We start from the raw sequence: 110,751 nt of genomic DNA on the forward strand, positions 1-110,751 counted from the left end.
GGTGCTCAGGTCACGCTGTGACGCAGCACGCTCGTCACCAGTTCCCCGTGCGGTGGAAGTTGTTGAGGCGGTCGAGGCACGGGTCGAGATCCATGCCTTGGGCCGTTACCCATGAGTCGTCGTAATAGGTGTTCGCGTAACGCTCGCCGCCGTCGCAGAGCAGTGTGACCACACTTCCCCGAGTCCGCGACTGCCTCATCTCCGCGATGATCTGGAACGCGCCCCAGAGGTTCGTGCCGGTGGAGCCGCCCACCCGGCGCCCGAGCACGTCCTCCGCGTACCGGATGGTCGCGACGGACGCCGCGTCCGGCACCTTGATCATCCGGTCGATCACCTCGCCGATGAACGACGGCTCCACCCGCGGCCGCCCGATCCCCTCGATGCCGGAGCCGCGCGTGGCCACGAGCCCGCGGTCGTGGTCGCGCCACGCGTCGAAGAAGACCGAGTGCTCGGGGTCGACGACGGCCAGGCGCGTGTTCCGCTTCTGGTAGTGGATGTACCGCCCGATCGTGGCCGACGTGCCACCCGTGCCGGCGCCCACGACCACCCATTCGGGTTCGGGCGAGGGCTCCAGCCGCATCTGCTCGAAGATGGACTCGGCGATGTTGTTGTTGCCGCGCCAGTCCGTCGCCCGCTCGGCGTGCGTGAACTGGTCCATGAAGTGCCCGCCGAGCTCGCTCGCCAGCCGTCGCGACTCGTCGTAGAGCGCCGACGGCTCGTCGATGAAGTGGCACCGCCCGCCCTGGCGCTCGATCAGCGCGACCTTCTCGGCCGAGGTCGAGCGCGGCATGACGGCGATGAACGGCAGCCCCAGCAGCCGGGCGAAGTACGCCTCGGACACCGCCGTGGACCCGGAGGAGGCCTCGATCACGGGCGTGCCGCCGGTGACCCAGCCGTTGCAGATCGCGTAGAGGAACAACGAGCGCGCCAGCCGGTGCTTCAACGAACCCGTGGGGTGGGTCGACTCGTCCTTCAGGTAGAGGTCGATGCCCCAGTCGAGAGGGAGCGGGTAGCGCAGCAGGTGGGTGTCGGCGCTGCGGTTCGCGTCCGCCTCGATGATCCCGACGGCCTCGCGCACCCAGTGCCTGGTCCTGCTGCAACACCGGTCAACGGATGTACTCACGCGGGCACGATAACCGCGGGTGGGCGTCACGCCTGGGTGACGGGACCTTCGTCACCACGCAGCTCGGACCGCAGCTTGTCGCGCTGCGCCCTGCGCTCGGCCTGGCGCTCGTTCAGCCCGACGGCGACCCGCTCCCGCAGTCCCTTGAAGACGAACAGCGAGGCCGGCAGCGCCACGACGATCCCGACGGCGAGCGCGGGCAGCAAAGGAACCTTGAACAACAGGAGTGCGCCCGTCACCACCGCGACGAGGCCGAGGCGGGCGAGGACGTAGAGCGTCACATCACGAGCGAGCACCCGTTCAGGTTACGTCGCCTTCTTCGTCCACGGTGTTCGGGCGCCCCTCGAAGCGCGTGGACAACACCACTGTCGTGCGCGTCCGCGCGACACCCGGAATGCGCCGCAACCGCCCCAGCGACCGCTCCAGGTCGTCCACGGTGGCCACCCTGACCTTCACGATGAACGACTCGTCCCCCGCCACCCGGTAGCAGGACTCGACCTCGTGCAGCTCACCCAGCGCGACCGCGACCTCGTTGTCGTCCGCGATGTCGGTGGGGTGGATGCCGATCAACGCGGTGACGCCCAGCCCGACAGCGTTGGGGTCGACGACGGCGTGGTAGCCGACGATCACACCACTGGACTCGAGCTTGCCGACCCGCTCGTGCACGGCGGACGCGGACAGCCCGACCTGCCTGCCGAGGTCGGCATACGTGGCACGCCCGTTTGCGCGCAGTGCGGCGATGATCTGTCGATCAAGAGCATCCACCCGCGTAACCCTAAGCCCCACACGTACACCCACGTCACACCCGCCAGCCAACACGCACAACCAGCACGAACCGAACACGGGCCAGACATGGCCACACGTGGCCTGACCTGGGCCAGGCAATGTGTTCGCGAGTTCGCGTCGGTCGTCCGGTCGCCCCTTCGCCGCGGATTCGGCGAAGCCCACTCCGCGGCGAAGCGGTGGCCGGACGACCGACATGAGGCGAACGAGCCGCGCGAGCGGAGCGAGCGCCAATAAACACAGCAGCCAAGACACGCAGTGACCGCGCCCGTACCCTGTCCGGTTCGTGCCGGTCGTCCCTTACTACCTCTTTACCAAAAAACAAGCGTTCGAGTACCCGATGGGTCAGATGCCACGATCGGACCGGAACGTCTGATCTGAGGAGGACGCGTGACTGCAGCCACCGAGCGCCTGTTGACGCCGGGAGAAGTCGCCAATCTGTTCCGGGTCGACCCGAAGACCGTGACCCGCTGGGCCACCGCCGGTCGGATCGGTTCGATTCGCACGCCTGGAGGACACCGCAGGTTCCGTGAGACCGAGGTGAAGGCGCTGCTCTCGGAGCTCACGACCGAGGCGACTGAACCCGTCCGCCACTGAAACCGTAGTAACTCCTGTGCCGCGGGTAATCTCGTGGCAAAGGGAGGTGGCGACACGATGATCTACCTGCTGGCGGTGATCGGTGCGCTCACCGTGGCTGTGCTCGTGTGGCGAGCGTTCGCCCCGCAGCACTCGGAGTACACCCCAGGCCGCAAGGTGATCGCACCCGACGACGACCCGGAGTTCCTGCGCAAGCTCGACGAGCAGCGCAAGCGCGACGAGTGATACGGGAAAGGGGCCCTGCGAACAGGACCCCTTTCCGTAAACGTGCTGGTCAGGAGTGCGGGAAGTCGTCCGCCACGACCGCGGCCAGTTCGAGCAGTGCCAGGCGCGTCTCCGGCGCGAGCTGGTCCAGCGCGATCTCGGCGCCTTCTTCGAGGTGCGCGTCGAACGGCAGGCGGACCACGGCACGGCAGCGCTGCTGGAAGTGGGCGGCGAGCTTGTCGAGGTCGACCTTGCCCGACTTCGGGCGCACCGAGTTGATCACGCACACGGACTTGGCGACCAGGTCGCGGTAGCCGTGCGCCTCCAGCCAGTCGAGCGTGGCCGCGGACGTCTGCGCGCCGTCGACCGAGCCGGACGACACGAGCACCAGCGAGTCGGCCTCGTCGAGCACGCCCTTCATGGCGGAGTGCATGAGTCCGGTGCCGCAGTCGGTGAGCACGATGTTGTAGAAGTGCTCGAGCAACGCCACCGTGCGGCGGTAGTCCTCTTCGCTGAACGCCTCGGACACGGCCGGATCCTGCTCGGACGCCAGGACCTCGAGGCGGGCAGGCGACTGCGAGGTGTACGCGCGGACGTCGCTGTACTTCGTGATCCGCGAGGCGTCGCGCAGCAGGTGCCGCACGGTCGCCGTGGTCTCGCGCGGGATCTTCAGCGCCAGCGTGCCGCGGTCGGGGTTCGCGTCGACGGCGATGACGCGGTCGCCGCGCAGCGACGAGAACGTCGAGCCCAGCGTCGTGGTCGTCGTGGTCTTGCCGACGCCGCCCTTGAGCGACAGCATCGCGATCTTGTAGCACCCGCGCAGCGGCTGGTTGATCCGCGCGATCAGCTCACGCCTGCGGATGTCGGCCGGGCTCTCGCCCAGGTTCACGACGCCGCCGGTGACCGAGTGCAGGGTCTTGCGCCAGCCCGACGTCGGCGGCCGCTTCTCCTTCTTGATCAGCTGCTGCGACGAGACCTGCTCCGCCTGCGAGCGGTACTGCTGCTGCGGGAAGTTGTTCGGGAACTGCCCGCCGGCGAACTGGCCGTACTGGGCCGTGTTGTGCGGCCCGGACTGGCCGCCGCCCGCCTGGTAGGCGCCCGAGCCGTCGACCGGGTAGGAACCCGACTGCGACCCCGGCACCGGGTACGGGCCGGAGGCGTTCCCGGGAACCTGGTACGGGCCGGAGGCGTTGCCGGGAACCTGGTACGGGCCTGAGGCGTTGCCCGGCACGGCGTACGGGCCGGAGGCGCCGCCCGGCACCTGGTACGGACCCGACTGCGTGCCGCTCACGGGGTACGGACCGGACTGGCCGCCGCTCACGTGCTGCGGGCCTGATTGCTGCGGATCGAGGTAGGCCGCCGCCTGCGGGTCGACGTACTGCGGGCCGGAGCCCTGTTCCTCACCCGGTGGTTGCTGCCAGTTCACCGCTGTGGCCCTCCCTGAGCACGACGGACCAGGACTACCCCGACCCCCACGTTGCGACGGTACGCAACTACCAGCGGTTCCATCGACACGGGGGCCAAGTCGTTAGAGACCCGCGTAGGAATGCAACCCGCTGGTGACCAAGTTGATGAAGAACAGGTTGAAGACGTTGAGCGCGAAGCCGACGACGTTGATCCACGCCGCCCCGCGACCCCGCCACCCTGCCGTCGCCCGCGCGTGCAGGTACGCCGCGTAGACCACCCAGGAGACGAACGCGACCGTCTCCTTCGGGTCCCAGCCCCAGAACCGGCCCCACGCCGCCTCCGCCCAGATCGCGCCGCAGATGATGCCCGCCGTGAACAGCGGGAACGCCAGCACGGTGGTCCGGTACGACATGCGGTCGAGCACGTCGGCGGACGGCAGCTTCGGGAAGCGGTCGGCCTTCGAGTCCTTGAGCAGGTAGAGGATCGACGTCACGCCGGGGATCAGCAGCACGCCGGACGAGATCGAGATGACCGACACGTGGATCACGAGCCAGTACGACCGCAGCGCCGGCTGGACGGGCGCGGACTCGGCGTAGAGGACCGTGCCGCCGAGGAACAGCAGGACCAGGATCGGCGTCAGCACGAACGCGCCGAGGCGGCGGATCGGGAACTTCGCCATCAGCACGATCCACGTCACCACGGCCGCGAGGCACAGCAGCGACATGTACTCGTACATGTTGCCCCAGGGCGCACGCCCGGCGGACAGACCGCGCATCACCAGCGACCCGAGGTGCAGCAGCGCGCCGAGGACGGTCAGCGCGGCGCCCATCCGGCCGAGGCGCTCGGCCCGGGACAGCTCCTGCTTCGGCTCGTCCACCAGCACGTTCGGCGCACCGGCCCCGACCAGCGCCTTCTTGCTCGGTGCGCGGGTGAAGGCCTGCTCGACCGCGTAGAGCATGATCGCGAACAGGTAGACGCCCAGCGCGCTGCGGTACAGCCAGTCGCTGTAGGTCGCGAGTGTCTCGTTGACCGGCATCAGGACTTCTCCCCACTAGCGCCACTGCTCAGGACCGCGCGGGCGAGCCGCGTGAACTCCTCGCCGTATCCCGCCTGGTCAGTGCGGGCAAGACCGCCGACCTCGACCAACGTACGCCCGTCGTCGAGACGGGTCGCACGCACCCACACCCTGCGGCGCTTCACGGTCAGCGAGACCCCGAGGCCGAGGATGATCAGGATGGCGAACACCAGCACGTACCCCTGCGTCGGGTCGTGCGAGACCTGCAACGACACCCAGTCGCTCACGGAGTCGAAGCGCACCTTGGTGCCGTCGTCGAGCGCGATCTCCTCGCCCAGCGCGAGGTTCTTGCGCGCGACCTTCTGCAACCGGCCCTGGTCGACCATCTTCACGTCGATCGAGAAGATCGACTGGCCGCGGCCGTCGTCCACGCCCAGGTCGCCGCGGTAGACGTCGACGGCGACCATCGGGTCGTTCAGCGCCGGGAACTTCGAGTTCAGGATGTTGCCGTGCAGCAACGGCGTCGGCGCCAGCAGCCCGGTCACCGCGATCTGGTTCTTGCGCCGCGTCTCGGAGTCGGTGATGCCCGGCGGGTCGAACTTCGTCGCGCCCTCGGAGGCGAGCGTGAGCTGGTCGCTCGGCAGCCACTGGATGCCCTGCGTGCGCTTCTCGCCGTTGGGGAAGGTCACCGTGAACGTCGGCGTGTAGCCGTGGCCGAGCAGGTAGAGGCGGTCGCCGCCGGTGCGCAGCGGGTGGTTGACCTGCAGGTTGAAGGGCTTCCAGGTGTTCGAGGCGAGGTCCTCGCCCGACTGGTAGCGGATGTCGGCCCGGTAGCCGACGGGCTGGCCGTTGTCGAGGTACTCGGCGGAGAACTTGCCGATCTCGACGCAGAACGGCGTGAGGTCGGTGCCGTCGACGCGCAGGCCGGGGCGGAACGAGTCGTAGTTGAAGATGCCGCCGTTGCAGAACTGGCCGCCGTTCGCCTGCACGATGACCTGGCCCTCGTAGCCGAACATCTTGCCCAGCGCGAACGACACGAGCAGGCCCAGCAGCGCGAAGTGGAAGACCAGGTTGCCGGTCTCGCGCAGGAACCCGCGTTCGGCGCTGACCGTGCCGTCGCCGGAGTCCTGGCGCCAGCCGCGCAACGTCTTCCGCGCGCGCTCGACGGCCTCGTCCGGCGTGATGTCGAGCTCGGCCTGGGCGTGGTGCGGCATGCGCGAGAGGTTGCGCGGCGTCAGCACCGGCTTCGCGCGCATCTGCTTGAAGTACTCCCACGTGCGGGGCAGCAGACACCCGACGAGGGACACGAACAGCAGCAGGTAGATCGCGGCGAACCACGGCGTGGCGTACACCTCGAAGAACCCGAGCTTGAGCAGGACGTCGCCCCACCAGCCGTGGTCGGCGACGTACTGGTCGACCTTCGCCGCGTTCAACGACAGCTGCGGCAGCAACGCGCCGGGCATGGCCGCGAGCGCGAGCAGGAACAGCAGGGTCAGCGCGGTCCTCATCGACGTGAGGCCGCGCCACGTGTTGCGCAGGAAGGCGATCACTAGAGCGGCAACTCCACGACGTCGACGAACGAGTAGCGCAGCCACCCGACGAACTCGGCCCACAGCCCGGTGACGAGCGCGATCCCGACGAGGATCAGCAGCACACCGCCGAAGACCTGCACCTGCCGCGCGTGCGTGCGCAGCCACTTCGTGACACCCAGCGCCCACCGCGCCCCGAGCGCGAGCACCACGAACGGCAGCCCGAGCCCCAGGCAGTAGGCGAGCACCAGCACGGCCCCGCGCACCGTCGACGACCCGATCTCGGTGCTGCGCGCCACGGCCAGCACGCCCGCGAGCGTCGGCCCGAGGCACGGCGTCCACCCGAGCGCGAACACCGCGCCGAGCAGCGGCGCCCCGAAGAGCCCCGCCTTCGGCCTGGTGTGGAAGCGCACGTCCTTCTGCAGCGCGGGGACGAGCCCGATGAACACCAGGCCCATCAGGATCGTGACGACACCGCCGATGCGCTGGAACAGGTCGGCGTTGAGCAGCAACGCGTCCGTGGCGCCGAGGATCGTCATCGACGCCAGCACGAACACGACGGTGAACCCCGCCACGAACAGCAGCGACGCCCCGGCCACCCGCAGCCGGCCGGCCTTGGCGGGCTCGTCGGCCTCGACCCGCGGTGCCTCGGCTCCGACGAGTCCGGCCAGGTAGGCGAGGTAGCCGGGCACGAGCGGCACGACGCACGGCGAGGCGAACGAGATGAACCCCGCGAGCAGTGCGACCCCGGTGGCCAGCAGCAACGGCCCGGAGATCGCCAGATCGGTGGGGTTCACACACCTCAGGGTAGGTAGTTGCCCAGATCACGCGACCACCGGCATCCCTTTCCCGCTCGGTACAAGACCTGGGCCATAAGTGCCAACGAATTGCCGCTTGTGGGTGACAACGGTGTTGCTTAGCGTCAACACATGCATCGTTCGCGGGTGATCTTCCCGGCGCTGACGCTCATCGCACTGTCCCTCTTCGCCCAGACACCCGCCGGCAGCGCGGATCCGGCGATGGAATGGCGTGAGGTCTTCAACTCCGACGGCACGATCACCCAGACCCTCACGCCGAAGGCGCCCGAGGAGGAGCAGGGCTCCTTCCGGCTGGCCGCCGCGGCCGAGGTGAGCAGGGTCTTCGGCGACCGCGACCCGTCCGACGCGTTCGACCTCGTGTTCGTCGGCGACGGCTACACGAGCGCCGACATGGCGACCTACAGCGCCAACGTGCGGAGCAAGTGGGAGGAGCTCTCGGCCGTCGAGCCGTTCGCGTCCTACAAGCAGTACTTCAACGTGTGGCAGGTCAACGTCGTCTCCAACGAGTCGGGCGTCGACCACGACCCGACCAAGGGCCTGCTCAAGGACACCGCGCTGGACATGGGCTTCTGGTGCCAGGGCCGCGACGCCCAGACCGAGCGCCTGCTGTGCGTGAACGAGACGAGGGCCAAGGAGTACGCGGCCGCGGCCCCGCAGGCCGACCAGGTGATCGCGCTCGGCAACACCTCGAAGTACGGCGGCGCGGGCGGCTCGGTGGCCACCGCGGCCGGCTCCAACGCCCAGGCGGGCCAGATCGCGATCCACGAGCTCGGCCACTCGATCGGGGGCCTGGCCGACGAGTACGACTACCCGTACGACACCTACACCGGCAGCGAGCCGCGCGAGTTCAACGTCACCAAGGACCCGACGGGCGCGAAGTGGGGCTCGTACCTCGGGCAGCCGTCGCCGGACGGCGGGGTGATCGCTCCCGTGGAGGGCGCCCGCTACTACAAGTTCGGGCTGTACCGGCCGACCGCGAACTCGATCATGCGCACGCTGGGCAAGGAGTTCAACTCGATCGGGCGGGACGCGATGATCAGGGCGTTCAAGGCGAAGATCCCGTCGATCGACTTCGAGCCCGCGCCCGGCACGCCGATCGCCCGGCCGCGCGCCGCCGGGTAGGAATTCCCCGGCGGAGCGAAAAGGTCCTCATCCCGGACAACTCCTGGACAGTTCGCGACCACTGTCCATTGTGCTCGTCCCCTGCCCGGCCTCCCGGGGTTACGGTGTCGTGCCCAGCGCGAACCGTGAGGACGTCCGGCATGGCGATCAAACACGATGTCATCGACGTGCGCGTGAGTGAGCAGAGCCTGTGGGTCGGCACCGGCGAATACCCGTTGAAGGGCATCTCGCGCGTCGGTTCCGGGGTCTGGGAGCCGGGCCGCGGACTCCTCGTGCGGCGGTTCCTCGGGTCCGTCGCCGGCTGGTGGCTCGCCGGTCTGCTGGTCGCGTCGGCGCTCGCCCTGCTCCGCCCCGGTCAGGACGGGCCGCCCGCGCTGGTCGTGCTCGGCCTGGTCACGGTGACCGCGACCAAGGCCGTGCGGCTGGCTTCCTGGCTGAGGTGCACGTTCCACAAGCTCGACGTCGAGACCGCCGGCCTGGCGAAGACGGTGCTGGTGAGCAAGGACGCGGCCGTCGTGCACGACCTCGTCGCGCTGATCACCACCGCCGTCGGCGACCCGGACGCCGAGTTCCACCTCAAGGTCGACAACTTCAGCCTGGGAGACTCCTCGCCCAGCGCGGAGCCGACGGCCGTGTGACGACCTCCGGGCTCACTCCTTCGCGAGCTCGTCCAGCACGGTCTGCAGGTCTGACGCCAGCACCGGCACGAGGAACGCCGCCGCCACCTTGTGGTCCTTGTCCACGATGAACGTCGACGGCACCGTGTTCGCCGGAACACCCTTGAATACGTTGATGAAGCTCCGCGACGAAGCGTCGTAAATGGACGGGTACGTCAGCGAACGGTCCTTCATGAAGTCCCGCGGGTGGTCCTTCGACGTCTCCTTCACGTCGACGCCGAGCACCTGCGTGCCGGCGTCGAAGACCTTCTGCATCTCCGGCGCCTCGGTGCGGCACGGACCGCACCAGGCGCCCCAGATGTTGATGACGACCGGCTTGCCCGCGAAGTCGGAGAGCCTGACGGTCTTGCCGTCCTCCAGCAGGGACTCGCCTTCGAGGCCCGTCAGCTGCTTGCGCTCGCCGGGGGCGTAGCGGATCTTCACCTGGCCGCCGGGCGCGACCAGGTAGAAGTCGCCCGCGCCGATCTGGGCCGCGTCCTTGCCGGTGGAGCACCCCGCGACGAGCAACAGCAGGACGAGCAACCGCTTCATGCGCCGGTCACCCTGGGGTTCGTCACGCCGACGGGCTCGGTGTAGGAGATCCGGACCAGCTGCTCGCCCTCGAAGATCAGCGAGGTGAGCGAGGCCAGCGAGCACTCGCGGCGGCGCGGGTCGTGCCACATCCGCTTGCCCTCGAGGAAGCGGCGGACCGTCCAGATCGGCAGCTGGTGCGAGACGCAGACGGCCTCGTGGCCCTCGGCCTCGGCGCGCGCCTTCTGCACGGCGCCCAGCATGCGGTGGGCGATCTCGATGTACGGCTCGCCCCACGACGGCTTGAACGGGTTCGTCAGCTTCGCCCAGTGCTGCGGGGAGCGCAGGGCGCCGTCGCCGACCGCGACCTTCAGGCCCTCGAACTGGTTGTCGGCCTCGATCAGCCGCTCGTCGGTCGCCAGCTCCAGGCGGTGCGAGTCGGCGATCGGCGCGGCCGTCTGCTGCGCCCGCTCCAGGGGCGACGCGACGACGTGCACGATGTCGTGGTCGGCCAGGTGCTCGGCCACGGTCAGGGCCTGCTTCTGGCCCCGCTCGGACAGCTTGAAGCCGGGGATGCGGCCGTACAGGATGCCGGTCGGGTTGTGCACCTCGCCGTGGCGGAGCAGGTGGACGACGGTGCGGGTCACTGGCGGGCCTCCTTGGCGGCACGGGCCGCGTGCGGCAGCGCGTCGGCGATCACGGCGAACTCCTCTTCACCCATGGCGGCGTTCACGAACCACGCTTCGAACGCCGACGGCGGGGCGTAGACACCCCGTTCCAGCAGTGCGTGGAAGAACGGCGGGAAGCGCCACGTCTCGCACGCCTGCGCACCCGCGTAGTCCTTCACCTCGGTAGAACCGAAGAACACGCTCACCAGGTTCCCGGCGAACTGCACGCGGTGCTCGACACCGGCCTCGGTCAGCGTGGCGGTGAACAGGGCGCCGAGGCGCGTCGCGTTGCGGTCGAGGGCCTGGTAGACCTCCTCGTCCGCGGCCCGCAGCGTGGCGAGACCGGCGGCCACCGCCACGGGGTTGCCGGACAGCGTTCCGGCCTGGTAGACGGGCCCGGACGGCGCGAGCCTGGCCATCACGTCCGCGCGGCCGCCGAACGCCGCCGCGGGCAGGCCACCGGACATGACCTTGCCGAACGTGTACAGGTCGCCCTTCACGCGCTCCAGGCCGAACCAGCCGGCGCGCGAGACGCGGAAGCCGGTCATGACCTCGTCCATGATCAGCAGCGCGCCGTCGGCGTCGCAGAGGTCGCGCAGGCCCTGGTTGAAGCCGGGCAGCGGCGCGACGGCACCCATGTTGCCCGCCGCGGCCTCGGTGATGACGCAGGCGATCTCGCCGGGGTTCTCCGCGAACGCCGCGCGCACCGCGTCGATGTCGTTGTAGGGCAGGACGATCGTGTCCTCGGCCTGCGCGCCCGTGACACCGGGCGTGCTCGGCAGGCCGAGCGTGGCGACGCCGGAGCCCGCCTGGGCGAGCAGCGCGTCGACGTGACCGTGGTAGCAGCCGGCGAACTTGACCACCTTGCGCCGCTCGGTGAAGCCGCGCGCGAGGCGGATCGCGCTCATCGTGGCCTCGGTGCCCGAGTTGACCAGGCGGACCTGGCGGACGGGCTCGACGCGGTCGACGATCTCGGCCGCGAGGTCGATCTCGCCCTCGGTCGGCGTCCCGAACGACAGACCGTGCGCGGCCGCCTTCCGCACCGCCTCCACGACGGACGGGTGGGCGTGCCCGAGGATCATCGGCCCCCACGAGGACACCAGGTCGACGTACCGGGTGCCGTCCGCGTCCCACAGGTGCGGGCCCTCGCCGCGCACCATGAAGCGCGGGGTGCCGCCGACGGAGTGGAACGCCCGCACCGGGGAGTTCACCCCGCCGGGGGTCAGCGTCGACGCGCGCTCGAACAGGGCCTGGGATCGACTCGCAGTCACGTACCCCAGTCTCACATGTCGGAGTCGGCGGCTTTCTGCGGCCGGGTGCGCAGGGCCAGCAGGGCCTGCCGCACGGCGTCGAGGACGAGGACCACGGCCAGCGTCACCGCGGCGGCGGCCGTGCCCAGCCAGTTGCCGTGCAGGCGCGTGGAGATCAACGGCTCGCGGCCGTCGACCGGGTACTCGAGCCGCACGACACCGCGGTTCCAGCACCACACCGCGGCGATCACCAGCAGGACGACCGCGACGACCTCACCGGCGACGACGAGCCACCGCCGGGGCTGGTGCAGGCTCGGGCCGGCGGGCTCCTCGTCTGGCTCTTCCACGGAGGTCTCCGGCTCGGTCACAGCCTCTGTCACGTCGCTCACCCTCTCACGACCCGCCGCAACGCCGCGAGCAAGGCTTCCGGATCACGCGCCCAGCCCAGCACCACCGTGCCGTCGAGCAGCCGCAACGGCACCGCCGTCGTCCCCTTGGGCACCGACCAGCCGCCGCCGAGCACGCGGGCACCCGTGGGCGCGCCGACGTCGCGACAGCCGTCGATCATCGCGACGGGCACCTTCTCCCGCCCGAACTGGGCTTCCTCGGCCGTGAGCACGACGCTGCCGGTCTTCACCCGGCCGTACACCCACAGCACCGCGCCGAGCGTCAGCCCGAGCCCCACGATCGTCCACAGCGCGACGGACGCGGGCCCGGTGACGAGCTCGACCAGGTACCCGGCCACGGCGAACGCCGGTCCCCACAGCAACGGCCACCAGCTGGAGCCGGACTCCCGGTACAGCACTAGCGGACGAACCTGTTCGACGGCGGCAGGAACTGCAGCACGACGGCCGCGACCGTGAGCCCGAGCACGACGACGCTGATCGCCGTGGCCGGCTGCCACACCCGCGCCGAGAGCGCGAAGAACAGGATCACGACCGTCGAGATGAACCCGAGCACGGCGAGGATCGTCAGCAGGATCCGCGCCCAGCTCTGCCCGTTGCGCAGCACGACGGCGAACGCGATGTACGGCGCGGCGGCCACGAGCATGCCGAAGCCGGACATCAGCGCCAGCGCCCGCACGCCGAACTCGCCCGCCGTCCGGTCCCGCTCGGTGGCGAGGCTGTCCTGGGCGTAGAAGAAGTCGGCGTTGGTCAGCAGCATCACCGGCAGCACCGCCACCGACAGCACCGCGCCCGCGATCCAGATCCACATCGCGGCGGTGATCGTCGGCGGCCGTTCCGGCGGGAGCTCCTGCGGCAGCACCGGCGAGAGCGGCGCCATCGAGAAGCTCGCCTGGCCGACCTGGTTGACCTGGTACTGGCCACCGGGATAGTGGCCACCGGGCTGGTGCTGGGGCGCGACGGGGTAGGACCCCGCCGGGTTCTGCCACTGGACGTCGCCAGCCCAGGGGTCCTGCGGTGGTTGGGTCACGGCTCACGCACCTCCGCCACCCACTGTGCCGTAGCGCGCTGCCACGTGAAGACGATCGCGACGCAGATGAGCAGAAGCGTGACCAGGCTCGCCGCGCTGACGCCGACGATCAACAGCCACATCATGTGCACGACGGCCACGATCGACAACGCGGGCCGCGCCCACCCCTTGCGCCTCAGGAACGTGCGCGTGAGCCAGCCGTAGAGCGCCGCGAAGATCACGCCGACCACGGTGAGCGCGACGAGGAAGGTCGTCACGTCCCCGGCCGGCCGTCCGCTGAGCTGCTCGATCTCGGCGCGCTGGAACCACAGCCCTGCCGTGGTGAACAGGATGAAGACGGCGATGGCGAGCCACAGCCCGACCGCCACCCGCACCGGCCGCGGAGCGTCGTTCACAGCGACTCGCGCTCGGTCAGGTACTCGGACGACTGCCGGAAGTAGAAGAGCACCAGCCCGGAGATGGCGATCAGGGCCGTGACGACGCCGAGCGTGTTGGTGAGCATCTGGAAGAACAGGCCGACCAGCAACGTGATCATCAACCCGGTGCGGCTCTTCTTGAGACCGCCCCTGACCTTGCCCGCGAACCACACCGCGAGCGCCGCCAGCACGACCGTCACCACCATCGACACGATCAGCAGCACGGTGACCGACGAGGCGATCATGTCCGGGGTGATCTTCTGGTCCTTGTTGCCCTGCACGGCCGCGTCGACCAGCGCCTGCTTGTTGAGCAGCACGTACAACGCGGCCAGCACGCCGAGCGCCGAGCCGGCGGCCACCAGCCAGTAGCCGATCGTGATGGTGCCGGGAGTGCCCGATTCCTTCGGAGACGTCACGAACGAAAACCTAGGTCCGCGGGGAAGCGCTGTCCACCGTGACGCGCGTCCTGAAGTGCGCGGACGCCCGCCACATCAGCACGATCGCCGACGCCTCCAGCACCGTCGTCACCACCGTGACGCCCAGGTCGACCGGCCTCATCTCCACCCCGGCCGACGCCGCCGCCCCGCTGGCCCAGGCGACCAACCGGAACAGTCCGAACGCGACGGACGCGGCGCCCAGCACCGTCAACGCGATCCGCGCCCAGTTGCGGCCGCGCGCCATCGCGTTCGCGAGCCTGCTGTACGCCAGCAGGATCGCCACCGCGATCAGCAGTCCGAAGAGGATTCCGCCGTTCACGCCCGCGTCGATCTGGTCCTGCCCCAGCGCCGGGTTCTGCCGGCGCGCCTCGGACACGAGCAGCTCGCGGTCGAAGAGCTGCGCCACGAACCGCAGCATGCCGATGCCGGCACTGGCGATCCACAGCCGGCGCGCGACATCGGCGGAACGAGGAGCTACCGGTCCAGCCACCGGGCGGCTTCCACTGCCCAGTAGGTCAGCACGATGTCCGCGCCGGCACGGCGGATGGACGTGAGCGACTCCAGGATCGAGCGCTCGCGGTCGATCCAGCCGTTGCGGGCGGCGGCCTCGATCATCGCGTACTCGCCGGAGATCTGGTACGCCGCAACGGGAACGTCCGAGATCTCGGCGACCGAGCGCAGCACGTCCAGGTACAGCAGGGCCGGCTTGACCATGACCATGTCCGCGCCCTCCGCGAGGTCCAGCTGCACCTCGCGCAGCGCCTCGCGGGCGTTGGCCGGGTCCTGCTGGTAGGTCTTGCGGTCGCCCGAGAGCTGCGACTCGACGGCGTCGCGGAACGGGCCGTAGAACGCCGACGCGTACTTCGCCGCGTAGGCGAGGATGCCGGTGTCCTGGAAGCCCGCGGCGTCCAGAGCGGTGCGGATGAAGGCGATCTGGCCGTCCATCATGCCGCTGGGGCCGACGACGTGGGCGCCGGCACGGGCCTGGGCCACGGCCATCTCGCCGTAGACCTCGAGGGTGGCGTCGTTGTCGACGGTGCCGTCGGCAGCGAGCACGCCGCAGTGGCCGTGGTCGGTGAACTCGTCGAGGCAGCAGTCGGACATCAGCACGGTGCTGTCGCCGAGCTCGGCGCGCAGGTCGCCCAGTGCGGCGTTGAGGATGCCGTCCGGATCGGTGCCGCCGGAGCCGACGGCGTCGCGCTCGGCCGGGACGCCGAACAACATGATGCCGCCGACACCTGCCTGCACGGCCTCGACCGCGGCCTTGCGCAACGAGTCGCGGGTGTGCTGGAAGACGCCCGGCATGCTGCTGATCTCAGCGGCCTCGGTGGCGCCTTCCTTGACGAACATCGGCAGCACGAGCTGCCGGGGCCGAACCTCGGTCTCGGACACGAGGCGACGCATGGCAGGCGTAGTACGCAACCGCCGCGGCCGGTGCAGTGGGTACATCTTTAACTCCTGTGGAGCCTTCCAGAGGGCCGGCCTCCTGGTCGGCTCTCACCGGGTACGCGATTTCGCGTCGGTCATCCGGTCACCCATTCTCCTCGATTTCGGCGGAGCCCAAATCGAGGAGAATGAGTCGGCCGGATGACCGACTCAAGGCGAAATCGCCGCCGCGCCGGAGGCGCGGCCAATAAACACAGCAGCCAAGAAGAGGCTTACGACCTGCGCAGACGCTTCGTCTTGCGCGGAGGCGGCAGCGCTCCCTCGGCGCGCAACCTGGCGGCGTGCGCGGCCAGCGCGTCGACCAGCGCGGGCACGTTCGCCTCCTCCGGCTGCACGTCGACCCGGAGGCCGAACTCCCGCGCCGTCTCGGCGGTCTGCGGGCCGATGCACGCGACGAGCGTGCGGGCGTGCGGCTTGCCCGCGATGCCGACCAGGTTCCGCACGGTCGACGACGAGGTGAAGCACACCGCGTCGAAGCCACCGGACTTGATCATCTCGCGGGTGTCGGCGGGCGGCGGTGCCGCACGCACGGTGCGGTAGGCCGTCACGTCGTCGATCTCCCAGCCACGGTCGCGCAGACCGGCGGCCAGCGTCTCGGTGGCGATGTCGGCCCGCGGCAGCAGCACGCGGTCGACCGGGTCCAGGATGTCGTCGTACGGCGGGAAGTCGTTCAGCAGGCCCTCGGACGACTGCTCACCGGACGGCACGAGCTCGGGGATGATGCCGAACGAGCGCACCTTCGCGGCCGTGGCCTCGCCGACGCAGGCGATCTTCACGCCGGAGAACGCGCGGGCGTCCAGGCCGAACTCGCGGAACTTCTCCCACACGGCGCGCACGGCGTTGGTCGAGGTGAAGACGACCCACTGGTAGCGGCCGTCGACCAGGCCCTTGACCGAGCGCTCCATCTGCGCGGGGCTGCGGGGCGGCTCGACCGAGATCGTCGGCACCTCGACGGCGATCGCGCCGTGCGAGTGCAGGCGCTCGGACATCGCGCCGGCCTGCTCCTTGGTCCGCGGGACCAGCACGCGCCAGCCGTACAGCGCCCGCGACTCCCACCAGGAGAGCTTCGAGCGAGCAGCGGCGGCGGCACCGACCGTGACGACGAGCGGGCCGTTCAGCTCACCGGCGTCGGCGGCCACGGCGGCCAGCGTCGTGTCGATGGTGCGCTGCTGGAAGCCCGTGCCCTCGGCGGTCACGGCGACCGGCGTCTGCGGCGCCAGGCCGTTCTCGACCAGGTTGGACGCGGCCTCGGCCAGGTGCGACCCGGTCGCGTGCAGCACGAGCGTGCCGGGTGAGGCGGCGAGGCCGGCCCAGTCCGAGACGGCGCGCACGTCGACCTCGGTGTGGACGCCCCCGAGCGCGACACCCGCGTAGGCGGGGACCGCGGTGCCCGACGGCACGCCGGGGACGACGTCGAACGGGATCGTCGACTTCGCGACGGCCTGCGCTTCCTTCACGACCGAGTCGAGCGTCAGCGGGTCACCCGCGACGAGGCGGACGACGGTCGCGCCGTTGCGCGCCTCGTTCACCAGGTCCTTGGCCACGTCGGCGGACTCGCCGACAGCGGGGCGGACCTCGACTCCCTCGGCCACGGTCGCGAGGACGTCCGACGGGACGTCCGGGTCGGTGACCACGAGTTCAGCCCTGGTGAGCAAGTCGTGGGCCCGGACCGTGAGCAGCCCGGTGTCGCCTGGGCCGGAGCCCACGAAGGCGATGCGTCCGGGGGTCTTGCGTGCGCGGGTCATCAGGGCACTCCCCATCGATTACGCCTCTGGACCGCTGAGAACCGCGGCCCCGAGGTCGAGCAACTCGGCGGCCAGCGCACGGCCGAGTCCCTCAGCTTCGGTCAAGTCACCGGTGGCGGACGCGCGGAGGAGATCGTTCTCCGGCGTCGCTGCGACCCCGCGCAGGGAAAGTCGGTACACGACCTTGCCCTCGTCGTCGAGGTCTTCCACCACATCGGCCAGCGCGCCGACCGGCGCGCTGCAGCCCGCTTCGAGCGCGGCCAGCATGGCGCGCTCCGCGGTCACAGCGGCCCGGCTGGCCGAATCGTCCAGAGTGGACTGGATCAGGTGCTCGGCATCGACGTCGTCGATCCGGCACTCGACTGCCAACGCGCCCTGTGCGGGCGCGGGAAGCATCTGGATGGGCTCCAGCGTCTCGGTGATCTCGTCAGCGCGACCGAGGCGCGCGATGCCGGCACGGGCCAGCACTACGGCGTCGAGCTCGCCACTGCGGACCTTGCCGATGCGGGTGTCCACGTTGCCGCGCAACGGCACGACGTTCAGCCCGAGGCCGAGGGCCTCCAGCTGGGCGGCGCGGCGCGGGGACCCGGTGCCCACGGTGGACCCCGGCAGCAGCTCGCCGAGCGTGAGGCCGTCGCGCGCCACGAGGGCGTCGCGCGGGTCCTCGCGCCGGGGTACGGCCGCGAGCACCAGACGCGGGTCCGGCGCGGTCGGGAGGTCCTTGTAGGAGTGGACGGCGATGTCGATCTCGCCGTTCGCCAGCGCGTCGCGCAGCGCCGACGTGAAGACGCCGATGCCGATCTGGGCGATCGGCGCGTCGGACAGGTCGCCCGGCGTCTTGATGACGACGATCTCGACCTGGGCGCCGGCGGCCCTGAGCGCCTCGGCGACGGTTCCCGTCTGCGCGAGCGCCAGTGCGCTGCCTCTCGTACCCATCCGAAGGGTGCGGGTCACCGCGTTTCACCATCCACTGGAGACTTGGTCTGGCTGACGACCCCAGGCGTCTGGGGGTCGAGCCCGAACAGTTCGCGGAGAGCCTCCGCGTAGCCGGTCCCACCAGGCGAGGAAGCGAGCTCCTTCACCCGGACGGTCGGCGTGTGCAGGAGCTTGTCTACAACGCGACGCACCGTCTTGGCCAATTCACCGCGTGTCGCGGCGTCCAGTTCGGGAAGTCGCGAATCAAGGCGGAGCAGCTCGGCGTCGACCACCTCGGCCGCCCGCTTGCGCAGGGCCGTCACGGTCGGCGTGACCTCGGCGGAGCGCTGACCGGCCAGGTAGGCCTTGACCTCGTCGGCGACCAGCTGGGCCGCGAGCCGGGCGTCCTGACCTGCGGGAGCGTCCGAGAGGCGGCGCTGCAACGTCTCCAGGTCGACCACACGAACGTTCGGCAGTTCGGCCGCGGCCGGGTCGACGTCCTTGGGCAGGCCGAGGTCGCAGACGACCAGCGGGCGCGAGCGCTTGCCGATCATCTCCGCGGCGACCGTGGTGCCGATCGAGCCGGTGCACGCGAAGACGACGTCCGCGAGGTCGATCTCGACGCTCAGCGCGGTGAGGTCGACGGCCGTCGCGGGGACGCCCTCTGCCTTCAGCGAGGTGGCCAGACGCACGCCGTTGGCCTGCGTCCTGTTCGCGATGACGACCTCGCCGATGCCGGCGCGCCGCAGGTGGGCGGCGGCCAGGCCGCCCATGGCGCCCGCGCCGACGAGCAGCGCGCGCCTGCCGACGAGGGTGCCGAGCTCGGCCTCCGCGTCGCCGAGCGCCTCGGACACGACCGACGCGCCCGCGTGGTCGATGCCGGTCTCGGCGTGCACGCGCTTGCCGACGCGCAGCGCGTTCTGGGTGAGCTCGTGGACGGTCTTGCCGACGGTGCCCGCGGCGTCCGCGGCCGCGTACGCGCCGCGCAGCTGGCCGATGATCTGGGACTCGCCGACGACCATCGAGTCGAGGCCGGCCGCGACGGAGAACAGGTGCTCGACGGCAGCGGCGGCGTAGTGCACGTAGAAGTGCTCGTACAGGGACTGCGGGTCGACCTGCGCGTGCTGCGCCAGCACCTCGACGACCTCGGACATACCGCCGTGGAACGACTCGACGACGGCGTAGACCTCGACCCTGTTGCAGGTCGACAGGACCATCGCCTCGGAGACGCTGGGGGCGGTCAGGAGCTGGCCGAGGACCTTGGGCAGGTCGGGCTCGGCCACGGTGACGCGTTCCAGGACCGGGACGGGGGCGGTGCGGTGCGAAAGCCCGACTACGAGCACGCTCATGCAGTCACACCTCTTGGCACCGCGTCTCCCGGAGCCGTCTGGCTCACGCTCACGGGCGAATCACCATCCCGTCCACACCGAGTCCGTTGTTCGCGTCCGAGACACTGGCAGCCTCGTCCGCACGTCGAGCGACGTGGAACGACAGGATCTGCATCTCGACCGCCAAGTCAACCTTGCGCACCTCGACGTTGTCTGGAACCTGGAGGACAACCGGTGCGAAGTTCAGAATGCACTGGACGCCCGCAGATACCAAACGGTCGCAAACCGACTGGGCGGCGGGCGGCGGCGTCGCGATGACACCGATCGACACCTCGCGCTCCAGGCAGACGGCGGTGATCTCGTCGATGTGGTTGACGGGAATGCCCCCAACAGGGATTCCGATGAGATCGGCGTCCACGTCGAAGAGGGCGGTCACCGGGAAACCGCGGCCGGGGAACCCGCCGTAGTTCGCGAGAGCGTGACCAAGGTTACCGATGCCGACGACGGCGACGGAGTGGTTGCGGGTGAGCCCGAGGATGCGCTCGATGTGGCTCACGAGGACCTCGACGTCGTAGCCGACGCCCCTCGTGCCGTACGAGCCGATGTAGCTCAGGTCCTTGCGGAGCTTCGCCGCGTTGACGCCGGCGGCCTGGCTGAGCTCCTCGCTGGAGACCGCCGTCACGCCCTGGTCGGCCATGCCGGACAGCACCCGGAGGTACACGGCGAGCCTGGCCACCGCGGCCTCCGGGATCGCTCTCGCGCGCTCCCTGTCGGCAGGCTCCAGAGGGGTCGTGGCCGTCTCACCTTCGCCCCGCCGTGATGCCACGCTCTCCGACCTCCGGATGTGCTCCACCGCAGAGACCCCGCGGCGTTGGTGATACCCACACCGTACCGCTTGTGAACGCACGCACAAAGTCGATGATCAGCTTCCCGGGGCCCGGTCACTGGGCGTGACCAGCGCTTCCTCGGTTGATGATCACTAAAAGGTGAGCGCCTACTCGACGGTGAAGGTGACCGAGTGCCAGCCAGTGGCGCCGTCCGGAACGGGATCGAGACGCGCCTGGTCCTGGGTGAACCCGGACTTGTCGGTGGCCCGGCACTCGACCGTGTGGCTGCCCGGCCTGAGGTCGAGGTCGAGCTTCCACATGCGCCAGGTGCTGTCGCTGACGTCGGCCCCGAGCTCGGTCTCCTGCCACGGTCCGCCGTCGATCCGGATCTCGACCTTCGCGACGCCCTTCGGCTGCGCCCACGCGGTGCCGGCGACGGTCGTCCTGCCCTTGATCTTGCCCAGGCTCTTCGGGCGGTCGATGCGCGAGGACGTCTTGATCGGCGCCTTGGTCGCCCAGCCCCGCGGGATCCAGTAGCCCTGCTCCTGGTCGAACGTCGTGACGTTGAGGTCCGTGACCCACTTCGTCGCCGACACGTACCCGTAGAGGCCGGGGACCACCAGCCTGGCCGGGAAACCGTGCTCGGCCGGGAGCGGCTGGCCGTTCATGCCGATGGCGATCAGGCCCTTTTCGAGCACGTAGTCGAGAGGGCTGCCCGCGGTGAAGCCGTCGTCGCTGGTGCTGAAGAGCTGGTCGGCGCCCGCTTTCACGCCGGCTTCCCTGAGCACGTCGCCGATTTTGATGCCGATGAAGTTCGCCGTGCTGATGTACGGGCCGCCGATCTCGTTCGAGACGCAGGTCAGGGTGACCGTTTCCTCGACGAGGTCCCTTTTGCGGATCTCGTCGAAGGTGAGGACGGTGGGGCGGTCGACCATTCCGTGGATTCGCAGGGTCCATTCCTCTGCGCGGATCCTCGGCACGCTCAGCGCGGTGTCGATGCGGTAGAAGTCGTCGGCGCTCGTGATGAAGGTCGGGGTGCCGTCCTTGGCGAAGTCCGCGTTGAGGGGGATCTCCGGGGCCTTGGTCTTGGGGGTGATCTCGCCGATTGCCTGCCTTGAACCCTCTACGTCCGTGCGGTTGCCGAACAGCTGGCCCGCGGTGCCCGCAGCTACGGCCAGGCCTGCGGTGATGAGGAAGGTGCGGCGGCTGTCGCTCTCCTCGGCCTCCCGGTGGAGGTAGCGGAAGACGTAGACGCCCGCTGCTGCGCTGGCTATGGGCGCGAGGATGGCCAGTTGGCCCACATCCGACCTGGTGATGACCGCGCCCAGGCCTATGCCGCCCAGGACGATGGCCACGACCGTGCCTGGAGTGGGGCTGGTTCGGCTGGCCAGGCCCGCTGCTACGCCTATGCCTGCGAGGACGATTGCCATGCCTGTGAGCAGGGCGAGTTTGTCGGCTGTGCCGAAGGTGTTGACCGCGAAGTCCTTGAGCCAGGACGGGGTCAGGTCGATCGCTGCGTTGCCCACTGCCAGGTAGGGGGAGGCTTGGGGGTCTACCAAGGCTGCTACCAGGTGACCTGCTGCCAGGGCGGCCAGGAGGGCCAGCAGGCCGGTTGCTGCGGCCTTGGTGGGCTTCATGTCCTCTATTCGACACCCGGATCGGGGTGGTTCGCAGGTGTTGTCAGGTGTTGTAAGGGGGCGGTAATCAGATTCCGCGTGTTTTGGGGGTGGTTGCGTTGGTGTGTGCGGGTTCCTGTTTCGGGCGCGGGGCTCTGCCCCGGACCCCGCCAACTGATCAAAGACCCCCAGCGCCCTCGGCGGGTTGATGGCACGCCGGTTGCGTTCGGCGGCTTGCTGCTGCGTGGGTGGTGCGGTTCGGGTGGGGTGGTCCCGTCACGAACCGAGGCAAGAGCGAGCCACACCAGGTCAGGGGTGTCAAACCGCCGAAAAGCGTGGCGGTTTGACACCCCTGACCTGGTGCAGCGAGTGCTGGCCACGGCTCGTGACGGAACCACCCCACCGGAACCTTCTGTTTCAAGCCAAAGCCAAAGCAGCTCGGCTTCGCCGTCGCCTTGCTCGCCTTCGGCGTCGCGTGCTCGCCTTCGGCCTCGCGGCTACTTCACTCGGCGTCGGTACGCCATCGTGGCTGCGATGGCCCCTGCCACCGCGCCTGCGCCCAGCACTGACGGGACGCCGATCTTGGCTGCCTTGCGGCCCGTTCTGAAGTCTCGGATCTCCCAGCCCTTGCGGCGGGAGATCTCTCTCAGTTGCGAGTCGGGATTCACGGCCACCGCGGTGCCCACCACCGAGAGCATCGGGACGTCGTTGGAGGAGTCGGAGTAGGCGGTGCAGCGGCGCAGGTCCAGGCCCTCCTTGGCGGCCAGGGAGCGGACTGCCTGGGCCTTGGCCTTGCCGTGCAGGAGGTCGCCCACCAGACGGCCCGTGTAGACGCCGTCTTCCGACTCGGAGACGGTGCCGAGGGCGCCGGTGAGGCCCAGGCGGCGGGCGATGATCTGGGCCAGTTCCACGGGGGTGGCGGTGACGAGCCAGACTCGTTGGCCTGCGTCGAGGTGCATCTGGGCGAGGGCCTGGGTGCCCTTCCAGATTCGGTCGGCCATCAGTTCGTCGTAGATCTCCTCGCCCAGGGAGACGAGTTCGGCGACGCTGCGGCCTGCCACGAAGGAGAGGGCCTGTTCGCGGGAGGCCTTCACGGACTCCGGGTCTTCTCGGCCGCCCACGCGGAACTTCAGCTGTTGCCAGACGAAGCCCGCCAGGTCTGAGGAGCTGAAGTACTTGCGGGCTGCCAGGCCTCGGGCGAAGTGGAAGATCGAGGCGCCCATCATCATCGTGTTGTCCACGTCGAAGAAGGCGGCCGCGGTCAGGTCGGTGGGCACCGCCAGTGACGTTTCGAGCTCTGGCGCCATCGCGGCAGCCTGGATCGCCGCCTCTGCCGATGCCTCGCCGGCCAGTTCGGCCAGCCGGTCGCTCTCCACGTCACGCTTGCCTGCCATGTCCCAAGCCTAGCGATCAGGTCCCGGCAGGACTGGCCGACTCAGCCGAAGCTGATGCCCGGGAGCAGCGGGAGCGAGATGCTCGGCAGGGGGAGCGGGAGCGGGATGGTGATCTCCGGCTTGTTCGAGGTCGGTGCGGTGGTGCTGCCCGGCTTCGAGGTCGGTGGGGTGCTGGTGCCCGGCAGGAGCGACTGCGTGGGCTGGGCCGACGGGGTGGCCGAGCCGGACTGGGCCGGTTGGCCCGACTGGGTCGGCTGGACGGAAAGGGACGGCCTGCTGCTCGCCGAGGGGCTCGGGGGCTGCTGGGCCGTGGTGCACTCGTCCTTGGCGGGCAGCGGGCCCAGCGGGTCGGAGCTGCCGCTGGTCACGGCGCCGCAGCCGATGCGGGCCGTCAGGTCGTGGGCCCGTTGGGCGATGCTCGCGAGCAGCCACATCGTGGTGTCGGCGTGCCGGCCGGCGTCCTCCTGCAGGCGGGGGCGCAGGGTGCCGAGCTTCTCGTACTGGTCTAGCGCCCAGTCGCGCAGGGCCGGGAGCGCCTTCTCGTCGGACGAGGTCGCGTACGTGGTGAGCTGGCGCGAGCCCTCGACCGCGTCGGTGTCCAGGTCGGCGAGGGCGGTGAGCTGGGCAGCCGAGTCCGCGGCGCGGTCGGCCAGGGTCTCCATCTCGGTGACGCGGGAGGCGGCGAACTCCAGGTGCTTGAGCGCGCGGGACTCCTCGTCGAAGGTCAGGCCCAGCGAGGCGCCCTCGGTGGTGCGTTTGATGCCGTAGAGCGGGTCTCCCGGGAGCGCGTCACGGCTGAGCAGCACGCTCATGCCGCCGAGCGACATCAGCAAGCAGAGGACCGCGGCCGCTGCGACTGCCACCCGTGCGCGCGCTCCCACCCGTCTTACCGACGCGAGAGCCAGTGGCTTCTCGGGCGGGGGCGCGGTGAGGATGCGCTGCCTCATGCGTTCACGCGTGTCGGCGTCCGGGCCGACGTCCATCCGCCGGAGGAGCTCGACGATCGCCATGTCCTCGGCGAAGTCGTCGCCGCCCACCGGTTGAGGGCCGCCCTCAACGGCACGAGCGAAGCGCTCGTGCTCTGTCTGCCGCCACCGCGGTGTTCTTCCCTTGCCGTCCATCTCAGCCCGAGTAACGAAGTTGATCTGCTTTGGGTTACGCCCCTGCGATCGCGATCACCGCAACCAGGACGGGAGGATCTGTGCGAGCCGCCGCACGGCCCGGTGTTGCAACGCCTTCACGGCACCCTCGTTGCGGTCCATGAGCTGCGCGACCTCGGACACCGACTTGCCCTCGATGAACCTCAGCCTGATGCACTCCTGCTGGTCGTCACCCAACTGGGAAACGCACCGGAGCAGCTCCGCGTTGGTCGCCTCGGTCATGACCTCCTGCTCGGGACCGTTCGTCTCCTCGCGGTTGTCCTGCAGCTCCGAGGTCGTGACCTCGAGCCGGTAGCGGCTCGACTTCACGTGGTCGAAGACGATGTTGCGCGCGATCGTGACGAACCACGCGCCCACGTCGCGGCCCTGGTAGCTCACCGACCCGATGCTGCGCAGCGCGCGCAGGAACGTCTCGCTGGTCACGTCCTCGGCGAACGCGCGGTCGCCGCCCACCCGGAAGAGGACATAGCGGAACACCATGTCGACGTACTGGTCGTACAGCACTCCGAACGCCCCGGTGTCACCCTCCTGGGCGGCCTTGACGAGCTGCCACGGCTCGTCGGCGTCGTCGTGCTGACCTCCCGTCATGGTCCGGGTGGTCCTGATCGTGTTCGGTCGTGCCCGCGCGGTCATCGGCTCGCGGCACCTCCACAGAGTCGCCGTGGCGGCAGCATACGTGTTGTTACTCCGTAGTAGGTAGCGGGTGGGGTCGCGATGAGGAGACGCGCCAACCGCGACTTCATGACGCTCGTCACGCGTGGAAGACTGCTCGGAGCGTCCAGTTGTTCATGAGGAGGCCATGTTGACTTCCGCTCGCAATGTCTCAGATCTGGTCCGTGCGTCCGCACAGCGGGGACCGGGCCACGTCGCTCTGGTCGACGTGGCGAGCGGAAAAAGCATCACGTGGGAAACCATCGACGGCGCGATCGACACTTTCGCCCGCCATTTGGCTGATTCAGGACTCGAATCGGGCGACCGGGTGGCGGTACGGCTGCCCACGAGCCCCGAGTTCGTGGTCTCCGTGTTCGGCGTCCTGCGCGCCGGCGGCGTCGTGGTGCCCACCGGCCCCGGCAACCCGCCGCGCGAGCTCCAGCGCATCCTGGCCGACTCGGGGGCCAAGTTCCTGATCGGCGACGGCGAGGGCTCGGACGCGCACGTCCTGGACGTGCCGGACGTCACGGCCGTCGGCGAGCGGTTCGAGGCCGTGGGTGGCGGCGAGGACCTGGCGGTGCTCGGCTACACCTCCGGCACGTCCGGAGTGCCGCGCGGCGCGATGCTCTCCCACCGCGCGCTGCTCGCGAACGTCTCCCAGTGCGCCTCGCTGCGCCCCGCCCCCGTCACGGCGGGCGACCGGGTGCTGCTCGCGCTGCCGCTGTTCCACGTCTACGGCCTCGGCCCCGGCCTGCTGCAGGTGGCGGGCGCGGGCGCGACGGCCGTGCTGCTGGAGCGCTTCGACGCCGGGCACGCCCTCGACGTGATCGAGGAGCACCGCGTCACGACGATGGTCGGCGTGCCGCCCATGTACCGGGCGATCCTGGCCCACCCGGTCGACCTGCTGCGCGAGAAGCTCGCCACCGTCCGCCTGTTCACCTCCGGCGCGGCTCCTCTGCCCGCGGGCGTGATCGCCGAGATGCGGGGCGCGATCGGCATCCCGATCTACGAGGGCTACGGCCTGACCGAGACCGGCCCCGTGCTGACGTCGACGCTGGTCGGCGGCGTGCCGAAGCCCGGTTCGGTGGGCCAGGCGCTGCCGGGCGTCGAGATCCGCCTGGTCGACACCGACGGCTCGGTGCTCGACATCGACGAGGACGAGCCGGGCACCGGCCTGGTCTCCGCGAAGGGCGACAACCTGTTCAGCGGCTACTGGCCCGACGGCGAACGCGGCCCGGACTCGTCCGGCTGGTTCCGCACGGGCGACGTCGGCTTCATCGACGCCGACGGCGACCTGCACCTGGTCGACCGCGCGAACGACCTGATCATCGTGAACGGCTTCAACGTCTACCCGCACGAGGTGGAGCGGGTCGTGGACGAGCTGCCCGAGGTGCTGGAGGCCGCGGCCGTCGGCGTGCCGGACGAGAAGACCGGCGAGTCGGTGAAGGTCGTGGTCGTGCTGCGCGACGGCGCCGAGGTGTCCGAGGAGGACGTCGTGGCGCACTGCGCGGCCAGGCTGGCGAAGTTCAAGGTGCCGACGTCGGTGGAGTTCGCGACGGCCCTGCCGCACTCGCCGACCGGCAAGCTGGCCCGCGCGATCCTGCGCAAGCCGTTGGGAGCCTGACCCGTGGCGCACCACGTGACCGTGCTGAGCCGCGTCGACTGCCACGCGTGCGAGGAGGCCAAGGCCGAGGTCGAACGGATCTGCGGCGAGCTGGGCGCGACCTGGTCCGTCGAGGACGTGGACGCTGACCCGGAGCTGCGCGCCGAGTACGGCGACCAGGTGCCGGTGTTCCTCGTCGACGGCGTCGAGCACGGGTACTGGAAGGTCGAGGAGGACCGGCTGCGGGCGGCCCTCGGGGGTTAGGTCAGGCCGAGCTCACGCCAGCCGCGTTCGCCGGCCGGCGTGAGCACCACGGCCCGTGTCGTGCCGATCCGCTTCACCCAGCCGCGCTCGAGGAACACCGCGCACAGGTGCGCTCCGGCGGCTCCGGCGAGGTGCGGCACGCGTTCCGTCCAGTCCAGGCACGCGCGGCTGATCTGGCGTTTCGACGGCTCGAACCCGAGCTCCTTCAGCCACACCATGCCGGGTTCGGTGACGGCCAGCTCTTCCGTCACCACGCCCAGCTCCAGCAGGCCCGACTTCAGCGCGATCCCGAGCTTGCCCGCGAGGTGGTCGTAGCAGGTCCGGCCGCGTGCCATCGCCTCCGAGGCGGACGCGGCTCGCAACGTGCGCGGGGCCGGCGGAGGACCGGCGAAGGCCGTCATCGCCTCCAGCAGCTCCGCCACGTGCGGGCCGGCCAGGGCGACGTAGCGGTGGCGGCCTTGCCGGTGCTCGACCAGCAGGCCGCCCTCGACCAGGCGGGTCAGGTGCTCGCTGGCGGTCGACGGGGCCACTCCGGCGTGATCGGCCAGCTCGTGCGCCGTCCAGGCCCTGCCGTCGAGCAGGGCCCCGCAGAACGCCGCACGCGTCCGGTCGGCCAGCAGAGCGGCGAGTGCCTCCATGTCCGCCATTGTGCGGGCGCGACACTTCGGTCGGCGCCGAAGTGTCGCAGCCCTAGCCTCGGGGCATGACCGAGGAGCTGCTGAGCCTTCCCGTCCCGTCCGTGCCGACTGGTGACAGGGGCGTGGCGTGGCTGCGCGCGCACGTCGTCCGGTTCAGCAACGGCGCCGACCACGCACGGAGGCGCGCGCTCACCACCAAGCTCATCGAGAACGTCGAGGTCACCTCGCTCGACGAGCTGGCCACCGCGCTCGGCCTGCCGGGCTCGCTCGACGACATCGCGCAGATCGCTCCCTGCTACCAGCCGCACGAGACGGTCACGGACGCGGCCGACGCGGCGGTCGAACGGCTCGCGGGCGCGCACGACGAGGAGACGGCCGCACGGATCGGGTTGCTCGTGCAGGCCTGGGCGGCCACACACGCGTTCGCGGAGCGCCTCCGCACCGGAGACCCCTCCCCGGCCGTCCCGGTCACGCGCAGGGCCGCTGAGCACGGCGTGATCGAGGTCCGGCTGGACGCGCACCCGTTCGGCCACGGCCCCCACGCCTGCCCCGGCCGGGCCCTCGCCACCAGGATCGCGAAGGCCATGGCATTCCGGGCGATGCACGCCCAGGACGAGCCGCTGGTCCTGCCCAATGCCTGGGACTTCGCCTCCGCCGCCGCCCTGCACGCCGCGGGCTTCCGTGCCATCGGCACCACCAGCCTCGGCGTGGCGGCGGCGCACGGGATCGAGGACGGCGCCGGGCTCGCGGGCGACCAGGCCGTGCGGCTCGCCCGGCTGCTCGACGACCTGCCCTGCCCGGTGACCGCCGACCTGGAGTCCGGCTTCGGTCAGGACCCGGCCGAGCTCGTCGCGGGCCTCGGCGTGGCGGGCGTGAACCTGGAGGACGGCCGTCCCCACGGCCTGGCGTCGCCGGAGGAGCAGGCGGCGCTGCTCCGCCGCACGAAGGACAGCGCGCCGGGCGTGTTCCTCAACGCCCGCATCGACACCCACTGGCTCGGCGTCGCCCTCGGCGAGACCGAGGAGCGCGCCCGCCGGTACGTCGACGCGGGAGCCGACGGGATCTTCGTGCCCGGCCTGACCGAACCGCGCGACATCGAACGGCTGGCGCGCCTGGCGCCGTTGAACGTGCTGGCCCAGCACCGCACGCCGAAGGAGCTCGGCGATCTCGGTGTGAAGCGGATCAGCACCGGGTCACTGCTGTTCAGGGCCGCTCTGCGGCACACCGTCGCGACCGCGGTGGCAGTGCGCGACGGCAACGCCGTGCCCGAGGCGTTCGGCTACGAGCACGTCCAGGACCTGGTCAGCCGAGGAACACGTTCCGACGCTGGGTGAGCAGCCGGTACAGGGTCTGCTGGATCGTCTCGCGCACCTGGTCGGTGAGGTTGAAGACGAGCATCGGGTCGTCCGCCGCGTTCTCGCCGAACTGGTCGGTGCGGATCGGCTCGCCGAACTCGATGTACCACTTCGACGGCAGCGGGATCGCGCCCAGCGGCCCGAGCAGCGGGAAGAACGGCGTCACCGGGAAGTACGGGAAGCCGAGCAGCCTCGCCAGCGCCTTGACGTCGCCGATCATCGGGTAGATCTCCTCGGCACCGACGATCGAGACCGGGATGATCGGCACGCCGGTCTTGAGCGCCGCCGACACGAAGCCGCCGCGGCCGAAGCGCTGCAGCTTGTAGCGGTCCTTGAACGGCTTGCCGATGCCCTTGAAGCCCTCGGGCCACACGCCGACGAGCTCGCCGGATGACAGCAGGCGCTCGGCGTCGGCGTTGCACGCGAGCGTCTGGCCGCCCTTGCGGGCGAGCGCGCCGAGCACCGGCGTGCGGAACACCAGGTCCGCGCCGAGCCCGCGCAGCGGCCGGTGCGCCGGGTGCTCGGACGCGATGCCGTACGCGGTCATGAGGGCGTCGAGCGGCACCGTGCCGGAGTGGTTCGCCACGATCAGCGCGCCGCCGGCCATCGGGACGTTGTTCAGCCCGATCGTCTCGACCCGGAACCACTTCTCGTACAGCGGCTTCAGCGGCGGCATCAGCACGTTCTCGGTGAGGTCGCGGTCGAAGCCGAACTCGTCGATCTCGTAGTCGCCGGCGAGCCGCCTGCGCGCGAACGAGAGCAGGTCGGTCAGCCTGCGTTCCCAGTCCGGTGTCGCGGACTGCTGCTGCTCCGGTTCGGGCACCACCTCGACGTGGCGCGATCTGCGCGCGGCGTCGCGTTCCGGGTCGTGCAGCGGGATAACGCGTGCTCCTGCCACTGCGTTCATCTCCTCAAGGCGAAGATCAGCGGAAACGCGCGGCTGCGTCGAGGATTCCCCGCTCGGCAGCGACCACGGTCTCCGGGTCGATGAGCGGCTTCAGGCCCCGGCCGCTCACGTAGTCGTCGAAGGCCTGCTGGGTGGTCCACCGCGGCGTGAACCCGAAGTCCTTCTTCAGCAGGGTGGTGTCGACCACGCGCCCCCAGTTGAGGAACCTCATCTGGTCGGGCGAGAAGTCGACGAGCCGGGCGCTCCGGAAGAAGCCACCGACCGTGGGCACGGCGGCGCTGGGCACCGGCAGGTTCAGCCTGCCCGCCCGCCTGATCGCCTGCGACAGCAGCAGCACGCCGTCGCCGCCCACGTTGTACACACCGGGCAGGTCGTGCAGCGTCGCGCGCTCCAGGACGGCGAGCGCGTCCTCGGAGTGCAGCAGCTGCACACGAGCGTCGTAGCCCAGCACCGTGGGCACGACCGGCAGAGCGAAGTAGCGGGTCAGCACCGTGTCGATGCGCGGCCCGATGAAGTTGGTGAAGCGCAACGTCGTGACGTCGACGTCCGGCCTGCGGCGGCCGAACCCGCGCACGTACCCCTCGACCTCGACGGCGTCCTTGGCGTAGCCGGACGACGGCAGGTCCTTGGGACCCATGTCCTCGGTGAACACCGCCGGGTCGCGGCTGCTGGACCCGTAGACGGCGCTCGTGGACTTCACGACGAGCTTGCGCACCTTCGGCGACTTCTGGCACGCGGCCAGCAGCTGCATGGTGCCGATGACGTTCATCTCCTTCATCGCCGTGCGACCGGTGGGCCCGGCCGGGTTGGCGGTGACGGACGCGTGGACGACCGTGTCGACGTTCGCGGTGGAGATGACCTTGCTGATCAGCGGGTTGCGGATGTCGGCCCGCACGAACTCGGCCCTGCCCATCCTGCGCAGGAGGTCGCGCGGCGGCGGCTCCGTGTCCACGCCGAGCACGCGCTCGATGTCCGGGTTCGCGGCGAAACGCGCGGCGAGGTGGCCGCCGAGGAAGCGGCTGACTCCGGTGACGAGGACGACCTTGGGCGTCATGCGACTCCAAGCACGAGGGCGGTGCGACTGGTCGATGCTACTAGCCGATTCGGAAACCGGGCGGGGCCGGAACGCCGTCTTGACGCAGGTCACGCAGGCTTTACGGGCTAATCACCCGAACGGCGGCCCCGTTCCCGTGGTGTCGCGCAAGCGTCCCAAAGGGTGAAATTCCCCGGGAGAGCGACTCGCGAAACGCAACCGCCGCCGGTCTCCTCGTACGAGGAGACCGGCGGCGGCAGAGCGCTAGCGGGCTTACTTGCCGCGCTTCCTGCGCTGGACCCTGGTCTTGCGCAGCAGCTTGCGGTGCTTCTTCTTCGACATGCGCTTGCGGCGCTTCTTGATGACCGAGCCCATGCGGGTTCCTTAGCTCTAGACGTTGCTTTGACTGGCGCGCCCCAGCCTTGGCCGTGTCAAGCACGGCGCGCCGGTAAGCACGATCGGCCTACCAGTCTACCCGGCGGGGTTCGCCAGCCTTCAGCAGCCTCTGGTGGCGCGCCTCGGAACGTCGGCGAGGTAATCCACGCTCAGCAGGGCACCTCGCGGCACCGCCCCCACGCCCCCGTACAACCAGTACGAGGACGTGGGGGCGGCACCACGATGTACCCGTCTGACCGCGAATTCCCTCGGCAACGTTCCGAGCCACACCACTAGCCGGCGTCGAAGTACGCGTTCTCGAGGTAGGCGTGCACGGCCTTCTCGGGCACCCGGAACGACTTGCCGACCCGCACCGCGGGCAGTTCTCCGGAGTGCACCAGCCGGTACACGGTCATCTTCGAGACCCGCATCATCGAGGCCACCTCGGCCACGGTCAGGAACTGCACCTGAGCGAGGCCTGTTCGTTCGTTCTCCTTCGCAGGCATGAATCACCGCATCCTTCGACACGTGTCGTGCCGTCGGTCTTCCCCACCAACGGTTCGACACGCACGTGCTGCCCTGAGAGTAGCGGGACTGGTGTGACTCCTGCGACGTCCAAGAGAGGTGAGCTTCGCTCAGTCCTCGTGTTGCCTGCCCAGCTCGACCGAGCGATCACGTGCCGACTCGATGGCGGCGAGCAGTGCGGCGCGGACGCCGTGCTTCTCCAGCTCGCGGATCGCCATGATCGTCGTGCCGGCCGGCGAGGTGACCGCCTCGCGCAGGATGACCGGGTGGTTCGTGCCCTCGTTGAGCATCGTGGCTGCTCCGACGGCCGACTGGATGATCAGCTGGGACGCCAGGTCGCGCGGGATGCCGAGCAGGATGCCCGCGTCGATCATCGCCTCGACGAGGAAGAAGAAGTAGGCGGGACCCGAGCCGGACAACGCCGTGACGGCGTCCTGCTGCGACTCGGGCACGACCGCGACCTTGCCGACGGTCGAGAGGAGCTCCTCGACGACCTTCAGGTGCTCGGGCGTGGCGTTGGAGCCGCCGGACACCGCGCTCATGGCCTCACCGACGACCATCGGCGTGTTGGGCATGACCCGCACGACCGGCGTGCCCTCGGGCAGCCTGCGTTCGAACAGGGCCGTCGGCAGGCCGGCGCAGAGCGAGACGACGAGCGTGCCGGGCTTGATCACCGGGTTGAGCTCGGTGAGCAGCGGCTCGATGTCCTGCGGCTTGACCGCGACGACCAGCACGTCGGCCTTCTCGGCCGCGCCGGCGACCGTCACGGCCTCGAACCCGTACTGCTCGGTCAGCGACCGGGCCCTGGACTCGTGCTTCTCCGTGAACATCAGGTCGCCGGCCGCGCGGCCGCCCTGCAGCAGCCCGGACAGCAGCGCCTCACCGATCTTGCCCGCGCCGAGCACCGCGATCTTCGTCATCGGTCAAGTCTCACACAGGGCTCAAACCGCGGGCGTCAACGCCAACTGCCTCGCCTGGCACACCAGCCGGCCCGCCGAGTCGATCACCGTGGCGTCCTCGTCGAACCACTGCCCGTGCACCGCCTGGCAGGTCACGTGGATGCGCAGCCACCCCGGCGCCGGCCGGGCCCGCAGCAACGCCGTCAGCTGCACCGTCGGCGACCACCCGAACCGGCCGAGGTTGAACGTCACCGGCATCGACAGGTCGCCAGCGAGCAGCGCGAAGTAGGGGTCCGGCTGCTCGTCGAGCGGCCGCGCCCACAGCTTCAGCGTCAACGGCCCGTCCGTGCGCCGGTCGAGGAACGTCGCGCTGTCCCGGTCCACCCGCAGGTCGCACAGGGCACCGACCTTGTAGGCGCTCCCGCTCGGGAACGTCGCCATCTCCACCGCACCGGGCGGCGGCGCGGCGGGCATCGCCGGCAGGTTCGCGTAGTCGGCCCGGTGCTCGGGGATGCGCCCCGTCGTCACCGACGCCTCGACGCACACCTGACCGCGCTGCTCCAGGGTCACCGCGATGACGGTCGCCGTCCGCCCCGACTTGCGCACGTCGGTCCTGACCAGGACCGGCCCGACCTCGGGCGCCCGCAGGAACTGGGCCGACACCACGAGCGGGTCGCCGTCGGCGACCTGGGCCGCCGCACGCGTCATCACGGCGAGCAGGAACCCGCCGTGGGGCTTGGGCCCGACGGTCCACTCGGCGGGCAGGGACGCCGTGAACGTTCCGTCACCGAGAGACCGGACCGCGCTGGACTTCGAGAAGGTCATGAGCGGCTGGCCAGCGACCGCAGGAAGAAAGTCACGTTGGCAGGCCGTTCCGCAAGTCGCCGCATCAGATATCCGTACCACTGCTCGCCGTAGGGGACGTAGACCCGAGTGCCGAGGCGCTTCTGCTCCTCGGGCCGGATGCCGTAGAGCATCTGGTACTCGAACTCCGTTTTGTCATACCAGCGTGCCCTCTCCCCGATGATCTCGATGAGGCGGGGGTCGTGCGTGGCGAACATCGGGTAGCCCTCGCCCGCGAGCAGCACGTTCGCACACCGCACGAAGTTGAGGTCCACCTCGTGTGGATCCTGGATCGCCACCTCGGGTGGTTCGGCGTAGGCGCCCTTGACGAGCCTCACCCTGCTCCCCGGTCCCGCGAGCTGCTCGCAGTCGTCGAGGGTGCGGTGGAGGTAGGACTGGAGGACCGCGCCCACCCACGGCCAGGTCCTGCGCAGCTCGTGCAGGACGCGCAGGGTCGAGTCGGTGGTGGTGTGGTCTTCCATGTCGAGCGTGACCGTGGTGCCGCACTGTTCGGCTGCCGCGCAGATCCGGCTCGCGTTTCGCAGTGCGCGCGGCTCGTCCAGGGTCTGGCCTATCGCGGAGAGCTTGACGCTCACCTCGGCGTTCTCGGCCAGGCCGGCTGCGTGCAGCGCGTCCAGCAGTTCGAGGTAGGCCTGGACGGTTTTCTCGGCCTGAGTTCTTGTCGTCGCGTCTTCGCCCAGGTAGTCGAGGGTCACCGGGAGGTTCAGGGCTCGTACCGCGTTCACGGCGTCGTTTGTCGTTTCGCCTGCTACGAAGCGTTTGACGACGTCACGGGTGAGGGGGGCGGTGGCGACGAGGTGGTGGACCGTCTCGTTGCGAGACGCGGCCATGATCAACGCCCGCAGCGGGTTCACGGGTGAACCCTAACCGGCTGGGTGGGGTACCGGGATTGGGATCGCTGTGCGAGTTCCCGGCGGGGTCGCCCATTGCGGTCGGGTTCCAGCGTGGTCGCCGTGCGAGTTCCAGCGTGGTCACCATTGCGGTCCGGTGCCTGTTCCAGCGTGGTCGTGCACCTCGGACGAAGACCTGGGTACATCGCCGCTCCGCGACGATCCGCGATTGGGGCTTGACTTCGGGGCCCTTGCGAGGCGCTGGTTCGGCCGGAAAAGGCCGGATGCTTCGCAACCGGCCGATCCCGAAAGGGGTAGCACCTCGCACCCAAAGTCAAGCCCCAATCGCAAAAAACGAGTGGGTTCACCGCTACCCATCGGCGTCAGGGAAGACGGCTCGCCTTCGGCATCGCTTGGGCGCCTCGGCTTCGCCGTTGGCGGTGCGTGGGGCTGTCCGGCTCGCTTCGCATCGCCACTGTGGGGGGTGTTGCGTCGTTTTCTGCTAGCGCGACACGCCTGGTCGGGCCTTGCCTGAGCCCTTGGTCGGCCAGTCCAGGTGCAGGCGGGCGAAGAGCAGAGCTTCCGCCAGCATCTCCCTGCGCGCTGCCGGAGAGGCGGCGCGACGGGTGTTGACCTCCAGGACGACCTGGCCGTCGAAGCCGGCCCTGGCCAGCAGCTCGCACAGTTCGGCGCAGGGTTGGGTGCCTCGGCCGGGGATCATGTGCTCGTCCTTCGGGGCGCCGGAGCCGTCTGCCAGGTGGATGTGTCGGAGGCCGTCGCCCATGCGCTTGGCCAGTTCCAGGGCGTCCATGTGGGCGGCGGCGGAGTGGGAGAGGTCGAGCGTGTAGTTGCGGTGGCCCACGTCGGTGGGGTCGACGGAGGGCTTGAAGGCGTTCATCTCCACCGAGCGGCCGCGGCCCAGGGGGCGGCGTACCGGGAACATGTTCTCGACCGCGATGGCGATGCCGGACTCGTCCTCCAGGGAGGAGACGAGCTCGGCGAAGCCGTCGGCGTACTTGCGCTGCCAGCGGAACGGTGGGTGGAGGACGACGGTCGGGGCGTTCAGCTCGGCTGCGGCCTCCACGGCTCTGCGCAGGCGTTCTGCCGGGTCCGGGGACCAGACCCGTTGGGAGATCAGCAGGCACGGGGCGTGCACGGCCAGGACCGGCATGCCCGATCGGGTCGACAGGCGGTCGACCGCCCGGATGTCCTGCGACACCGGGTCGGCCCACACCATCAGTTCCACGCCGTCGTAGCCCAGGTCGGCGGCCATGTCGAACGCCGCTCCGGCGGGCTGCGGGTAGACCGATGCCGTGGAGAGCCCGACCGGGATGCGGGCGGTCAACTCTTCACCAGCAGCATCGCCGCTGGTGAGACTGTCACGATGAGGCCCACCAGCACGGCCAGGACGGTGGTCTGGAGGTCGTCCGCCCGGCGGATCTTGCGCACCAGCAACACCAGACCCACGGTCACCGCCAGCGCCACCACCAGTGCGGCGGCGGGGACCGCGCGCCAAAGGTAGTTGAACGCGAGCCACAGGCCCGCGCCGCCGAGCACGCCGACCGCGAGCTGGCCGATCATGATCAGCCATTCCTTGCCGGCGGAGCGCTGGGGGCCGTCGTCCAGGTCCTCGTCGGCCTCGCCGACGTCGTCGAGGCCGGCCGGGCCCTCGTCGTCGTCTTCCTCGTCGTCCTCGTCGTTGTCCGCGAGGTAGTCGTCCTCCGCCCGGTAGGCGGCGTACTCCTGCGAGTCGTCGTCCACGTACGGGCCGGGGTGGGCCGCGGTGGACTCCATCGGCGGCATCGACAGGACGGTCTTGGCCGCCGGGTCGTCGTCATCGCCGAACCAGGCGTCCGGCTGGTTGTTCGGCAGCGGCTCCGGCAGCTTCGGCGGGGCGGGCGGCACGATCAGCACGGACTCGGTCTCGAGTGCGGCGATCTTGTCGACCGGTGCCTTCGCCGGGATGCGCGGGAGCTGCTCCGTCATCGCCTCGCGCGGGGGCATGCCGGGCTTGGGGGCCGGGGTCGGCATCTTCACCTGCGGCGGCGTCGGCCGCACGATGTTCGTGCGCGACGGCGCGTCCTGGCGCGCGGCCTCGGGGCGCGGCAGGTCGGAGCGCGACTGCTGGTCGCGGACCTGCGGCACCTGCCTCGTCTGCTCGGCGGCGGCCGGCGGCGGTGGCGGCTGCGCGGGTGACGGTCTGCGGACCAGCGGTGGCTGCACTGGCGGGGCCGCCGGTGGCTGCTTCGGCTGGTAGGCCGTCCGCTCGGCGGCCGCGGGCGGGGCCGGGGGTTCGGGGGCCGCGCGCCGGCCGGCCGCGGGGGCCACGCCGTCGTCGCGGATCGCCATCAGCCGGCCGCTGTCGGACAGGACCCGCTCGATGATCGTCTGGGGTGCGGTCTCCGGCTGCTGGACGTCGTCGGAGTCGTCGTCCGCCCGGCGGCGTCGCCGACGTGGCGCACTCTCTGCGCTGCCCCCGTACTGGGCGAGCAGCTCAGCGACTGTGCGCTGCGTCTGGTCCGATCCGCTCTCTCGACTCATCAACTCCACCGTGCCCCGGACTGTCCAGTCCGTCCAGTATCGCTCTGGTCCGTCCCATCAGTGTGGTCCAGCCGCCTGAGGATGACACCCTCCCGGAGCGCCCACGGGCAAATCTCCAGCTGCGTGAGTGACAGGGCTCGCATCGTTGCCTCCGCGACCAGTGCGCCCGCGACGAGCTGGTGCGCGCGCGAAGTGCTCACGCCTTCCAGCTCGGCGAGGTCACCGGCCGACATCCGGGAGATGAACGCGATCAGCTGCCGCAGGCCCGCGTCGGTGAGCACGCGGCGTGCTCGGGGCCCGGCAGACGATGGCGCGGCCCCGGTGAGCCGCGCCAGCGTTCGGAAAGTTTTTGAGGTTGCAACCACCCGATCGGGTTCCCCCGCGCGTTTCAGCTTCCGCGCCACGGGCGCGAGCTGGTCGGCGAGCCAGTCGGCGGTCTCGCGGACCTCCGAGCGCCGGGGCGGGTCCTTCTTGAACCGGGTCCTGGTGAGCCGGCCCGCGCCCAGTGGCACGGAGAAGGCCAGATCGGGGTTCTCGTCACGGCCGATGGCGAGCTCCAGGGAGCCGCCGCCGATGTCGAGGGACAGCAGCTTGCCCGCGGACCAGCCGTACCAGCGGCGGACCGCGAGGAAGGTGTACTTCGCCTCGTCCTCGCCGGAGAGGACCTTGAGGTCCACGCCGGTCTCGGTGCGCACCCGGTCGAGCACTTCGGCGGAGTTGCCCGCCTCGCGCACGGCCGAGGTCGCGAACGCCATCAGGTCCTCGCAGCCGGACCGCTTGGCCGACGCCTTGGCGCCGGCCACCGCTCGAACCAGCTGGTCAGCACCCGTTTTGGAGAGCTGCCCCTTGTCGTCCAGCTGCTCTGCCAGACGCAGGATCGTCTTCTCGGACGTCGTCGGGATGGGGTGGGCACCACGATGCGCGTCCACCACGAGGAGGTGGACGGTGTTGGAACCCACGTCTAGAACGCCCAGGCGCACGCCGGAAACGGTACCTGGTCGTGTCCGTCAGGACTCGAACTTGTAACCGAGACCCCTGACGGTCACCAGGTGACGCGGTGCCGACGGGTCGGGCTCGATCTTGGAACGCAGGCGTTTGACGTGCACGTCCAGCGTTTTCGTGTCGCCCACGTAGTCCGCTCCCCACACGCGGTCGATCAGCTGGCCCCTGGTCAGGACGCGGCCGACGTTGCGCAGCAGGTACTCCAGGAGGTCGAACTCCTTGAGCGGGAGGCTGATGTCCTGACCGCCGACGGTGACGACGTGGCGTTCCACGTCCATCCGCACCGGACCGGCCTCGAGGATCTGCGGCAGCAGGTCCTCGGACTCGCCGCCGCGGCGCAGCACCGCGCGGATGCGGGCGATGAGCTCGCGCGCCGAGTACGGCTTGGTGACGTAGTCGTCGGCACCCAGCTCGAGGCCCACGACCTTGTCGATCTCGCTGTCGCGCGCGGTCACCATGATCACGGGGACGGCGGAGCGCTGGCGCAGCTGCTTGCAGACGTCCGTGCCGCTCATGCCGGGCAGCATCAGGTCCAGCAGCACGATGTCGGCGCCGTTGCGGTCGAACTCCTCGAGCGCCTCCTGGCCGGTGGCCGCGAGCGCCGCGGTGAACCCCTCCTTGCGCAGCAGGAAGGCGAGCGGATCGGCGAAGGACTCCTCGTCCTCCACGATGAGCACCCTGGTCACAGCTCTCCTCCAGTGTCACCCGCGCCGGTGGGGACGAGGGTCGGGTTGGGTTCGGCCGCCGCGGCCGGGAGCCGCAGCGTGAAGGTGGAGCCCGTTCCCGGCAGGCTCCACAGCTTCACCTCGCCGCCGTGGTTGGCGGCGACGTGCTTGACGATCGCGAGCCCCAGACCGGTGCCCCCGGTCGCCCGCGAACGAGCCTTGTCGACGCGGTAGAACCGCTCGAAGACGCGGTGCTGCTGGTCCTCGGCGATGCCGATGCCGCGGTCGGTGACGGCGATCTCGACGTGCCCGTCCACCAGCCGGCGGCTGACGCTCACCGGACTGCCGGGCGGCGAGTACGCGACGGCGTTGTCCAGAAGGTTCGTCAGCGCTGTGACCAGCAACGACCGGTCACCGGGCACGACGAACCCGCTCGGCTCGTCGACGTTGATCGAGATGTTGACCGACTCGGCGGCGAGCTTGGACCGCGACAGCGCCTCGTTGATCACGACGTCGATCTCGGTGTCGGACAGCTCCGGCAGCTTCTCGGCGCCCTGCAGCCGCGACAGCGCGATGAGCTCGGTGACGAGCGTGCCGAGGCGGGTGGCCTCCTGCATGATCTTCGCGCTGAAGCGGCGGACCTCCTCCTGGTCGTCGCTCGCGTCCAGCACGGCCTCCGCCAGCAGCGCGAGGGCACCGACGGGCGTCTTCAGCTCGTGGCTGACGTTGGCCACGAAGTCGCGGCGCGTCTTCTCCAGCCGCACGGCCTCGGACTCGTCGGTGGCGTCGACGACGGTGAAGTTCTCGATGAGCAGCCGGACCTCGGCGTGCACGGCGGCGGGCTGGCGCCCCCTGCTCCCCTCCGCCGGCGAGAGGTCGACGTACACGACCTCGTTGCTGTTGCGGACGGCCTCGGCCGCCTTGCGAGCGCGGTCGTCGACGCGGTTGTTGCGGACGACACCCAGTTCTTCCGACCTCGGGTTGTGCAACACGACGTCACCGAAGTGGTTCAGCACCACGATGCCGTCGTGGGAGTCCTCGACGATCCGCTGCATCAGGTCCGCGACCGTCAGGCCCTCGGGGGCCTTGGCGGTGCGGGGAGCGGTGAATCTGCCAACGAGGAAACCGGCGATCACGCCGATGAGCGCGACGCCGATCGACACAGCGAGGTAACCCGTTGTGGTCACAGGCGAATGGTAAGCAGCTCAGAGGTGTCCTGGCCTAGTGCGGAAGCGTGAACCGTGACGCCCGCGACACCTGGGGAGCAGGTTGTTTCTCCCCTGGTCAGACCCTGTTCACCCAACCGTGTCCTTTGGACGGTCGGCACACGAAAAATGCACGCGCGCACCGTCGTCCGGTGCACGCGTGCATTTCCCGAAATGTGCTCTTACCTACCCTGGTTGGCGACCGCCGCAATGGCGTCCTTCGCCGCTTCCGGGTCGAGGTACTCGCCGCCCGGCTTGAGGGGCTTCAGCTCCTCGTCGAGGTCGTAGCGCAGCGGGATGCCGGTCGGGATGTTCAGCCCCGCGATGGCCTCGTCCGAGATGCCGTCGAGGTGCTTCACGAGCGCGCGCAGCGAGTTGCCGTGCGCCGCCACGAGCACCGTCTTGCCGGTGCGCAGGTCCGGCACGATCGACGACTCCCAGTACGGGATCATCCGCTTCACGACGTCGAGCAGGCACTCGGTGAGCGGCAGGTCGGGGCCGAGGTCCGCGTAGCGCGGGTCGGCGTCCTGGCTGAACTCCGAGCCGGGCTCGATGGGCGGCGGCGGGGTGTCGTAGGAGCGGCGCCAGAGCATGAACTGCTCCTCGCCGAACTCCTCGAGCGTCTGCTTCTTGTTCTTGCCCTGCAGCGCGCCGTAGTGGCGCTCGTTGAGGCGCCAGTCGCGGCGGACCGGGATCCAGTGCCGGTCGGCGGCGTCGAGCGCCAGGTTCGCGGTCATGATCGCGCGGCGCATGAGGCTGGTGTGCAGGATCTCCGGCAGGACGCCGGCCTCCTTGAGCAGCAGGCCGCCGCGGCGGGCCTCCTTCTCGCCCTTCTCCGACAGGGGAACGTCCACCCAGCCGGTGAACAGGTTCTCCGCGTTCCACGTGCTCTCGCCGTGGCGGAGCAGCACCAAGGTTCCGACAGACATGGCGGCTAGCCTGCCATGCCGACCCTCCTGCCGTACCCCGGCAGGTCGGCGTGATCCACGCCATGTTCCTCGTCGGTGTAGACGTGGATCTCCAGCCCGTCGGGGTCGCTGAAGACGAGCAGCCATCCGATGCTGGCCTCGATCTCCGGCGAGTGCGGGATGCCGAGCGCGTCGAGGTGCGCGATCCAGTCCTGGAGGTCCCGGCGCGTCTCCACGGCCCAGTTGACCGGGTCGAAGCCGGCGATCGCCTTCGCCTTCTCCGGGTGCTCGCGCAGGCTGAGCCCGGCAGCGCCACCGCCCACGTGCCCCGAGACGCCCCTGACCACGCCGTCCGCGTCGGCGAACTCCCAGCCGACCTCGAAGCCGAAGACCTCCGCGTACCAGTCGATGCTCGCCGAGAGGTCGCTGACCGGGATCTTCACGCCTCTGATGCCTCTGAGCTTCGCCATGGTTCACTCCAATTGGATGCAGTAACGCCGCAACGAATATGGTTAGACTGCGCTCGATGAGCGACGGAGTCAAGCGTTCGTACAGGTCACCGTTGCGGGAGCAGGCGGCCGCACAGACGCGCCTGCTGGTGCGCGAGGCCGGCCACCGGATGTTCCTGCGGGACGGGTTCGCGGCGACGTCGATCAAGGCGATCGCCGCCGAGGCCGGTGTGTCCGAGCGGACCGTGTACACGCACTACCGCACCAAGGTCGAGCTGTTCCAGGACGCGCTGAACGTGGCGGTCGCGGGCGACGAGGAACCCGTGGCGATGCGCGACCGGCCGGAGTTCGATGAGGTGCTGCGCACGCCCTCCGCACGCGACCTGATCTCGGAGCTGGTGCGGCGCAACGGGGTCGTGCTGGAGCGCGCCGGCGGGCTGATCCTGGCGGGCATCGAGTCGTCCGGTGCCGACGCGGACATGCGGCGGATCTCGGACGAGGGCGAGCGCGCGATGCGGGCGAACTGCCTGGCGCTCGCGGAGGCGTTGGTGGCGACCGGGGAGGTCAGGGACGGGTTCGGGGTCGAGCAGGTCGCGGACGTGCTGGTGACGATGTGCTCGCCGCACGTGCACGGGTTGCTGGGGTGGTCCCCCGCGCGCTACCGGGAGTGGCTCGCGGACGCGCTGCGGGGGACGCTGCTGCGGGCCTGACCTCGCGACTCAGACCGCTTCCAGGACGAAGAAGATGAAGCTCAGGAACGACCCGGACGGGAACTTCGCCATGTCCTCGGGGAACAGCTCGTGGGCCTCCGGCGCCGGAGGCGGCTCGCTGATGACGGCCGTGCGGAAGCCCGCCGCGGTGAAGGCGTCCGTCATCGCGTGCAGCGGCCGGTGCCAGTAGGTGAGCGTGGCCTTCTGGCCGTCGAAGTCGTAGTCGTCGGTCCACTTCGCGGTCGTGAAGTAGCTGGCCTCGCGATCCAGGAACGGGAGCATGATCGGGTGGTTGACGACCACGATCAGCCGGCCACCGGGCTTCAGCACCCGGCGCAGCTCGGCCAGCGGTCCCGTCCAGTCCTCCAGGTAGTGCAGGACCAGGGCGGCGACGCAGTCGTCGAACTCGCCGTCGGCGTACGGCAGCGGCTTGCCGATGTCGGCCACCCGCAGGTCCGCGTCGTCGCCGAGGCGCTGCCGGGCCAGTTCCACCATCTTCGCGCTGCGGTCGAAACCGGCGACGACGGCGCCCTTGTCGCGCAGCGCCTTCGACACGGGACCGGCGCCGCACCCGGCGTCCAGGATCCGCCGGCCCGTCACGTCGCCCGCCAGGTTCACGATCGCGGGCCGGGTGTAGTAGGCGTTGATGAGGCTGGTCTCGTTGGCGGCCGCGTACCCCTCGGCGAAGAGGTCGTAGTCGTTCTCCGCGGCCACGTCGGCGGAGCTTCCGGTGTCACTGGGCATGTCCCCGATACTGCCGAGCGGCCGGCCGGGTCGCCAGGAAGATCGACTCGCCGAGGTCGGCAACCACGGCGAAACGCCCCCGGCGATGATCTCGCCGAGGGCGTTCGGGAAACGGGTCAGGCCTGTTCGCGCGCCCTGAGGTCCTTGCGCAGGATCTTGCCCGCCGCCGACTTCGGGATCGCCTCGATGAACTCCACGACGCGGACCTTCTTGTGCGGCGCCACGTTCGCCGCCACGAACGCCATCACGGCGTCGGCGTCGATGGACGACTCCGGCTGGCGCACCACGAAGGCCTTCGGGATCTCCTCGCCGTCGGCGTCCTTCACGCCGATGACGGCCGCGTCGGCGATCTCGTCGTGCGTCAGCAGCACGGCCTCCAGCTCCGCCGGCGGCACCTGGTAGCCCTTGTACTTGATGAGCTCCTTGACCCGGTCGACGATCGAGACGATGCCGTTCTCGTCGATCACGGCCACGTCGCCGGTGTGCAGCCAGCCCTCGGCGTCGAGGGTGGCGGCGGTGGCCTCCGGGTTGTTCAGGTAGCCCTTCATGACGTTCGGGCCGCGGCACCACAGCTCGCCGCGGTCGCCGACGCCGACGTCCTCGCCGGTGGCCGGGTCGACCAGGCGGCACTCCAGGTTCGGGATGATCACGCCGACGGTGCCGACCGAGATGTCGTCGCGGCCGTCCGGGATGGCGTGGCTGACCGGTGACATCTCCGTCATGCCGTAGCCCTGGACGACGCGGCAGCCGATGCGCTTGCGCACGGTGGCGGCCAGGTCCTCGTCCAGCGGCGCCGCGCCCGAGAAGAGCGTCTTGAGCGGGGAGAGGTCGTAGTTGTCGACGATCGGGTGCTTCGCCAGGGCGACGGCGACCGGCGGGGCGATGTAGACGCGGTCGGTCTTGTGCTCCGCGATGACCCGGAGGAACTCCGGCAGATCGAACTTCGGCAGCGTCACGACGAGACCGCCGACGTAGAGGCCGCCGTTCATCAGCACCTGCATGCCGTAGATGTGGAAGAACGGCAGCACGGCGAGGACGCGGGTGTGCTCCCCGGCGTCGACCATGATCGGGTCGCACTGCACGAGGTTCGCCACGAGGTTGCGGTGCGTCAGCATCACGCCCTTGGGCAGGGCGGTCGTGCCGGACGAGTAGGGCAGCACCGCCACGTCCTCGGACGGGTCGATCTTCACCTCGGGCACCGGGTGGTCGTTGGCGAGCAGCTCGCCCAGCGACGGGTAGCCCTCGGCGCCGTCGAGCACGACGACGTCGGTGACGCCGGCCTTCGCGGCGCCCGGTGCGGCGTTGGGCAGCAGCACCGAGACGGTGAACAGCATCTTCGCGCCCGCGTCGTGCAACTGGTGCGCGACCTCGTCGGGCGTGTAGAGCGCGTTGATCGTGGTCGCGGTGGCGCCCGCGCGCAGGATGCCGTGGAACACGACGGCGTAGTACGGCGTGTTCGGGCTCAGGATGCCGACCACGTCGCCCTTGCCGATGCCGCGCGCGGCGAGAGCGGCGGCCGTGCGGTCGATGGCTCCGACGAGCTGGCCGTACGTCATCGACGCGCCGGACATGCCGTCGATCAGCGCAACCCGGTCCGCACGGTCGGCGATGTCGCCGAACAGGAGCTGGTACAGCGACACGTCGGGGATCTCGACGTCGGGGAACGGACTGCGGAAAACCATGCGGCGACCTCATTCACTCGCTCTACACCCAGCCTGTTGGCTCATCGTGATCCAGCCCACTGGGGAGGTCAAGGTCATCATGATCGCTACAGAGACGTTACTTAGCGCGACTAAATACACTCGAATGGAGCAATACAATCACTTGTGATCGCAAGGACGTATCTGGGAAGTTGATACCGCCTCCGCGAGTCGGCTCCCACGCTTGCCCGATGAGCGCGAGGCACATGCGCGGTTCGTCATCCCCCGTCGGATCGCGCGGCCCGCTTGGGATCCGACGACTCCCCCCGTCCACGGATCCACTGCAGCGGGGACCTGTGACGCGGGACGGCTCGAAGCGACTCCCCCTCTCTCCCGAGCCGTTCCGCGCATCATCAAAGGCACACTCTCAGTAGAACTGGATCATGCTGCTTCGTTCATTCGAGTGACACGCTTCCGGCGGCGGAGCAGGTACAGCACCACCGCCGCGGGCACTCCGAGCACCATCACGAACGGCAGCACGGCGCCGACCGCGATCAGGATCCCGCCCAGCACGGTGACCAGCGCGTTCCAGCCGCCGGCCAGCGCGCTCAGGAACCCGGGCTCGTCCGGCTTCGGCGGCGCGATCGGCACGGTCGCCACCTGCACGGTCAGCGTCGCGAGAGCGACCTTCCCCTTCAGCGACTCGCTGCGCCGCTGCATCGACTCCAGCTCGGCCTGCCGCTTGGTCAGCTCGGACTCGACCTGCGCGATCTCCGCCGTCGTCCCCGCCCGCTCGAACAGCACCCGCAACCGGTCGACGCTGGCCTTCTGCGTCGCGATCCGCGCCTCGACGTCCACGAGCTGGTCGGTGACGTCCTCGCTGCGCACCTCGCTGCGCGTCACGTCCCCGACGCTCGTCAGGTCGCGCACGAGCCGGTCCAGCTCCGCGGAGGGCACCCGCACGGTCACCGACCCGGAGTTCTTGGTCGAGTTCTCCTGCCCCGCGAACCCGCCCGCGGCCGTCGCCCGGTTCTTGATCTCACCGATGGCCTTCAGCACGTCGTCGCTGCGCAGGTCGACGGTCGCCGTCCGCACGAGCTGCCGTTCCTGCTCCTGCACCGGCTGCACGGCCGCCTGGCCGGCGTTCTCCTGCTGCGGCGCCTTCTGCTGCGCCGCCTGCGGCGGGGCTGCGGCATCCTTCGCCGACATCCCGCTCGTGTTGCTGCTGCACCCCGTCGAAACCAGGGCCAGCAACGCGACTCCCACCCACAGCACTGGTCTACGCATGCTGATCGGACGGGACGAGCGGAACGAGGAGTTGCCGTGGAAGCCGAAACGAGTCGGCGCCTACTCCGAAACGAGATGTTGGAACGCCTGCAGGTTCGCCAGGGACTCGCCCCGCGACACCCGCCACGCCCACTCCCGGCGGATCGCGTCGGCGAAGCCGATCTCGAGCAACGGGTTGAAGTCGCCGTCCGCCGCCTCCAGCACCTGCCCGAGCACGCGGTCCAGCTCGTCGGGCGTCACGGCGTGCTTGCCGACCCGCCCGACCAGGTAGACGTCACCCTCGGCGTCGATCGTGTAGTGCACGCCGTAGAGCCGGGCGTTGCGGCGCAGCAGGAACCGGTAGACGTCCTCGAACGACTGGTCCGGCCGCCGGCACACGAACGCCTCGACGAGCAGCGCGTGCGTGGTCTCCACCAGCCACACGTTGGTCTGGAGCTTCTTGGTGCCCGGCAGCGTCACGAAGAACTTGCCCGGCTCGCGCCGGTCGTACCGGAGCTCCCGTTCGTCGAGGAACTCCTTGATCACGGTGTCGACGCTCAAGCGAAAACCTCCCGGCGGAACACGTCTGCCGCCTCCTGGTACCCCGCCAGCAGCGAGTCAGTCGTGCGGTCCCAGGAGAAGCGTCGCGCATGTCCCACGGCGTTGCTCGCCAGGTGCTCCCGCTGCGGCAGGGCCACGCCACCGATCGCAGACGCCCACGCACCGGGCTCGTGACCGTGCACGAGCACCCCGGACACCCCGTCGTTCACGGCCACCGGCAGCCCACCGACGGCCGCCGCGACCACCGGCGTCCCGCAGGCCTGGGCCTCCAGCGCCACCAGCCCGAACGACTCGTTGTGGCTCGGCACCGCGACCAGGTCCGCTGCCCGGTAGACCTCGGCGAGCGCCGGCCCCGGCTGCGGCGGCAGGAACCGCGTCACGTCCGTGATCCGCAGCTGTGCCGCCAGCTCCTCCAGCGCCTTCGGCCGTTCCGTGCCGCTGCCCGACGGCCCGCCGACGATCAGCACGACGAGCTTCGAGCGCAGTCCGGGATCGCGCACCAGCATCTCCGCGGCGGCGCGCAACAGCACGTCGGGGGCCTTCAGGGGCTGGATCCTGCCGACGAACGCGAGCACGACCGCGTCCTGCGGAATGCCGAGCGACTGCCGGGCCGCGCACTGGTCGCCGGGCGTGAACCGGTCGAGGTCCACGCCGGGCGGCACGACGGACACCTTGGACGGCTCCGCGTCGTAGAGCTTGATCAGCTCGCTCGCCTCGATGTCGGTGTTGGCGACCAGCCAGTCGGACTCGGCGACGACCTGGTCCTCGCCGATCACCCGCATCCTGGGCTCCGGCGCGTCGCCCTCGGCCAGTGCCAGGTTCTTCACCTTGGCCAGCGTGTGGGCGGTGTGCACGAGCGGCACGCCCCACCGTTCGCGGGCGATCCAGCCGACCTGCCCGGACAGCCAGTAGTGCGAGTGGATCGCGTCGTAGTAGCCGGGCTCGTGCCGTGCCTCGGCTCGCAGGACGCCCGCCGAGAACGCGCAGAGCTGACCGGGCAGCTCCTCCTTGCCGAGCCCCTCGAACGGCCCGGCGGCGACGTTGCGCACGCGCACGCCCGGCGCCAGCTCGACCACCGGCGGCAGCTCGGACGACGTGGCGCGGGTGAAGATCTCCACCTCGACGCCCCGCTGGGCCATCCTGGTGGCCGTCTGGACGATGTAGACGTTCATCCCGCCCGCGTCACCCGTGCCGGGCTGTTCGAGCGGCGACGTGTGGACCGAGAGCACCGCGACGCGCTTCACCGGGCCACCCGCCCCAGGTCGGCGGCGAACCTCTCGGGCCGCTCGAGGAACGGGACGTGCGCGGTGTCGGGATACAGGCTCAACTCGGCTCCGGGGATCAGGGCGGCGGAGTACTCGGCGGCGGCGGGGGCGACCACCTCGTCCCTGGTGCCGTGCACCACGAGGGTCGGCACGTCGACGGCGGTCAACACGTCAGCGCTGCCCACATCCCTGCGGAACAGCTCGCCTCGCACCTTAGGGCTCACGGAGGCCGCCGCGGCTGTGAGTTCGCCGACCGTCGAAGCGGGCAGGTCCGGAGCCATGGCGCGGGTGAACTCGGCCATCACCGCGTCGTCGGTGATCGCACCGGGCAGCGCGGCCCTCATCACGGGGCCGATGACGCCGCCTTCGCGGCCACGGCCGATCTCGGTGATGGCGCTCACGAACAGCAGCGCGGTGACGTTCGCGGTGCCGTGGAAGCGCAGGTAGTCGGTGATCACGAGACCGCCGTAGGACCACCCGACGAGCGTCGCGGGACCGGTGCGGGCGAGCACGGCGGCGAGGTCGGCGGCCCACTGCGCGGAGTCGCGGTAGTCGCCGAAGTCGTCGGACTCGCCGTGTCCGCGCAGGTCGACGGCCCAGGTGCGGAAGCCCGGGAGGTCCCAGACGGCTCCCGTCTGCGCCCAGCCGTGGAGGAGGACCACCGGCGGCGCGCCGTCCGGGCCTGATTCACGGACGGCCAGTCGTCCCCCGCCGGCCGCCGTCACGTGTGTCAGATGCACACCTGCGCAAACGACCTGGCAGGGGGACGCATTCCCGTCCGAGCGACTTGCCGGGCTACTTGACGGCGGACTTGGTCTTCCACTGCTCCCACGGGATCTGCCAGTCGTACCAGTCGAACTGGGCGGGCAGCGTGGTGATCGAGCCGGTCACCTCGACCGGGTCGCCGATCATCGCGGTGTCGTAGTAGGCCTTCGCGTCGGCCTCGAGCAGGTTCGCGCAGCCGTGCGAGGTGTTGTTGCTGCCGATGTTGCCCGCGTTGTCGTTGTTCTCGTGGATGAACTCGCCGTGGTTGGAGAACCGGACGGCCCACTTCTTCACGACGTTGGTGTAGCCGTAGCGCGGGTTGTCGAACGAGAACGTGTCGTTCTTCGACATGACCACGAACGTGCCGTTGGGCGTCGTGAGCTCGGGGTCCGCGTCCTTGCCGAACGACGCGGGGTAGTCGGCGACCTGGGCACCGTTGCGGAACACCTTGAGCCGGTGCGTCGGGTTGTCGATCTTCACGACCTGGTTGCGGCCGATGGTGAAGTCGCTGGTCACGTCGGCCCTGCCGAACGCGCCGCCGCCGTAGTTGACGCCGTAGAGCTTCGCCTCGACCTTGATCGTGGTGTTCTCCGGCCAGTACTTCTCCGGCCGGTAGTGGACCTCCTGGGCGTTCAGCCAGGCCCACGAGCCGGTGATGCCCGCCGAGTTGGTGACCTTGAGTGCCTTCTCGACGGTCGCCTTGTCCTCGACCGGCGACTCGAACTTGACCATGATCGGCGCCGCGACGCCGACGGTCTGGTTGTCACCGGGCCACAGGGTGGCGCGGGTCTGCGCGCCGGGCGCGACGGTGGTGAACGAGCCCTTGAGCTCGACGGGCTTGCCGTCGGTGCCGACGGCCTTGCCGGAGTAGCTGTACGCCTTGCCGTAGCCCAGCGGCTCGGCGGTCGTCCAGCCCGACTTGTCCTCGGTCAGGGTGCCCTTGACGTCCTTGCCCTCCGGCGACTTCAGCGCGACGGACTCGATCTTGCCGTCCACCACGGTGACCTGCACCGGAGTCGTGACCTGCACGTCCTTGGTGCCGTCGACCGGCGACAGGGTGACCTTCGCGGACGGCAGCGAGCTGTCCGCCTTCGGTGACCCCGCCTCGACACTCGAGCAGCCGGTCAGCAGCGTCAGCCCGGCGACCAGCGCGACAAGTGTTCTCTTCACGGTTTCGACCTCCCACAGCAAGGACGTCCAGCACGACCCGATGGTGCGAGTGACGTCGGTCACACGCTGATCGGCCGCCTACGATCGAGGTCGTGAATCGACCTGTCGCAGTAGTGACCGGAGCTAGCGCGGGCATCGGCGAGGCCACCGCGCGGCGGTTGTCCGCCGAGGGGTTCCACGTCGTGCTCGGTGCACGTCGTCTGGACCTTCTCCACGTTATCGCGAAGGAGATCGACGGGACGGCCATCGAGCTGGACGTCACCGACGAGTCCTCCGTCGCCTCCTTCGCCGACCGGGTACCCCACGCCCACGTCCTCGTGAACAACGCGGGCGGTGCCCGTGGTCTGTCGACCGTCGCCGAGGGCGATCCGGCGGAGTGGCGCTGGATGTGGGAGGCCAACGTCCTCGGCACCCTGCTGGTGACGAAGGCGTTCATCCCGAAGCTGATCGCGTCCGGCGACGGGCACGTCGTGTCCGTGACGTCCGTCGCGGCACGTGACGCGTACGACAACGGATCCGGCTACACGAGCGCCAAGCACGCGCAGTCGGCGCTGCACCGGACGTTGCGCGGCGAGCTGCTCGGGCAGCCGGTGCGGGTCACCGAGATCCTGCCGGGCATGGTCGAGACGGACTTCTCCACCAACCGGTTCGACGGCGACACCGAGCGCGCGGCCAAGGTCTACCAGGGCCTCACGCCGCTCACCGCCGACGACGTGGCGGACGTCATCGCGTTCGCGGTCACCCGGCCGTCGCACGTGAACCTCGACGAGATCGTGCTCAAGCCCCGCGCCCAGGCCTCCGCGACTCGGGTGCACCGGGAGTGACCAGGTCCACGTCGAGCTGACGCAGCACGGGCCCGATGGGGTTCGCGAACCCCGTCGGGCCGCTGCCGGCCACGTAGAGCCCGACGACCCGGTTGTCCGCGTCGACGAGCACCGCGCCGCTGTCGCCGTGGTCGCCGAAGCGCTCCGCCGAGTAGACGCGGATCTGGTCGCGCAACGTGCGCACGCCGATGCCGTCGCCGAAGTCCAGGCGGACCGTCGCGTCCGTCGAGGTGATCACGCCGTGCGTGAGCTCGGTGGTGCGGCCGCGTTTGCGCACCGTGGAGCCGACCACGGCGCTCGCGCTCCCGGTGATCGTACCGACGTCGACCACCTCCGCGCGGAACGGCCGGGCACCCATCCGCAGCCCCGCCGCACTGACGGCCCCGGCGAGCGCCGCGCGGTCGAGCACGGCGACGGTGTCGGGACCGGGCAGCCCACCGTCCACTCTGGACGGATGCACGAACTCGTCGCCCACCGACCACGAGTCGTCGACGCACCCGACGTGGAACGTGGTGAGCCCCAGCACCTTCCTGCTCTCGTCGCGAGTCACGACGAACGCGCCGAGGGTGCCCGCGATCACGTACTCGCCGGCCTTCGGCACCTCCGGTGGCACGACCCGGAACGTCCGCGCGGGGCCGATGCCGATGCCGCCGCGCAGCACCGGATGCCGTTCCGCCGCACGGGGTTCGTCGGCGCGGGTGACCATCGCGCGGTGCAGCACGATCGACTCGGCGACGACGTCGGTGAGGACGCCGTTCACCTCCCGCGGGATCTGGCGGGGGTGGTCGGGCCCCTTGGCGCACACGTAGACGACGATCGCGGCCTTGCCGGTCGGCATCCCCCCGGTGATCTTCTCGCCGATGTCGACGCCGATCACGCCCGGCCTGGTCAGGAACTCGTCTTCGACCATGCGCTTGACCGGCCTGATGACCTCGCGCGCGTTCTCGTCGAGGTAGCTCATGGCGACCTCCGTTCCCTCTACGTCAATGAAACACGCGGGGTAGCGGTTCGTCACATGGAGTCACCTGAACGGCGGTGGACCTGAACGACTTCAGAGGTGCACGCCGACGAAAACGGGTTCCGGGTGCAGCTCGACGCCGAACGCCGCGCGCACGCCGTCGCGCACCTCGCGCGCCAGGTCGAGCAGGTCCTCGGTGGAGGCATCGCCGCGGTTGGTGAGGGCGAGGGTGTGCTTGCCGGACAACGACACCCGGCCGCCGGGGCCCTGGTGGCCCTTGCGGAACCCGGCGCGTTCGATCAGCCAGGCCGCGGAGAGCTTCCGCTGGCCGTGGCCGGCGGGGTAGCTCGGCACGTCGACGTCGGAGCCGAGGCGTTCGGCGATGCGGATCAGCACGCCCGCGAACGTCGAGTCGTCGACGATCGGGTTGGTGAAGAACGAGCCCGCGCTCCACGTGTCGTGGTCGGTGGCGTCGAGCACCATGCCCTTGCCGCGGCGCAGCTCCAGCACGGCCTTGCGGGCCTCGTCCGCCGGCACGCGTTCCCCTTGCGCCACACCGAGAACGCGCGCCAGCTCGCCGTAGCGGATCGGCGCGGACATGCCGCCGGAGGTGAGCGAGAACCGGGTGCGCAACACGACGGCGTTGTCCGTGCCCTTCAGCACGCTGGAGCGGTAGCCGAGGCCGAGCTTCGCGGCGGGCACCTGGTGCACCTTGCCGCTGCGGCGGTCCAGCAGGTCGACCGACTGCAGCACCTGGGAGATCTCGACGCCGTACGCGCCGACGTTCTGCACGGGTGTGGCCCCGTTGAGGCCGGGAATGCCGGACAGGCACTCGAGCCCGCCGAGGCCCTGCGCGACCGCCTCGGCGACGACCGCGTCCCACTCCTCGCCCGCCTCGACGGTGAACTGGACGATGCCGCCGCCCAGCGGGTCGAGCCGGAAGCCCGAGGTGCCGACGTGCACGACGGTGCCGTCGAAGCCGCCGTCGGAGATCACGAGGTTGGACCCGCCGCCGAGCACGAGCACCTTCTCGTCGGTGGCGGCGTCGGCTGTTCGCACGGCTTCGACCAGCTCAGAGGCGGTCGTGGCGTGGACGAACCGCGCGGCAGGCCCACCGAGTCGGAGCGTCGTGCGCTCGGCCAGAGGGACGGACTGCGTGGTGGTCACAGACGTCAACGGTAGCCTCCGCGACATGGCACGCCGCATCGAGCACCACACCACGTCACCCCGTTCGGCGGAGGAGGTCTTCGCCGCCATGGTCGACGAGACCTACCTGCGGGACCGGCTGGCCGCGATCGGGGGCCAGAACGCGGAGCTCGTCTCGTTCGACAAGACCGACGAGCGGACGACGTACCAGCTCAAGCAGGGTGTGCCCGCCGAGCACCTGCCGTCGGCGGTCAAGGCCGCGCTCGGGGGCGACCTGGTGATCCAGCGCACGGAGACGTGGGCCGCCGGCGCCGGCACCGTCGAGGTGGCGGTCAACGGCGTGCCCGGCCGGCTCGAGGGCGCGTTCACCGTCCTGGGCAACGGATCGGGCTCCAAGACCACCCTCACGGGGGAGGTCAAGGTCAGCATCCCGCTGCTCGGCGGCAAGCTCGAGAAGCTGATCGCCGAGCAGGTCGCCGTGCTGCTCGACAAGGAGAGCGAGTTCACGTCCGAATGGCTCGCACACCGCGGCTAGCAGCGGGCCGGGCCCGTGCGCTCGGTCTGCCGACGCGCGGCACGACCAACCCGAACCGCCTGCGCAGGGTCGACCGGTGGACGACCGGCACGCTGTCGTCGTTCCTGGCTTCCGCGCCCGACCCGCTGGTGGTGGACCTCGGGTACGGGGCCACGCCGATCACCACCGTCGAGATGGCCGCGCGGCTGCGGGTCGTCCGCCCCGACGTGCGCGTGCTCGGGCTGGAGATCGACGCTGACCGGGTCGAGGCGGGCAAAGCGGTCTCGGATCCGCCCTTCCTGGACTTCCGGCGCGGCGGGTTCGAACTCGCCGGAGCGCGTCCGGTGCTGTTGCGCGCGTTCAACGTGCTGCGCCAGTACACCGAGGAGCAGGCGTTCGAGGCGTGGGACACCATGCTGTCGCGGATGGCGCCCGGCGGCCTGGTGGTCGAGGGGACGTGCGACGAGATCGGCCGCCGGTGCACGTGGGTGACGCTGTCGTCCGACGGGCCGCAGACGTTCACGCTGGCGTGCAAGCCGTCCGCCATCGAGACGCCCTCCGACCTCGCCGAGCGGCTGCCCAAGGCGTTGATCCACAAGAACGTGCCGGGTGAGCGCGTGCACGCGCTGCTGGCCGAGCTGGACGCGTGCTGGGCGACCGCGGCCCCGTTCGCGCCGTTCGGCCCTCGTGCCCGGTGGGTGGAGTCGGTGCGGCTGCTGGTCGAGCGCGGGTGGCCGGTGCTCGACAACCGGCGGCGGTGGCGGCTCGGCGAAATCACGCTCGAATGGGCGGCCGTCGCGCCCTAGGCTGAGTTTCGTGGACTTCGTCGCGGAGATCGAGAAGCAGGCGTCGGCGTTGCGTTCGGCGGCCGTTCAGGCCGGACCGGACGCCCCCGTCCCGTCGTGTCCCGAGTGGACGGTGCTGGACCTGGTGCGGCACATCGCCGAGGTGCACACGTGGGCGGCGGAGGCGGTCGTGACGGCGCCCGACGCCGGCCGGCCGGACTGGCACGAGGCGCCTGCCGGCTGGGACGAGGCGCTCGCCTGGTGGGACAACGGCTCGGGGCTGCTCGTGTCGCGGCTGCGCTCGGTGCCCCTCGACAGTCCATCGTGGACGTTCAAGGGCTCGCAGGTGGCCGCGTTCTGGGCGCGCAGGCAGGCGCACGAGACGGCGATCCACCGCCTCGACGCGGAGCTCGCCACCGGCCACGAGCCGCCGACGCTGCTGTTCGACTCGGAGCTCGCCGCCGACGGCATCGACGAGCACCTGACCGTGATGGTGCCCCGCCAGCTGGACCGCGGCCGCACCATCGACAGGACGGGCACGCTGGTCGTGCACGCCGCCGACGCCGGACGCACCTGGGAGGTCTTCCTCGCGGCGGGCGAGCCCCTCGTCGTGACGGACGTGCTCGACTCGGCCGTGGACGCGGACGTGACGGTCGCCGGCACCGCCGACGCCGTCTACCGCGCGCTGTGGGGCCGCCCGAGTCACGCGATCGTGACGGGCGACGAGTCGCTGTTGGCGGCACTGCCCAGGGCGTGAATACTCCTGCTGCGTGTCATCGCCTGAGCGTCGCTATGTGATCACCTTCGGCTGCCCGGACCGCACCGGCATCATCGCGAGGATCTCGTCGTTCCTCGCGGAGAACGGCGGCTGGATCGTCGAGGCCGCCTACCACACCGACCCCGAGACGGGCTGGTTCTTCACGCGCCAGGAAGTGCGCGCGGACTCGCTGCCGTTCGGCGTGGACGACCTGCGCGCGCGGTTCGGCGACGTGGCGGCGGCACTGGGCGCGCAGTCGACGTGGACGGTCACCGACACGGGCGCGCGCAAGCGGGTGGTCATCCTGGTGTCGCGCGAGGGCCACTGCCTCTACGACCTGCTCGCCCGCGTGGCGACCGGCGAGCTGGACGTGGAGGTGTCCGCCGTGATCGGCAACCACCCCGAGCTGGGCGACATCACGCGCGCGCACGGCATCCCGTTCCACCACGTGCCGTTCCCGGCGAGCGACCCCGAGGGCAAGCAGGCGGCGTTCGCCCAGCTCCGGCTCCTGGTGGAGAAGCACGACCCGCACGCCGTGGTCCTGGCCCGCTTCATGCAGATCCTGCCGCCCGAACTGTGCGCCGCCTGGTCCGGCCGCACGATCAACATCCACCACAGCTTCCTGCCGTCGTTCATCGGCGCCCGCCCGTACCACCAGGCCCACCGCCGCGGCGTGAAGCTGGTCGGCGCCACCTGCCACTACGTGACGGCCGACCTGGACGCCGGGCCGATCATCGAGCAGGACGTGCTGCGCGTGCACCACGGCGACTCGGTGGCGGACATGGTGCGCAAGGGGCGGGACATCGAGAAGGTGGTGCTGGCGCGCGGGCTGCGGTGGCACCTGGAGGACCGGGTGCTGGTGCACGGCAACCAGACGGTGATCTTCTGAGCTACCAGCTCTCCTTGCGGTAGACGGTCTTCTCGCTGAAGTCCTCGTCGTCGCGGTGCGGCTTCTGCTGCGGCAGAGGCGCTCCGGGCACCGACACGTCGGTGTCCAGGTCGTTCGCGTGGCTGCCCACGACCTGCCGGAACCCGTCGACCACGTTCGCGGCCGACTGCTCGCAGGCGGACCTCGTCAACGCGAGGATCTTGGTCGCGAGCTCGGTGTCGCCCGCGATCTTCAGGTCGAGGAGTGCGCCGTTGGGGGCGACGGTGACCGTGACGGCCTCGTCCTCGGTCGTCACGGTCGTTCCCGCGGCCTCGAGGTTGCGGCGGAAGGCGGCCGCGTTGCGCTGGAGCTCGGCCGTCTTGGTCTCGAAGTCGGCGAGCCACTGGTCGGGCGTCATCGCGTTGCTCATTTCTTGGCGGGACGGGGGCCGTACTGCTTCTCCAGCCCGGCCGGGTCGTCGAGTTCGATCCGCTTCCGGCTGACGGAGTTGTCGGGACCGGTGGGGCTCTTCACCCGCGGGTTGGCATCGGAATAGACCGAAACCGTCAGAGACACGTTCTGCGACGTTCCACGCCAGTAGTCACGTCGGGCGATTTCCTGCAGCTGCTCGACGGACTCCTGCACGGAGTCCTCCTCCACGGTGGCGATCGCGTAGATCACCTGTCCCTGGTCCAGCCCGTGGCGGTACTCGTACTCGGCGCCGACGACTTCCGGGAGCTCCTTCCAGTCGGCGACGATCTGCTTGCCGACGCCCTCGACGTCGTCGTGGTACTGGTCGGTGATGTTGCACCCGGCCAGCAGGAAGACCGTGCAGATCGCGGCCGGCACCCTACGGAAGCTCATTCACGCCCTTCCTCGCAACGTGGTACTTCTGCATCTGCGACTGGTCCGGGTCGCCGCCGGTGAACGCGCTCATGCTCTCCCGGTACCGCCGCACCGACGGATCAGTGCTCTTGTCGAGGGCACCCGCCGCGTCGGTGTAGTTACCGCCGATCGCGTGATTTCCGCTGGACGTACCCGTGTTGTGGTCGAAGGTGGCGGTCGTGCGGTTCGGGCCGTCGGGGTTGTCGCTCGCATCGAGGTGCGGAACGATGTCGTTTCGGTTCTCGATCGAAAGCACCTGGACGTCACCGGGAACCTCGATGCGGCCGACCGGCGAGCCCGCGGTGACCACGTGCGTCACGTTGTAGCCGTTCGCCCTCAGATCGGTGGTCGACTGGGCCGCGACGATGCCGCCCTGACTGTGCCCGACCAGCATCACCGGAGCTCCCGTGTCGTGCGCGCCGGCGCGGCGGAGCGCCTCCTGGATCCCCTCTTGCAGCACGGTGTTGTTGCCCGCCATGGCATCGACGTTGACGCCTAGGTCGTTGGCGCTCGCCACCTGTCCCGGCAGGGGCCAGTCCTTCGTGCCGGGCACGTCCACGACGTAGCCGGTGACGTTGCCGTCGGCGTCCTTGATGATCCGCACGTCGATGTTGCTCGGGTCGTCCTCGCCGGGATCGTTTCGCGTGTTCAAACCGTCGAGCAGGTCCTCCAGGCCACGCGGCGGGTCGCTGTCGCGCGACAGCGGGTCGATGTCGGTGACCACGGCTTCGCCGTCCGGGTAGGTCGCGGCGAGCAGGTCCAGCGTGGTCGCGAGATCGACCGGAATGCCCAGCGCGCTGATCATGCCGGGCGACATGCCGATCAGCGTGTCCACCATGCCGGGGTGGTCCACCAGCCACTTCTCCCAGTCGCCGTCGTAGTTCAGGTACACGTCGGTCGCGATCGCGCCGCCACCGCCCAGTACGGCGCCGAGAGGGTTGGTGGCCACGGCCAGACCGGCGAACCACCGGCCTGCGTCCAAGCCCTTCGCAGCCAGTTCGTCGGCCATCTCGTAAGCGATCCGGGTGGCCTTCAACGCCTCGCCGCGCAGGCCGATGCCCGCGGACGTGGCCGTGAGCCCGTTCGGTCCGTCGAGCGCGACCGCCATCGCGGCCTCGAACTTCACGACACCGCCAGGGTTGAGCAGCGACGACGCGAGAACGTCCGGCTCGACCAGGAACTTGTGCCCCGCGGCTGCGGTCTTGAGGGTGTCTCCGGCGACGTCACCGGTGAGGTCACCCATCGCGGCGAGGTCGTCGTAGTGGGCCTCGACGCCGCCTGCTCCGCCTTCGACCCGCACGTTCGAGATGCTCATGCCAGTGCTCCCGCCACCGCGGGCGCCACCCAGGTGCCCAGGTCCTCGCGTCGCGCCGGTTCGATCCGCACCATCCGGCGATCCGCTCCACCGGGTTCCGGGTCGAGGCCGCTCCAGCCGCCGGCCGTGTGCACCCAGTTGACCTGGGAAGTTCCGCCTGACCAGACGACGAGGCAGCGCAGGGCGCCGTCGGTCCGGTCCGCGACGCCACGGGCCAGCGCCGCTTCCTCACCGGACAGGTCCAACTGTGCGACGACGGCGGCCGGCGCATCCGGGTCGGCGGCGCGGAAGAGCCGAGCCGCACCCATCTCCTGCAAGGCGACCAGCGGCAACCGGCCGCGGAGAGGCTCCACGTCCTCTGTTCCGCCGAGGCGCGACTCGAGGCTCACCCCCGCGGGGTCTTCCGCCGGCACTGCACGAACCAGTTCCCTGCCGAGGTCCACGGACGCGAACATCGACAGTTCGACGGCCCCGTCCCCCAATGCGAAGAGCGAGGCGCCCAACGGCCCGTTGACCGCGTGGACGCTGTGCGAGGTCTTGGCACCGATCGACGCGATCGTGTCCAGCAGGACGGTCGGCCCGGCGAGGATCTCGAGGTTGCGCTCCACCGACGGGTGCACCGAGGCTTCGTCGCCGACGCCGGTCACCACGCGCTTCTTGGTGAGGTCCGCCTCCGCTGGTCCGATCGCGACGTCCGCGGCGGGCATCCAGTCAGGCGGCAGGTCGGTGCCGGTCTTCTCGACGAGGTACGCGAGCTCGCGTGCGGACAGCACGAGCCGATGCGGGGCCGGTGTCACGCGGGAACCCCCTGACCGCGCAGGTACTCGCCGACCTCGAGCCACGACTTGTCCCCCTGCGGTGGCAGGTTGTCCGGTCCCCACTTCCACCCGGTCCACGGCGGCTGCGGCGGCCGGGGCATCTGGCCTCCACCGAAGCCCAGAGCGTCGGCGACGCCGTTCGCGATGTCCCTGACAGCGTTGTTGAACGCGTCGACCGCCTGGTTGAAGGTGTCGACCGCGCTGGTGAACCAGCTGGTGACCGCCTCACCGATCCGCTTGATCGCGGCGATCATCTCGCGGACCTCCTGGGCGTGCCGGCGCAGTGCCGCGGCGGCCCCGTCCAGGCCCTCGGCCGCCTGGAACAACTTGCGCCTGTCGCCCTCCACCGTCTCGCGGCACCGCTCGGCGGCAATCGACTGCCACCGCATGGTTCGCGCGCGGTCGTTCATCTCCGTGCCGCGCGTCCGCACCGATTCGGCGCGCTTCTCGATCTCACCCGCGATGCGGTCCAGCTCGTCCGGATTTCCGTACACCCCGTAGCCCCCGTTCACTCACAGTGAGAGAACCACGACCGCCGGTGCCTCCGCTGCCCGAAACGGGAAAGATGAGCGGAACTACTCAATGCGTGACGCACCGCGCGTCACCACCGCGCGGTGCGTCTCACGTGAGGCGTCAGATCTTGGCGGCGGCCCTGCCCACCGCCTCGACGAGCCACCCGGCGTCCGCCGCCGACATCACCGCGGGCGGGGTGAAGCTCACCGTCCGCCCCCGGAAGTCGGCGAGCACCCGCAGCCGCAGCAGCTCGCCGGTGAACACGTCGGCCGCCTGCTTGTCCGGCAGTTCCACGCCCAGCAGCAGGCCGCGTCCGGTGGCGTGCGCCTTGCCCGCGACCACGGCGCGCAGGCCGTACAGGAGCTCGTCGCCCAGCAGCTTCACGCGTTCGACCAGGCCTTCGGAGGCGATGACGCGCAGGCAGGCGTTGACGGCGGCCGAGGCGAGGGGCGAGACCGTGTCGTGGCCCCTCCACAGCGGCACCTCTACGTCCGCGGAGGCGACCACGGCGGCGATCGGGAGGACGCCGCCGGACAGGCCCTCGCCCACCAGCAGGATGTCGGGGGTCACGTCGTCGAGGTCGACGCCCCACCACACGCCCAGGCGGCCGAGGCCGGAGCGGGTCTCGTCGACGACGAGCAGCGCGCCCTGTTCGCGGCACACCTCGGCCACGGCGTGCAGGTAGCGGTCGGGTGGCAGTGAGACGCCTCGGACCGGTTCGACCATCACGCACGCGGGTGGGCCGGAGGAGAGAGTGGCGCGCAACGAGTCGATGCCGCCGTACGGGACGTCGCCGGTCGTCAGGACCCGTGGGCGGCCGTTCGCCTGTGCGAGGGCCACGGCGAACTGGGCGGCCTCGGAGGCCGACGCGAAGGTGTGGACGTGGTCCAGGCCGTTGGGCGTGACCAGGTCGAGCATCAGGCGGTCCAGCAGCGACGGCCGGCGCACCTGGCCCACCACCGCCCGCACGACCTCGGGGTGGGCGTGGCCCAGCAACGGGACTCCGTAACCGCCGCAGTCCAGGTACTCGACTCGGTGGGGATCTACCACTCGGGCGCCACGGGCGGCGCAGCCGGTCAGCTGTTCGGTGACCATGCGGGGAACCTTTCCTGGGCAGCGCGGCCCGCGGGCCGCTCGTCGGGGGGCGAGCGGACCTTCGGTTCCCATCAGTCATTCGTATCCCGCACCGCGTTGGTTCGCCCGAGGCTTAGTCTTTTTCGCGTGCGGATCGAAATCACCGGCCTCGACCAGCTTCGAAACACCCCTGACCTGCGTAAAGCGGTCATAACGGGCCTCGACCTGACCCGTGAGGACGTGCGGGCGCCACTGGACGGCGCGCTGTTCCTCGGCTGCACGCTCGGCGAGAGCATGCAGCGGCGGGCGGAGGCGGCCGGAGCGCTGATCTTCCCGGTGATCCCCGACCTGCCCTACGACGTGTACCGGTCGTCGCTCTACACGCCGGCGGAGCTGTTCGAGGGCTTCGACCCGGCCGACCCGGCGTCGTACGCGCGGACCCCCGACTCGGTGATCTACCGGCACAGCAAGCGGCAGGGCCACCACCCCGACCCGTTGCACGCGCTGGCCGAACGCCTGCACGACCACTCGATCACCGAGGCACTGGACGAGATCCTGACGGGCTCCCCGGTCGCGGTCATGGGCGGCCACGCCCTGGCCAGGGGCTCGGACGGCTACCGCAACGCCGTCGAGCTCGGCGCCGCGCTGGGCCGCTCGAGCTTCACCGTGCTGACCGGCGGCGGACCGGGCGCGATGGAGGCCGTGCCGCTCGGGGTGCGCCTCGGCTCGCCCGACGCGGACGTCCTGCGCGACATCGCCAGAGCCCCCTCCTTCGGCAGCGACGACGAGTCGATCGGCCGCTGGCTCGCGACGTTCCCGGAGCTCCCGCACTTCGAGACCCCGCGCACGATCGGCATCCCGACCTGGTTCTACGGCCACGAGCCGCCCAACCCGGCCTGCGAGCTGCACGCGAAGTACTTCGCCAACTCGGTGCGCGAGGAGGGCCTGCTGACCGTGGCGACCGGCGGCATCGTCTACACGCCGGGCAAGGCGGGCACGGTCCAGGAGGTCTTCCAGGACTTCACGCAGAACTACTACGGCAGCGTCGGCCCGGCCGCGCCCATGGTGTTCCTGGGCAAGGCGTTCTGGACCGACGAGGTCCCGGCCGCGCCGCTCGTGCAGAAGCTGGCGGCGGGCCGGGAGGCCGAGCAGTGGATCCTCGTCACCGACGACGTGGACGAGGCGATCGAGCTACTGGTCAAGTACGCGGGCTAGGTCCGGCAGGACCTCGGCGCCGGGCAGCTTCATCAGCACGTCGCCGGGGATCAGGATCTTGCTGCCCCGGATGCCGCTGCCCACGATCAGCTCGGGAGCGGCGGCCACCTCGGGCGACACGAGGATCGGCCAGTCCGCGGGCACACCGATGGGCGTGATGCCGCCGTACTCCATGCCGGTCAACGCCACGGCTTCGTCCATCGGCGCGAACGACGCCTTGCGCGCGTCGAGCCGCTTGCGGATGACACCGTTCACGTCGGCACGCATGGTCGCCAGCACCATGCAGGCCGCGTAACGGACCACGTCGCCGCGCTTGCCGGCCACGACGACGCAGTTCGCGGAGGCGGCGAGCGGCGAGCCGTAGTGCGCGCAGAACTCGGCGGTGTCCGCGAGAGAGGCGTCGATCTCGGCGACGGCGACGCGATCGGCGCCGTCCAGCGACTTCAACGCGGACTCGACTGGCGGGGGCACCAGGTCGAGCCGGGAAAGCACGGGAAAGGGTTCCAACGACCCAGCGATGGTCCACATGTGCCCATTGTCGCTGCTCCGCAGACTCCGGTGAATTCGCCTGGCAGCCGGTCGTCCGGCCTCCGCTTCGCGCCGAATCGCCTCCGGCGGTTGACACGAAGAGGAGGCCGGACGACCGGCGCGAATTCACGCCATCCTGCCAACTTCCGTTTGACCTTGACGCTGCGTCAACCCTTACCGTCGTTTCCAGAGCGCGAAGGGAGCCGAGATGGCCTGGTCGATCGCCCAGGTGGCCCGGATGTCCAAGGTGACGTCCAGGACGCTGCGGCACTACGACTCGATCGGGCTGCTGGCACCGGCCTGGGTCGGTGACAACGGCTACCGCTACTACGAGAAGGAGCAGGTGCACCGCCTGCAGCAGATCCTGCTGCTGCGCGACCTGGGCCTGGGCCTCGACGTGGTGGCGGAGATGTTGAACGGCACGGACCAGCTCACGGTCCTGCGCGACCACCACCGGTGGCTGCAGGACGAGAGGCAACGGCTGGACCGGCTCGCCGACACCGTCGCGCGCACCATCCGCGAACTGGAAGGAGGGGACGAGGTGAAGATCGAGGAGCTGTTCGACGGCATCGACGCCAAGACGCAGGCGCGGCACGAGGCCGAGCTCGTCGAACGCTACGGCGAGGGCGCGAAGGAGCACATCGCCGAGAGCCGCAAGAAGATGCAGGGCTGGACGCGGGCCGACGCGGACCGGTTCATGGCCCAGTGGAAGGACATCGCCGAGGAGCTGGGCGGCCTCTACACGGCAGGTACGGCGATCGACGCTCCGCAGACGCAGGAGCTGATCGACCGCCACTACCGCTGGATCTGCCTGAGCTGGACGCCCGACCGGGAGTCCTACTCCGGCCTGGGTGACCTCTACGTCGACTCGGACGAGTTCCGGGGGAACTTCGAGGTGGAGAACGGCAACATGGCCGAGTGGATGCGGGACGCCATGAAGCACTACGCCCGGGAACGCCTCTAAGAGCGGGGCCGGGAGCTGCAGATCCCGGTCACCTCAGTCCAGCCCGAACGCCTTCAGGGCCTCGCGGTTGAACGCCGGCAGGTCGTCGGGGTTGCGGGAGGTCACGAGCGTCCACCCGTTCATGTCGCAGACCCGGACCTCCTGGTCCGCCCAGTCGCCGCCCGCGTTGCGGATGTCGGTCTGCAGGCTCGGGAACGACGTCAGCATCTTGCCGCGCACCACGTCCGCCTCGACCAGCAGCCACGGTCCGTGGCAGATCGACGCGATCGGCTTGCCGGCCGCCACCAGGGCCTTCACCAGCGCCACGGCGTCGGAGTCCATGCGCAGGAAGTCCGCATTGGCCACGCCACCGGGAATGACCGCACCGTCGTAGTCGTCCGCGGACGCGTCGGCATAGGTGCCGTCCACCGGGAACGAGTCGGCGGGCGTCAGGTGGTTGAAGCCCTTCACCTCGCCCAGCTTCGGCGCGAGCAGGCGCGGAACGCCACCGGCCTTCTCCACGTGGGACCACGGGTCGGTGAGCTCGACCTGCTCGATGCCCTCCGTGTCGACCAGGAACGCGATCTTCTTCTGTTCAGCCATGCACTTCGGCTACCCGCCGAAGAACGACGTCAACCTGTGCCGGATCTCCGTGCGGTGGGTGATCATCGGCGAGGGCGAGTCGACCAGCCACAGCTCCCCGTCCGGGAACGCGGCCGCGGTCGCCTTCGCCACGTCCTCGGGGTGCAGCGGGTCGCCCACGGCCCCGATGACCAGCACCGGAACCGTCACCGAGCTCAGCACCGAGGCGTCGGCGACCGCGACCTGACCCGGCAGCTGGGAGGCCGCGGCCTCCAGGCGCGCCAGCGCGGCACGGCGTTCGGCGACGTAGGCGGGCGGTCCGACCGTCAGGTCCGAGAGCTGCCGCAGCGTGAACGACGGACGCGGCTGGTCCAGCACGGCCGGGAGCAGCAGTGCGACCCGCCGGAAGCGGCCGGGCTCGGCCGAGAGCACCCGCACCAGCGCTCCGGCGCCCAGCGAGACGCCCACGGCCTGGTCGGCGGGAACGGACGCCAGGTCGGCCGCGATCCGGCCGTAGTCCCAGTACCCCGGCGGTGCGTCCGGGGCGTCTCCGTGCGACGGCAGCGTCACCACTACGCGCGTCCCCGGCAGCCCCGAAGCGGGGATGCGCGCCTCGCCGGGCGTGGCGCCGAGACCGTGGGCGACCAGCGTCACCGGCGAGCCGGACCCGTAGGACGTCGTGATCACCAGCGGGGGCCGCGCTGCACCTCGATCAGCTTCGGGCGCACGTCCACCATGTACACGAGCACGGCGACGAGGCCGGCCAGCCAGAAGATCGACCCGATGCCGCCCGGTGTGAACAACAGCATCGCCGCCGTCCCACCACCGGTGATGCCCAGCCAGGCGGGCTTGGTCATGCGCTCGATCGCCGTGTAGGCGTCCACCTTCTGGGTCAGCGCGTGGAAGAACGCGAACAGGCCCAGGATGGTGAACCCGAGGTCGAGCACGAAGTACACGAAGCCGTCGAGGTACCAGATGCTGAAGGGCGGGATGTCGAACACGCACCCAGACTACGTGCCGGTACGACAAGAGGGGAGCGGCCCGTTCGGACCTCTCCCCTCTCGCGGGAAAACCTCAGACCCGAGTCACTTGGTGGTGTTCGGCGTGGTCTTCTTCGCAGCGGTGGTGGTGCTGCGCGTCGTGGTCGCCGGCTTGCGCGGCGCGGTGCGGTTCGCGGCCTTGCGGGTCGTGCTGCGCACCTCGTGCGCGGCCTCGCCACCGGCCTCGACGATCTCCTCTGCCAGCTTCTCCGCGCTGTCCTCGACCTGGTTGGCGACCTTCTCGCCGACCGAACGGGTGCGGCGGGTCACCTTGCCGAGGACGTCGTCGGCGAGCACCTTGGCGTCGGCGGCGGCGGACTCGGCGCGCTTCTGCGCGGCACCGACGGCCTGCTCGACCTGCTCCACGGCCTGCTTGACCTGCGGCTGGGCCTTGATCTGCTCCAGCGTCTGCTCGCCCTGCTCCGCGAGGTAGGTGTACAGGTTCACCGCGGAGGCGGTGTAGGCGTCGACGAGCTTCTTGAGCTCGGCCGGCTGCAGCTTCTCGCGCAGGTCGCCCAGCTCGGTGGGCAGGTCCTTGGCCTGGGTGCGGGCCTCCTCGGCGCGCTCCTTGGCCTTGGTCAGGGCCTCGACCACGGCCTTGGCGGCGAGGTCACCGGCGCCGAGCGCGGCGAGAAGGGCCTGGCGGGCGGCGTGGGCGCCCTGCTCGGCGGCCTTGCGGACGTCGTCCTGGGTGAGCTTCGGCATGGAGATCACTCCTCTGAGTTCTTGGCGGCGTTCTCCCGCCTGAAAGATTCGTAGACGTCGAGCAGCACCTGCTTCTGCCGCTCGGTCAGATCGGTCGCGGCGACGATGGCGTCGGCCAACGCACCGCCTTCGCGCTGCTGGAGGATCCCGGCTTCGACGTAGAGCGCCTCCGCCGAGATGCGCAGCCCCTTGGCGATCTGTTGCAGGATCTCCGCGCTGGGCTTGCGCAGTCCCCGCTCGATCTGGCTCAGGTAGGGGTTGGAGACACCCGCCTGCTTCGCCAGCTCCCGCAAGGAGATCTTCGCGGAGTTGCGCTGCTCGCGGATGTACTCACCGATGTTGCGGCCGAGGTCCGCGACTGCTTTGTCGATGGACTTGTCCACTGCCCTGCTCCCGTTCCTCGTGCCACCGACCACGTTAGCGACGGGTGCTAGCAGTTGCAAGCACTCTGCTAGCAATCCCTGCGTGGGCTCCGCCACAGGACTACCGTGACGGGTGACATGGACGACGCCGGAGCCCTGCGCGCCGAGCTGGCGGACCACCTGCTCGGCGACGGAGTGCTGCACGAGTCCCGGTGGCTCAAGGCTTTCCGGGCCGTCCCGCGGCACGAGTTCCTGCCGCACTTCTACCGCCTGGTGCCGAGCGGCGACTGGGAGCGCGTCACCTCCGGCGATCCCGGGTGGCTCGAGCTCGTCTACGCCGACGACGCCAGGGTTACCCAGTTCGACGGCGACGACACGGTGACCGGTGGCACACCGACCAGCTCGTCGAGCATGCCCACGATCATGGCGATCATGCTGGAGGCGCTGGAAGTCCACACCGGACAGACGGTCCTCGAGGTCGGCACCGGTACGGGGTACAACGCCGCTCTCCTCTGCCACGCACTGGGTTCGGACCGGGTCACCACGATCGACGTCGACCCGGACGTCTCCCAGCGCGCACGGGAACGGCTGCACGACAACGGTTTCTTCCCGGCCTGCGTGAACGGCGACGGCGCGCTCGGCCACCCGGAGCGCGCGCCGTACGACCGCGTGCTCGCCACCTGCTCCGTCTCGACCATCCCGCCCGCCTGGCTGGAGCAGACCCGGCCAGGCGGACTGGTCGTCACGACGTTGCACCGCCCGATCGGCGCGGGGCTCGTCCGGATCACGTCGAACGGCGACGGCACCGGCGAGGGCCTCGTCCTGGTCGAGGACGGGCGGTTCATGCCCTTGCGCGCCCACGCCCGGCCGCCCGCCGTCGCCGGCGAGGGCGAGTTCGAACGCGGCAGGACCACGCTGCCGCTGGCGACCGTCATCGACCCGGCCAGCCCGTTCGAGTTCTTCGCCGGCACCGCGCTGCCCGGCGTCGTCGCGGGCCGCGACTGGCTCGCCCACCAGGACGGGTCGTGGGTGCACCACCACGGTTCCCACGTCGACCAGGGCGGCCCCCGCCGGCTGTGGGACGTGGCGGAGCAGGCCGTCGAGCGGTGGCGTGAGCTGGGCGAACCGCGGCGGCAGGACTTCGGGGTCCGCGTCGGGCCCGACGGCCAGTTCCTGACGCTGGGCGATCTGCACTGGCATCTGTGATCGACAACTGAACGTCACGACACGGGTCACTGAATCGACTTCGGGTGGATGCGGTGCGTCATGATGCGACGCATGTCCAGATTCCGTCAGCAGGCGTTGCTGACCGGCTGCGTGCTGACCGCGCTGCTCACGGCGGCCGGTCTGTTCGTGACCGACCACGGCATCAACCCGCACCTGTGGCTGTTCGTGCTCGCGGTGGCGTTCCTGGGCTTGCTGGCGCTGCTCGACCCGTGGGTCCGGCGCAGGCACAACGCCGCGCTGAGCACCGACGAGCACCTCGACGCCGCGTGCCGCGCGCTCGCCGTCGGCCTGCAGGCGCAGTGGAACGAGGAGGTGCGCTCGCGCGGCCTCACCGAACCCGACCTGCTCGACCTGCACTGGACCGCTCCCGAGCTGGACCTGAGCGACGAGCCGGACGCCCCTCCCGGACGCAGCGACGCCGTCGTCGGCGCCTTCGAACGGCAGGCCAACCGCCGCATGGTGATCGTCGGCGAGGCCGGTACCGGCAAGTCGACCGTCGCGACGCTGCTGACGTGCGGGCTGCTCGACCGCTACGACGGCGGCAGGGTCCCGGTCCTGCTGCCGCTGTCGACGTGGGACCCGGCGGTCGAGGACATCCGCACCTGGATCACCCGCCGGCTCTACGAGGACCACCCCGCGCTGCGCAACACCGAGCTGTACGGCAGCTACGCCGGCGACCTGCTGGTCGAGCAGCACCTCGTGCTACCGGTCCTGGACGGCCTCGACGACATCCCCGGCCACCAGCGCGCGGACGCACTGGCCCGCATCATCAAGGCGTTCCCGGCGAGGCGGCCGCTCGTGCTGACCTGCCGCACCACCGAGTTCGCCCAGGCCGTGCACGCCGCCGGCGCGGTGCCGGGCGCGGACGTCGTCGAACTGGCGCCGCTCGACCTGGAGGAGGTCGCCGCCTACCTGCGCTCGAGCGCCGACAGCTGGGGCGCCGCGCGGTGGGAGCCGGTGTTCATCCAGCTGCGCGAGGAGCCGGACGGCCGGCTCGCCGAGGCGCTGTCGACGCCGCTCACGATGTGGCTGGCGAGCATGGTCTACGCCGACAGCGAGGCGGAGCCGACCGAGCTGCTCGACCGCGGCCGCTTCCCCGACGCGCGGGCGATCTCCGACCACCTCTGCGACGAGCTGGTCTCGCGGGCGTTCGGCAACAGGGCGTTCGCGCACCACGCCAGGGCCTCACAGGTCTGGCCGCGCGACCGGGCCCGGCGGTGGCTCGAGTTCCTGGCCCACGAGATGCGCGACCGCGGCATCCGCGAGCTGGCCTGGTGGGAGCTGCGCCGGTCGGTCGGCAGCACGTGGCTCGCGGTGCTCGGCGCGATCGTGCTGGGCGCGATCGGCGGGTTCGGCGTCGGCTGGCTGATGGCGTACTCGATCACGCCGAAGCTCGCGCCGATCACCGGTCTGGTCGCGGGCATCGCCGTCGGAGCGGCCGCGCTGACGGCGTCGCACGAGCGCAAGGCCAAGCCGCGACTGGGGATCTGGCGCAGCCTGCTGCTGGTGCCCGGGGTGCTGGGGCTGGCCGGCGGGCTGGTCTTCGGCGCGCTGTACGGGCTGTCCGCGGGGCTCGTCGTCGGGCTCGGCCTCGCCGTGGCGGTCGCGCTGCGGTTCGCGCTGACGAGCGCCGCCGAGCTCTCGCAAGCCTCCAGTCCACAGTGGACGATGGCGCGCGACCGGATCGCGGTGTGGACCGGTTCCCTGGTGCTGGCGGTGGTGTTCGGCTCGGCGGCGGCGCTGGTGTTCGGTCCCGGCCAGACCGGGATGGTCGGGCTGGGCCTCGCCTCCGGGCTGCTGCTCGGGTTCGCGCTCTCGGTGCTGCACCTGCGCTGGTGGTGGTTCACCGTCGCGCGGATCTGGTTGGCGCTGCGCGGAAAGCTGCCGTGGGAGCTGATGGTCTTCCTGGAGGACGCGCGCAAGCTGGGCGTGCTCTGCCGGGCGGGAGCCTGCTACCAGTTCCGGCACGGACTGGTGCAGGACCGCCTGGCAGAGCACGAGGTGGCTACTCGGTCCGCAGGCCCAGCGCTCCGGTCGCCCTTCTCAGCGAAGGCAACGTCAGAGCAGTGACCGCGAGGGTCAGACCGGCGACGATCACCGTCATGAGGCCGATCCCGGCCCAGTCGAAGGCGATCTCGGCGCCGGACGCCCGCATGACCAGCACGCCCAGCCCGATGCCGGTGGCCAGCGCCACGACCGTGGAGAGCGCGAGCGGAAGGGCGTTCTGCCAGAGCAACGACCGCGCGAGCGTCCCGCGCGGGATCCCGCTCGCGGCCATCACGGCGAGCGGCCTGCGCCGCTCCCGCACCTGTTCCAGCGCCACGACGAGCAACGACCCCGCAGCGACCAGCAGCGTGAGGAACGCGCCCGCGAGCAACGCCCTGCGGACCACGCCGAAGGCGCTGTCCATCTCCCCGGACCTGTCCGCGCCGACGAAGTACGTGTGCACCTGCCACCGGTAGCTCGCCAGGGCGTTGCGCGCGAACTCGGCGGCATCGGGCACCGCCGGGTCGAGCTCGGCCATGAACTCGGAGTTGCGCGGCACCATGCCGCGCGCGGCGGCCGGAGTGAGCAGGAGCCCCGGCTGGGGCCCCGTGACGGACCGCACCTGCGGCATCGTGAAGGTCCCACCCGTCACGCGCATCGTCATGACCTCGCCCGCGCGGGGAGGAGCTTCTCCCTTCGTGAACGGCACGTAGTAGGCCCCGCCGTCGGCGCAGTCCTGGACGGCCGCCAGCAGGGCCAGCGCCCCGCACGGGCCGACGCTGATGGAGAGGTAGCGGTTGTCCGGCAGCACGCCGAGCGCCTCGTCGACCCGGTGCACCGCGGTCACCCCCCGGCTGTCCCCCAGCGCCGCCGCGATGGCGCCGACGTCGGTGCCCGGCGTGGAACTGGTGGAGACGCTCAGGTAGCGGAAGGCGGCCTCCTCGTCCCTCTCGGTCCGGACCTCCTTCTCGACGCCGGCGAACAGCATCTGCAGCGTCACCGTGCCCGCGAGCACGACCGCGACACCGCCGACGACACGGGCCGCCGTACCGGAGTCGAGCTGCAACCGGCGCACGGCGAGCTGCAGAGCCGGCGTGCGGCCCCGCACCCGGAACACGACCCGCTCGACCAGCCACGGCAGGATCACGGGGATGCCGAGCAACAGCAGCACCACCCCGAGCACCACCGGCTCCTCCTCGGGACGCTCGGACGGACCCAGCTCCCCGATCTGGCTCGCCAGCAGGGCGATCCCCGCCACGACGGGCACGAGGCGCCACCACAGCCTCCGCCGCACCGGCTTCTGGTCGCGCACCACGCCCAGTGGTTCGATGATCGTGCGGCGCATCGCGACGAGCGAGGTCACCACGGCGAGCACCGGCACCGCGACGACGATCGTGAGCGTCAGCGCGAGCGTCGGGATGACGTCGGCGGGAAACGTCGACAGCTGCTGGATGCTGATCCGGTCGACCGACGGCCGGACGGCGAAGAAGATGCCGAACCCGACCACGAGCCCGGCCAGCGCGCCGACCAGGGACTCGCCGGAGGCGATCAGCCGCACCCTGCTCGCGGCGGCACCCACCAGGCGCAACGCCGCGAGCCTGCGGTCGCGCTGGGCGGCGGCGAGCCTCGTCGCCACCCCCACGAACACCAGCACGGGGAACAGCAGCACCACCAGGCCGACGACGCTGAGCATCCACAGCATCGGATCGAGCCCGCCACCGGCGTAGGTGAGGCCCCACCGGTAGACGAAGTTGTTCTCCTGGTCCGGCTGGATCGCGTCGTCGCCGGCGTAGTACCGCAGCTCACCGGGGTAGAGCAGGCCCGTCTCGCTGATCGTGCCGACGACCCGCTGCGGGAACCGCGGCCTCAGCAGCTCCCCCTCGGGAGAGGCGAGCAGGTCGGCCAGCGCGGGCGACACGAAGATCTCCCCGTCACCCGGCACCCTGGCGATGCCCCGCGGCACCGGAGCGTCCGGGGAGACCGCCTTGAGGTAGGCGCCGCCGACGTTGCCGGACCGGTAGGCGTGGCTCTGCTCCTCGGCGAGCAGCGGCGGCGGACCGGTTCCCTCGGACACGGCGTTGCGCGCGTCCTCCTTGGTCTCGCGCGAGTCGATCACGCTCGGCAGCGAGGCCGCGAACAGCAGCAACGCCACGCCGAGACCGATGCCCAGGCCCTGGAGCAGGAGCCTCACCCACGACTTCCGGCTGCCCCCGACGGCCAGCCGGACCCCGAGCGAGAGGTCTGCGACCACGCGGTTCACCGTGCGAACTCCGCGTCCCTCGACCGTCCGTCGCGCACGACGACCTCACGGTCGGAGTAGGCCGCGACGCGGGGTTCGTGCGTCACGAGCACGACGGCGGCACCCGTCTCGCGGGCCGCGGTCGTGAGCAGGTGCATGACCCGCTCGCCGTTGAGCGAGTCGAGTGCGCCGGTCGGTTCGTCGGCGAAGATCACCTTCGGCCCGGTGACCAGGGCGCGGGCGACCGCGACGCGTTGCCCCTGACCGCCGGAGGTCTCACCGGGCCGCTGGTCGGCGACGCCGTCGACCTCCAGCCGGGCGAGCCAGTCCGTCGCGGCTCGCTCGGCGTCCTTGCGCTTCATCCCGCTGAGCCGCAGCGGCAGCGCGACGTTCTCCAGGCAGGTCAGCTCCGGCACGAGCTGGCCGAACTGGAAGACGAACCCGAACTCGGTGCGCCGCAGCTCGCTGCGAGCGCTGTCGTTCATCGCCGTGAGGTCCTGGTCGCGGTAGTGCACGGTGCCCTGGTCCGGCGGCAGGATGCCCGCGAGGCAGTGCAGCAGCGTCGACTTGCCGGAGCCCGACGGCCCCATCACCGCCACGACCTCCCCCGCGCGGATCGAGATGCCCGCGCCGTCGAGCGCGTGCGTCTTGCCGAACGACTTGGTCAGGCCCTCTGCCCTCAACAGGCTCATCGCGTGACCTCCACGGCCAGCTGGTCCAGGCGGGCGGCGGTCAGTTCGAGCCACCGCAGGTCGGCTTCGAGGTGGAACAGCGCGAAGTCGCAGATGAGCTGGTCGGCGAGGTCGCCGTCGATCTTGCGCCTGGTCAGCTCGCGCATGGTGGCGAGGTGCGCGGCCCGTTGCGCGTCGAGCACCTCGGTGGCGCTGCGGCCCGACAGCAGGGCCAGCACGACCTTCGCGTAGAGCGTGTTCTGCAGGTACGGCTCCGGCTTCTCCGGCGTGCCGAGCCAGCGTTCTACATCAGTGACCCCGGCGTCCGTGATCGCGTAGCGCTTGCGTTCGGGACCGTCACCCGCCTCGACGCCCGCCTCGGTGACGAAGCCGTTCTTCAGCAGTCTCGACAGGGTCGAGTACACCTGCCCGTAGTGCAGGGGCCGGTCCTGGCCGAAGCGTTCGTCGTAGGCGCGCTTCAGGTCGTAACCGTGCCTTGGACCGCCTTCGAGCAGGCCCAACAATGCGTGTCCGATCGACATGAGAGGCACTATACACACCATGTATACACCGGGTGTATTCCTCGAACGCCCTGACGGGCAACCGCCGTGGCGCCTACAGTGGTGGGGTGACTGGTCTGACTGTCGGCTGGGATCACGACGTCGAGCTGCTGCTCGACTTCCTGAACACTCGACACGTACTGGACAGTGAAGCCTCCTGGCGCGCGTGGGTGACCGAGCGCGGCCTCGGGCGGAGCAGCGAACTCGCGCAGGTGCGCGCGGCCAGGGCGGCGCTGAGGTCGTCCATCGAGGGGTCGTCAGGACCGCGGACGGCCGCGGGCGTGGTGCACATCGAGCTCACCGACGGCGTCCCGGTGCTGTCGAGCCCGGACGCGCTGGGCGCCGTGCTGGCCGCCTCCGCCCGCCTCGCGGTGCTGGGCTCCTGGGAGCGCTTCAAGATCTGTCCTGCCGACGACTGCCTGCGGGCGTTCTTCGACCGCTCGCGCAACCGCTCGCGCACGTGGTGCTCGATGCAGGTGTGCGGCAACCGCGAGAAGGCGCGGACGTTCCGAAAACGGTCGCGGGCGCAGAGCGTGGGTCAGAACAACACGCTGGCCACGGTGTAGATCACCAGGCCGGCCAGCGCGCCGACCACGGTGCCGTTGATCCGGATGAACTGCAGGTCCCTGCCGACCTGCAGCTCGATCTTGCGCGAGGTCTCCTCCGCGTCCCAGCGCTCGACCGTGTCCGTGATGAGCGTGGTGATCTCCGCGCGGTAGTTGCTCACGACGTACCCGGCGGCCTGCTCCAGCCAGCCGTCGACCTTGCCGCGCAGCGCCGGGTCGTCGGTGAGGTTGGTGCCGAGCGTGACCAATCCCTGCGTGACCCGCTTGCGCAGCTCGCTGGACGGGTCCTCGGCGGCGTCGATGAGCATCTTCTTGGCCGTGCCCCACGCGCTGCTGATCAGCTTCTGCACGTCGGGGTGGTTGATCACCTGCTGCTTGACCTGCTCGGCGCGCTGCATGGTGGCCGGGTCGTTCTGCATGTCACTCGAGAACTCGATCAGGAACTGGTCCACGGCGAGCCGCATCGGGTGGTTGACGTCGGTCTTCACCGCCCACGCGAAGTTGACCAGCTCGGTGTAGACCTTGTCGCCGAGCAGCGAGTCGACGAACTTGGGCGACCACGTGGGCGCGCGGTCCGAGACGATGAGGCTGACCTTGTCGTGGTTGTCGCGCACCCACTCGTACGCGCGGTCGCACATGAGGTCGACGAGCTTGTGGTGCGCGCCGTCGGTGAGCACCTGGTTCAGCAGCTTGCCCAGCGGCGGCCCCCACGGCTTCGCGGTGACCCGCTTGACGATCGCCTGCTCGACGACGGCCTGCACCACGTCGTCCTTGAGCACGGTGATCGCGCCCTTGAGGACGTTGGCCATCTCGGTGGTGACGCGCTCGGCGTTCTCGGGCTGTTTGAGCCACGCGCCCGCCCGCTCGGCGATGCCGGCCCGGCGGAGCTTGTCCTGCACCACCTCGGGACTGAGGAAGTTGACGCCCACGAAGTCGCCGAGCGTCTGCCCGAACATGTTCTTGCGCTCGGGGATGATCGCAGTGTGCGGGATCGGCAGTCCCAGCGGCCTGCGGAACAGCGCGGTGACGGCGAACCAGTCGGCGAGAGCGCCGACCATGCCGGCCTCGGCGGCGGCCCGCACGTACCCGACCCAGGCGCCCTCGAAGGCGTGGGTGCCGAAGAAGACGACCGTGGCGCCGACCAGGAAGCTGGTGGCGACGAGCTTCATCTTGCGCAGGTCGGTGCGCTTCTGCTGGTCAGCGGCGGTCAGTTGCTCCACGGGTCCATTGTCCGTCAACTTCTCGATCTGGGTGGTGAGCTCGTCGCTCCCATCGAGTCGCGTTCTCCGTCCACGGCTGGCGGCGGTGGACAGGTCGCATCGACCGCGCGCCCTCGAGCAGGCGGTCCGGGCACGTTGACAGGTGCCCACGCCGAGCGCGCACGGTTGCGCACGTTGATCCCGGCGACGTGATCGGCCGGCCCAGCGAGGCCGCATCCACGACAGCGAAACATGTCGCGACTGACTCTGTTCCCGCGTGCCGTGTGGCCACAGCGCGGACACGTCTGAGAGGTGTAGCGGGCGTCCACGGTGACCACCAGGACTCCTGCACGCTTCGCCTTGTACTCGATGAACGTGCCGAGTTGGTGGAACGGCCAGGAAGAATGGGCGGCTCGCTGGTCGCGGCGAGGCCGTACCCGGTCGCGGATGCCGCTCAGATCCTCCAGAGCGATACCGCGGCCGGTGCGTTGCGCGACAGCCACCAGCTTCTTGGCGATTGCGTGGTTGAGGTGAGTTGCGTGACGGTGCTCTCTTCGAGCACGCCTTCGCAGGCGACGAGCAGCCGACCTGGTGCCCTTCGCCTGCAACTCGGATCGTTTCAGCGCGTGCCAGCGCCGATAGCGCTGCAGTCGGCGGCCCTGGAAGTTCTCGCCGTCCGACGTCGTCGCCAGATTGACGATGCCCCTGTCCACCCCGATCCAGTCGTCCGGCGTCGGCGCCTCCGGTTCGGTTACCTCACAAGTGGCGATCAGCAACCACTTCCCGTCCCTGGACACCAGGTCGGACTCGCCCCGACGGTGCGCCTTGAGCAGCGCGAGCTGCGCAGCGTCCGCGACGAACCGAAGCCCTTTGAGCCGGCCCTCCGTGGTCCAGATCGACACGGTCCCGGCGTCGTACCGCCACGACAACATGCGATCGTCGAACGGTTGAGCCGAGTCCGACCGGAACCTGATCGCCCTGCAGTCGGCCTTGGCCCTGCGCAGACCTGCACGGCTTCCAGCCCGGACGCGCGCCCCGTGACTGGCGTAAGCGTCGATGACCTTCTTCACCGTCCGCACCGCGGCCTGTGCCCCAAACGCAGTGTCGCCGCCAAGGCATTCGCCTGCTCGGCGCATGGCAGCAGGCGAACCTGAACGGCGAGCTTCACCCGAACAACGGTAGAACACAGGTTCGAAGCGCATTTCGGCTGGCGTGTCGACGTGGATTTCTCACACGACGGAGGACCGGACTTCCCTCGGCACGCGATTCGGGTGAAGATTCGACGTTGTGCGGGTACCAGCGCTAGTTCCTCGGTTGCAGCCGTTCACGTCGACGATCTTCGCGGAGATGACGGCGCTGGCGGTGCAGCACGACGCCGTCAACCTCGGTCAGGGCTTCCCCGACACCGACGGTCCGGCGTCGATGCTCGCGGCCGCCCAGTCCGCGATCGCGTCCGGTGTGAACCAGTACCCGCCGGGGCCCGGCATGCCGGTGCTGCGCCGCGCCGTCGCCGCGCACCGGTCGCGCTACGGGCTCTCGTACGACCCGGACACCGAGGTCCTGGTGACGGTGGGTGCCACCGAGGCGATCGCGGCCTCGTTGCTGGCGCTGGTCGAGGCCGGTGACGAGGTCATCCTGATCGAGCCGTACTACGACTCCTACGCCGCCTCGGTGGCGATGGCCGGCGCGACGCGGGTGTCCGTCGGGCTGCGCGAGGACTCGTCGGGCCGGTTGGCGTTGGACGTCGACGCGTTGCGCGCCGCCGTGACGCCGCGGACTCGGGCCGTGCTGGTCAACTCGCCGCACAACCCGACCGGGACCGTCTTCCGCTTGGAGGAGCTCCAAGCGATCGCGGCGCTGTGCGTCGAGCACGACCTGCTGGCGATCACCGACGAGGTGTACGAACACCTGGTGTTCGACGGGTTGGTCCACATCCCGCTGGCCTCGCTGCCGGGGATGGCGTCGCGGACCCTGTCGATCTCGGGTGCCGGCAAGACGTTCAACTGCACCGGCTGGAAGATCGGCTGGGTGTGCGGTCCCGCCGAGCTGGTCGGCGCGGTCCGGGCGGCCAAGCAGTTCATGACGTTCGTGGGCGGGGCGCCGTTCCAGCCCGCCGTCGCCCACGCCCTGACCGCCGAACTGGACTGGGTGTCGTCGTTGCGCGACTCCTTGGCCTCGAAGCGCGCGCGTCTGGCCGAGGGTTTGCGTGCGGCCGGTTTCGAGGTGCGGTCGTCCGAGGGCACGTACTTCATCTGCGCCGACGTACGCCCGTTGGGCTACTCGGACGGCTTGGAGCTCTGCCGCGACCTGCCGGCACGCATCGGCGTCACGGCCGTGCCCGTCCAGGTGTTCACCGACCACCCCGAGGACTGGAAGCACCTGATCCGGTTCGCGTTCTGCAAGCAGGACGCGGTGATCGACGAAGCCGTGGAGCGCCTCCACAAGCTGTAGTTGTCCACAGGTGTGGATGAGTTCCTCCACACCTGTGGACAACCCACTTTCGAGTGACCTGCGGAGCCTCGCCGCCGTTGTTCGACTCCTAATGGCATGGACTCGAACACGAAGGTTCTCGTCGGCTGGCGTTCCGGCTCGTGCGGCTGGGACGCCCTGGTCGAGCGCTACTCGAGACTCGTCTGGTCGGTGCCCAGATCGTTCCGCCTGAGCCATGCGGACGCGGCCGACGTCTACCAGTGCACGTGGCTCTGCCTGGCCGAACACCTGACCCGCATCCGCGACCCCGAAGCTCTGGGCGTGTGGCTGGTCCGTACCGCGACCCGTCAGTCGATCGCCGTGCTGCGCACCCGCGGACGCGAGGTGCCGTACGACCTGTGGGAGCCGGAGTCGGTGCTCCCGACACCCGACGAGGTCGTCATCGCCAATGACCGACAACGGCGGCTCTGGGGTGCGCTCACGACGTTGAACGAGCGGTGCCAGCGGCTGCTGCGAATAGCTGCCCACAGCCCGGAGCTGAGTTATGCACAGGTTGCCGACGCCCTGGGGATGAAGGTGGGGAACGTCGGGTCGACGCGCAGCCGGTGCCTGGCTGAACTGCGGCGGAAGGTGGAGGGACTGCGATGAGGGAGACCGGACTTCGACCCGCCACGGCCGTGGGAGGCGCGCGATGAGGGACCCGTTGCTCGACGAGCTCGCCGACCTGTTCCACACCGACGCCCCGCCGCCCGTCCTCACACCCCAGCCCACCGGCCTCACTCCCATGGAGCCGGTCCAAGAACCGATGCGCGGCCCGTCCAGGCAGCTCGCCTTCCACGCCGGCACCGGCCGCCTCCACCTCCAGATCGACTCCGGCCGACTGACCGGGGTGCTGGACGACGAGGCAGCCGTCGAAGTCCGCACACCCGGCACGACGCAAGCCCTCCAGCCCGACGCCGAAGGCTGGTTCCGGGCCGGCATCACCCCCGGACCGGTGTGCGTGACCGTGCCCGAGCTGGGCCTGACGACGGGGTGGTTCGTCGCATGAGCGCCAGCTCCGACCCGCGCGCCACGATCGCGGCCACCGAGGTCACGGGCACGAAGGCCGAACGCGCCGACGCCCTGCACGACCTCAGCGTCGCCCACGTCGAGCTCGGCCACCTCGACGTCGCCGCCCGGTTCGCGCGGCGCGGGTTGCGGCTCAGCGGGGAGGCGAGGTTCCACCTCGCGCTGGCGTGGATCGAACTCGATCGGGGGCGGCGCAAGCAGAGCCTGGACCACCTCGACCTGGCCACGCCGCACCTGCGCGGCCGAGAGCTGGCGAGGGCGCGGTGCTTGCGCGGGCTGCACCTGACCACGGAGCCGCGGCTGGCGATCGCGGAGCTGACCGCGGTGATCAGGGAGTTGAAGAGGTACGGGGACGAGCGCTGGCTCGCCAACGCGCTGGTCGGGCGGGGGATCGCTCGCTGCAACGCCGCCCAGCCGGCCAGGGCGGAGGTCGACTTCCGGACGGCCCAGACGGTGCTGCTGGCCATCGGGGAGCCGGGGCGGGCGGCGATGTGCCTGCACAACAGGGGGTTCGCGGCGATGCTGGCCGGTGACCTGCCGCTGGCGCTGCGCCGGTACGAGGAGGCGGCGAAGGCCGGGCTCGACTCCACCAGCAGGCCGGAGGCGCTGGTCGACCGGGCCGAGGCGTTGCTCGCCGCCGGGCTCACGGCGGAGGCGCGGCGCGTGCTGACACCGGCGATGGAGCTGCTGCGGCGGTGCAACCGGCACGTGCCCGAGCTGGCGGTGCTGAGCGCGCGGTGTGCGTTGCGCGATGGTGATCCGGCGCCCGCGCGGAAGATCGGTGGCGACGACCCCGAGTTCATGCTCGCCGCGGGAAGGCTTGATGCCGTTGCGGCACAGAGGTTTCGCGGGCCGGTGCGGACGCGGGCGCTCGGGTGGCTGGCGCAGGCGCGGCGGTCCAACCGGCGGGGTGCGCTGGCGGCGTGCCGGGCCGGGGTGAAGCTGCTCGACGAGCACCACGGCGACTGGCCGCGCCGGGAGCTCACCGGGCACGCGCTCGGCCTGGCGCGGACCGCGCGCGAGGTGTTGCACTGGTCGGAACGGCACCGGGTCTCGATGCCGTTGCCTCCCAACGATCCCGCGCTGGCTCAGGCGCTCGCGGAACTGCGGCGGGCGCGGGCGTTCGGACTGCCGCTCGAAGCCCTGGAGAGGAACGTCCGCAGGCTCACCCTCGCCACCCGGCGGCACGAGACGAGGAAAACCCCGACAGCACCTGAACTTCCGCTCGTCAGCTTCATCGTCCACGAAGGACGGATGACGGCGGTCACCGTGATCGACGGCCGCGCTCGCATGCGCACCATCCCCGAACCCGCCGAGCTCGTCCGCACCGCGCGACTCGCACTCAGAGCCGGGCGGAGGATCACCACCGACCTGCTGCCCGAGGCCGACGAGGTCGTCGTCATCCCGGACGGCGTGCTGCACGCGATGCCCTGGGCGGCGTTCCGGCACCGGGTCCACGTCCTCCCGTCGCTGCGCCACTGGCGGCCGGGAAGCCGCGGCGGACGACGGGTGTGGGTGACCGGCCCCCGGCTGCGCGACGACGAGGTGACCGGGCTCCGGCAAGAGCACGGCGGCACGATCATCAAGTCCACTGTGGAGTCAACGCTCGAAGGACTGGAAGGCGCCGGCATCGCCCACATCGCGGCGCACGGGCACGTCCACCCCGAGAACCCGCTGTTCTCCTACCTCGCCCTGGACGACGGCCCGCTCTACGGCTACGACATCGCGAGGATCGAGCACCCGCCCGAGATCGTCGTCCTGTCGGCGTGCGAGTCGGGGCTCGCCCGCGCGTTCCTCGACGCGGGCACCAGGGCCGTGATCGCCGGCGTGCTGCCGGTGCCGGACGCACTCGCGAGCCGGGCCATGGCCGAGGTCCACCGGAGGATCGACCACCCCGCCGACGCTGCCGGGGCCGTCGCTCACCTCGGGTTCAGCTGCTACGGCACGGGGACCAGCGTCGCGGCGTGCAGGGCGGCCGCGAACGACGTGCCGGTGCACAGCAGCTGCGACGAGCCCACCGACGCCGGTACGTCGACGCCGGAGACGACCACGTCCACCCACGGCCCGTGACCGGAGAACGGCGCCGCGGCACCCACGGCCGTCACGGCGGGCAGTGCGGCGGGCCACCACGGCCGCGACGAGCCGCCGTTGCCCGCCGCGGCCACCACGTTGCCGCCGGCCTGGGCCAGCACCGGCGGGCACCGGTCGTCGAACGAGTAGGTGCCCGACGCGACCAGCACGACCGGCAGGTCGCGGGTGGCGCGCAGGGCGGCGGCGAGGGTCAGGTCGTCGCCGAAGCCGGAGGTGCTCAGGACGGGGAACGGACGGACCACGGCGCCGTGGTGCCTCAGGACCCCGGCCACCAACGAGCCGTGCGGGGCGTCGAGAGGGGTGTCGAGCAACGCCACGACGCCCTCGCCCAGCAGCTCCGGCAGCCGCCCGCCGACGACCGGGCGCGAGGTGCCGATCATGATCGGGCACGCGAGGTGGACGTGGTTCGGCGACGCCCCGACCTCCCGGGCGATGTCGACGACCCGCACCCGATCGGGCGTTTTCAGGTGCATGCGGATCGCACCGGACACGATCTCCTCGTGCGAGTAGACACCTCGCAAGCGCTTGCGCACTCCAGGTGCGTCCGCTGGCAGCACTACCAGTTCCCCCGAACGGACCAAGCACTCGTTCGGCCCCGCCCGGTCGTGCACGTGTACCGGGCCGAGCGCACGGGCGGCGCGATCGGCCAGCTCAGAGAGGCTGTTGACCTGCTTGGGCGCGTCCACATCGGACACGATCCCCCGTCGCGGGACGGTCCACACGGGACCGAGGCGGCGATGTCACTCGATCCGATGACGACACAGACGGTGTTCACACCTGATCAGGGCAACACGGACAGCCGCACGTGTCCGCCCTTCCGAGTGTTTCCCGCCGAGTTGGTTCGCAAAGCCCTTCGCCAGTGCTAGACATAGCTCGACGTCGACCCCCGACGGCGCTGAGCGTTGGCGGTGGCCGCAACGGTGGACGGGTGGTGATCCTGTGGCGAGTGGTGGAGCTGTCGCGCTGCTGCTGCGGGCCGCCGCGCTCGGCGGGCTGACCGCCGCCGCCTGGCTGCTGGGCGGGACGAACGCCTCCGCCAGTCCGGAGGAGACTCCGCCGCCGGCCGTCGAGATCCCGGCCGCCGAAAGCACCGCCGCCGCACCGTCGCTCTTGGACGATCCCGGCGCCTGGGCCCAGGCGTTCACCGAAAAAGTGATGGATCGTCACGAACCGGCGAAGCTCGTCGTGGCACCACCGCCGGTCGTCAGCACGCCAGAGGAAGAGCCCGAACAGCAGGACGAGGGCCCGGTCCTCGACTTCACCGGCGGCTCGCAGGGCACCACGCGCTCCGGCAGCGTCTCCAACCAGGCGCCGCCCGAGGTGATCCAGGCCAAGGCCCAGGTCCGCGCCGCCCGCAAGGCCGCGAAGCTCGCCGCCGAGCTGCCACCCCCTCCTCCGCCACCTCCGCCCGCGCCGCCGGTCATCGCGGTCAAGCACGTCGTGCCGCTGCTGCCCGACCTGCCGCCTCCCGCGCCCGCGAAGACCGAGCCCGCACCGGTGAGCGACCTCACCTGGACCACTCCCGGACCTGACGCCCCGCTGCCCGCTCCGCAGCAGGCACCCGTCGTCTCGACGGTCTCCGCGGCGTCCGGTCACACCGACAACTCCGGCGGCACGCGCGGCGTGCTCGCCGTCCTGACGTCGCAGAACTCGCTCTTCCCTGCCACCACGTGGTCGGTCGAGGAGCGGCGCGACGGCACTGCGCCGGGCAGCATTCCCGGCCTGCCAGCCACGTCACCCGACTGAGTCCGGCAGGACAGGTCTGCCCTCTGCGCGATTTGTGACCGTCTCGTTCCGTCGCGCCAGTAACTCCTCACCGCATTTCCCGTTGTACGCAAGGAACCCAGTCTTCCCGAGCTGCCAACCGCGCCCTGGCAGGTCGGGTCTGGTCCGAGTGCCGCGCTGCCCCCGCAGTCTCGGACCACACGGGAAACCTGCGGACGGGGGACGTCAATCCCTGGGACGTTCCCCGCCGCAGGCCTCTCGTTGGCAAGTTCGTCGGCCCGGTCTCCACCGCTGCGGGAGACCGGGCCGACGTGTCTCACGCGACGGGCAGCGACAGGTCCGCGTCGGCGGGAAAACCAGTACCCGCAACGGATGCAGCGACCACACCCAAACGGCCGATCGCCTCCCGGAGCACTTCGGGCGACTGCGTGTACGGCACTCGGAGCATCTGCTCGCAGCCCCCGTGCACCGCGAACCGGGGACCGGGGACGAGCCGCACGCCGTGGTTCTGCGCCATCACGGCCACCCGCGTGCTGACCGGCCCGTTGAGGGCGCACCAGATCCCGAGCCCACCGGCCGGCACCTCGAAGCTCCACTGTGGACAATGTTCGCGCAGAGCCGCGACCGCCACGTCCCGCTGCGTCCGCGCCTCCTCGCGCCGTTGCCGCAGAGCGCTTTCCGGAGACTCCAGCAGCGCGGCCATCACGAGTTGCTCGAACACGGGCGTGCCCAGGTCGATCGCCGCCCGCGTCGACAGCAGCCGGTGCACGACGTCGGACGACGCCCTGATCCACCCGATCCGCAGTCCACCCCAGTGCGACTTGCTCGCGGACCCCAGCGTCACCACCGAGTCGCCACCGAACGCGGCCATCGGCAACGGCTCCGGCGAGTCGTCGAGTGAGAGCTCCACCAGGGTCTCATCGACGACGAATGGAGTACGGGCCTTGCGCAGCACGGCCGAGAGCGCCTCCCGCGTCTGCGACGACATCCGCAGCCCGGTCGGGTTCTGGAAGTCCGGGATCAGGTAGGCCAACCGGGGCCCTGCCTGCCGCAACGCCGCTTCGAACCCGTCGACGTCCCAGCCGTCGCCCAGCATCGGCACGGGCACCGGGATCCCGAACGACGCCCGCACCGCCTCCAGCGCGTTGGGGTAGCTCGGCTGCTCCACCAGCACCCGGTCACCGGGTCCGACGAAGAGCCGGAGCAGCAACGCCCACGCGTGCTGCGCCCCCGAGGTCACCACGATCTGGTCGGGCGAGGTCGGCAGGCCGCGCGCCGCGTACCGGTCCGCGATCCGCTGCCGCAGCACGAGCAGCCCCCGTTCGTCGTACCCGTGCGACGCGAGTTGCTCCGGCATCCGGTCCATCGCCAGCTCCATGGCGTGCCGCACGGACGGCAACGCCGCAGGCGCGGCGCGGGACAGGTCGATCAGCGTGTCGTCGGCGACGGTGATGCCACCCCCCGCCCCGACGGGTCCGCTGATCCACGACCCGGCCCCGCGCCGCGACTGCACCACCCCCTCGGCCCGCAGCTGGTCGAACGCCGCGCTGATCGTGGTGCGGCTCACGGGCAGCACCTCGGTGAGCTCGCGCTCGGACGGCAACCGGGTGCCGACGGGCAGCCGGCCGTCCGCGACCAGCAGTTTCATCGCCGCGACGAGGTCGGACGAGCACTGCCGGGGGATGCCCCGGCGCCACGACCCGAGCAGCTTCTCGAGCCGGGCACCCGATATACGTCCACCTGGTGGGAGCATGAGGCCAATTATCCCGAATTGGCTATGGATTACCAGGCCAATCGGAGCGCAGTATGGCCACATGGCCACATTGACCGCACTCGACCAGGTCTCCGTCCGGGTTGCCCCCGCCCGTCGCCTTCCCCAGCTCTTCGCAGGTCTGTGGCTCTACGGCGCGAGCATGGCGATGCAGATCCGCGCGACCCTCGGCCTGAACCCGTGGGACGTGCTGCACGAGGGGCTCGAGAAGCGCACCGGCCTGAGCTTCGGCCTCATCACCGCGATCACCGGTGTGCTGGTGCTGCTCACCTGGATCCCGCTCAAGCAGAAGCCCGGCATCGGCACCATCGGCAACGTCGTGCTGATCGCCGTCAGCGTGGACGTGACGCTCGCGATCCTGCCCGCGCCGGAGGGCCTCCTGCCCAGGATCGCGCTCATGACCCTGGGCATCGTCCTGAACGCCGTCGCGTTCGCCGCGTACGTCGGCTCCCGGCTCGGCACCGGCCCGCGCGACGGCATGGTGACCGGTTTCTGCCGTCGCACGGGCGTGTCCCTGCGCGTCACGAGGACCGTGGTCGAACTGCTCGTGCTCGGCACCGGCTGGCTGCTCGGCGGCACGATCGGCATCGGCACGATCCTCTACGCGCTCGCGATCGGCCCGCTCTCGCAGCTGTTCCTGCCCGCGCTCACGTGGCGCGAGCGCTCGCGGCCCGCTTGCGGATCTCCTCGTACGTGACGCCCCGATCGGTCAGCACCTCGGCCACGATCCCCTTGCCCTGCAGCAGTGCCAGCACGATGTGCTCGCCGCCCAGGTAGTTGTGGCCGAGGTCGCGGGCCTCGCGCAGCGACTTCTCCAGCGCCTTCTTGAAGTCGCTCTCCAACGGCATCCCGAACCACCGCTTGCGCGGCCCAGGCCGCAGCACGCCGGCACCGAGGGACTGCTCGACCGAGTCGATCACCTGGTCGACGTCGATCCCCAGGCCCCGCAACGCCTCCGCGTCTGCCTTGGTCAGCCCGCCCTTGCGCCGGTAGTCGCGGAACGCCGTCTCCAGCTCCCCGCGCGGCAGGTCGAACCCCGCCAGCACCGGCGCGTCGAGCAGCGCCAGCAGCAGGTGCTCGACGCCGACCTCGCCGGCGTGGACCCGTTCCGCCTCCCGCACGGCGGTCCTGACCGCCTCGCGGGCCTCCTTGGTGAACCTCTCCGCGATCATCATCGACCCCCGTGCTTCTTGTGCACCGCCTGGCGGGAGACCCCGAGCTCCGCCGCGATGTCCTGCCACGACCAGCCCTGGGCCCGCGCGCTGCGGACCTGGACCGCTTCCAGGTGTTCCAAAAGTCGCCGCAGCGCGGTGACGGCCCGCAACCCGACCTTCGGGTCGCGGTCTCCTGCCGCCGTGGCGAGATCCGTCGCTTCCGTCATGCTGTCAACGTACGTTGACAACCGCGATCCGTCAACCCAAGTTGACGGCTACGGTGAGGAAGGTGAAGATCGAGACCGCTGAACAGGCAGCGCCGGGCCGCGCTTCCGAGGATCGGATCCGGGTCACCTCCAACGCCGTCGTCGTCCTGGACGGCGTCACCTCGCAGACAAGGCCGCCCGACCGCAACGGCGGTTGGTACGCCACACAACTCGCCGACGAGCTGGTCCGGCTGCTCACGGACACCGACCCGCTGACCGACGTCCTGGCGCAGGCGATCGAGAACCTCGCCGCGGAGCACGGCCTCGTGCCCGGCGACGCACCGTCGTCGACGGCGTCGATCGTGCGCTGGAACGACGAGACGATCGACGCGCTCGTGCTGTGCGACACCCCGGTGGTCGCGTTCGGACAGACGACACACGTCCTCGAGGACACCCGGCTGCAGGACCTCCGCTCGCAGCCGGACATCCTGGCGTGGAAGAACAAACCGAACGGGTGGTGGGTCGCGGAGGCCGTACCCGCCGCCGGGCACCAGGCCGTGACGGCGCGCTGGCCGCGGTCCGAGATCCGGTCGGTGGTGGCTCTCACGGACGGCGTCTCGTGTGGAGTGTCGGAGTACGGGCTCTTCTCGTGGGAAGACCTCGCGGAAATGCCACTGGGTGAAGTGCTCGACCGAATCCACGAAGCAGAACGCGGTGATTCGGAACACTCGCGGTGGGCGCGCTACAAAACGCACGACGACCAGGCAATCGCCCGAATCACGCCATGACGAAAGAAGCCCCGCAGCACGCTGCGAGGCTTCTTTTCGAAGAAGGATGGCCAGGGGCGGGGTCGAACCGCCGACCTACCGCTTTTCAGGCGGTCGCTCGTACCAACTGAGCTACCTGGCCATGAGAACTAGATGAAGCGACCCAGACGGGACTCGAACCCGCGACCTTCGCCGTGACAGGGCGACGCGCTAACCAACTGCGCCACTGGGCCTTGCTTGGTGCTACCTTACCGTACTGCATCTACTGCTTTTCACTGCGTGCCCCCAACGGGATTCGAACCCGCGCGACCGCCTTGAAAGGGCGGGATCCTAGGCCGCTAGATGATGGGGACTAGCTGGTCTCTGGAAGCATCGTAAGCATATGCCATAGGTCCGCGCACCTCCAAAACGGGGGTGCCACTTCCGCGTTGACCTGCTCAAACCCGCCCTTGGACCGGGTCGGCCAGATCAACAAATGCCTGTTCACGGCTCGACGAGCCGTTCAGGCACTTTGTGTGATCCAGACAACTTCCAGCCGGCCGCCGTGACGCAGGGCAGAACGTGCCGCAGGACCTCGCGGACCCGGTCCGGGAAGTCGGCGCAGGACGTCGTCGCCGACGAGATGAGCCGCGCACCGAGAGTGGCGCCGCACAACGTCCGCGCCACCGCGTCCGGGTCGACGCCGGGGAGCAGATCTCCGCGCTCGCCCGCCTCGGCCAGATAGGTGGCGACGAGCTTCTCCCACATCACGTGCGAGGTCGGGACGCCCGGATACCCGATCTCGCGGTCGGCGTTGAGCCGCACGCCCGCGCGCAGCACGACGTCCGCCGCCATCCGGTCGGCCGACTCCACGAACATGCCGTGCAGAGCGCTCAACGGATCGAGGCCGCGGGCACGCCACGACTCCCGCACCTCGGCCCAGAACTCGCTCTGGCGTTCGACGAGCGCGACCGCCACCGCTTCCTTGGAGGGGAAGTGGAAGTAGAAGGCGCCCTTGGTGAGGCCGGCACGCGCGAGCACGGCGGTCAGCGACGTGCGGTCGTAGCCGAGGCGGTCGAACTCCTCGGCCGCCGCGCGGAGGATCGCCTCCCGTGTCGCATACGCCCGGTCCTGCTGGGGCATGGGGCCAGGTTAGCCGTTGCCGCGAAAGAGACCCGTGGGTATGTTTCGGGATGCGGCCCTGCTTCGGGAGACGCGCTCCGGGGGGTGCGCGTCTCGCGTCAGGGCCGCTTCCTCGTTCGCATCAGCTCACCGCTGCACGGGTGGCGTCGTGCCGTCCTCGCCCGGTGACAGTCCCAGCATGTCGAGCAGCATCCGGCAGTCCTCGGTGCCCAGTGCGCTCCGCGCGACGGCGAGCCGCGCCCGGTGGACCTGTTCGTCGGAGATCCGCGAAGGTTCTCCGCTGCGCTGGGCCGGCACGCTCGGCCCGCCCTGCCGCGACATGCCGTCATCCTGTGTGAACAGGAACTTCCGCACTTCCAGTGACCCGCTCATTGCACCCTCCCCGACTTGAGGTGTGGCCGCGAGGCTAAGCGACCTGGGACAACAGCCGCAGCCCCCCGCAGAGTGATTCCACCGCCACCCAGCGTTACTTTCCGTACTGGTCCGGTCCGTACCTCGTGGGGAACTGGCCAAGGGATGATGGACCGATGACTGACCCCACGCCGGAGCCTTCCCCCGAAGCAGAGGGCCAAAACGCGTCCCGGACACCCCCTTCGGTGGACCAGGAGGCGATCTTCAAGGCGATCAGCGGCATCGACGTGAACACCATCGACGCCGACATCGAGTCCGCCTTCGGGTCGCGGATGGCCGAGCTCGACAAGATGCTCGCGGGCCTCGACGACCTGGTCGACCAGATCGAGAAGAACATCCAGAACCTGGACCAGCCCAAACCCGACAGTCCTGAGTAGATCACTTACCCCAGGGGGGTATAGACTCGGAGTCCCGTGGAAGAGAGAAGGCTCCGATGTCCGTCACCGCCACCTACACCGTCACCGGCATGACCTGCGGCCACTGCGTCAGCTCCGTCACCGAGGAGCTGACCGAGGTCTCCGGCGTCACGGGTGTCGACGTCGTCCTGGAGACCGGCGCGGTCACCGTGACGAGCGACCGCGAGCTCGACCGCTCCGAGGTCGTCGCCGCCGTGACCGAGGCCGGGTACCAGGTCGCCTGACATGACCACGACCGAGCCCCACCACGTCGAGCTCTCCATCAGCGGCATGACCTGCGCCTCCTGTGCGAGGCGCGTGGAACGCAAGCTGAACAAGCTCGACGGCGTCTCCGCCACTGTGAACTACGCGACGGAGAAGGCCAGCGTTCAGTTCCCGGACACCCTGCGCGTCGACGACCTGGTCTCGACGGTGCGCGCGGCGGGCTACGACGCGGAGGAGCCGAAGCCGGAGACGCCGGACGAGTCCGGTGAGCTCGGCCTGAGGTTCGCCCTGGCGGCGGCGCTCGGGGTGCCGGTGATCGTGGTGTCGATGGTCCCGGCGCTGCAGTTCCCGGTCTGGCAGTGGGTGGCGCTGGCGTTGGCGAGCGTGGTCGTGTGGGTGTGCGGCTGGCCGTTCCACCGTGCGGCCGTCGTGAACGCACGGCACGGCGCGAGCACCATGGACACCCTCGTGTCGATGGGTGTCACGGTCTCGTACCTGTGGTCGCTCTACGCGTTGGTGCTCGGCGAGGCCGGGATGATCGGCATGCGGCACGAGTTCAGCCTGCTGCCCCGGCCGACCACCTCCGGTGACATCTACCTGGAGGTCGCGGTCGGCGTCACCGTGTTCCTGCTGCTCGGCCGCTGGCTGGAGGCGAGGTCCAAGCGCAGCGCGGGTGCGGCGATGCGGTCGCTGTTCGCGCTCGGCGCCAAGGACGTGGCGGTGCTGCGCGACGGCGTGGAGACCCGCGTCCCGATCGGTCAGCTCCGGGTCGGCGAACGGTTCGTGGTCCGTCCGGGTGAGCGCATCGCCACGGACGGCGCAGTGGTCGAGGGCAGCTCGGCCGTGGACGCCTCGATGGTGACCGGTGAGTCGGTGCCGGTCGAGGTCGGCGCCGGCGACCCGGTGGTCGGCGGGACGGTCAACGCGGGCGGCCGGCTGGTCGTCGAGGCCGCCAGCGTCGGCGCGGACACCCAGCTCGCCCGGATGGCTCGCATGGTCGAGCAGGCGCAGGCGGGCAAGGCGCAGGTGCAACGGCTGGCCGACCGGGTGTCGGCCGTGTTCGTCCCCGTGGTCGTGGTGATCGCGCTGCTGGCGTTCGGCGGCTGGCTGCTCGCGGGCAGGCCGCTCGAGTTCGCGGTGACGACGGCGGTGGCGGTGCTCGTGATCGCCTGCCCGTGCGCGCTGGGCCTGGCGACGCCCACGGCGCTGCTCGTCGGCACCGGCCGCGGCGCCCAGCTCGGAATCCTCGTGAAGGGGCCCGAGGTGCTGGAGTCGACGCGGCGCGTGGACACCGTCGTGCTGGACAAGACCGGCACGGTGACGACCGGCCGGCTGACCCTGGTCGACGTGATCGCGGTCGAAGGCGTGCCGCGCGACGAGGTTCTGCGTTTCGCGGCGGCCGTCGAGAACGCGTCCGAACATCCCATCGCCGCGGCGATCGTGCGCGAAGTCGATGAAGTGCTACCCGTTTCTCAGTTCGTTTCGACGGATGGCATCGGTGTCAGCGGAGTCGTCGAGGGACGGCACGTTGTCGTGGGCCGAGTGCGCGAGGTTTCCGTTCCGGCGGAATTGACCGAGGCCGCGGTTGCGCACGCCGATCGAACCGTTGTCGCGGTTTCCTTTGATGACAAGGTTGTCGGACTCGTCGTCGTCTCGGACGTCGTGAAACCCACGTCCGCGCAAGCGATCCGGTCCCTGCGCGCGCTCGGCCTGCACCCTGTGCTGCTCACCGGTGACAACGCCGCCGTGGCCGCCGCGGTCGCCGCCGAGGTGGGCATCGACGAGGTCGTCGCCGACGTGCTGCCAGGCGAGAAGGCCGCCGTGGTCCGGCGGTTGCAGGCTCAGGGCAAGGTGGTGGCGATGGTCGGCGACGGCGTGAACGACGCGCCGGCGTTGGCCGCGGCCGACCTCGGACTCGCCGTGGGAACCGGCACCGACGTGGCGATCGAGGCGAGCGACCTGACCCTCGTGCGCGGCGACCTGCGCGCGGCGGCGGACGCCATTCGGTTGTCCCGCAAGACCTTGGGCACGATCAAGGGGAATCTTTTCTGGGCTTTCGCCTACAACGTCGCTGGACTTCCGCTCGCGGCCCTCGGACTGCTCAACCCCATGATCGCGGGAGCCGCAATGGCGTTCAGCAGCGTGTTCGTGGTCAGCAACAGCTTGCGACTGCGGGGATTCCGTCCATCGGAGGCTTAAGAATCTCTCGGCGAACTCTCCCCAACGGCAACGTGCGCGTGCAACAATCCAAAAGCTGACACACCCCCGGTCAGCGCCTGTGGAGATCCCCTCCGGCCCCCGCGTTCCTCCCCCTGGCGCGGGGGCCTCCTCCGTTCTCCGTCCGGCTGCTCGGGCTTCGCCCTTCGCCGCCTTCCGGAGTCGGGTGTCCTCTGGGGGCCGAGCCCCCAGACCCCCAGCCGGAGGGGCTTCGCCCCCCGGACCCCCCGTAGGTTGCCCATCTCGTGCGGAACCCGGCCCTGGGTCTCGTAGGTTCACCGGCGCGTTCGGAACTCGTGCCCTTCGGGCACATCTGCCTCTTTCGCGGCTGTGTCGCCTAGTGGCTCGCGGCTGTGTCGTCCGGTGGCGGACATCCACTCTGGGTGGGTGTTTTCGACACGTTGGGATGAGGTGGGACACAGGGGTTTGGGTTCCGTGACCGAGCCGTTATCGTGTGTCGGTGCCTATCGGATCCCTTGGACGTTCCAAGTCCGGCCGTCACCGTCCTGCGGACGCACCGCAGCAGACGGAGACGTTGCCCGACGAGGAGCTGACCTCTTACCTGGCCGCCCTGGCCCCGGACTCGGACAACGAGACCACCGCCTCGGGCTTCGGCAGCGCCCAGGTGTACCAGCTGCGGTTGCAGCTGATGGCGAACGAGCAGCTCAAGGAGCTCGCCGCGGAGCGCCAGACCTCCCCGCAGGCCCTGGCCACGGAGTGGGTCATGCAGCGACTCGAGTGGGAAGCGCGTCAGCGCGGCCAGTAGTCGCGCCCGGAACGAGGAAGGACCCTCTGCCGAGCCCGGCAGAGGGTCCTTCTCACGTACGACTTCAGATGCGGCCGAAAATCAGATCGCGCGGACGTTCTGCGCCTGCGGACCCTTGGTGCCCTGGCCCACCTCGAACTCCACGCGCTGGTTCTCCTCCAGGGTCCGGAAGCCCTGACCCTGGATCTCCGAGTAGTGGACGAAGACGTCTGCGCCGCCGTTGTCCTGGGCGATGAAGCCGAAGCCCTTCTCGGAGTTGAACCACTTGACAGTGCCCTGTGCCATGTACCTGCCTCCATCGCAGGAAAGCTTGGGGCTGCACCGTGCAACCCCGGCCGTCCCGGGGGCGGTCAGTTCGCTCGGATGAGAGCGCACAGCACGCCCGCGTGTCGTTCCGCGAGCGTGTGAAGCACGAACACAGAAACCACGGCCTGCGCGGGTCAGCCTAACGTGTGATTGGTCATAGCACTACAGGTCATTACTGGTCGGTTCAGTGCCTCAACAGGGGGAAACCCGCTGGTCCGAGCGGGTGATCGCGTTTCGTCGAGCAACGTGCCGGACCCCCACGCGTCCTATCGGCATTGGACGAGGGGATCTTGGGGAGAGCACGTGTTCCGGCCGATGATTTTGGCTGTACTGCTGGGGTTGACCGCCTGCGGCGCCGCGCCCGACGCACCGTCGGCACCGGCTGCTCCGGTCGTGGAGAACAAGGCGAAGGCGGCACTCACCGTGACGCCCGAGTCGGGTGAGGGTGTCAGTCCGTCTGGACCTTTCCAGGTCGGCGTGACGGGTGGCGCGCTGACCGCCGTCGCGCTCACGGGTGCGGACGGCAGGGTCGTCAAGGGGGAGCTCACCGGTGACCGGTGGGTGGCGACCGAGGACCTGGGTTACGACAAGGCCTACACGTGGTCGGGCTCGGCCAAGGGGCAGGACGGCGCGGACGTGCCGGTCGCCGGGTCGTTCCGCACGGTGAAGCCGCAACGGCTGACGAACGCGTCGCTCAACGTCGGCGACCACCAGACCTACGGCATCGCGATGCCGGTCAAGGTCACCTTCAGCTCGCCGGTGCAGGACAAGGCGGCGGTGCAGAAGGCCATGACCGTGAAGACGTCCGTGCCGACCGAGGGCGCGTGGGCCTGGCTGTCGGACCGCGAGGCGCACTGGCGGCCGCGCGAGTACTTCAAGCCGAACACCGAGGTCTCGGTCGACGTCGACGTGTACGGGGTGCCGTTCGGGGGCGGCGCCTACGGTGCCGAGGACGTGCACGCCCAGTTCAAGATCGCCGACCGCTCGCTGGTGGCGAAGGCGAACACGCAGACGCACCGGTTCGAGATCTACCGCGACGGCGCGCTGCTGCACGACTTCCCGGCGTCGTACGGGATGGAGAACGACAAGCGGGCCGAGACCCGCGGCGGCATCCACGTGGTGCAGCAGAAGGAAGCCGCGCGGAAGATGTCCAACCCGGTCTTCGGCTACAAGGACGTCCCCGTCACCTGGGCGGTGCTGATCTCGCAGAACGGCGAGTTCGTGCACGAGAACAACGGCACGATCCCGTCGCAGGGCAGGGCGAACGTCTCGCACGGGTGCGCGAACCTGTCCGGTGCCAACGCGAAGACGTTCTACGACCTCACGATGGTCGGTGACCCGGTCGAGGTCGCCGGGTCCTCGCAGCAGCTGCAGGCGTCGGACGGCGACTACTACGACTGGGCGTTCGACTGGGCCACCTGGACGTCGAAGTCCGCCGTGTCGTCCTAGGGACTGGCTCTTCTCGGTGAACTAGCTCTTCTCGGTGATCTGGGGTGGTTGCGGGATCTCGTACCCCGACGGGCCGACGTTGCGTTCCAGCGCCCGCTTCCACTCCCCGCTCGAGATCATCTTCTCGATGGCCTCGTTGACGGCCTCGACCGACTTCGCGTCGCCCTTCGGCACGCCGATGCCGTAGCGCTCCTTGGAGAACGTCTTGCCGACGAGCTTGAGCAGCTCGGGGTTCTCCGCCGCGAAGCCGGCGAGGATGACCTCGTCGGTCGTGACGGCGTCGACGTTGCCCGCCATGAGAGCGATCACGCAGTCGGAGTACTGGCCGTACTCGACGATCTGCACGTTCTTGGAGTAGTCCGTCTTGACCTTCTGGGCGGACGTGGACCCCTTGACGGAGCACAGCTTGCGGCCGTTCATCGTCTCCGGCCCCTGGATGCCCGACTCGTTGTAGCGGACCAGCATGCCCTGGCCGGTCTCGAAGTACGGGCCGGCGAAGGCGACCTTCTGCTTGCGGGCGTCCGTGATCGAGTACGAGGCGATGATCAGGTCGGCCTCGCGGTTCTCCAGCATCGACTCGCGGGCGGCGCCGCGGGCCTCCTTGAACGTGATGCCGCTTTCCTTCACGCCGAGCTCGTTCGCCACGTACTTGGCGACCTCCACGTCGAAGCCGACGTACCGGCCGTCCAGCCGCCTCTCACTGAGGCCGGGCTGGTCGTAGCGGATGCCGATGGTCAGCTTTCCGGAGTCAGCACGTCCGATGACTGTGCTGGAGTCACCGCTCCCACAGGCGGTCGCGAAGACCGCGACGGCTGTCAGGAGCAAGGCACGACGGATCACGACAGGCCTTCCAAGCGAGACGGGGGAGTCGCCCGCAATGCTACGTACCTGCGACGATGATCAACTGTGACGTATGACATCTAGGGAAGATTCGACTTTTTCGGCGTCACATCCGTACCGAGTCGCGCGATCGCGTGCCGCAGGTGCCCTGGCGGGGCCAGTCTCCTGATCTTGCCCGGCACCAAAAGCGCAGCTCGGCGCATCATATTCACCCACAGGTCGGCGTGCCGGTACGGCTCGCGACCGTGCAGGTCGAGCGCCCAATCGGGCAACATCGAGTACGCCAGGTGGCCCACCAGGACCCGGTAGAGCGGGAGCCCGTGGCGGACGAAACCGCGCACGGGAGGGCCGTGCAAGAAGGTGTAGATCACATCGGATTCGGATGTACGGCGGAGCGAGGGGCGCATCCGTTCGAAGTAGTCGGCCATCTCACGACGCGATCCAGGTACTTCTTCCGGGTGCAATCCGACCAAACTCGCGGCGAATCGCTGTTCGGCGTAGTACAGGTCCTTCTGCCGGTTGGTCAGGCCGTATCCCGCGCGGTCGAGCACTGTTTCGAAGCACGAAACCTCCGAGCAATGCACCCACAACAGGAGTTCTGGCTCGTCGACGCGGAACGTCTGGCCGTCGACGACGCCGCGGAGGCTGCGGTGGGTGGCGCGCACCCGTGCCGCCGCGGTGGCGATCTCCTCGTCGGTGCCGTAGACGCCGAGCCCGACGAAGTCCGCCGTGCGCTTGAGCCGGCCGAGCGGGTCCGCCTGGAAGTTGGAGTTCTGGACGACCCCGGCGACGGCCTTGGGGTGCAGTGCCTGCAGGTAGAGGCTCGCGATCCCGGCGATCCACATCGTCGGGTCGGCGTGCATCTGCCAGCTCACGGAGCGCGGATCGGGCATGCGGACATCGTCGCGCGTGGCGAAGATGAAGACCATGGACCTGGACCAGGCACGGGAAGTGCTCCGCAGCCAGCACCGCGCGGTGTTCTGCGCGTTGAAGTCGGACGGCACGCCGTCGATGTCACCGGTGCTCGTCGCGTTGGACGACAACGGTGACGTGCTCGTCTCCACCAGGGAGACGGCGTACAAGACCAAGCAGGTGCGGCGCGACCCGAACGTCTGGCTGTGCGTGCTGCCGGACAGCTTCTTCGGCCGGTGGATCCAGATCTCCGGTACCGCGACCGTCGTGCCGCTGCCGGAGGCGATGGACCTGCTCGTGCGGTACTACCGGACGATCTCCGGCGAGCACTCCGACTGGAACGACTACCGCGCCGCCATGGAACGGGAGAAGCGAGTGGTGCTTCGCATTTCCCTGACCAGCGCCGGACCCGATAAGACGGGCTGATGGCAGGGCGGTAACACCGTTAGCGGGCACAACGATTCCACGGGGACGGCGGCTACCGGGCAGGCGGAACCTGGGGAGCGGAGTGATGACTGGTGCCAGACGCCGCGGCTACTTCTCAGCCGCGGTGGCGGTGATGGGCGCTGCCCTGATCGCCGCCCTGTTCACGGCACCCCAGGACAAGCCGGTGGACATCCGCCTCGTCGCCCCGCCGCCCCCTCCGCCCGAGGTAGTCACGGCGACCGCCACGACGACCGTCTCCGCGATCGGCGGTGTCCGGCCGCCTCCCCCGCCTCCACCACCGCCGCCTCCACCAGGGGCGAACCCGCCGCCGCGGCACCGGCCCGACCGGCGGCCGCCGCCTCCGCCACCCCCGGCCGAGCCGCGGCCGCCGGCGCTGTTCGACCTGCTGCGGTGCGACGCGAAGTACGTCTCGGACGACGACTTCAACCGCTGCCTGGAATGGCCGCTCGACCCCGACGAGTTCTGCGCGTTCATGGAGGAGAACCACCTGCGTCCCGTCGACCTGCGCGGACCGGACGGGCGCCGGTTCGAGCGGTTCGAGCTGGACTGCGACGAGGGTTAGCCCTTCAGCTCGCGCAGCCGCCGCAGGTTCGCCTCCGCGAGCGAGCCGAGCAGCTGCGCCTCGCCCAGGTAGTGGTCGTCGATCAACGCCTCGACCTCGGCGTCGTTCATCGCCGGCACGATCCTCGCCGCCATCCGGTTCATGTTGCGGTAGCTGCCCTGCAACAGGAACGGCTCGCCGGTGGGGTCCGCCGCGGACGCGATGTAGGCCTGGTTCACCTTCAGCACGACCTGCTGGACCCGTTGCAGCTTGCGGACCACCGACAGCATCCGGTCCAGCTCGACGGTCTCGTGGTCGTGCGGGACGCTCTCGCCGTTCGCCAGGCGCACCAGCGGTTCCACGTCGACGCCGCCCAGCGTCGGGTTCGAGCCGGACGCGTTCTCCAGGTAGCTCAACGCAAAGAGTGCGTCGCGGCCGGACAGCACGTCGCCGAGGTTCCACACGTCCGCGCGGTTCGCGAGCATGTCGGGGACCCGGAACGCGCGGCCCGTCTCGGTGTACGGGTTGCCCGCCATCGACACCGCGAAGCGTTTGCCCCGCAGGTCGAACGTGCGTGCCTCGCCGTCCCACACGCCGTCAACACGTCGTTGTGCGTCGCACAGCGAGATGAACTTCTGCAGCAGCTCAGGTGATGTGTGCTGGATGTCGTCGAGGTGCAGCAGAACGTTGCTGCCCAGGGCGAACGCGAAGTTGATCCGCTCGACCTCCTGGCGTGCGGTGGCATTCGGCGCCTCCTGCGGGTCGAGCGAGGTGACCCCGGTGCCGAGCGCCGGGCCGTTGACCTTGACGAACACCATGCCGAGCCGGTTCGCGACGTACTCCATCAGCGTCGTCTTGCCGTAGCCGGGCGGGGAGATCAGCATCAGCAGGCCCGTGCCGTCGTTGAGCTGCTTCGACAGGTTGTCGCCGATCAGCGGGAGGTAGACGTCGTTCAGCAACCTGTTGCGCACGAACGTGTTCAGCACCGCCGGCCGGTAGTCGGCGAGCCGCAGCCGGCGGCGTTCCTCGGCCAGCAGCTCGTCGCGTTTCCTCTGGTAGGCGCGGAACGCGGGCACCCGCACGTCCTGGAACGTCCTGAGCCTGGTCAGGGTCTCGTCCAGGCGGAGCTCCATCGACTGGTCGGTGACGCGCGGGTGCGTGCCGAGCAGGCCGGTGACGCTCTCGGTCAGCGCGGCGCTCGAGTCGTAGCGCGGCAGGTCGGTGAGCAGGACGGCGACGACCTCGGGGAACTCGGGGCAGTCCTCGTCACCGAGGAACGCGTGCAGCCACGCCTCGATCAGGTCGCGGTCGTGCAGCTCCTCGGTGACGGCGGCGCGGAACCGGTCGATCACCGCTCGGGCGGCCTTGCTGGTGACGAACCCCTTCGGTTCGCAGGCGAGCTCCTCGAACAGGTACTCGGACGTCAGGTCATCGAGCCCGAACTGCTTGCACAGCTCGGGAATCCCGTGCGTGCCGCCGAAGATCGTGCGGGCGCGGGCCAGTGACTCGGCCTTGCGCGCCCACGTGTCGCGTTGCTCCTCCGGTTGCTCCGCCCATAAGACCTGGGCGGCGGCTCTGGTCGCGGGCGGGTACCTCAGCAGCCCGGCGCCGGTGTGGAGTCGGTGCAGGACAGCGAGGATCTTCTCGGCGTCGTGGTCGTGGACGCCCTTCTCGTAGCCCTCGTCGTAGCGTTCCGCGGCGGCGTTCGCGACGTCCGTGCGGCCTTCCGCCAGCAGGCACCCGGCGAGGTGCTCGGAGCGGTAGACGTCCTCGGTCTCGCTCACCAGCAGCTGGTCCCAGAACGGCCTGGTGGCGGCGAACTCCGGGTCGGTGACCTCGGCGCGGTAGTCGGTGCCGGTGACGGCGTAGAACAGCCGGCCGTCGCGCGGCACCAGGGTGAGGTTCATCGGCTCGGTCGTGACCGGGAAGCGGTGGCGGCCGAGCACGATCGACGCGCCGTCGTACAGGTCGGCCCGGTCGCGCAGGGCCCGGCCGCCCTCCTGCCGGGCGTCGCGCAGGCTCGCGTCGAGCTCGTCGGCGCGGACGTCGCCGAGCTCCCTGAGCTGGTCGGCGACCGCGCGGACCTTGGCGACCATCGGGTCGCCGGCGAAGTAGGTGTTGATCTCGTCGGTCGAGGTGAGCTTGCCGAGGCGGCGGCGGATCGTGCCGAGCACCCGTTCGGCGGACTGCACGAGCCGGTCGGCCTTGCGCGCGCGTTCGTCGAGCAACGTCTGCTTGCGCGCGGAGAACGCCTCGTAGACGTCCGTGCGCTTGGCACCGACCTGCGCGAGGAAGTCGTCGAACTCGCCGAACCGCGACTCCAGGTTCTCCAGCTGCAGCAGCAGCCGGCCCAGCTGGTCGTCGCAGCGCTGCGGGGTGTCGGCGACCGACAGCGCGCCCGTGATGGCCTGGCCGAGCAGCGCGAACTCCGCGGCGAACTCGGCGCGGCCCTCGGCGTTGGCGAGCCGCGCCCTGCGACCGTCCACAGTGGCCCGTGCGCGGTTGACGGCGGCCAGCACCTCGCCGATGCTCGCGAGGATCTGCGTGCGGGTCGTCGTGTCGGCGGCGTCGAGGGTGCTGACGACCTCGGTCAGCACCTCCAGGCCCGCCTGCTGCTGCGCCAGCCGTTCGCGCAACGGCGTGGCCTCGGCCGCGGTCCTCGGCTCCGCGTCCGCGATCCGGGCGATCTCCTCGTGGTACTGGGCGAACGCGCCCTCACCGCTCAGGAACGCGACGGCCCGGCGTGCGGACGCGCCGAGTTCCTCGACCAGGTCGGCCTCGCGCCGGTCGATCTCGTCGAGGTCGACGTACCTCAGGTCCTTGAGCGTGATCAGCCGGCCCTGGGCTGACCGCAGGTCGGCGAGCAGGCGCACCCACTCGTCGGCGCTCCGCGGGGCCGCCGACCTGGCCAGCCGGACGAGGCTCGCCAGCTTCTCGCCGGCCTCGTGGAGCTGCTCGGCGGCGTGCTCGGTGAGCCGGCGGGCGGCCTCGAACTCGTCGAGGACCTGTTCGGCGGTCGTCCTGACGGCGAGGACGTCCTGCCTGAGCCCGAGCTCGTCGAGCCAGAACACGCCGTCGACCACCCTGGTGCACAGGGCGATCAGGCCCTCGAACACCGGCGCGCTCGGGGTCATCTCGGCGCTCATCCTGGTGATCGACAGGCAGTCCGAGATGCCGCGGACCAGTTCGGCGTTGCCGATGCGGGCGAGCGGACCTGCCTGGTCGGGCAGCACCTCGTCCTGCACGAACGGCGTGCGCCAGACCTGCATCGGGTGCACGCGCACCGCTTCCGAGCCGGTCTCGCGGAACACCACCAGCGTGCCGTCGGCGAAGAGCGAGTAGCCGTGACACGTGATCGGGGTGGCGACCTCCTTGCGGATCACGTTGTACGGCAACAGGAGGCTGCGGCCCTCGCGGCGGGCGTGGAAGACGTACAGGACGTCCTCGCCGTTCGCGGACCGCACGACCCGTTCGAACTCCAGCTCGTCGGTGTCGACGTCGAACGTCTTGTCCGCACCCGTGACCAGGTAGTAGCCGCCGGGGAAGATGATCCCCTGGTCCTCTGGCAGTCGCTGGCACGCCTGGCCGATGCCGTCGAGCCTGGTGACCTCCTTGGTGCGGGTGTTGAACACCAGGTGCCGCGGCGCGGTCTCCTTGTACGGCAGGATCTTGAGCAGGATCAGCGGGCCGACGCGGGCGTAGTGGATCTCGGCGTCCGCGAGGCTCTGCAGGGGTTCGTCGACGGGCTCGGAGTAGACGCCCTCGCCGGTCTCGGTGTTGTTCTCGATCTTGACGGTCAGCGTGCCGCCGACCGTCTCGACGAAGACCTCGCCGTCGATCGCGATGTGCGGGTGCCGGCCCAGCACGTGCTGCTCGCGGGTCGTCTCGACCCACGTGAAGTCGTGCGAGGGCGGGAAGACGTGGTCGCGGTCGCCGCGGTTGTCGACGTAGGTGACCGTGCCGTCGACCGCGATGTCCCAGCGCAGCACGCGGATGTCCTCGATCCGCGCGCCGGTCTGGAACACCGCGAGCAGCCGTTGCTCGACGACCCGCAGCTGCAGCAGCCGGGTCTCGCGGTAGTAGCGGTAGAGCTCGGCGAAGTCGTTGCGGAACCTCGGGTCGGTCAGGAACTCCGCCTCGACCGTGGCGAAGTCCCTGCCGTGCACCGCGAAGACGTCGCCGACCGCCGTCTCGGGCTTGAGGCCCATGAAGACGTTGTAGCCGAACAGCATCACGTCGCCGAGTGCCACGATGTCGCGCGGCACGCAGTTGTTCTCGGTGCGGATGCGTTCGGTGGCGACGAGCTCCAGGGCCGTGCTGCCGAAGGTCTCGACGCGCTGGGCGTTCAGCGCCTCGGTGCCGCGGGCGAGCTCGGCGGCCTGGTCGGCCAGCCGTGCCCGCAGCACCTCGTACGTGCCGGCGTCCAGTCCAGAAGAGGTGGACACCGTCATGCGGGCTGGCCGTTGTTCTTGGCCATCTGGGTCAGCGCGAGCGCCGCGGCGAGGTTCTGCGCGTCACCCGTCGTGAACGAGCTGAGGATCTTGGTCAGGTCCTCGGGGAAGTTGTTCGTGCCGTCCATCCACCTGGCGCCCAGCGCCTGCACGACGTCCGAGTTGCCGACGAAGCTGTCGACCTGCTTGCCCGCGGTGATGGAAGCGGCGATCTTGTCGAAGAACATCGTGTCGCCACCGACGATGTCGATGTCGGCCTTCTCCAGGCCGGCCGCGAGCACCATGGCCTGGGCCTCGGCGACCTGGCGCTGCACGTCGATGCCCTTGAGGCGGATCTCCTTCTCGGCCTCGAGCCGCAGGCGGTACTCCTCGTGCTCGCGGGTGGCCGTGTCGAGCGCGGCCATGGCCTCCGCCTTGTGCGACAAGCCTTCCGCCTCGCCCTTGAGGCGTTCCTTGATGCCCTCGGCGTCGGCCAGGGCCTTCTCGCGGTCCACCACGGCCTCGGCGCGACCGAGGGCCTCGGACGCGGCGGCGTCCCGTTCCTTGACCAGCGCGTCCGCGAGGCCCTTCGCGGCGGCCTCGGCCTGCGTGCCCTCGGCGAGCCGGATCTTGGAGCGGGCGTCGAGGTCGGCTGCCTTGTTGCGCGACTCGGCGAGCACGACGGCCTCGCGGGCCTTGTGCTGCGCCGCCTGTTCCGCGGCCTCGGCGGCCTTGATGTCCTTGACCAGCGACTCCTGCGCCTCGGCCTCGGCGCGGATGACGATCTGCTGGCGCTCGCGCTCGGCCTCCTCGACCGCGCGCAGCTTCTTGATGTTCTCCTCCTGCTCGGCCACGGTCTTCTCGACGGCGACCCGCTCGCGCACCAGGTCGGCGATCGCGCGCCGCTCGTGCTCGAGCTCCTTGTCCTTCTCGATCATGCGCAGCGACGTCTCGCGCTCGCGGGCGATGACCTCCAGCATCCTGTCCTTCTCGATGCGCTCGGTCTCGACGGCGATCACGCGCTCGCGGTTCTTCTCGGCCACGGCGATCTCGCGGGCCTTGTTCTCGCTCTGGATGCCGAGCTGTTCCTCGGTGCGGATGAACGCGGTGTTGGCCTTGAGGCGTTCCTCGGCCTGCACCTTCTGCGTCTCGGCCTCCTGCTGGGCGCGGGCCGTCTCGATCTCCCTGCGCTGCTTGATCTCCGCGTCGGCCTGGCGGCGTTCGAGCTCGAGGATCGCCTCCCGCGCGCTGACGTTCTGGCGCGTGATCTCCTTCTCCTCGTTGCGGGTGAACTCGTTGGTCTTGACGTGCTCGATCGCGGTCAGCTCGGTGATCTTGCGGATGCCCTGCGCGTCCAGGATGTTCGCCGGGTCGAGCTGCTTGAGCGGCGTCTGCTCCAGGTAGTCGATGGCCGCGTCCTCAAGGCTGTAGCCGTTGAGGTCGGTGCCGATGACCTGCACGATCCGGTCGCGGAACTCGTCGCGGTGGGTGTAGAGGTCGACGAAGTCGAGCTGCTTGCCGACGGTCTTGAGCGCCTCGGAGAACTTGGCGTTGAACAGCTCCTGCAACGTCTGCTCGTGGCTCGCGCGCTCGGTGCCGATCGCCTGCGCGACCTTGATGACGTCCTCGACGGTCTTGTTGACGCGCACGAAGAACGTGATGCGGATGTCGGCGCGGATGTTGTCCTTGCAGATCAGGCCCTCGTTGCCGGCCCTGCGGATCTCGATGGTCTTCACCGAGATGTCCATCGTCTCGCATCTGTGCAGCACGGGGAGTACGACTGTGCCCGTGAAGGTGACGTCCACCTTGCGCATCTTGGAGACGATGAGCGCCTTGCCCTGTTCGCACTTCTTGAACAACCTGCTCAGCGTGATCATCGCGAGGATCAGCACGACGACGACGCCCGCGACCAGCACGACCAGACCCGTTGAGATCGCACCCATGTTCAGCCCCCTGTGGTGATGTCCACGACCCAGAAGAACTCGCCCTCGGCGTCGTAGTCGAAGATCAGTGCGGTCTGTCCCGCCTTCAGTTCGGTGCTCTCCGCCGCTCGCACCTGCACGACCGCCGTGCCGCCGTCGTCGGCGGTGACCTCGGCCTGCCCGTAGTTCCCGGTGACCCGCGCCGTGCGGACGATCGCGGTGCGGCCCACGAAGTCGTTGCGGGAAGCGGGTTTCTCCGGTTTGGTCCAGTTCCTGACCGGGATCAGGAGGATCCGGGTGAGCAGTGCGCCCACCAGCACCGCGCCGCCGAGGACGGCGTAGCGGAGCTTTCCCTCCGGCGTCAGCACCGTGCCCACCAGCGCGGCGAACCAGGTGACCAGCACGAAGAACGAGATGGAGATCGGAAGGACGGGGGCGTCGAAGTCCAGGCCCACCAACGCGACCGTGAGCCAGTACGCCAGCACCACGAGCACCAGCAGGCTGAACACCACGGTCGGGAAAGCCACCGCGGCGGCCAGGAACTCGGTCATCGTCGCCCCCTCTCAGCCACTCTGATGCGAAAACTTCCGAATCCGTTGCACTTTCCGGAATGATCGATGGAAATCGATGGTTTGGACCGGCATGGACATCGGTGTGCAGGGCCTCAACAACGGCGACTCGGCGCGGCCGGACGAGACTCGGCGGCTGGCCGAGCTGGCCGAGTCGCTCGGGTACCACTCCTGGTGGGCGTCGGACCACGTCGTGCTGCCGTCACCGCGAGTCGATCCGTCACCGTCCGAACCGGACACCGTGATCGTCGATCCGCTCGCGCATCTCAGTTATGTGGCGGCCGTCACGTCCCGCATCGAGCTCGCCACGGGCATCGTGATCCTGCCGCAGCGCAACCCGCTGGTGCTCGCGAAGCAGGTGGCGTCGCTCGACCTGCTGAGCGGCGGGCGTTTCACGCTCGGCATCGGGGCCGGGTACCTGGAGCCGGAGATGACGGCGGTCGGCGTGCCGTTCGACGACCGCGGTGCGCGGACCGACGAGTACCTGGACGCGATGGACCAGCTGTGGCACGCGCCCGCGCCGTCGTTCGCGGGGAGGTTCGTGTCGTTCTCCGGGGTGGACGCGCATCCGCGGCCGTCCAACATGCGGGTGGTCGTCGGTGGGCACAGCGCCGCGGCGTTCCGGCGTGCGGTGACCCGTGCGCAGGGCTGGTTCGGCATCGGGACGCCCGACGACATCCGCGGCCACCTGGCCCGGTTCCCCGCCCGGCCGGACGGGTTCCGGATCAGCGTGTCGGCGCTGGTGCCGCTCACGGCGTCCGTGATCAGGGAGTACGAGGACCTGGGCGTCGACGAGCTGGTGGTCCACCCGGCGGCGTTCGACGGGAGTGTCGACGAGGTGCTGCGGCGCAACGCGGAGTTCATCGCCTAACCTCGGTCGGCGTGATTCCCGTCGTCGTGCTCGCCGGCTTCCTCGGCTCCGGCAAGACCACCCTGCTCAACCACCTGCTACGCACGTCCGGCGGCACGCGGATCGGCGTCGTGGTGAACGACTTCGGGCGGATCAACGTCGACGCGTTCTCCGTCTCCGCGCAGGTCGACTCGATGGTGTCGCTGTCGAACGGCTGCCTGTGCTGCGCGGTCGACGGCTCCGAGCTCGACGAGATGCTCGGGAAGCTGGCCGCGGCGGACCTGGACGTCATCGTGATCGAGGCGTCCGGTCTCGCCGAGCCGTCCGCCCTGGTGCGGCTGGTGTTGCAGGCGCCCGGGGTGTCGTACGGCGGGCTGATCTACGTGGTGGACGCGGTGGAGCTGGACGCCGTGCCGCACCTGGAACGTGATCTCTCGCTGGCCGACCTGGTGGTGCTGAACAAGGTCGACCGCGTTGCGTCGTTGCCGACGCTGCCCTGCTCGGTGCCCGTGGTGCCGGTGTCGTTCGGGCAGATCGACCCGGCGCTGCTGTTCGAGGTCAGGCCACCTGATCTGGGGCCGCGCCAGCTGTCGTTCGACGACCTGGAGGATCACTCGACGCACGCCCACGCGTCGTACGACAGCGTGTCGTTCGAGTGCCCGGACCCGTTGCACCCCAAGCTCTTCATGGACTTCCTGGCGGCGCGGCCCGAGGGGTTGTTCCGCGCCAAGGGTCTCGTCCGCTTCCCGCTCGGCACGTTCATGCTGCAGACCGTCGGCGCGTACGTCTCGTTCACTCCAGTCGACGACGCCCCGACTCAGCTGGTGCTGATCGGGGCGGGCATCGATCCGGATTCGGTGACCGACTGGCTCTTCGCCTGTCTGGCGGACGGACCGGTCACCGAGCAGGACATGCTCTGGGTGCTCCGGTACGCCCGCTGACGGTCACTTCTTGCAGAACGCGGTGTCCATGACGTCGGACATCTTCTGGAGCTTCTTCATCGGGTCGTCGCCGAACGTGCCGGGCAGCGCGGTGAGCGTGATCGCGGCCGACTTGCCGTCGTCGGTGGCCGCACCCAGCGACGCCCACCCGTGGATCGTGCCGCCGTGGCCCCACGAGACCCCGCCGCAGCTGAGCCTGGTGCTCTCCAGCCCGAGCCCGTAGGCGCTCTTCTCGTCGACCTGCACGGTCTTGCGCATCTCGTCGAGCTGGGCCTTCTTCAGCAGCCCGCCGTTGAGGAGCGTCTTGAAGAACTTGGCGACGTCCTGCGGAGTCGAGACCATCGCTCCGGACGCCCAGGCGTTGGACGTGTCGAGGCTGGTCGCGTCGACAACCTCGGAGTCCGGGTCGAGCAGGTCGGCCTTCACGGAGACCGTCGCGTGCCGGCCGCGGATCTCCCGCTCGCCCTGGCCAGGCCAGTACGTGTCCTTCAAGCCCGCCTTCGTGATCACCTTCTGCAAAGCCTCGCCGATCGGGCGGCCGGTGACCTGCTGGATCATCAGGCCGGCGACGACGTAGTTGGTGTTGCTGTACTGGTAGCTGGTGCCGGGCTCGAAGAGCGGCGGCTGCGCGAGTGCCGCGTCGAGCAGGTCGTGCGGCGCGAAGTACCGGTCGCGGATGTCGGCGATCTTGTTGACCCCGATCGCGAGCACGTAGTCCGGCAGGCCGCTGGTGTGCTGCAGGACCTGGCGGACGGTGATGCGGCTGTCCGCGATGTGCGGCACGTACCTGTTGACCGGCCCGTCGAGCTCGATCCTGTTCTCCCCGACCAGCTGCAGTGCACTGACCGCGACGAACGACTTGGTGATGCTGCCGATGCGCACCTGACCGTTGCGCGGTGCGTTGCCCTTGGCGTAGTCGTGCCCGTTGGCGTTCATCTCGACGCCGGGCGTGTGGTCCTGGACGATCTGGTCGAGCTGCTGCGGGATCAGCAGCGACAGCGCGGTGAGTGCGGCGACGGCGATCACTTGGCACCACACAGACCAGCGTCGACAGCGGCCAGCATCGCGTCGTGGGCCTGCTGGCCTTCCTCGGGCGTCTCGGCGAAGGTGCCCGGAAGTGCAGTCACCGCAACGGAGATCGCCTTGCCGTTGGACGCGACGCCACCACGCGTCTCGAAGCCGTGGACGTCACCGCCGTGACCCCAGTAGCGCCCGCCACAGCTGAGCGGCGAGCTGGCGAGGCCCAGTCCGTACTCGGCGCCCGGCCACATCTCGCCCTTGGTGTCGACGGTCTTCTGCATCTCGTCGAGCTGCGCCTTCGGCATCAGGTCGCCCTTCAGCAGTGCGCGGAAGAACGTGTTGAGGTCCTTGGTGCTGGAGATGATCTGCCCGGCCGCCCAGCCCCACGACGGGTCGATCTCGGTGACGTCCTCGACGCCCTTGCTGGTCAACGCGTACCCGTGCGGGTGCTTGCCGCGGATCGTCTCGTCACCGATGCCGGGCCAGTAGGTGTCCTTGAGCCCGAGCTTCTGGATGATCCGCTTGTCGACGTTCTCGGAGATCGGCCGCCCGGTGACCTTCTGCGCGAGCAGGCCCAGCAGCACGTAGTTCGTGTTGCTGTACTTGAACTTCTCACCGGGCTCGCCCGTCACCGGGTGCGCGTTGGCGACGTCGAGCAGCTCGCGCGGCTCGAAGTACCGGTGCCTCACGTCCTCGAACTTGTCGAGCCCGAGGAACTCCGTGTAGTTGGCGAGACCGCTGGTGTGGTTGAGCAGCTGGCGCACCGTGATCCGGTCGTCCTTGACCGCGCCCGGCAGGTAGTGGTTGATCGGCTTGTCGAGCTCGATCTTCCCCTCGCCGACGAGCTGCAGGACGACCGTGGCCACGAACGTCTTGGTGTTCGACCCGGCCCGCACCTGCCCGTCCTTCGGCACCGGCGTCCGCTTCCCGAGCTCGGACGTGCCGGCCACGTAGGACGTCGACCGCCCGTCAGCCTCGGTGACGGTCGCCAGCGCGGCCGGGAACTCGTGCTGCTTGACCAGTCCGTCGAGCTGCCTCTGCGTGGAGTTGGTGGGCGAAGCCAGGACCGTTCCGGTGGCCCCGGTGACCAGCACGGCCGCTGCCAGCACTCCTACCAGCGTCTTCCTCATCGTTGCCTCCCCTTGCCGTTGATGGGGAAAGCTTGTCGTTCCGCACCGGTCTTCCGCAGTCGTGCACACTTCCGTTGTGGAGGTGGAGCAGGCTCTACCTCAGTAGCGGACGTCGCTTTGCAGCAGCGGCGGGTAGATCTGCGAGGTCTCACCGTCCACAGTGGTGCCGGCGAACTGCAGCATCTTCCGCGTCTCGCCGTGCAACCTCGCGGGATAGCGGGGTTCGGGCCGCGAGATCGCGTCGAGCGCCTCGAGCTGCTGCGCGGTGAGCGTCGCTTCCCGGAGGTTGCTCTCCAGGTGCTCCAGCTTCCGCGCGCCGATGATCGGCACCGCGCCCTTGCTCCGAAGCCAGTGGAGCGCGACCGCCGCGGGCGTCGTGCCCTGCTGCTCGGCGATGGCCGTGACGAGGTCGATGACCTGGAAGTCGTCCTCGGTGGGGCTGCTGACGTACGCGGCCCGCTTCGAGTCGCTGACCTGGGCGTTTCGCCGGTACTTGCCGCTCAGGAACCCGTTCTTGAGCGGACTCCACGGCACCAGCGTGAGGCGCAGTTCGTCCGCCATCGGAGCGATCTCCGCCTCGACACTCCGCTCGAGCAGCGAGTACTCGACCTGCAACGCGATGAGCGGCGTCCAGTTCCTGAGCTCGGCCATCGTCTGGGCCTGCGCCGTCACCCAGGCGGGCACGTTGGAGAACCCGATGTACCCGACCTTGCCCGATCCCACCAGATCGTCGAGGACCCGCATGGTCTCCTCGATCGGCGTGCTCCGGTCCCAGTTGTGCAGCCAGTAGAGGTCCAGGTAGTCGGTCTGGAGGCGCCGGAGCGTCTGCTCGAGCTGCCGCCGAACGGCGCTCCGCCCCGCCCCACCGCCGTTGGGGTCGCCGAGGTGCATGTTGAAGAAGAACTTGGACGCGAGCACCGTCCGTTCGCGATTGCCCTTGAGGTAGTCGCCGAGGATCTTCTCCGAGTGGCCGTTGGCGTAGAAGTTGGCCGTGTCGACGAAGTTCCCGCCACGGTCGAGGTAAGCCTTGAGGATCCTCTCGGACTCCTCGACACTCGCCCCGGCAGCTCCGGGGTCCTCGCCGAAGGTCATGGCGCCGAGGGCGAACGGGCTGACGCGCAGGCCCGAGCGGCCGAGGGTGACGTAGTGGTCGAGCGGCATGGTCTTGGCTCCTTGGGTCGGTTTGTTGCTTTCTCCATTCCAGGGTCTTGGGCCTGCCGGTGGTACTGCGATCCGGTCCGGTTCTTGCCTGATCCTCTCGGTTTCGCCTCGCGCTGGGTGGCTGGGGTGAGGTTGGCAACCCGAAGGACATCGCCGGGTGGAGATCGGTAGGCTGTGGCGGCGAGGGCTGCTAGCTCAATTGGCAGAGCAGGAGACTTTTAATCTTCGGGTTCAGGGTTCGAGTCCCTGGCGGCCCACCAAACCCCCAGGTCACAGGCCTGGGGGTTTCGCATTTCAAGATCGCTGGCACACCTTTGGCACGCTTTACCCCTCTGACTCTCAAGCTGCGGCATCAGGCGGACCGTCCTGGACCTGGTCCTCTTCAGCCTCGTCAGCGTCTCGTTTCGGCGTGCCGAACGCGCTCTCCAGAGCATCAGCCGTGCGCTTGTCGACCACCTTGCGGGCGAAGTAGACGTCCTGCGTCATCGAGGGCCGGGCGTGCCCGAGCTGATCCGCGACCAGGCGCGCCGAGAGGCCGGCCTCATCGAGGATGGTGGCCGCCGTCTTCCGGAAGACGTGCGAAGTGACCCAGGCGAACTCTTCGCCGCCGCGAGCCTTGCGGAGGTCCCTCCGAACGTTGGACGGGTCACGCAGGCCACCGAGGCTGCTCGGGAAGACCGGGCCGTTCGGGAAGAGCGTGGTCACACGTCGCCGCTTCAACATGTCCAGCGCCCACCGAGGCAGCGGAAGCGTCCGCTCTCCAGCCTCCGTCTTCGTGGACTTCCGGATCAGCCCGATGCCCTTGGCCCTGATCACGGTGTAGTTCACCGCGACCGTGCCCGCCTCGAAGCCGACGTCCTCCCAGTAGACGGCCAGCGCCTCACCGATGCGGACACCGGTCGCCATCATGAAGCGCGACAGGTCAGGAAGGTCCCACCTCACCGCCTGTTCGTCCGACTCCAGCATCTCCAGCCACAAGAGCCGCTCTTCCAGCGTGAGCGCCCTCGGACTCTTCTTTCGCCCAGCCTCCAGCCGATCCGTCTCCCGAACCGGGTTGGTGTCCAGCGCCTTGTCCCTGACCGCGATCCTCAGCGCCCCGGAGAGCACCGACCGTGCCGTCTTGGCGGTGTCGACGCTGACCGACCGCCACAGCGCCTGGAGGAACGCGTCGATCCGCGCCACGGTCATCTCACGAATCCGCAGCTCACCAAGGCCAGGCAGCACGTGACGATCAAGGATGCTCCGGTAGGTGTCGACGCTGCCAGGTGACCGCTTGCCGGCATCGGCGAGCGCCTGGAACTTGCCGAACCACAGAGCCGCAGCCTCCTTGAACCGGCTGTCAGGCGTCAGCCCGTCACCGGCAGGTGCCCTCCTCTCAGCCAACGCCTTCTTGAGGTTCCTCTCCGCCTCCGTCTTGGTCTTCCCGCGCCGCTGCACCGGCCGTGTCTGGCCGTCGTAGTCGCGATAGTTCGTCTGGGCACGCCAGCCCTTTGCCTCCTGGTAGCAACGAATCGCGCCGTACGTGCCGATGTCGAGAGGTGGCCGTCCCATCAGGCAGCCTCCTCAAGCAGGTGCTCGAACCAGTTCCGAACCTCGGACGGCAGGTACCGCAGGTGCTTCCCCAAGCGCCGTGCGGGCGGGCCGTAGTTCTTCGTGCGCCAGCCGTAGAGCGTGTGGACCGGGACGTTCAGGTAGGCCGAGACGTCGCTGACTGTCCACAGTGGCTCAAAGTCGCGTGCTTCCATGATGTTTCTCCCCCTAGATCAAGCAGCCTGCGGAGTTGCCGAGCTTTCTGGCGGCCCGGCGGATGCGAGCAGCGCGGCCGTGTATTCGGCCTTCCACCTGCGACGTTCCGCGACAGCGCTCAACAGCAGATGCGCCCGCGGAGGCACGTTCGGGTCACCGGGCTGGAGGTTGTTCCAGACCAGCCGTTGCGGTTCGTCCTCGGGCTTGATCCCGACGTCCGCGAGCAGTTGCCGAACGAACACCTTCCGGTCGTGCTTGTGGTCCGCCAGCGACTTGCCCGACCACTTCCGCGAGACCAGCACCCGCCGACCAGCGACGCCGAGCGTGGTTCGCTTGTGGGCCTTGCCCTTGCACTTGCCCGGAACCGTGGACAGTCGAGCCCCGCGAGGCTGGACGCCGTAGAGCAGCCACACGGCGCATTGCGGTGAGCAAGGCGTCACGGCCAGCTCCGCGCAGAGCCGTTCGGCATGGTCTTCCTGACGTGCCGTCTGAGCCTCGTAGCACTCGTTGATGCTCTTGGTGAGGTACTTGGTCAGGTAGCCGATGTGACGGCCGGCTTCTTCGCTGCCGCCGAGGATGCCCTTGGAGTGCACCTGCACGCCGAACCGCGCGACGTGCGCCGGTCGCTCGACCTCATCAAGCGCGTCTTCCCAGCTAGGCAAGGCCTTACGCGTCTGTGGATCAACGAACGCCTTGGCCCTCACGTCCCAGAACGGCATGTTGTCGCCGCTGTACTTGATCTCGTCATGCTCCGGCCACCAGACCTGGTGGTACGTGGCCTCAGCGACCGCCCTCAGCTCAGCGCGGGAGATGCTTCCGCGGACCGCCGCGTGCCAGTGCGGAGCCAGTCGCCGCTGTGGCTCGACCGTCGAGAAGTACTGGACCTCCCAGCCGACACAGCGTCGAAGGTTCTGCACGAACCGATCGAGCAGGGCAGCGAAGTGCACCGCGTCCCGAGCGGCCCGCCGGTAGTCATACGTCGTTGGATCAACCGGGGTGCCATCGCTGCGGACCTTGCCGTAGGTGTCGAGCGTCAACGTGAGGAACGTCGAGGGCTGGTACTTGCCGCCGAACACCTTGCCGACCGTGCGCTTGCTGACCGGCCGGCGAGGCAGGTTCGCAGCGTCCTGACGACGCTTGGTCGACCGCTTCCGAGCCGCCTTGAGCGGGATCTCCAGAGACGGGAGCGAACCGCGGACTCCGAGTTGCCGAAGTTCGGCGTCGACCTCCGCGACCTCGTCACGTACCTCCTCCGCGCCGACCTCGTCCCCCTCATCAAGGGCCAGGCGGAAGGCCTTGACCAGGTCCGCCCGGTAGGCGGTCAATTCCTGCTGATCGTCACTCGGAGCCTCCGGCGTGAAGTCCGGTTCCTCGGTCAGGTGCCACCCCTCGCGACACTGCGCCATCCGCAGACGCCGGTTCTTCTCCGCGCAAGTTGGGCAGACACTCGCGACCGTCGAGCCACACGGCACGGGCACGATGTCCACGCGTCCGGTGTCGAGGTCGATCCGCTCCTTGGCCAACGGACGCACACAGACACCGTGCTCTGTGGCGACGGCCCGAGCGACATCGAGCGCGGCCGGCTGCTTCATCCGCTCTGAGCGGGTCAGGTACTCGGTCATGCCGCAGCCCTCCCATCAGACCGGTCCGGGAACTCGTGCACGGTGGCCGGGGTGAGGTAGACGCCCAGCTCGACCAGGTCCGCGTCCGTGACGTTGAAGGCCCGCGCACGCTCCGGTTCGCGCTGCCCGTCCTCTTTGCCCCAAGCGACGCCAGGCGTGTTCTCACTGATTTCGTGCGCCGCCGCGCCGCGTTGCCGAACACCGTCACCGAGCACCATGTCGACCTGCACGGGTTCGTCCAGGCGCAGCGCCACGCGAGTCGTGAACAGGTGACGGAAGGCGACGACCTCCTTCCGCGGGTCCTGGACCAGGCCCACAACGGCATAGCCAGGGGCGCGGCCCTGCGAGGTGATCGTCTGCACCGCGCGGGTGGCACGTTCACGAAGGTTCCGGTCAGGCTGGTAGGCGATCAGGTCCGCCAGCTCATCCACGATGAGAACCGTGAACGGCTCACCCGTGCTGCGCGCCCAGAGCCGCCGAACACCCCGGTATCGAGAGGCGCGCTCTTTGACTTCAGCCGCGATTTCTTCAAGCAGGGCAACAGCTTCCGGCCCGTTGTCGTAGACGACCTTCTCGAACGCGTCTGGGCACTGCCCCAGCTCCATGCCGCCCTTTGGATCGATGCCGACCAGGCGAACGAGACCAGCTTTGATGGCTGGAGCGAGCTGCCACACAATCGACCACAACACCGAGCCCTTGCCTGCACCAGGCACACCGACCACGAGCACCTGCGAGCCGAGCAGCTTCAATCGCCAGGGCTTGCCGGTCTCAGTCTGACCAACGACGACCCGCTTCAAGTCGACCTCACCAGCCTGCGCGAGCTGCGGAACGGCGACGGGCCGAGCCAGCGGATCAGAGTGGATGAAGTCGAGCTCAAGCACGCGCGGCCGAAGCACCCGCACCCGGCACGATCGAGCGTTGAACGAGTGCGCCAAGTTGTCCCGCCGCGCTTCCCACTGCTCTGGAGACTGCGCCGGGATC

118 protein-coding genes and 4 tRNA genes (1 of these 122 running past the window's edge) are annotated in these 110,751 nt (G+C 69.8%); 35 read left to right on the top strand and 87 right to left on the bottom strand.

The features are described from left to right. Positions 1–34: 34 nt before the first annotated feature. The 3 genes from ACFWV3_RS09560 to ACFWV3_RS09570 are packed head-to-tail and all read right to left on the bottom strand — an operon-like array spanning position 35 to position 1,888. Positions 35–1,123: a PLP-dependent cysteine synthase family protein gene (locus tag ACFWV3_RS09560; protein WP_382410111.1), complete on the bottom strand. Its 1,089-nt coding sequence runs from the start codon at positions 1,121–1,123 to the stop codon at positions 35–37. A 26-nt stretch (positions 1,124–1,149) separates the two neighbouring features. Next, positions 1,150–1,419: a DUF4229 domain-containing protein gene (locus ACFWV3_RS09565; protein ID WP_382410113.1), complete on the bottom strand. Its 270-nt coding sequence runs from the start codon at positions 1,417–1,419 to the stop codon at positions 1,150–1,152. A 4-nt stretch (positions 1,420–1,423) separates the two neighbouring features. Beyond that, positions 1,424–1,888 (bottom strand): Lrp/AsnC family transcriptional regulator, encoded by a 465-nt coding sequence (locus tag ACFWV3_RS09570; RefSeq protein ID WP_382410115.1) that lies wholly within the window; start codon positions 1,886–1,888, stop codon positions 1,424–1,426. Positions 1,889–2,296: 408 nt separating this feature from the next. Here ACFWV3_RS09570 and ACFWV3_RS09575 point away from each other — a divergent pair, with 408 nt between their 5' ends. After that, complete coding sequence (locus tag ACFWV3_RS09575) at positions 2,297–2,503, top strand: BldC family transcriptional regulator (RefSeq protein ID WP_030473853.1); 207 nt, start codon at positions 2,297–2,299, stop codon at positions 2,501–2,503. Between the two features lie 57 nt (positions 2,504–2,560). Continuing rightward, positions 2,561–2,728, top strand: a complete 168-nt coding sequence (locus ACFWV3_RS09580) for a hypothetical protein (RefSeq protein WP_086667950.1) — start codon at positions 2,561–2,563, stop codon at positions 2,726–2,728. Between the two features lie 49 nt (positions 2,729–2,777). Here ACFWV3_RS09580 and ACFWV3_RS09585 read toward each other — a convergent pair whose 3' ends face one another. The 4 genes from ACFWV3_RS09585 to ACFWV3_RS09600 form a co-directional block, all read right to left on the bottom strand. Next, positions 2,778–4,133 carry an AAA family ATPase gene (locus ACFWV3_RS09585; protein ID WP_382410117.1) on the bottom strand — a complete coding sequence of 452 codons (1,356 nt, stop codon included), beginning with the start codon at positions 4,131–4,133 and terminating at the stop codon, positions 2,778–2,780. A gap of 102 nt (positions 4,134–4,235) precedes the next feature. Further along, entirely contained in the window at positions 4,236–5,150 is a 915-nt protein-coding gene (ccsB, locus tag ACFWV3_RS09590) for a c-type cytochrome biogenesis protein CcsB (RefSeq protein ID WP_382410119.1), read from the bottom strand. Next, positions 5,150–6,637 (bottom strand): cytochrome c biogenesis protein ResB, encoded by a 1,488-nt coding sequence (locus ACFWV3_RS09595; RefSeq protein ID WP_382410482.1) that lies wholly within the window; start codon positions 6,635–6,637, stop codon positions 5,150–5,152. Before ACFWV3_RS09595 ends, ccsB begins: the two co-directional genes overlap by 1 nt. Before the next feature lie 41 nt (positions 6,638–6,678). After that, complete coding sequence (locus ACFWV3_RS09600; protein WP_382410121.1) at positions 6,679–7,455, bottom strand: cytochrome c biogenesis CcdA family protein; 777 nt, start codon at positions 7,453–7,455, stop codon at positions 6,679–6,681. Positions 7,456–7,587: 132 nt separating this feature from the next. On the opposite strand from ACFWV3_RS09600, the gene ACFWV3_RS09605 reads away from it, so the two are divergent. Both ACFWV3_RS09605 and ACFWV3_RS09610 read left to right on the top strand, forming a co-directional pair. Continuing rightward, positions 7,588–8,598, top strand: coding sequence for a M64 family metallopeptidase (locus ACFWV3_RS09605; RefSeq protein WP_382410123.1), 1,011 nt, complete (start codon positions 7,588–7,590; stop codon positions 8,596–8,598). 140 nt (positions 8,599–8,738) lie between these two features. Further along, on the top strand, positions 8,739–9,236 hold the full coding sequence (locus ACFWV3_RS09610) for a DUF6232 family protein (protein WP_382410125.1): 498 nt from the start codon (positions 8,739–8,741) through the stop codon (positions 9,234–9,236). A 12-nt stretch (positions 9,237–9,248) separates the two neighbouring features. Here the strand turns inward: ACFWV3_RS09610 and ACFWV3_RS09615 are convergent, their stop codons facing one another. From ACFWV3_RS09615 to ACFWV3_RS09700, 18 genes are all read right to left on the bottom strand, one after another. Beyond that, entirely contained in the window at positions 9,249–9,806 is a 558-nt protein-coding gene (locus ACFWV3_RS09615) for a TlpA family protein disulfide reductase (RefSeq protein WP_382410127.1), read from the bottom strand. Next, a complete protein-coding gene (locus ACFWV3_RS09620) occupies positions 9,803–10,432 on the bottom strand; it encodes a histidine phosphatase family protein (RefSeq protein WP_382410129.1) in 630 nt (209 codons plus the stop codon). The genes ACFWV3_RS09615 and ACFWV3_RS09620 overlap by 4 nt, the downstream gene beginning before the upstream one ends. Continuing rightward, entirely contained in the window at positions 10,429–11,724 is a 1,296-nt protein-coding gene (gene hemL / locus ACFWV3_RS09625; protein WP_382410131.1) for a glutamate-1-semialdehyde 2,1-aminomutase, read from the bottom strand. The genes ACFWV3_RS09620 and hemL overlap by 4 nt, the downstream gene beginning before the upstream one ends. An 11-nt stretch (positions 11,725–11,735) precedes the next feature. Beyond that, positions 11,736–12,083, bottom strand: a complete 348-nt coding sequence (locus ACFWV3_RS09630) for a hypothetical protein (RefSeq protein WP_382410133.1) — start codon at positions 12,081–12,083, stop codon at positions 11,736–11,738. A 5-nt stretch (positions 12,084–12,088) separates the two neighbouring features. Continuing rightward, on the bottom strand, positions 12,089–12,508 hold the full coding sequence (locus ACFWV3_RS09635) for a hypothetical protein (protein WP_382410135.1): 420 nt from the start codon (positions 12,506–12,508) through the stop codon (positions 12,089–12,091). Beyond that, positions 12,508–13,137 carry a hypothetical protein gene (locus tag ACFWV3_RS09640; protein ID WP_382410137.1) on the bottom strand — a complete coding sequence of 210 codons (630 nt, stop codon included), beginning with the start codon at positions 13,135–13,137 and terminating at the stop codon, positions 12,508–12,510. The genes ACFWV3_RS09635 and ACFWV3_RS09640 overlap by 1 nt, the downstream gene beginning before the upstream one ends. Next, positions 13,134–13,532 (bottom strand): hypothetical protein, encoded by a 399-nt coding sequence (locus ACFWV3_RS09645; RefSeq protein ID WP_382410139.1) that lies wholly within the window; start codon positions 13,530–13,532, stop codon positions 13,134–13,136. The genes ACFWV3_RS09640 and ACFWV3_RS09645 overlap by 4 nt, the downstream gene beginning before the upstream one ends. After that, positions 13,529–13,969 carry a hypothetical protein gene (locus ACFWV3_RS09650; protein ID WP_382410141.1) on the bottom strand — a complete coding sequence of 147 codons (441 nt, stop codon included), beginning with the start codon at positions 13,967–13,969 and terminating at the stop codon, positions 13,529–13,531. The genes ACFWV3_RS09645 and ACFWV3_RS09650 overlap by 4 nt, the downstream gene beginning before the upstream one ends. A gap of 10 nt (positions 13,970–13,979) precedes the next feature. Continuing rightward, a complete protein-coding gene (locus tag ACFWV3_RS09655) occupies positions 13,980–14,480 on the bottom strand; it encodes a hypothetical protein (RefSeq protein ID WP_382410143.1) in 501 nt (166 codons plus the stop codon). After that, positions 14,465–15,439 (bottom strand): porphobilinogen synthase, encoded by a 975-nt coding sequence (gene hemB, locus ACFWV3_RS09660; protein ID WP_382410145.1) that lies wholly within the window; start codon positions 15,437–15,439, stop codon positions 14,465–14,467. The genes ACFWV3_RS09655 and hemB overlap by 16 nt, the downstream gene beginning before the upstream one ends. 209 nt (positions 15,440–15,648) lie before the next feature. After that, positions 15,649–17,181, bottom strand: a complete 1,533-nt coding sequence (locus tag ACFWV3_RS09665) for a uroporphyrinogen-III synthase (RefSeq protein WP_382410147.1) — start codon at positions 17,179–17,181, stop codon at positions 15,649–15,651. A gap of 18 nt (positions 17,182–17,199) precedes the next feature. Further along, a complete protein-coding gene (hemC, locus tag ACFWV3_RS09670) occupies positions 17,200–18,135 on the bottom strand; it encodes a hydroxymethylbilane synthase (protein ID WP_382410149.1) in 936 nt (311 codons plus the stop codon). After that, positions 18,132–19,445: a glutamyl-tRNA reductase gene (locus tag ACFWV3_RS09675; RefSeq protein ID WP_382410151.1), complete on the bottom strand. Its 1,314-nt coding sequence runs from the start codon at positions 19,443–19,445 to the stop codon at positions 18,132–18,134. Before ACFWV3_RS09675 ends, hemC begins: the two co-directional genes overlap by 4 nt. 49 nt (positions 19,446–19,494) lie before the next feature. After that, a complete protein-coding gene (locus ACFWV3_RS09680; RefSeq protein ID WP_382410153.1) occupies positions 19,495–20,250 on the bottom strand; it encodes a redox-sensing transcriptional repressor Rex in 756 nt (251 codons plus the stop codon). A gap of 168 nt (positions 20,251–20,418) precedes the next feature. Further along, complete coding sequence (locus ACFWV3_RS09685) at positions 20,419–21,888, bottom strand: molybdopterin-dependent oxidoreductase (protein ID WP_382410155.1); 1,470 nt, start codon at positions 21,886–21,888, stop codon at positions 20,419–20,421. A gap of 476 nt (positions 21,889–22,364) precedes the next feature. Beyond that, positions 22,365–23,261 (bottom strand): HAD family hydrolase, encoded by an 897-nt coding sequence (locus ACFWV3_RS09690; RefSeq protein WP_382410157.1) that lies wholly within the window; start codon positions 23,259–23,261, stop codon positions 22,365–22,367. A gap of 41 nt (positions 23,262–23,302) precedes the next feature. Further along, positions 23,303–24,298 (bottom strand): DUF5667 domain-containing protein, encoded by a 996-nt coding sequence (locus ACFWV3_RS09695; protein ID WP_382410159.1) that lies wholly within the window; start codon positions 24,296–24,298, stop codon positions 23,303–23,305. A gap of 138 nt (positions 24,299–24,436) precedes the next feature. After that, the gene (locus ACFWV3_RS09700; protein WP_382410161.1) at positions 24,437–25,009 is read right to left on the bottom strand and encodes a sigma-70 family RNA polymerase sigma factor; all 573 of its coding nucleotides are present in this window, start codon (positions 25,007–25,009) and stop codon (positions 24,437–24,439) included. 211 nt (positions 25,010–25,220) lie between these two features. Here ACFWV3_RS09700 and ACFWV3_RS09705 point away from each other — a divergent pair, with 211 nt between their 5' ends. Both ACFWV3_RS09705 and ACFWV3_RS09710 read left to right on the top strand, forming a co-directional pair. Further along, a complete protein-coding gene (locus ACFWV3_RS09705) occupies positions 25,221–26,696 on the top strand; it encodes an AMP-binding protein (protein WP_382410163.1) in 1,476 nt (491 codons plus the stop codon). Between the two features lie 3 nt (positions 26,697–26,699). Continuing rightward, complete coding sequence (locus ACFWV3_RS09710) at positions 26,700–26,939, top strand: glutaredoxin family protein (protein ID WP_382410165.1); 240 nt, start codon at positions 26,700–26,702, stop codon at positions 26,937–26,939. Here ACFWV3_RS09710 and ACFWV3_RS09715 read toward each other — a convergent pair. Next, positions 26,936–27,577 (bottom strand): ArsR/SmtB family transcription factor, encoded by a 642-nt coding sequence (locus ACFWV3_RS09715; protein ID WP_382410167.1) that lies wholly within the window; start codon positions 27,575–27,577, stop codon positions 26,936–26,938. The genes ACFWV3_RS09710 and ACFWV3_RS09715 overlap by 4 nt on opposite strands. A gap of 65 nt (positions 27,578–27,642) precedes the next feature. On the opposite strand from ACFWV3_RS09715, the gene ACFWV3_RS09720 reads away from it, so the two are divergent. Next, positions 27,643–28,911, top strand: a complete 1,269-nt coding sequence (locus ACFWV3_RS09720) for an isocitrate lyase/phosphoenolpyruvate mutase family protein (protein WP_382410169.1) — start codon at positions 27,643–27,645, stop codon at positions 28,909–28,911. Here the strand turns inward: ACFWV3_RS09720 and ACFWV3_RS09725 are convergent. The 14 genes from ACFWV3_RS09725 to ACFWV3_RS09790 all read right to left on the bottom strand — a co-directional run bounded on the left by ACFWV3_RS09725 (position 28,880) and on the right by ACFWV3_RS09790 (position 41,156). Continuing rightward, a complete protein-coding gene (locus tag ACFWV3_RS09725; protein WP_382410171.1) occupies positions 28,880–29,839 on the bottom strand; it encodes a lysophospholipid acyltransferase family protein in 960 nt (319 codons plus the stop codon). The genes ACFWV3_RS09720 and ACFWV3_RS09725 overlap by 32 nt on opposite strands. 16 nt (positions 29,840–29,855) lie before the next feature. Beyond that, complete coding sequence (locus tag ACFWV3_RS09730) at positions 29,856–30,893, bottom strand: NAD-dependent epimerase/dehydratase family protein (protein ID WP_382410173.1); 1,038 nt, start codon at positions 30,891–30,893, stop codon at positions 29,856–29,858. Between the two features lie 252 nt (positions 30,894–31,145). Then, positions 31,146–31,247, bottom strand: coding sequence for a 30S ribosomal protein bS22 (locus tag ACFWV3_RS09735; protein ID WP_015105422.1), 102 nt, complete (start codon positions 31,245–31,247; stop codon positions 31,146–31,148). 293 nt (positions 31,248–31,540) lie between these two features. Beyond that, the gene (locus ACFWV3_RS09740) at positions 31,541–31,753 is read right to left on the bottom strand and encodes a helix-turn-helix domain-containing protein (protein ID WP_030477960.1); all 213 of its coding nucleotides are present in this window, start codon (positions 31,751–31,753) and stop codon (positions 31,541–31,543) included. 129 nt (positions 31,754–31,882) lie between these two features. Then, entirely contained in the window at positions 31,883–32,692 is an 810-nt protein-coding gene (gene proC, locus ACFWV3_RS09745) for a pyrroline-5-carboxylate reductase (RefSeq protein ID WP_382410175.1), read from the bottom strand. A 21-nt stretch (positions 32,693–32,713) separates the two neighbouring features. Then, entirely contained in the window at positions 32,714–33,496 is a 783-nt protein-coding gene (locus ACFWV3_RS09750; RefSeq protein WP_382410177.1) for a thioesterase family protein, read from the bottom strand. Next, complete coding sequence (locus tag ACFWV3_RS09755; RefSeq protein WP_382410179.1) at positions 33,493–34,389, bottom strand: proline dehydrogenase family protein; 897 nt, start codon at positions 34,387–34,389, stop codon at positions 33,493–33,495. The genes ACFWV3_RS09750 and ACFWV3_RS09755 overlap by 4 nt, the downstream gene beginning before the upstream one ends. A gap of 478 nt (positions 34,390–34,867) precedes the next feature. Continuing rightward, a complete protein-coding gene (locus ACFWV3_RS09760; protein ID WP_382410484.1) occupies positions 34,868–35,638 on the bottom strand; it encodes a sugar phosphate isomerase/epimerase family protein in 771 nt (256 codons plus the stop codon). A 68-nt stretch (positions 35,639–35,706) separates the two neighbouring features. Beyond that, positions 35,707–36,906: a hypothetical protein gene (locus ACFWV3_RS09765; RefSeq protein WP_382410181.1), complete on the bottom strand. Its 1,200-nt coding sequence runs from the start codon at positions 36,904–36,906 to the stop codon at positions 35,707–35,709. Next, entirely contained in the window at positions 36,906–37,886 is a 981-nt protein-coding gene (locus ACFWV3_RS09770; protein WP_382410183.1) for a Ppx/GppA phosphatase family protein, read from the bottom strand. Before ACFWV3_RS09770 ends, ACFWV3_RS09765 begins: the two co-directional genes overlap by 1 nt. A gap of 27 nt (positions 37,887–37,913) precedes the next feature. After that, positions 37,914–38,594, bottom strand: a complete 681-nt coding sequence (locus ACFWV3_RS09775) for a response regulator transcription factor (RefSeq protein ID WP_053737067.1) — start codon at positions 38,592–38,594, stop codon at positions 37,914–37,916. Beyond that, positions 38,591–39,760 carry a sensor histidine kinase gene (locus tag ACFWV3_RS09780; protein WP_382410186.1) on the bottom strand — a complete coding sequence of 390 codons (1,170 nt, stop codon included), beginning with the start codon at positions 39,758–39,760 and terminating at the stop codon, positions 38,591–38,593. Before ACFWV3_RS09780 ends, ACFWV3_RS09775 begins: the two co-directional genes overlap by 4 nt. A gap of 200 nt (positions 39,761–39,960) precedes the next feature. Then, the gene (locus ACFWV3_RS09785) at positions 39,961–40,707 is read right to left on the bottom strand and encodes a phosphoglyceromutase (RefSeq protein ID WP_382410188.1); all 747 of its coding nucleotides are present in this window, start codon (positions 40,705–40,707) and stop codon (positions 39,961–39,963) included. A 5-nt stretch (positions 40,708–40,712) separates the two neighbouring features. Beyond that, positions 40,713–41,156: a VOC family protein gene (locus ACFWV3_RS09790; RefSeq protein WP_382410190.1), complete on the bottom strand. Its 444-nt coding sequence runs from the start codon at positions 41,154–41,156 to the stop codon at positions 40,713–40,715. A gap of 56 nt (positions 41,157–41,212) precedes the next feature. Between ACFWV3_RS09790 and ACFWV3_RS09795 the strand changes: the two genes are divergently transcribed. Beyond that, positions 41,213–41,845, top strand: coding sequence for a TetR/AcrR family transcriptional regulator (locus ACFWV3_RS09795; protein WP_382410192.1), 633 nt, complete (start codon positions 41,213–41,215; stop codon positions 41,843–41,845). 9 nt (positions 41,846–41,854) lie between these two features. Here ACFWV3_RS09795 and ACFWV3_RS09800 read toward each other — a convergent pair whose 3' ends face one another. From ACFWV3_RS09800 to ACFWV3_RS09830, 7 genes are all read right to left on the bottom strand, one after another. Next, the gene (locus ACFWV3_RS09800) at positions 41,855–42,589 is read right to left on the bottom strand and encodes a class I SAM-dependent methyltransferase (RefSeq protein ID WP_382410194.1); all 735 of its coding nucleotides are present in this window, start codon (positions 42,587–42,589) and stop codon (positions 41,855–41,857) included. 116 nt (positions 42,590–42,705) lie between these two features. Next, the gene (locus ACFWV3_RS09805) at positions 42,706–44,271 is read right to left on the bottom strand and encodes a 4-coumarate--CoA ligase family protein (RefSeq protein WP_382410196.1); all 1,566 of its coding nucleotides are present in this window, start codon (positions 44,269–44,271) and stop codon (positions 42,706–42,708) included. Positions 44,272–44,670: 399 nt separating this feature from the next. Then, positions 44,671–45,516 (bottom strand): DUF4349 domain-containing protein, encoded by an 846-nt coding sequence (locus tag ACFWV3_RS09810; RefSeq protein ID WP_382410198.1) that lies wholly within the window; start codon positions 45,514–45,516, stop codon positions 44,671–44,673. A 60-nt stretch (positions 45,517–45,576) separates the two neighbouring features. After that, the gene (locus tag ACFWV3_RS09815) at positions 45,577–46,056 is read right to left on the bottom strand and encodes a YbjN domain-containing protein (protein ID WP_382410200.1); all 480 of its coding nucleotides are present in this window, start codon (positions 46,054–46,056) and stop codon (positions 45,577–45,579) included. Then, positions 46,053–47,300 carry a D-inositol-3-phosphate glycosyltransferase gene (gene mshA / locus ACFWV3_RS09820; RefSeq protein ID WP_382410202.1) on the bottom strand — a complete coding sequence of 416 codons (1,248 nt, stop codon included), beginning with the start codon at positions 47,298–47,300 and terminating at the stop codon, positions 46,053–46,055. The genes ACFWV3_RS09815 and mshA overlap by 4 nt, the downstream gene beginning before the upstream one ends. Further along, a complete protein-coding gene (locus ACFWV3_RS09825; protein ID WP_382410204.1) occupies positions 47,297–48,061 on the bottom strand; it encodes an alpha/beta fold hydrolase in 765 nt (254 codons plus the stop codon). The genes mshA and ACFWV3_RS09825 overlap by 4 nt, the downstream gene beginning before the upstream one ends. A gap of 55 nt (positions 48,062–48,116) precedes the next feature. After that, on the bottom strand, positions 48,117–49,256 hold the full coding sequence (locus tag ACFWV3_RS09830; protein ID WP_382410206.1) for an Ig-like domain-containing protein: 1,140 nt from the start codon (positions 49,254–49,256) through the stop codon (positions 48,117–48,119). Between the two features lie 92 nt (positions 49,257–49,348). On the opposite strand from ACFWV3_RS09830, the gene ACFWV3_RS09835 reads away from it, so the two are divergent. Then, entirely contained in the window at positions 49,349–50,080 is a 732-nt protein-coding gene (locus ACFWV3_RS09835; RefSeq protein ID WP_382410209.1) for an SDR family oxidoreductase, read from the top strand. On the opposite strand, the gene ACFWV3_RS09840 is transcribed toward ACFWV3_RS09835, so the two are convergent. Together ACFWV3_RS09840 and ACFWV3_RS09845 are read right to left on the bottom strand one after the other, a co-directional pair. Further along, on the bottom strand, positions 50,034–51,041 hold the full coding sequence (locus tag ACFWV3_RS09840) for a hypothetical protein (RefSeq protein WP_382410211.1): 1,008 nt from the start codon (positions 51,039–51,041) through the stop codon (positions 50,034–50,036). The genes ACFWV3_RS09835 and ACFWV3_RS09840 overlap by 47 nt on opposite strands. 90 nt (positions 51,042–51,131) lie before the next feature. Further along, positions 51,132–52,232 (bottom strand): UDP-N-acetylmuramate dehydrogenase, encoded by a 1,101-nt coding sequence (locus ACFWV3_RS09845; RefSeq protein WP_382410213.1) that lies wholly within the window; start codon positions 52,230–52,232, stop codon positions 51,132–51,134. Here ACFWV3_RS09845 and ACFWV3_RS09850 point away from each other — a divergent pair. From ACFWV3_RS09850 to purU, 4 genes are read left to right on the top strand one after another with little or no spacing between them, the layout of a single operon-like run. Next, positions 52,231–52,719 carry a DUF2505 domain-containing protein gene (locus tag ACFWV3_RS09850; RefSeq protein WP_382410215.1) on the top strand — a complete coding sequence of 163 codons (489 nt, stop codon included), beginning with the start codon at positions 52,231–52,233 and terminating at the stop codon, positions 52,717–52,719. The two genes, ACFWV3_RS09845 and ACFWV3_RS09850, sit on opposite strands and share 2 nt — an antisense overlap. After that, positions 52,698–53,504, top strand: coding sequence for a class I SAM-dependent methyltransferase (locus ACFWV3_RS09855; RefSeq protein WP_382410217.1), 807 nt, complete (start codon positions 52,698–52,700; stop codon positions 53,502–53,504). The genes ACFWV3_RS09850 and ACFWV3_RS09855 overlap by 22 nt, the downstream gene beginning before the upstream one ends. Before the next feature lie 10 nt (positions 53,505–53,514). Continuing rightward, positions 53,515–54,240: a maleylpyruvate isomerase N-terminal domain-containing protein gene (locus ACFWV3_RS09860; RefSeq protein WP_382410219.1), complete on the top strand. Its 726-nt coding sequence runs from the start codon at positions 53,515–53,517 to the stop codon at positions 54,238–54,240. Between the two features lie 13 nt (positions 54,241–54,253). Next, positions 54,254–55,129, top strand: a complete 876-nt coding sequence (purU, locus tag ACFWV3_RS09865; protein WP_382410221.1) for a formyltetrahydrofolate deformylase — start codon at positions 54,254–54,256, stop codon at positions 55,127–55,129. Position 55,130: 1 nt separating this feature from the next. On the opposite strand, the gene ACFWV3_RS09870 is transcribed toward purU, so the two are convergent. From ACFWV3_RS09870 to ACFWV3_RS09895, 6 genes are all read right to left on the bottom strand, one after another. Beyond that, the gene (locus ACFWV3_RS09870) at positions 55,131–55,526 is read right to left on the bottom strand and encodes a YbaB/EbfC family nucleoid-associated protein (protein WP_382410223.1); all 396 of its coding nucleotides are present in this window, start codon (positions 55,524–55,526) and stop codon (positions 55,131–55,133) included. Between the two features lie 8 nt (positions 55,527–55,534). After that, positions 55,535–55,972: a hypothetical protein gene (locus tag ACFWV3_RS09875; RefSeq protein WP_382410225.1), complete on the bottom strand. Its 438-nt coding sequence runs from the start codon at positions 55,970–55,972 to the stop codon at positions 55,535–55,537. Next, positions 55,959–57,308, bottom strand: coding sequence for a hypothetical protein (locus tag ACFWV3_RS09880; RefSeq protein WP_382410227.1), 1,350 nt, complete (start codon positions 57,306–57,308; stop codon positions 55,959–55,961). Before ACFWV3_RS09880 ends, ACFWV3_RS09875 begins: the two co-directional genes overlap by 14 nt. Continuing rightward, positions 57,305–58,105 (bottom strand): hypothetical protein, encoded by an 801-nt coding sequence (locus tag ACFWV3_RS09885; RefSeq protein WP_382410229.1) that lies wholly within the window; start codon positions 58,103–58,105, stop codon positions 57,305–57,307. The genes ACFWV3_RS09880 and ACFWV3_RS09885 overlap by 4 nt, the downstream gene beginning before the upstream one ends. Beyond that, the gene (locus ACFWV3_RS09890) at positions 58,102–58,638 is read right to left on the bottom strand and encodes a putative T7SS-secreted protein (protein ID WP_382410231.1); all 537 of its coding nucleotides are present in this window, start codon (positions 58,636–58,638) and stop codon (positions 58,102–58,104) included. Before ACFWV3_RS09890 ends, ACFWV3_RS09885 begins: the two co-directional genes overlap by 4 nt. Positions 58,639–58,759: 121 nt before the next feature. Further along, positions 58,760–59,734 (bottom strand): aminotransferase class III-fold pyridoxal phosphate-dependent enzyme, encoded by a 975-nt coding sequence (locus ACFWV3_RS09895; protein ID WP_382410233.1) that lies wholly within the window; start codon positions 59,732–59,734, stop codon positions 58,760–58,762. A gap of 126 nt (positions 59,735–59,860) precedes the next feature. On the opposite strand from ACFWV3_RS09895, the gene ACFWV3_RS09900 reads away from it, so the two are divergent. Further along, positions 59,861–60,928, top strand: a complete 1,068-nt coding sequence (locus tag ACFWV3_RS09900) for an LOG family protein (protein WP_382410235.1) — start codon at positions 59,861–59,863, stop codon at positions 60,926–60,928. Here ACFWV3_RS09900 and ACFWV3_RS09905 read toward each other — a convergent pair. Then, the gene (locus tag ACFWV3_RS09905; RefSeq protein WP_382410237.1) at positions 60,905–61,456 is read right to left on the bottom strand and encodes a YbaK/EbsC family protein; all 552 of its coding nucleotides are present in this window, start codon (positions 61,454–61,456) and stop codon (positions 60,905–60,907) included. The two genes, ACFWV3_RS09900 and ACFWV3_RS09905, sit on opposite strands and share 24 nt — an antisense overlap. A 208-nt stretch (positions 61,457–61,664) precedes the next feature. Between ACFWV3_RS09905 and ACFWV3_RS09910 the strand changes: the two genes are divergently transcribed. Further along, positions 61,665–62,420: a MerR family transcriptional regulator gene (locus tag ACFWV3_RS09910; RefSeq protein ID WP_382410239.1), complete on the top strand. Its 756-nt coding sequence runs from the start codon at positions 61,665–61,667 to the stop codon at positions 62,418–62,420. Between the two features lie 33 nt (positions 62,421–62,453). On the opposite strand, the gene ACFWV3_RS09915 is transcribed toward ACFWV3_RS09910, so the two are convergent. The 5 genes from ACFWV3_RS09915 to ACFWV3_RS09935 all read right to left on the bottom strand — a co-directional run bounded on the left by ACFWV3_RS09915 (position 62,454) and on the right by ACFWV3_RS09935 (position 65,109). Beyond that, the gene (locus tag ACFWV3_RS09915; RefSeq protein WP_382410241.1) at positions 62,454–63,002 is read right to left on the bottom strand and encodes a type 1 glutamine amidotransferase domain-containing protein; all 549 of its coding nucleotides are present in this window, start codon (positions 63,000–63,002) and stop codon (positions 62,454–62,456) included. A gap of 9 nt (positions 63,003–63,011) precedes the next feature. Beyond that, on the bottom strand, positions 63,012–63,668 hold the full coding sequence (locus ACFWV3_RS09920) for an alpha/beta fold hydrolase (RefSeq protein ID WP_382410243.1): 657 nt from the start codon (positions 63,666–63,668) through the stop codon (positions 63,012–63,014). Further along, positions 63,665–63,958, bottom strand: coding sequence for a DUF2516 family protein (locus ACFWV3_RS09925; RefSeq protein WP_382410486.1), 294 nt, complete (start codon positions 63,956–63,958; stop codon positions 63,665–63,667). Before ACFWV3_RS09925 ends, ACFWV3_RS09920 begins: the two co-directional genes overlap by 4 nt. Before the next feature lie 108 nt (positions 63,959–64,066). Beyond that, positions 64,067–64,726: a hypothetical protein gene (locus ACFWV3_RS09930; RefSeq protein WP_382410245.1), complete on the bottom strand. Its 660-nt coding sequence runs from the start codon at positions 64,724–64,726 to the stop codon at positions 64,067–64,069. Positions 64,727–64,731: 5 nt separating this feature from the next. After that, the gene (locus ACFWV3_RS09935) at positions 64,732–65,109 is read right to left on the bottom strand and encodes a helix-turn-helix domain-containing protein (RefSeq protein WP_382410247.1); all 378 of its coding nucleotides are present in this window, start codon (positions 65,107–65,109) and stop codon (positions 64,732–64,734) included. A 117-nt stretch (positions 65,110–65,226) separates the two neighbouring features. Here ACFWV3_RS09935 and ACFWV3_RS09940 point away from each other — a divergent pair, with 117 nt between their 5' ends. Both ACFWV3_RS09940 and ACFWV3_RS09945 read left to right on the top strand, forming a co-directional pair. Further along, positions 65,227–66,294 carry a methyltransferase domain-containing protein gene (locus ACFWV3_RS09940; RefSeq protein ID WP_382410249.1) on the top strand — a complete coding sequence of 356 codons (1,068 nt, stop codon included), beginning with the start codon at positions 65,227–65,229 and terminating at the stop codon, positions 66,292–66,294. 72 nt (positions 66,295–66,366) lie between these two features. Beyond that, positions 66,367–68,385 (top strand): NACHT domain-containing protein, encoded by a 2,019-nt coding sequence (locus ACFWV3_RS09945; RefSeq protein WP_382410251.1) that lies wholly within the window; start codon positions 66,367–66,369, stop codon positions 68,383–68,385. Here ACFWV3_RS09945 and ACFWV3_RS09950 read toward each other — a convergent pair. From ACFWV3_RS09950 to ACFWV3_RS09960, 3 genes are read right to left on the bottom strand one after another with little or no spacing between them, the layout of a single operon-like run. Next, positions 68,321–70,552 carry an FtsX-like permease family protein gene (locus tag ACFWV3_RS09950; protein ID WP_382410253.1) on the bottom strand — a complete coding sequence of 744 codons (2,232 nt, stop codon included), beginning with the start codon at positions 70,550–70,552 and terminating at the stop codon, positions 68,321–68,323. The two genes, ACFWV3_RS09945 and ACFWV3_RS09950, sit on opposite strands and share 65 nt — an antisense overlap. A 5-nt stretch (positions 70,553–70,557) precedes the next feature. Next, positions 70,558–71,232 (bottom strand): ABC transporter ATP-binding protein, encoded by a 675-nt coding sequence (locus tag ACFWV3_RS09955; protein ID WP_382410255.1) that lies wholly within the window; start codon positions 71,230–71,232, stop codon positions 70,558–70,560. Beyond that, positions 71,229–71,753, bottom strand: a complete 525-nt coding sequence (locus ACFWV3_RS09960) for a PadR family transcriptional regulator (RefSeq protein ID WP_382410257.1) — start codon at positions 71,751–71,753, stop codon at positions 71,229–71,231. The genes ACFWV3_RS09955 and ACFWV3_RS09960 overlap by 4 nt, the downstream gene beginning before the upstream one ends. 86 nt (positions 71,754–71,839) lie before the next feature. On the opposite strand from ACFWV3_RS09960, the gene ACFWV3_RS09965 reads away from it, so the two are divergent. Then, on the top strand, positions 71,840–72,337 hold the full coding sequence (locus ACFWV3_RS09965) for a CGNR zinc finger domain-containing protein (RefSeq protein WP_382410260.1): 498 nt from the start codon (positions 71,840–71,842) through the stop codon (positions 72,335–72,337). Here the strand turns inward: ACFWV3_RS09965 and ACFWV3_RS09970 are convergent. Together ACFWV3_RS09970 and ACFWV3_RS09975 are read right to left on the bottom strand one after the other, a co-directional pair. Then, entirely contained in the window at positions 72,310–73,557 is a 1,248-nt protein-coding gene (locus ACFWV3_RS09970) for a DUF445 domain-containing protein (RefSeq protein WP_382410262.1), read from the bottom strand. The genes ACFWV3_RS09965 and ACFWV3_RS09970 overlap by 28 nt on opposite strands. A 14-nt stretch (positions 73,558–73,571) precedes the next feature. Then, positions 73,572–74,738, bottom strand: coding sequence for an RNA-guided endonuclease InsQ/TnpB family protein (locus tag ACFWV3_RS09975; RefSeq protein ID WP_382410264.1), 1,167 nt, complete (start codon positions 74,736–74,738; stop codon positions 73,572–73,574). An 85-nt stretch (positions 74,739–74,823) separates the two neighbouring features. On the opposite strand from ACFWV3_RS09975, the gene ACFWV3_RS09980 reads away from it, so the two are divergent. The 5 genes from ACFWV3_RS09980 to ACFWV3_RS10000 all read left to right on the top strand — a co-directional run bounded on the left by ACFWV3_RS09980 (position 74,824) and on the right by ACFWV3_RS10000 (position 80,871). Beyond that, on the top strand, positions 74,824–75,987 hold the full coding sequence (locus ACFWV3_RS09980) for a pyridoxal phosphate-dependent aminotransferase (RefSeq protein ID WP_382410266.1): 1,164 nt from the start codon (positions 74,824–74,826) through the stop codon (positions 75,985–75,987). 96 nt (positions 75,988–76,083) lie between these two features. Beyond that, complete coding sequence (locus tag ACFWV3_RS09985) at positions 76,084–76,614, top strand: RNA polymerase sigma factor (protein ID WP_382410268.1); 531 nt, start codon at positions 76,084–76,086, stop codon at positions 76,612–76,614. Between the two features lie 43 nt (positions 76,615–76,657). Continuing rightward, a complete protein-coding gene (locus ACFWV3_RS09990; protein ID WP_382410270.1) occupies positions 76,658–77,014 on the top strand; it encodes a hypothetical protein in 357 nt (118 codons plus the stop codon). Further along, complete coding sequence (locus ACFWV3_RS09995; protein WP_382410272.1) at positions 77,011–79,104, top strand: CHAT domain-containing protein; 2,094 nt, start codon at positions 77,011–77,013, stop codon at positions 79,102–79,104. The genes ACFWV3_RS09990 and ACFWV3_RS09995 overlap by 4 nt, the downstream gene beginning before the upstream one ends. Positions 79,105–80,064: 960 nt before the next feature. After that, positions 80,065–80,871 carry a hypothetical protein gene (locus ACFWV3_RS10000; RefSeq protein ID WP_382410274.1) on the top strand — a complete coding sequence of 269 codons (807 nt, stop codon included), beginning with the start codon at positions 80,065–80,067 and terminating at the stop codon, positions 80,869–80,871. A 295-nt stretch (positions 80,872–81,166) separates the two neighbouring features. On the opposite strand, the gene ACFWV3_RS10005 is transcribed toward ACFWV3_RS10000, so the two are convergent. Further along, complete coding sequence (locus ACFWV3_RS10005; protein ID WP_382410276.1) at positions 81,167–82,603, bottom strand: PLP-dependent aminotransferase family protein; 1,437 nt, start codon at positions 82,601–82,603, stop codon at positions 81,167–81,169. Positions 82,604–82,664: 61 nt separating this feature from the next. On the opposite strand from ACFWV3_RS10005, the gene ACFWV3_RS10010 reads away from it, so the two are divergent. Continuing rightward, a complete protein-coding gene (locus ACFWV3_RS10010; protein ID WP_382410278.1) occupies positions 82,665–83,318 on the top strand; it encodes a YitT family protein in 654 nt (217 codons plus the stop codon). Here ACFWV3_RS10010 and ACFWV3_RS10015 read toward each other — a convergent pair. Together ACFWV3_RS10015 and ACFWV3_RS10020 are read right to left on the bottom strand one after the other, a co-directional pair. Beyond that, positions 83,269–83,796, bottom strand: coding sequence for a Clp protease N-terminal domain-containing protein (locus ACFWV3_RS10015; RefSeq protein ID WP_382410280.1), 528 nt, complete (start codon positions 83,794–83,796; stop codon positions 83,269–83,271). The two genes, ACFWV3_RS10010 and ACFWV3_RS10015, sit on opposite strands and share 50 nt — an antisense overlap. Continuing rightward, a complete protein-coding gene (locus ACFWV3_RS10020; RefSeq protein ID WP_045309630.1) occupies positions 83,793–84,002 on the bottom strand; it encodes a helix-turn-helix domain-containing protein in 210 nt (69 codons plus the stop codon). Before ACFWV3_RS10020 ends, ACFWV3_RS10015 begins: the two co-directional genes overlap by 4 nt. 62 nt (positions 84,003–84,064) lie before the next feature. On the opposite strand from ACFWV3_RS10020, the gene ACFWV3_RS10025 reads away from it, so the two are divergent. Beyond that, positions 84,065–84,769 carry a protein phosphatase 2C domain-containing protein gene (locus ACFWV3_RS10025; RefSeq protein WP_382410282.1) on the top strand — a complete coding sequence of 235 codons (705 nt, stop codon included), beginning with the start codon at positions 84,065–84,067 and terminating at the stop codon, positions 84,767–84,769. 47 nt (positions 84,770–84,816) lie between these two features. Here the strand turns inward: ACFWV3_RS10025 and ACFWV3_RS10030 are convergent. From ACFWV3_RS10030 to ACFWV3_RS10050, 5 genes are all read right to left on the bottom strand, one after another. Then, positions 84,817–84,890, bottom strand: a tRNA-Phe gene (locus ACFWV3_RS10030). A 17-nt stretch (positions 84,891–84,907) separates the two neighbouring features. Further along, positions 84,908–84,981, bottom strand: a tRNA-Asp gene (locus ACFWV3_RS10035). A gap of 47 nt (positions 84,982–85,028) precedes the next feature. Then, positions 85,029–85,101, bottom strand: a tRNA-Glu gene (locus ACFWV3_RS10040). 130 nt (positions 85,102–85,231) lie between these two features. Beyond that, a complete protein-coding gene (locus ACFWV3_RS10045; RefSeq protein ID WP_382410284.1) occupies positions 85,232–85,870 on the bottom strand; it encodes a ScbR family autoregulator-binding transcription factor in 639 nt (212 codons plus the stop codon). Positions 85,871–85,996: 126 nt separating this feature from the next. Then, positions 85,997–86,242, bottom strand: a complete 246-nt coding sequence (locus ACFWV3_RS10050; RefSeq protein ID WP_382410286.1) for a hypothetical protein — start codon at positions 86,240–86,242, stop codon at positions 85,997–85,999. A 155-nt stretch (positions 86,243–86,397) separates the two neighbouring features. Here ACFWV3_RS10050 and ACFWV3_RS10055 point away from each other — a divergent pair, with 155 nt between their 5' ends. The 4 genes from ACFWV3_RS10055 (at position 86,398) to ACFWV3_RS10070 (ending at position 89,884) form a co-directional block, all read left to right on the top strand. Continuing rightward, positions 86,398–86,658 carry a hypothetical protein gene (locus tag ACFWV3_RS10055; protein WP_382410288.1) on the top strand — a complete coding sequence of 87 codons (261 nt, stop codon included), beginning with the start codon at positions 86,398–86,400 and terminating at the stop codon, positions 86,656–86,658. Between the two features lie 56 nt (positions 86,659–86,714). Further along, on the top strand, positions 86,715–86,921 hold the full coding sequence (locus ACFWV3_RS10060) for a heavy-metal-associated domain-containing protein (RefSeq protein ID WP_382410290.1): 207 nt from the start codon (positions 86,715–86,717) through the stop codon (positions 86,919–86,921). 1 nt (position 86,922) lies between these two features. Next, positions 86,923–89,100, top strand: coding sequence for a heavy metal translocating P-type ATPase (locus ACFWV3_RS10065; protein WP_382410292.1), 2,178 nt, complete (start codon positions 86,923–86,925; stop codon positions 89,098–89,100). Between the two features lie 478 nt (positions 89,101–89,578). Next, a complete protein-coding gene (locus ACFWV3_RS10070) occupies positions 89,579–89,884 on the top strand; it encodes a hypothetical protein (protein ID WP_382410294.1) in 306 nt (101 codons plus the stop codon). An 81-nt stretch (positions 89,885–89,965) separates the two neighbouring features. Here the strand turns inward: ACFWV3_RS10070 and ACFWV3_RS10075 are convergent, their stop codons facing one another. Next, positions 89,966–90,169 (bottom strand): cold-shock protein, encoded by a 204-nt coding sequence (locus ACFWV3_RS10075; RefSeq protein ID WP_030473173.1) that lies wholly within the window; start codon positions 90,167–90,169, stop codon positions 89,966–89,968. 336 nt (positions 90,170–90,505) lie between these two features. Between ACFWV3_RS10075 and ACFWV3_RS10080 the strand changes: the two genes are divergently transcribed. Next, positions 90,506–91,639, top strand: coding sequence for an Ig-like domain-containing protein (locus ACFWV3_RS10080; protein ID WP_382410296.1), 1,134 nt, complete (start codon positions 90,506–90,508; stop codon positions 91,637–91,639). Between the two features lie 21 nt (positions 91,640–91,660). Here ACFWV3_RS10080 and ACFWV3_RS10085 read toward each other — a convergent pair whose 3' ends face one another. Beyond that, positions 91,661–92,476, bottom strand: a complete 816-nt coding sequence (locus ACFWV3_RS10085; protein ID WP_382410488.1) for a glutamate ABC transporter substrate-binding protein — start codon at positions 92,474–92,476, stop codon at positions 91,661–91,663. A gap of 83 nt (positions 92,477–92,559) precedes the next feature. Next, positions 92,560–93,408, bottom strand: coding sequence for an oxygenase MpaB family protein (locus ACFWV3_RS10090; protein WP_382410298.1), 849 nt, complete (start codon positions 93,406–93,408; stop codon positions 92,560–92,562). Between ACFWV3_RS10090 and ACFWV3_RS10095 the strand changes: the two genes are divergently transcribed. Beyond that, positions 93,407–93,817 (top strand): PPOX class F420-dependent oxidoreductase, encoded by a 411-nt coding sequence (locus ACFWV3_RS10095; RefSeq protein WP_382410300.1) that lies wholly within the window; start codon positions 93,407–93,409, stop codon positions 93,815–93,817. The two genes, ACFWV3_RS10090 and ACFWV3_RS10095, sit on opposite strands and share 2 nt — an antisense overlap. Positions 93,818–93,902: 85 nt before the next feature. Further along, positions 93,903–94,400, top strand: coding sequence for a hypothetical protein (locus ACFWV3_RS10100; protein WP_382410302.1), 498 nt, complete (start codon positions 93,903–93,905; stop codon positions 94,398–94,400). On the opposite strand, the gene ACFWV3_RS10105 is transcribed toward ACFWV3_RS10100, so the two are convergent. From ACFWV3_RS10105 to ACFWV3_RS10115, 3 genes are read right to left on the bottom strand one after another with little or no spacing between them, the layout of a single operon-like run. Next, positions 94,397–98,830 carry a DNA repair ATPase gene (locus ACFWV3_RS10105; RefSeq protein WP_382410304.1) on the bottom strand — a complete coding sequence of 1,478 codons (4,434 nt, stop codon included), beginning with the start codon at positions 98,828–98,830 and terminating at the stop codon, positions 94,397–94,399. The two genes, ACFWV3_RS10100 and ACFWV3_RS10105, sit on opposite strands and share 4 nt — an antisense overlap. Further along, entirely contained in the window at positions 98,827–100,752 is a 1,926-nt protein-coding gene (locus tag ACFWV3_RS10110) for an SPFH domain-containing protein (protein WP_382410306.1), read from the bottom strand. The genes ACFWV3_RS10105 and ACFWV3_RS10110 overlap by 4 nt, the downstream gene beginning before the upstream one ends. A 2-nt stretch (positions 100,753–100,754) precedes the next feature. Then, positions 100,755–101,282, bottom strand: coding sequence for a hypothetical protein (locus ACFWV3_RS10115; RefSeq protein ID WP_382410308.1), 528 nt, complete (start codon positions 101,280–101,282; stop codon positions 100,755–100,757). Positions 101,283–101,373: 91 nt separating this feature from the next. On the opposite strand from ACFWV3_RS10115, the gene ACFWV3_RS10120 reads away from it, so the two are divergent. Together ACFWV3_RS10120 and ACFWV3_RS10125 are read left to right on the top strand one after the other, a co-directional pair. Then, positions 101,374–102,171 carry a TIGR03619 family F420-dependent LLM class oxidoreductase gene (locus ACFWV3_RS10120; RefSeq protein WP_382410310.1) on the top strand — a complete coding sequence of 266 codons (798 nt, stop codon included), beginning with the start codon at positions 101,374–101,376 and terminating at the stop codon, positions 102,169–102,171. Between the two features lie 11 nt (positions 102,172–102,182). Further along, on the top strand, positions 102,183–103,091 hold the full coding sequence (locus ACFWV3_RS10125) for a CobW family GTP-binding protein (protein WP_382410312.1): 909 nt from the start codon (positions 102,183–102,185) through the stop codon (positions 103,089–103,091). Positions 103,092–103,094: 3 nt separating this feature from the next. Here ACFWV3_RS10125 and ACFWV3_RS10130 read toward each other — a convergent pair whose 3' ends face one another. From ACFWV3_RS10130 to ACFWV3_RS10140, 3 genes are all read right to left on the bottom strand, one after another. After that, positions 103,095–104,117, bottom strand: a complete 1,023-nt coding sequence (locus ACFWV3_RS10130) for a serine hydrolase domain-containing protein (RefSeq protein ID WP_382410314.1) — start codon at positions 104,115–104,117, stop codon at positions 103,095–103,097. Then, positions 104,114–105,241 carry a serine hydrolase domain-containing protein gene (locus ACFWV3_RS10135; RefSeq protein ID WP_382410316.1) on the bottom strand — a complete coding sequence of 376 codons (1,128 nt, stop codon included), beginning with the start codon at positions 105,239–105,241 and terminating at the stop codon, positions 104,114–104,116. The genes ACFWV3_RS10130 and ACFWV3_RS10135 overlap by 4 nt, the downstream gene beginning before the upstream one ends. A gap of 99 nt (positions 105,242–105,340) precedes the next feature. Then, on the bottom strand, positions 105,341–106,402 hold the full coding sequence (locus ACFWV3_RS10140; protein ID WP_382410318.1) for an aldo/keto reductase: 1,062 nt from the start codon (positions 106,400–106,402) through the stop codon (positions 105,341–105,343). A 184-nt stretch (positions 106,403–106,586) separates the two neighbouring features. On the opposite strand from ACFWV3_RS10140, the gene ACFWV3_RS10145 reads away from it, so the two are divergent. Beyond that, positions 106,587–106,662: transfer RNA gene (locus ACFWV3_RS10145), tRNA-Lys, on the top strand. A gap of 79 nt (positions 106,663–106,741) precedes the next feature. Here ACFWV3_RS10145 and ACFWV3_RS10150 read toward each other — a convergent pair. The 4 genes in view from ACFWV3_RS10150 to ACFWV3_RS10165 are tightly spaced (at most 18 nt apart) and all read right to left on the bottom strand, a layout consistent with a single transcriptional unit that may run on beyond the window. After that, entirely contained in the window at positions 106,742–107,953 is a 1,212-nt protein-coding gene (locus ACFWV3_RS10150) for a tyrosine-type recombinase/integrase (protein ID WP_382410320.1), read from the bottom strand. After that, positions 107,953–108,147, bottom strand: a complete 195-nt coding sequence (locus tag ACFWV3_RS10155; protein WP_382410323.1) for a helix-turn-helix domain-containing protein — start codon at positions 108,145–108,147, stop codon at positions 107,953–107,955. Before ACFWV3_RS10155 ends, ACFWV3_RS10150 begins: the two co-directional genes overlap by 1 nt. An 18-nt stretch (positions 108,148–108,165) precedes the next feature. Then, positions 108,166–109,770: a replication initiator gene (locus ACFWV3_RS10160; RefSeq protein ID WP_382410325.1), complete on the bottom strand. Its 1,605-nt coding sequence runs from the start codon at positions 109,768–109,770 to the stop codon at positions 108,166–108,168. Further along, positions 109,767–110,751, bottom strand: partial view of an FtsK/SpoIIIE domain-containing protein gene (locus tag ACFWV3_RS10165; RefSeq protein WP_382410327.1) — the 3' portion only. It continues 479 nt past the right edge of the window; 985 of the gene's 1,464 nt are visible here — the last part of the coding sequence; the start codon falls outside the window, past its right edge; its stop codon occupies positions 109,767–109,769. The genes ACFWV3_RS10160 and ACFWV3_RS10165 overlap by 4 nt, the downstream gene beginning before the upstream one ends.

It is taken from the genome of Lentzea sp. NPDC059081, from assembly GCF_042738015.1.
In the GTDB taxonomy this organism is placed as follows: domain Bacteria; phylum Actinomycetota; class Actinomycetes; order Mycobacteriales; family Pseudonocardiaceae; genus Lentzea.

Coding starts and splice junctions, on each gene's coding strand:
- ACFWV3_RS09580 (WP_086667950.1), top strand. CDS start 2,561: ATGATCTACCTGCTGGCGGTGATCGGTGCGCTCACCGTGGCTGTGCTC.
- ccsB (WP_382410119.1), bottom strand. CDS start 5,150: ATGCCGGTCAACGAGACACTCGCGACCTACAGCGACTGGCTGTACCGC.
- ACFWV3_RS09595 (WP_382410482.1), bottom strand. CDS start 6,637: ATGAGGACCGCGCTGACCCTGCTGTTCCTGCTCGCGCTCGCGGCCATG.
- ACFWV3_RS09605 (WP_382410123.1), top strand. CDS start 7,588: ATGCATCGTTCGCGGGTGATCTTCCCGGCGCTGACGCTCATCGCACTG.
- ACFWV3_RS09610 (WP_382410125.1), top strand. CDS start 8,739: ATGGCGATCAAACACGATGTCATCGACGTGCGCGTGAGTGAGCAGAGC.
- ACFWV3_RS09615 (WP_382410127.1), bottom strand. CDS start 9,806: ATGAAGCGGTTGCTCGTCCTGCTGTTGCTCGTCGCGGGGTGCTCCACC.
- hemB (WP_382410145.1), bottom strand. CDS start 15,439: ATGTACCCACTGCACCGGCCGCGGCGGTTGCGTACTACGCCTGCCATG.
- ACFWV3_RS09665 (WP_382410147.1), bottom strand. CDS start 17,181: ATGACCCGCGCACGCAAGACCCCCGGACGCATCGCCTTCGTGGGCTCC.
- ACFWV3_RS09675 (WP_382410151.1), bottom strand. CDS start 19,445: ATGAGCGTGCTCGTAGTCGGGCTTTCGCACCGCACCGCCCCCGTCCCG.
- ACFWV3_RS09685 (WP_382410155.1), bottom strand. CDS start 21,888: ATGAAGCCCACCAAGGCCGCAGCAACCGGCCTGCTGGCCCTCCTGGCC.
- ACFWV3_RS09690 (WP_382410157.1), bottom strand. CDS start 23,261: ATGGCAGGCAAGCGTGACGTGGAGAGCGACCGGCTGGCCGAACTGGCC.
- ACFWV3_RS09700 (WP_382410161.1), bottom strand. CDS start 25,009: ATGACGGGAGGTCAGCACGACGACGCCGACGAGCCGTGGCAGCTCGTC.
- ACFWV3_RS09705 (WP_382410163.1), top strand. CDS start 25,221: ATGTTGACTTCCGCTCGCAATGTCTCAGATCTGGTCCGTGCGTCCGCA.
- ACFWV3_RS09715 (WP_382410167.1), bottom strand. CDS start 27,577: ATGGAGGCACTCGCCGCTCTGCTGGCCGACCGGACGCGTGCGGCGTTC.
- ACFWV3_RS09720 (WP_382410169.1), top strand. CDS start 27,643: ATGACCGAGGAGCTGCTGAGCCTTCCCGTCCCGTCCGTGCCGACTGGT.
- ACFWV3_RS09725 (WP_382410171.1), bottom strand. CDS start 29,839: ATGAACGCAGTGGCAGGAGCACGCGTTATCCCGCTGCACGACCCGGAA.
- ACFWV3_RS09730 (WP_382410173.1), bottom strand. CDS start 30,893: ATGACGCCCAAGGTCGTCCTCGTCACCGGAGTCAGCCGCTTCCTCGGC.
- ACFWV3_RS09735 (WP_015105422.1), bottom strand. CDS start 31,247: ATGGGCTCGGTCATCAAGAAGCGCCGCAAGCGCATGTCGAAGAAGAAG.
- ACFWV3_RS09740 (WP_030477960.1), bottom strand. CDS start 31,753: ATGCCTGCGAAGGAGAACGAACGAACAGGCCTCGCTCAGGTGCAGTTC.
- proC (WP_382410175.1), bottom strand. CDS start 32,692: ATGACGAAGATCGCGGTGCTCGGCGCGGGCAAGATCGGTGAGGCGCTG.
- ACFWV3_RS09750 (WP_382410177.1), bottom strand. CDS start 33,496: ATGACCTTCTCGAAGTCCAGCGCGGTCCGGTCTCTCGGTGACGGAACG.
- ACFWV3_RS09760 (WP_382410484.1), bottom strand. CDS start 35,638: ATGGCCGCCGACCTGGGCTACGACGGCGTGGAACTGATGGTGTGGGCC.
- ACFWV3_RS09765 (WP_382410181.1), bottom strand. CDS start 36,906: ATGAGTCGAGAGAGCGGATCGGACCAGACGCAGCGCACAGTCGCTGAG.
- ACFWV3_RS09785 (WP_382410188.1), bottom strand. CDS start 40,707: ATGTCTGTCGGAACCTTGGTGCTGCTCCGCCACGGCGAGAGCACGTGG.
- ACFWV3_RS09790 (WP_382410190.1), bottom strand. CDS start 41,156: ATGGCGAAGCTCAGAGGCATCAGAGGCGTGAAGATCCCGGTCAGCGAC.
- ACFWV3_RS09795 (WP_382410192.1), top strand. CDS start 41,213: ATGAGCGACGGAGTCAAGCGTTCGTACAGGTCACCGTTGCGGGAGCAG.
- ACFWV3_RS09800 (WP_382410194.1), bottom strand. CDS start 42,589: ATGCCCAGTGACACCGGAAGCTCCGCCGACGTGGCCGCGGAGAACGAC.
- ACFWV3_RS09805 (WP_382410196.1), bottom strand. CDS start 44,271: ATGGTTTTCCGCAGTCCGTTCCCCGACGTCGAGATCCCCGACGTGTCG.
- ACFWV3_RS09810 (WP_382410198.1), bottom strand. CDS start 45,516: ATGCGTAGACCAGTGCTGTGGGTGGGAGTCGCGTTGCTGGCCCTGGTT.
- ACFWV3_RS09840 (WP_382410211.1), bottom strand. CDS start 51,041: ATGAGCTACCTCGACGAGAACGCGCGCGAGGTCATCAGGCCGGTCAAG.
- ACFWV3_RS09850 (WP_382410215.1), top strand. CDS start 52,231: ATGGCACGCCGCATCGAGCACCACACCACGTCACCCCGTTCGGCGGAG.
- ACFWV3_RS09845 (WP_382410213.1), bottom strand. CDS start 52,232: ATGTCGCGGAGGCTACCGTTGACGTCTGTGACCACCACGCAGTCCGTC.
- ACFWV3_RS09855 (WP_382410217.1), top strand. CDS start 52,698: ATGGCTCGCACACCGCGGCTAGCAGCGGGCCGGGCCCGTGCGCTCGGT.
- ACFWV3_RS09870 (WP_382410223.1), bottom strand. CDS start 55,526: ATGACGCCCGACCAGTGGCTCGCCGACTTCGAGACCAAGACGGCCGAG.
- ACFWV3_RS09875 (WP_382410225.1), bottom strand. CDS start 55,972: ATGAGCTTCCGTAGGGTGCCGGCCGCGATCTGCACGGTCTTCCTGCTG.
- ACFWV3_RS09880 (WP_382410227.1), bottom strand. CDS start 57,308: ATGAGCATCTCGAACGTGCGGGTCGAAGGCGGAGCAGGCGGCGTCGAG.
- ACFWV3_RS09895 (WP_382410233.1), bottom strand. CDS start 59,734: ATGGTCACCGAACAGCTGACCGGCTGCGCCGCCCGTGGCGCCCGAGTG.
- ACFWV3_RS09905 (WP_382410237.1), bottom strand. CDS start 61,456: ATGTGGACCATCGCTGGGTCGTTGGAACCCTTTCCCGTGCTTTCCCGG.
- ACFWV3_RS09910 (WP_382410239.1), top strand. CDS start 61,665: ATGGCCTGGTCGATCGCCCAGGTGGCCCGGATGTCCAAGGTGACGTCC.
- ACFWV3_RS09915 (WP_382410241.1), bottom strand. CDS start 63,002: ATGGCTGAACAGAAGAAGATCGCGTTCCTGGTCGACACGGAGGGCATC.
- ACFWV3_RS09930 (WP_382410245.1), bottom strand. CDS start 64,726: ATGCCGAAGCTCACCCAGGACGACGTCCGCAAGGCCGCCGAGCAGGGC.
- ACFWV3_RS09940 (WP_382410249.1), top strand. CDS start 65,227: ATGGACGACGCCGGAGCCCTGCGCGCCGAGCTGGCGGACCACCTGCTC.
- ACFWV3_RS09945 (WP_382410251.1), top strand. CDS start 66,367: ATGTCCAGATTCCGTCAGCAGGCGTTGCTGACCGGCTGCGTGCTGACC.
- ACFWV3_RS09955 (WP_382410255.1), bottom strand. CDS start 71,232: ATGAGCCTGTTGAGGGCAGAGGGCCTGACCAAGTCGTTCGGCAAGACG.
- ACFWV3_RS09960 (WP_382410257.1), bottom strand. CDS start 71,753: ATGTCGATCGGACACGCATTGTTGGGCCTGCTCGAAGGCGGTCCAAGG.
- ACFWV3_RS09975 (WP_382410264.1), bottom strand. CDS start 74,738: ATGCGCTTCGAACCTGTGTTCTACCGTTGTTCGGGTGAAGCTCGCCGT.
- ACFWV3_RS09985 (WP_382410268.1), top strand. CDS start 76,084: ATGGACTCGAACACGAAGGTTCTCGTCGGCTGGCGTTCCGGCTCGTGC.
- ACFWV3_RS09990 (WP_382410270.1), top strand. CDS start 76,658: ATGAGGGACCCGTTGCTCGACGAGCTCGCCGACCTGTTCCACACCGAC.
- ACFWV3_RS09995 (WP_382410272.1), top strand. CDS start 77,011: ATGAGCGCCAGCTCCGACCCGCGCGCCACGATCGCGGCCACCGAGGTC.
- ACFWV3_RS10005 (WP_382410276.1), bottom strand. CDS start 82,603: ATGCTCCCACCAGGTGGACGTATATCGGGTGCCCGGCTCGAGAAGCTG.
- ACFWV3_RS10010 (WP_382410278.1), top strand. CDS start 82,665: ATGGCCACATTGACCGCACTCGACCAGGTCTCCGTCCGGGTTGCCCCC.
- ACFWV3_RS10015 (WP_382410280.1), bottom strand. CDS start 83,796: ATGATGATCGCGGAGAGGTTCACCAAGGAGGCCCGCGAGGCGGTCAGG.
- ACFWV3_RS10020 (WP_045309630.1), bottom strand. CDS start 84,002: ATGACGGAAGCGACGGATCTCGCCACGGCGGCAGGAGACCGCGACCCG.
- ACFWV3_RS10045 (WP_382410284.1), bottom strand. CDS start 85,870: ATGCCCCAGCAGGACCGGGCGTATGCGACACGGGAGGCGATCCTCCGC.
- ACFWV3_RS10050 (WP_382410286.1), bottom strand. CDS start 86,242: ATGAGCGGGTCACTGGAAGTGCGGAAGTTCCTGTTCACACAGGATGAC.
- ACFWV3_RS10055 (WP_382410288.1), top strand. CDS start 86,398: ATGACTGACCCCACGCCGGAGCCTTCCCCCGAAGCAGAGGGCCAAAAC.
- ACFWV3_RS10060 (WP_382410290.1), top strand. CDS start 86,715: ATGTCCGTCACCGCCACCTACACCGTCACCGGCATGACCTGCGGCCAC.
- ACFWV3_RS10065 (WP_382410292.1), top strand. CDS start 86,923: ATGACCACGACCGAGCCCCACCACGTCGAGCTCTCCATCAGCGGCATG.
- ACFWV3_RS10075 (WP_030473173.1), bottom strand. CDS start 90,169: ATGGCACAGGGCACTGTCAAGTGGTTCAACTCCGAGAAGGGCTTCGGC.
- ACFWV3_RS10080 (WP_382410296.1), top strand. CDS start 90,506: ATGATTTTGGCTGTACTGCTGGGGTTGACCGCCTGCGGCGCCGCGCCC.
- ACFWV3_RS10095 (WP_382410300.1), top strand. CDS start 93,407: ATGGACCTGGACCAGGCACGGGAAGTGCTCCGCAGCCAGCACCGCGCG.
- ACFWV3_RS10090 (WP_382410298.1), bottom strand. CDS start 93,408: ATGGTCTTCATCTTCGCCACGCGCGACGATGTCCGCATGCCCGATCCG.
- ACFWV3_RS10100 (WP_382410302.1), top strand. CDS start 93,903: ATGACTGGTGCCAGACGCCGCGGCTACTTCTCAGCCGCGGTGGCGGTG.
- ACFWV3_RS10105 (WP_382410304.1), bottom strand. CDS start 98,830: ATGACGGTGTCCACCTCTTCTGGACTGGACGCCGGCACGTACGAGGTG.
- ACFWV3_RS10110 (WP_382410306.1), bottom strand. CDS start 100,752: ATGGGTGCGATCTCAACGGGTCTGGTCGTGCTGGTCGCGGGCGTCGTC.
- ACFWV3_RS10115 (WP_382410308.1), bottom strand. CDS start 101,282: ATGACCGAGTTCCTGGCCGCCGCGGTGGCTTTCCCGACCGTGGTGTTC.
- ACFWV3_RS10120 (WP_382410310.1), top strand. CDS start 101,374: ATGGACATCGGTGTGCAGGGCCTCAACAACGGCGACTCGGCGCGGCCG.
- ACFWV3_RS10135 (WP_382410316.1), bottom strand. CDS start 105,241: ATGAGGAAGACGCTGGTAGGAGTGCTGGCAGCGGCCGTGCTGGTCACC.
- ACFWV3_RS10140 (WP_382410318.1), bottom strand. CDS start 106,402: ATGCCGCTCGACCACTACGTCACCCTCGGCCGCTCGGGCCTGCGCGTC.
- ACFWV3_RS10150 (WP_382410320.1), bottom strand. CDS start 107,953: ATGGGACGGCCACCTCTCGACATCGGCACGTACGGCGCGATTCGTTGC.
- ACFWV3_RS10155 (WP_382410323.1), bottom strand. CDS start 108,147: ATGGAAGCACGCGACTTTGAGCCACTGTGGACAGTCAGCGACGTCTCG.
- ACFWV3_RS10160 (WP_382410325.1), bottom strand. CDS start 109,770: ATGACCGAGTACCTGACCCGCTCAGAGCGGATGAAGCAGCCGGCCGCG.